This window comes from Amycolatopsis sp. WAC 01375 (genome assembly GCF_003947325.1).
Lineage (GTDB): Bacteria > Actinomycetota > Actinomycetes > Mycobacteriales > Pseudonocardiaceae > Amycolatopsis.
Genome location: NZ_QHHW01000024.1, coordinates 229,612 through 344,954, shown reverse-complemented (window position 1 = coordinate 344,954; position 115,343 = coordinate 229,612). Strand labels below are relative to the sequence as shown.

98 protein-coding genes (2 of these 98 only partly in view) are annotated in these 115,343 nt (G+C 69.7%); 43 read left to right on the top strand and 55 right to left on the bottom strand.

Going from position 1 to position 115,343, the window contains the following annotated elements; all coding sequences use genetic code 11:
* Together DL991_RS13650 and DL991_RS13645 are read right to left on the bottom strand one after the other, a co-directional pair.
* Nucleotides 1–1,067, bottom strand: the start of a protein-coding gene (locus DL991_RS13650; protein WP_370306217.1) for a LamG-like jellyroll fold domain-containing protein. It extends 1,456 nt beyond the left edge of the window; only the first 1,067 of its 2,523 coding nucleotides appear in the window; its start codon is at nucleotides 1,065–1,067; the stop codon falls past the left edge of the window.
* Between the two features lie 210 nt (nucleotides 1,068–1,277).
* Nucleotides 1,278–1,787, bottom strand: coding sequence for an HAD domain-containing protein (locus tag DL991_RS13645; RefSeq protein ID WP_125784573.1), 510 nt, complete (start codon nucleotides 1,785–1,787; stop codon nucleotides 1,278–1,280).
* 97 nt (nucleotides 1,788–1,884) lie between these two features.
* Here DL991_RS13645 and DL991_RS13640 point away from each other — a divergent pair, with 97 nt between their 5' ends.
* Nucleotides 1,885–3,468 carry an FAD-binding oxidoreductase gene (locus DL991_RS13640; RefSeq protein WP_125784571.1) on the top strand — a complete coding sequence of 528 codons (1,584 nt, stop codon included), beginning with the start codon at nucleotides 1,885–1,887 and terminating at the stop codon, nucleotides 3,466–3,468.
* Here the strand turns inward: DL991_RS13640 and DL991_RS13635 are convergent.
* The gene (locus tag DL991_RS13635) at nucleotides 3,443–4,366 is read right to left on the bottom strand and encodes a LysR family transcriptional regulator (RefSeq protein ID WP_125784569.1); all 924 of its coding nucleotides are present in this window, start codon (nucleotides 4,364–4,366) and stop codon (nucleotides 3,443–3,445) included. The genes DL991_RS13640 and DL991_RS13635 overlap by 26 nt on opposite strands.
* 117 nt (nucleotides 4,367–4,483) lie before the next feature.
* Between DL991_RS13635 and DL991_RS13630 the strand changes: the two genes are divergently transcribed.
* Nucleotides 4,484–5,869, top strand: coding sequence for a M20 family metallopeptidase (locus tag DL991_RS13630; protein ID WP_199746655.1), 1,386 nt, complete (start codon nucleotides 4,484–4,486; stop codon nucleotides 5,867–5,869).
* A complete protein-coding gene (locus tag DL991_RS13625) occupies nucleotides 5,869–7,143 on the top strand; it encodes an MFS transporter (RefSeq protein ID WP_233598828.1) in 1,275 nt (424 codons plus the stop codon). The genes DL991_RS13630 and DL991_RS13625 overlap by 1 nt, the downstream gene beginning before the upstream one ends.
* A 39-nt stretch (nucleotides 7,144–7,182) precedes the next feature.
* On the opposite strand, the gene DL991_RS42625 is transcribed toward DL991_RS13625, so the two are convergent.
* The 5 genes from DL991_RS42625 to DL991_RS13605 form a co-directional block, all read right to left on the bottom strand.
* The gene (locus tag DL991_RS42625) at nucleotides 7,183–7,356 is read right to left on the bottom strand and encodes a hypothetical protein (protein WP_158634425.1); all 174 of its coding nucleotides are present in this window, start codon (nucleotides 7,354–7,356) and stop codon (nucleotides 7,183–7,185) included.
* Between the two features lie 196 nt (nucleotides 7,357–7,552).
* A complete protein-coding gene (locus DL991_RS13620; protein ID WP_125784565.1) occupies nucleotides 7,553–8,791 on the bottom strand; it encodes an HNH endonuclease signature motif containing protein in 1,239 nt (412 codons plus the stop codon).
* A gap of 120 nt (nucleotides 8,792–8,911) precedes the next feature.
* A complete protein-coding gene (locus DL991_RS13615) occupies nucleotides 8,912–9,541 on the bottom strand; it encodes a transposase family protein (protein WP_125784563.1) in 630 nt (209 codons plus the stop codon).
* 391 nt (nucleotides 9,542–9,932) lie between these two features.
* Complete coding sequence (locus DL991_RS13610) at nucleotides 9,933–11,516, bottom strand: AMP-binding protein (RefSeq protein ID WP_125784561.1); 1,584 nt, start codon at nucleotides 11,514–11,516, stop codon at nucleotides 9,933–9,935.
* 75 nt (nucleotides 11,517–11,591) lie between these two features.
* Nucleotides 11,592–12,152, bottom strand: a complete 561-nt coding sequence (locus DL991_RS13605; protein ID WP_125784559.1) for a TetR/AcrR family transcriptional regulator — start codon at nucleotides 12,150–12,152, stop codon at nucleotides 11,592–11,594.
* A 125-nt stretch (nucleotides 12,153–12,277) separates the two neighbouring features.
* Between DL991_RS13605 and DL991_RS13600 the strand changes: the two genes are divergently transcribed.
* The 3 genes from DL991_RS13600 (at nucleotide 12,278) to DL991_RS13590 (ending at nucleotide 14,738) form a co-directional block, all read left to right on the top strand.
* Nucleotides 12,278–12,982 (top strand): alpha/beta fold hydrolase, encoded by a 705-nt coding sequence (locus tag DL991_RS13600; RefSeq protein WP_125784557.1) that lies wholly within the window; start codon nucleotides 12,278–12,280, stop codon nucleotides 12,980–12,982.
* Between the two features lie 76 nt (nucleotides 12,983–13,058).
* On the top strand, nucleotides 13,059–13,703 hold the full coding sequence (locus DL991_RS13595; RefSeq protein WP_125784555.1) for a flavodoxin family protein: 645 nt from the start codon (nucleotides 13,059–13,061) through the stop codon (nucleotides 13,701–13,703).
* Entirely contained in the window at nucleotides 13,704–14,738 is a 1,035-nt protein-coding gene (locus tag DL991_RS13590; protein WP_125784553.1) for a LacI family DNA-binding transcriptional regulator, read from the top strand.
* A 166-nt stretch (nucleotides 14,739–14,904) separates the two neighbouring features.
* Here the strand turns inward: DL991_RS13590 and DL991_RS13585 are convergent, their stop codons facing one another.
* From DL991_RS13585 to DL991_RS13545, 9 genes are all read right to left on the bottom strand, one after another.
* Nucleotides 14,905–16,206 carry a protein kinase gene (locus DL991_RS13585; protein WP_125784551.1) on the bottom strand — a complete coding sequence of 434 codons (1,302 nt, stop codon included), beginning with the start codon at nucleotides 16,204–16,206 and terminating at the stop codon, nucleotides 14,905–14,907.
* 16 nt (nucleotides 16,207–16,222) lie between these two features.
* Nucleotides 16,223–16,855 (bottom strand): SGNH/GDSL hydrolase family protein, encoded by a 633-nt coding sequence (locus DL991_RS13580; RefSeq protein WP_125784549.1) that lies wholly within the window; start codon nucleotides 16,853–16,855, stop codon nucleotides 16,223–16,225.
* Nucleotides 16,852–17,613, bottom strand: coding sequence for a sugar phosphate isomerase/epimerase (locus DL991_RS13575; RefSeq protein WP_199746656.1), 762 nt, complete (start codon nucleotides 17,611–17,613; stop codon nucleotides 16,852–16,854). Before DL991_RS13575 ends, DL991_RS13580 begins: the two co-directional genes overlap by 4 nt.
* Nucleotides 17,610–18,647: a LacI family DNA-binding transcriptional regulator gene (locus DL991_RS13570; RefSeq protein WP_125784547.1), complete on the bottom strand. Its 1,038-nt coding sequence runs from the start codon at nucleotides 18,645–18,647 to the stop codon at nucleotides 17,610–17,612. Before DL991_RS13570 ends, DL991_RS13575 begins: the two co-directional genes overlap by 4 nt.
* Nucleotides 18,648–18,713: 66 nt before the next feature.
* Nucleotides 18,714–20,156 (bottom strand): polysaccharide lyase 6 family protein, encoded by a 1,443-nt coding sequence (locus DL991_RS13565; RefSeq protein WP_125784545.1) that lies wholly within the window; start codon nucleotides 20,154–20,156, stop codon nucleotides 18,714–18,716.
* A 13-nt stretch (nucleotides 20,157–20,169) separates the two neighbouring features.
* Nucleotides 20,170–21,471 carry an alpha-L-fucosidase gene (locus DL991_RS13560; RefSeq protein WP_125784543.1) on the bottom strand — a complete coding sequence of 434 codons (1,302 nt, stop codon included), beginning with the start codon at nucleotides 21,469–21,471 and terminating at the stop codon, nucleotides 20,170–20,172.
* A gap of 32 nt (nucleotides 21,472–21,503) precedes the next feature.
* Entirely contained in the window at nucleotides 21,504–22,370 is an 867-nt protein-coding gene (locus DL991_RS13555; protein WP_125784541.1) for a carbohydrate ABC transporter permease, read from the bottom strand.
* Nucleotides 22,367–23,323 carry a carbohydrate ABC transporter permease gene (locus DL991_RS13550; RefSeq protein WP_125784539.1) on the bottom strand — a complete coding sequence of 319 codons (957 nt, stop codon included), beginning with the start codon at nucleotides 23,321–23,323 and terminating at the stop codon, nucleotides 22,367–22,369. Before DL991_RS13550 ends, DL991_RS13555 begins: the two co-directional genes overlap by 4 nt.
* Entirely contained in the window at nucleotides 23,320–24,648 is a 1,329-nt protein-coding gene (locus DL991_RS13545; RefSeq protein ID WP_125784537.1) for a sugar ABC transporter substrate-binding protein, read from the bottom strand. The genes DL991_RS13550 and DL991_RS13545 overlap by 4 nt, the downstream gene beginning before the upstream one ends.
* A gap of 182 nt (nucleotides 24,649–24,830) precedes the next feature.
* Here DL991_RS13545 and DL991_RS13540 point away from each other — a divergent pair, with 182 nt between their 5' ends.
* A complete protein-coding gene (locus DL991_RS13540; protein ID WP_125784535.1) occupies nucleotides 24,831–25,838 on the top strand; it encodes a hydroxyacid dehydrogenase in 1,008 nt (335 codons plus the stop codon).
* A 119-nt stretch (nucleotides 25,839–25,957) separates the two neighbouring features.
* Here DL991_RS13540 and DL991_RS13535 read toward each other — a convergent pair whose 3' ends face one another.
* Nucleotides 25,958–27,121, bottom strand: coding sequence for an epoxide hydrolase family protein (locus DL991_RS13535; protein WP_125784533.1), 1,164 nt, complete (start codon nucleotides 27,119–27,121; stop codon nucleotides 25,958–25,960).
* Nucleotides 27,122–27,202: 81 nt separating this feature from the next.
* Here DL991_RS13535 and DL991_RS13530 point away from each other — a divergent pair, with 81 nt between their 5' ends.
* Together DL991_RS13530 and DL991_RS13525 are read left to right on the top strand one after the other, a co-directional pair.
* Complete coding sequence (locus tag DL991_RS13530) at nucleotides 27,203–27,769, top strand: ABATE domain-containing protein (protein ID WP_125784531.1); 567 nt, start codon at nucleotides 27,203–27,205, stop codon at nucleotides 27,767–27,769.
* A 913-nt stretch (nucleotides 27,770–28,682) separates the two neighbouring features.
* A complete protein-coding gene (locus DL991_RS13525) occupies nucleotides 28,683–28,928 on the top strand; it encodes a hypothetical protein (RefSeq protein WP_125784529.1) in 246 nt (81 codons plus the stop codon).
* A 6-nt stretch (nucleotides 28,929–28,934) separates the two neighbouring features.
* On the opposite strand, the gene DL991_RS13520 is transcribed toward DL991_RS13525, so the two are convergent.
* The 9 genes from DL991_RS13520 to DL991_RS13480 form a co-directional block, all read right to left on the bottom strand.
* Nucleotides 28,935–29,936, bottom strand: a complete 1,002-nt coding sequence (locus DL991_RS13520) for a LysR family transcriptional regulator (RefSeq protein ID WP_125784527.1) — start codon at nucleotides 29,934–29,936, stop codon at nucleotides 28,935–28,937.
* Nucleotides 29,933–30,472, bottom strand: coding sequence for a sigma factor-like helix-turn-helix DNA-binding protein (locus tag DL991_RS13515; protein ID WP_233598826.1), 540 nt, complete (start codon nucleotides 30,470–30,472; stop codon nucleotides 29,933–29,935). Before DL991_RS13515 ends, DL991_RS13520 begins: the two co-directional genes overlap by 4 nt.
* Nucleotides 30,457–31,803 (bottom strand): alpha-lytic protease prodomain-containing protein, encoded by a 1,347-nt coding sequence (locus DL991_RS13510; protein ID WP_125784525.1) that lies wholly within the window; start codon nucleotides 31,801–31,803, stop codon nucleotides 30,457–30,459. Before DL991_RS13510 ends, DL991_RS13515 begins: the two co-directional genes overlap by 16 nt.
* 348 nt (nucleotides 31,804–32,151) lie before the next feature.
* Entirely contained in the window at nucleotides 32,152–33,750 is a 1,599-nt protein-coding gene (locus tag DL991_RS13505; protein WP_199753937.1) for a glycoside hydrolase family 13 protein, read from the bottom strand.
* A 50-nt stretch (nucleotides 33,751–33,800) separates the two neighbouring features.
* On the bottom strand, nucleotides 33,801–34,670 hold the full coding sequence (locus tag DL991_RS13500; protein WP_125784523.1) for a carbohydrate ABC transporter permease: 870 nt from the start codon (nucleotides 34,668–34,670) through the stop codon (nucleotides 33,801–33,803).
* A complete protein-coding gene (locus DL991_RS13495) occupies nucleotides 34,667–35,641 on the bottom strand; it encodes a carbohydrate ABC transporter permease (RefSeq protein ID WP_125784521.1) in 975 nt (324 codons plus the stop codon). Before DL991_RS13495 ends, DL991_RS13500 begins: the two co-directional genes overlap by 4 nt.
* On the bottom strand, nucleotides 35,619–36,998 hold the full coding sequence (locus DL991_RS13490) for an ABC transporter substrate-binding protein (protein WP_125784519.1): 1,380 nt from the start codon (nucleotides 36,996–36,998) through the stop codon (nucleotides 35,619–35,621). The genes DL991_RS13495 and DL991_RS13490 overlap by 23 nt, the downstream gene beginning before the upstream one ends.
* Before the next feature lie 379 nt (nucleotides 36,999–37,377).
* Nucleotides 37,378–38,382 (bottom strand): LacI family DNA-binding transcriptional regulator, encoded by a 1,005-nt coding sequence (locus tag DL991_RS13485; RefSeq protein WP_125784517.1) that lies wholly within the window; start codon nucleotides 38,380–38,382, stop codon nucleotides 37,378–37,380.
* Nucleotides 38,383–38,414: 32 nt separating this feature from the next.
* Nucleotides 38,415–39,626, bottom strand: a complete 1,212-nt coding sequence (locus DL991_RS13480; RefSeq protein ID WP_125784515.1) for an MFS transporter — start codon at nucleotides 39,624–39,626, stop codon at nucleotides 38,415–38,417.
* Nucleotides 39,627–39,681: 55 nt separating this feature from the next.
* On the opposite strand from DL991_RS13480, the gene DL991_RS13475 reads away from it, so the two are divergent.
* Together DL991_RS13475 and DL991_RS13470 are read left to right on the top strand one after the other, a co-directional pair.
* Nucleotides 39,682–40,227 (top strand): hypothetical protein, encoded by a 546-nt coding sequence (locus tag DL991_RS13475; protein WP_233598824.1) that lies wholly within the window; start codon nucleotides 39,682–39,684, stop codon nucleotides 40,225–40,227.
* Between the two features lie 114 nt (nucleotides 40,228–40,341).
* Nucleotides 40,342–41,724, top strand: coding sequence for a PepSY domain-containing protein (locus DL991_RS13470; RefSeq protein WP_125784513.1), 1,383 nt, complete (start codon nucleotides 40,342–40,344; stop codon nucleotides 41,722–41,724).
* Here the strand turns inward: DL991_RS13470 and DL991_RS13465 are convergent.
* Nucleotides 41,714–42,610 carry an SDR family NAD(P)-dependent oxidoreductase gene (locus tag DL991_RS13465; protein ID WP_125784511.1) on the bottom strand — a complete coding sequence of 299 codons (897 nt, stop codon included), beginning with the start codon at nucleotides 42,608–42,610 and terminating at the stop codon, nucleotides 41,714–41,716. The two genes, DL991_RS13470 and DL991_RS13465, sit on opposite strands and share 11 nt — an antisense overlap.
* Nucleotides 42,611–42,692: 82 nt before the next feature.
* On the opposite strand from DL991_RS13465, the gene DL991_RS13460 reads away from it, so the two are divergent.
* Nucleotides 42,693–43,268, top strand: a complete 576-nt coding sequence (locus tag DL991_RS13460; protein WP_125784509.1) for a TetR/AcrR family transcriptional regulator — start codon at nucleotides 42,693–42,695, stop codon at nucleotides 43,266–43,268.
* A 17-nt stretch (nucleotides 43,269–43,285) separates the two neighbouring features.
* Nucleotides 43,286–44,404 (top strand): CdaR family transcriptional regulator, encoded by a 1,119-nt coding sequence (locus DL991_RS13455; protein ID WP_125784507.1) that lies wholly within the window; start codon nucleotides 43,286–43,288, stop codon nucleotides 44,402–44,404.
* Here DL991_RS13455 and DL991_RS13450 read toward each other — a convergent pair.
* The 3 genes from DL991_RS13450 to DL991_RS13440 form a co-directional block, all read right to left on the bottom strand.
* Nucleotides 44,401–45,342 (bottom strand): alpha/beta hydrolase, encoded by a 942-nt coding sequence (locus DL991_RS13450; RefSeq protein WP_125784505.1) that lies wholly within the window; start codon nucleotides 45,340–45,342, stop codon nucleotides 44,401–44,403. The two genes, DL991_RS13455 and DL991_RS13450, sit on opposite strands and share 4 nt — an antisense overlap.
* Nucleotides 45,343–45,406: 64 nt before the next feature.
* A complete protein-coding gene (locus DL991_RS13445) occupies nucleotides 45,407–46,714 on the bottom strand; it encodes an MFS transporter (protein ID WP_125784503.1) in 1,308 nt (435 codons plus the stop codon).
* Between the two features lie 121 nt (nucleotides 46,715–46,835).
* Entirely contained in the window at nucleotides 46,836–47,477 is a 642-nt protein-coding gene (locus DL991_RS13440; RefSeq protein ID WP_125784501.1) for a TetR/AcrR family transcriptional regulator, read from the bottom strand.
* A 127-nt stretch (nucleotides 47,478–47,604) separates the two neighbouring features.
* Between DL991_RS13440 and DL991_RS13435 the strand changes: the two genes are divergently transcribed.
* Together DL991_RS13435 and DL991_RS13430 are read left to right on the top strand one after the other, a co-directional pair.
* Nucleotides 47,605–48,453 carry a shikimate dehydrogenase gene (locus DL991_RS13435; protein WP_125784499.1) on the top strand — a complete coding sequence of 283 codons (849 nt, stop codon included), beginning with the start codon at nucleotides 47,605–47,607 and terminating at the stop codon, nucleotides 48,451–48,453.
* Nucleotides 48,443–50,206 carry a bifunctional sugar phosphate isomerase/epimerase/4-hydroxyphenylpyruvate dioxygenase family protein gene (locus DL991_RS13430; RefSeq protein ID WP_125784497.1) on the top strand — a complete coding sequence of 588 codons (1,764 nt, stop codon included), beginning with the start codon at nucleotides 48,443–48,445 and terminating at the stop codon, nucleotides 50,204–50,206. Before DL991_RS13435 ends, DL991_RS13430 begins: the two co-directional genes overlap by 11 nt.
* A 79-nt stretch (nucleotides 50,207–50,285) precedes the next feature.
* Here the strand turns inward: DL991_RS13430 and DL991_RS13425 are convergent, their stop codons facing one another.
* From DL991_RS13425 to DL991_RS13410, 4 genes are all read right to left on the bottom strand, one after another.
* Nucleotides 50,286–52,928 (bottom strand): tetratricopeptide repeat protein, encoded by a 2,643-nt coding sequence (locus DL991_RS13425; protein WP_158632666.1) that lies wholly within the window; start codon nucleotides 52,926–52,928, stop codon nucleotides 50,286–50,288.
* A gap of 226 nt (nucleotides 52,929–53,154) precedes the next feature.
* On the bottom strand, nucleotides 53,155–54,330 hold the full coding sequence (locus tag DL991_RS13420) for a 4-hydroxybenzoate 3-monooxygenase (protein ID WP_125784493.1): 1,176 nt from the start codon (nucleotides 54,328–54,330) through the stop codon (nucleotides 53,155–53,157).
* 32 nt (nucleotides 54,331–54,362) lie between these two features.
* Nucleotides 54,363–55,133, bottom strand: a complete 771-nt coding sequence (locus tag DL991_RS13415; protein ID WP_125784491.1) for an IclR family transcriptional regulator — start codon at nucleotides 55,131–55,133, stop codon at nucleotides 54,363–54,365.
* 26 nt (nucleotides 55,134–55,159) lie between these two features.
* The gene (locus tag DL991_RS13410) at nucleotides 55,160–56,392 is read right to left on the bottom strand and encodes an ArsB/NhaD family transporter (protein WP_199753946.1); all 1,233 of its coding nucleotides are present in this window, start codon (nucleotides 56,390–56,392) and stop codon (nucleotides 55,160–55,162) included.
* A gap of 103 nt (nucleotides 56,393–56,495) precedes the next feature.
* Here DL991_RS13410 and DL991_RS13405 point away from each other — a divergent pair, with 103 nt between their 5' ends.
* Complete coding sequence (locus DL991_RS13405; protein ID WP_125784488.1) at nucleotides 56,496–57,722, top strand: FAD-binding protein; 1,227 nt, start codon at nucleotides 56,496–56,498, stop codon at nucleotides 57,720–57,722.
* A gap of 82 nt (nucleotides 57,723–57,804) precedes the next feature.
* Entirely contained in the window at nucleotides 57,805–58,977 is a 1,173-nt protein-coding gene (locus tag DL991_RS13400) for a PLP-dependent aminotransferase family protein (RefSeq protein ID WP_233598823.1), read from the top strand.
* On the opposite strand, the gene DL991_RS13395 is transcribed toward DL991_RS13400, so the two are convergent.
* Nucleotides 58,974–59,678, bottom strand: coding sequence for a FadR/GntR family transcriptional regulator (locus DL991_RS13395; protein ID WP_125784486.1), 705 nt, complete (start codon nucleotides 59,676–59,678; stop codon nucleotides 58,974–58,976). The two genes, DL991_RS13400 and DL991_RS13395, sit on opposite strands and share 4 nt — an antisense overlap.
* A gap of 148 nt (nucleotides 59,679–59,826) precedes the next feature.
* On the opposite strand from DL991_RS13395, the gene DL991_RS13390 reads away from it, so the two are divergent.
* From DL991_RS13390 to DL991_RS13375, 4 genes are read left to right on the top strand one after another with little or no spacing between them, the layout of a single operon-like run.
* Complete coding sequence (locus tag DL991_RS13390) at nucleotides 59,827–61,104, top strand: SLC13 family permease (RefSeq protein ID WP_125784484.1); 1,278 nt, start codon at nucleotides 59,827–59,829, stop codon at nucleotides 61,102–61,104.
* A 12-nt stretch (nucleotides 61,105–61,116) separates the two neighbouring features.
* Nucleotides 61,117–62,526, top strand: a complete 1,410-nt coding sequence (locus DL991_RS13385) for an acyl-CoA synthetase (protein WP_125784481.1) — start codon at nucleotides 61,117–61,119, stop codon at nucleotides 62,524–62,526.
* The gene (locus DL991_RS13380; protein WP_125784479.1) at nucleotides 62,519–63,775 is read left to right on the top strand and encodes a carboxyl transferase domain-containing protein; all 1,257 of its coding nucleotides are present in this window, start codon (nucleotides 62,519–62,521) and stop codon (nucleotides 63,773–63,775) included. Before DL991_RS13385 ends, DL991_RS13380 begins: the two co-directional genes overlap by 8 nt.
* A gap of 10 nt (nucleotides 63,776–63,785) precedes the next feature.
* Nucleotides 63,786–64,607 (top strand): SGNH/GDSL hydrolase family protein, encoded by an 822-nt coding sequence (locus tag DL991_RS13375; protein ID WP_125784477.1) that lies wholly within the window; start codon nucleotides 63,786–63,788, stop codon nucleotides 64,605–64,607.
* Here DL991_RS13375 and DL991_RS13370 read toward each other — a convergent pair.
* Nucleotides 64,588–65,541: a helix-turn-helix domain-containing protein gene (locus tag DL991_RS13370; RefSeq protein ID WP_199746658.1), complete on the bottom strand. Its 954-nt coding sequence runs from the start codon at nucleotides 65,539–65,541 to the stop codon at nucleotides 64,588–64,590. The two genes, DL991_RS13375 and DL991_RS13370, sit on opposite strands and share 20 nt — an antisense overlap.
* A 101-nt stretch (nucleotides 65,542–65,642) precedes the next feature.
* Here DL991_RS13370 and DL991_RS13365 point away from each other — a divergent pair, with 101 nt between their 5' ends.
* On the top strand, nucleotides 65,643–66,644 hold the full coding sequence (locus DL991_RS13365; protein ID WP_125784473.1) for a trans-acting enoyl reductase family protein: 1,002 nt from the start codon (nucleotides 65,643–65,645) through the stop codon (nucleotides 66,642–66,644).
* On the opposite strand, the gene DL991_RS13360 is transcribed toward DL991_RS13365, so the two are convergent.
* Nucleotides 66,634–67,134, bottom strand: coding sequence for a D-alanyl-D-alanine carboxypeptidase (locus DL991_RS13360; RefSeq protein WP_125784471.1), 501 nt, complete (start codon nucleotides 67,132–67,134; stop codon nucleotides 66,634–66,636). The genes DL991_RS13365 and DL991_RS13360 overlap by 11 nt on opposite strands.
* A 154-nt stretch (nucleotides 67,135–67,288) precedes the next feature.
* On the opposite strand from DL991_RS13360, the gene DL991_RS13355 reads away from it, so the two are divergent.
* The 16 genes from DL991_RS13355 to DL991_RS13280 all read left to right on the top strand — a co-directional run bounded on the left by DL991_RS13355 (nucleotide 67,289) and on the right by DL991_RS13280 (nucleotide 91,838).
* Nucleotides 67,289–68,023, top strand: coding sequence for a response regulator transcription factor (locus DL991_RS13355; protein ID WP_125784469.1), 735 nt, complete (start codon nucleotides 67,289–67,291; stop codon nucleotides 68,021–68,023).
* Nucleotides 68,020–69,426 (top strand): ATP-binding protein, encoded by a 1,407-nt coding sequence (locus tag DL991_RS13350; protein ID WP_125784467.1) that lies wholly within the window; start codon nucleotides 68,020–68,022, stop codon nucleotides 69,424–69,426. The genes DL991_RS13355 and DL991_RS13350 overlap by 4 nt, the downstream gene beginning before the upstream one ends.
* The gene (locus tag DL991_RS13345; RefSeq protein WP_125784465.1) at nucleotides 69,423–69,884 is read left to right on the top strand and encodes a GerMN domain-containing protein; all 462 of its coding nucleotides are present in this window, start codon (nucleotides 69,423–69,425) and stop codon (nucleotides 69,882–69,884) included. Before DL991_RS13350 ends, DL991_RS13345 begins: the two co-directional genes overlap by 4 nt.
* 287 nt (nucleotides 69,885–70,171) lie before the next feature.
* The gene (dhbA, locus tag DL991_RS13340; protein WP_125784463.1) at nucleotides 70,172–70,921 is read left to right on the top strand and encodes a 2,3-dihydro-2,3-dihydroxybenzoate dehydrogenase; all 750 of its coding nucleotides are present in this window, start codon (nucleotides 70,172–70,174) and stop codon (nucleotides 70,919–70,921) included.
* Between the two features lie 156 nt (nucleotides 70,922–71,077).
* Nucleotides 71,078–72,271: an isochorismate synthase gene (locus DL991_RS13335; protein WP_125784461.1), complete on the top strand. Its 1,194-nt coding sequence runs from the start codon at nucleotides 71,078–71,080 to the stop codon at nucleotides 72,269–72,271.
* Nucleotides 72,268–73,890, top strand: coding sequence for a (2,3-dihydroxybenzoyl)adenylate synthase (locus DL991_RS13330; RefSeq protein WP_125784459.1), 1,623 nt, complete (start codon nucleotides 72,268–72,270; stop codon nucleotides 73,888–73,890). Before DL991_RS13335 ends, DL991_RS13330 begins: the two co-directional genes overlap by 4 nt.
* Nucleotides 73,887–74,555: an isochorismatase family protein gene (locus DL991_RS13325; RefSeq protein WP_125784457.1), complete on the top strand. Its 669-nt coding sequence runs from the start codon at nucleotides 73,887–73,889 to the stop codon at nucleotides 74,553–74,555. The genes DL991_RS13330 and DL991_RS13325 overlap by 4 nt, the downstream gene beginning before the upstream one ends.
* Nucleotides 74,555–74,788: a phosphopantetheine-binding protein gene (locus tag DL991_RS13320; RefSeq protein WP_125784455.1), complete on the top strand. Its 234-nt coding sequence runs from the start codon at nucleotides 74,555–74,557 to the stop codon at nucleotides 74,786–74,788. The genes DL991_RS13325 and DL991_RS13320 overlap by 1 nt, the downstream gene beginning before the upstream one ends.
* On the top strand, nucleotides 74,785–75,639 hold the full coding sequence (locus DL991_RS13315; protein ID WP_125784453.1) for a siderophore-interacting protein: 855 nt from the start codon (nucleotides 74,785–74,787) through the stop codon (nucleotides 75,637–75,639). Before DL991_RS13320 ends, DL991_RS13315 begins: the two co-directional genes overlap by 4 nt.
* Nucleotides 75,640–75,669: 30 nt before the next feature.
* Entirely contained in the window at nucleotides 75,670–76,674 is a 1,005-nt protein-coding gene (locus DL991_RS13310; protein WP_125784451.1) for an ABC transporter substrate-binding protein, read from the top strand.
* Nucleotides 76,671–77,654: an iron ABC transporter permease gene (locus tag DL991_RS13305; protein ID WP_125784449.1), complete on the top strand. Its 984-nt coding sequence runs from the start codon at nucleotides 76,671–76,673 to the stop codon at nucleotides 77,652–77,654. Before DL991_RS13310 ends, DL991_RS13305 begins: the two co-directional genes overlap by 4 nt.
* 5 nt (nucleotides 77,655–77,659) lie before the next feature.
* The gene (locus tag DL991_RS13300; RefSeq protein WP_199746660.1) at nucleotides 77,660–78,682 is read left to right on the top strand and encodes an iron chelate uptake ABC transporter family permease subunit; all 1,023 of its coding nucleotides are present in this window, start codon (nucleotides 77,660–77,662) and stop codon (nucleotides 78,680–78,682) included.
* Nucleotides 78,679–79,455: an ABC transporter ATP-binding protein gene (locus DL991_RS13295; protein WP_125784447.1), complete on the top strand. Its 777-nt coding sequence runs from the start codon at nucleotides 78,679–78,681 to the stop codon at nucleotides 79,453–79,455. The genes DL991_RS13300 and DL991_RS13295 overlap by 4 nt, the downstream gene beginning before the upstream one ends.
* A complete protein-coding gene (locus tag DL991_RS13290; protein WP_125784445.1) occupies nucleotides 79,449–89,405 on the top strand; it encodes a non-ribosomal peptide synthetase in 9,957 nt (3,318 codons plus the stop codon). The genes DL991_RS13295 and DL991_RS13290 overlap by 7 nt, the downstream gene beginning before the upstream one ends.
* Nucleotides 89,402–90,808 carry a DHA2 family efflux MFS transporter permease subunit gene (locus tag DL991_RS13285; protein WP_125784443.1) on the top strand — a complete coding sequence of 469 codons (1,407 nt, stop codon included), beginning with the start codon at nucleotides 89,402–89,404 and terminating at the stop codon, nucleotides 90,806–90,808. The genes DL991_RS13290 and DL991_RS13285 overlap by 4 nt, the downstream gene beginning before the upstream one ends.
* A complete protein-coding gene (locus DL991_RS13280; RefSeq protein ID WP_125784441.1) occupies nucleotides 90,795–91,838 on the top strand; it encodes a 3-deoxy-7-phosphoheptulonate synthase in 1,044 nt (347 codons plus the stop codon). The genes DL991_RS13285 and DL991_RS13280 overlap by 14 nt, the downstream gene beginning before the upstream one ends.
* A 108-nt stretch (nucleotides 91,839–91,946) precedes the next feature.
* On the opposite strand, the gene DL991_RS13275 is transcribed toward DL991_RS13280, so the two are convergent.
* The 9 genes from DL991_RS13275 to DL991_RS13235 form a co-directional block, all read right to left on the bottom strand.
* Nucleotides 91,947–92,570 carry a hypothetical protein gene (locus DL991_RS13275; RefSeq protein ID WP_125784439.1) on the bottom strand — a complete coding sequence of 208 codons (624 nt, stop codon included), beginning with the start codon at nucleotides 92,568–92,570 and terminating at the stop codon, nucleotides 91,947–91,949.
* Between the two features lie 142 nt (nucleotides 92,571–92,712).
* Nucleotides 92,713–93,249: a hypothetical protein gene (locus tag DL991_RS13270; RefSeq protein WP_125784436.1), complete on the bottom strand. Its 537-nt coding sequence runs from the start codon at nucleotides 93,247–93,249 to the stop codon at nucleotides 92,713–92,715.
* Between the two features lie 100 nt (nucleotides 93,250–93,349).
* A complete protein-coding gene (locus DL991_RS13265; protein ID WP_125784434.1) occupies nucleotides 93,350–94,006 on the bottom strand; it encodes a response regulator transcription factor in 657 nt (218 codons plus the stop codon).
* Nucleotides 93,985–95,055 (bottom strand): histidine kinase, encoded by a 1,071-nt coding sequence (locus DL991_RS13260; RefSeq protein ID WP_125784432.1) that lies wholly within the window; start codon nucleotides 95,053–95,055, stop codon nucleotides 93,985–93,987. Before DL991_RS13260 ends, DL991_RS13265 begins: the two co-directional genes overlap by 22 nt.
* On the bottom strand, nucleotides 95,048–96,151 hold the full coding sequence (locus DL991_RS13255) for a sensor histidine kinase (protein WP_125784430.1): 1,104 nt from the start codon (nucleotides 96,149–96,151) through the stop codon (nucleotides 95,048–95,050). The genes DL991_RS13260 and DL991_RS13255 overlap by 8 nt, the downstream gene beginning before the upstream one ends.
* An 8-nt stretch (nucleotides 96,152–96,159) precedes the next feature.
* Entirely contained in the window at nucleotides 96,160–97,188 is a 1,029-nt protein-coding gene (locus tag DL991_RS13250; protein ID WP_125784428.1) for a hypothetical protein, read from the bottom strand.
* On the bottom strand, nucleotides 97,185–98,084 hold the full coding sequence (locus DL991_RS13245; protein ID WP_125784426.1) for a hypothetical protein: 900 nt from the start codon (nucleotides 98,082–98,084) through the stop codon (nucleotides 97,185–97,187). The genes DL991_RS13250 and DL991_RS13245 overlap by 4 nt, the downstream gene beginning before the upstream one ends.
* Nucleotides 98,081–99,292, bottom strand: a complete 1,212-nt coding sequence (locus DL991_RS13240) for an MFS transporter (protein WP_125784424.1) — start codon at nucleotides 99,290–99,292, stop codon at nucleotides 98,081–98,083. The genes DL991_RS13245 and DL991_RS13240 overlap by 4 nt, the downstream gene beginning before the upstream one ends.
* Nucleotides 99,293–99,294: 2 nt before the next feature.
* Nucleotides 99,295–101,418, bottom strand: coding sequence for a metallophosphoesterase (locus tag DL991_RS13235; RefSeq protein WP_125784422.1), 2,124 nt, complete (start codon nucleotides 101,416–101,418; stop codon nucleotides 99,295–99,297).
* Between the two features lie 191 nt (nucleotides 101,419–101,609).
* Between DL991_RS13235 and DL991_RS13230 the strand changes: the two genes are divergently transcribed.
* Nucleotides 101,610–102,518 carry a helix-turn-helix transcriptional regulator gene (locus tag DL991_RS13230; protein WP_125784420.1) on the top strand — a complete coding sequence of 303 codons (909 nt, stop codon included), beginning with the start codon at nucleotides 101,610–101,612 and terminating at the stop codon, nucleotides 102,516–102,518.
* On the opposite strand, the gene DL991_RS13225 is transcribed toward DL991_RS13230, so the two are convergent.
* A complete protein-coding gene (locus tag DL991_RS13225; protein WP_125784418.1) occupies nucleotides 102,519–103,166 on the bottom strand; it encodes a TIGR03943 family protein in 648 nt (215 codons plus the stop codon).
* Nucleotides 103,163–104,122, bottom strand: coding sequence for a permease (locus tag DL991_RS13220; RefSeq protein ID WP_125784416.1), 960 nt, complete (start codon nucleotides 104,120–104,122; stop codon nucleotides 103,163–103,165). The genes DL991_RS13225 and DL991_RS13220 overlap by 4 nt, the downstream gene beginning before the upstream one ends.
* A 156-nt stretch (nucleotides 104,123–104,278) precedes the next feature.
* Between DL991_RS13220 and DL991_RS13215 the strand changes: the two genes are divergently transcribed.
* Complete coding sequence (locus DL991_RS13215; RefSeq protein WP_125784413.1) at nucleotides 104,279–105,856, top strand: choice-of-anchor A family protein; 1,578 nt, start codon at nucleotides 104,279–104,281, stop codon at nucleotides 105,854–105,856.
* Between the two features lie 370 nt (nucleotides 105,857–106,226).
* Here the strand turns inward: DL991_RS13215 and DL991_RS13205 are convergent, their stop codons facing one another.
* Nucleotides 106,227–106,415, bottom strand: coding sequence for a hypothetical protein (locus tag DL991_RS13205; protein WP_125784412.1), 189 nt, complete (start codon nucleotides 106,413–106,415; stop codon nucleotides 106,227–106,229).
* 206 nt (nucleotides 106,416–106,621) lie between these two features.
* Here DL991_RS13205 and DL991_RS13200 point away from each other — a divergent pair, with 206 nt between their 5' ends.
* Entirely contained in the window at nucleotides 106,622–107,515 is an 894-nt protein-coding gene (locus tag DL991_RS13200) for a helix-turn-helix domain-containing protein (RefSeq protein WP_125784410.1), read from the top strand.
* 102 nt (nucleotides 107,516–107,617) lie between these two features.
* Here the strand turns inward: DL991_RS13200 and DL991_RS13195 are convergent, their stop codons facing one another.
* Complete coding sequence (locus DL991_RS13195; RefSeq protein ID WP_125784408.1) at nucleotides 107,618–108,289, bottom strand: GntR family transcriptional regulator; 672 nt, start codon at nucleotides 108,287–108,289, stop codon at nucleotides 107,618–107,620.
* The gene (locus DL991_RS13190; protein ID WP_125784406.1) at nucleotides 108,286–109,719 is read right to left on the bottom strand and encodes an aldehyde dehydrogenase; all 1,434 of its coding nucleotides are present in this window, start codon (nucleotides 109,717–109,719) and stop codon (nucleotides 108,286–108,288) included. Before DL991_RS13190 ends, DL991_RS13195 begins: the two co-directional genes overlap by 4 nt.
* Nucleotides 109,720–109,857: 138 nt before the next feature.
* Here DL991_RS13190 and DL991_RS13185 point away from each other — a divergent pair, with 138 nt between their 5' ends.
* On the top strand, nucleotides 109,858–111,303 hold the full coding sequence (locus DL991_RS13185) for a GMC family oxidoreductase (protein ID WP_125784404.1): 1,446 nt from the start codon (nucleotides 109,858–109,860) through the stop codon (nucleotides 111,301–111,303).
* On the opposite strand, the gene DL991_RS13180 is transcribed toward DL991_RS13185, so the two are convergent.
* The 3 genes from DL991_RS13180 to DL991_RS13170 are packed head-to-tail and all read right to left on the bottom strand — an operon-like array spanning nucleotide 111,287 to nucleotide 114,278.
* Nucleotides 111,287–112,210: an alpha/beta hydrolase gene (locus DL991_RS13180; RefSeq protein WP_125784402.1), complete on the bottom strand. Its 924-nt coding sequence runs from the start codon at nucleotides 112,208–112,210 to the stop codon at nucleotides 111,287–111,289. The genes DL991_RS13185 and DL991_RS13180 overlap by 17 nt on opposite strands.
* Nucleotides 112,207–113,166 (bottom strand): aldo/keto reductase, encoded by a 960-nt coding sequence (locus DL991_RS13175; protein ID WP_125784400.1) that lies wholly within the window; start codon nucleotides 113,164–113,166, stop codon nucleotides 112,207–112,209. The genes DL991_RS13180 and DL991_RS13175 overlap by 4 nt, the downstream gene beginning before the upstream one ends.
* Nucleotides 113,167–113,174: 8 nt before the next feature.
* Entirely contained in the window at nucleotides 113,175–114,278 is a 1,104-nt protein-coding gene (locus tag DL991_RS13170; protein ID WP_125784398.1) for a zinc-binding dehydrogenase, read from the bottom strand.
* Nucleotides 114,279–114,328: 50 nt separating this feature from the next.
* On the opposite strand from DL991_RS13170, the gene DL991_RS13165 reads away from it, so the two are divergent.
* Nucleotides 114,329–115,343: the 5' portion of an amidohydrolase gene (locus tag DL991_RS13165; RefSeq protein WP_199753934.1), read on the top strand. 365 nt of this gene lie beyond the right edge of the window; 1,015 of the gene's 1,380 nt are visible here — the first part of the coding sequence; the start codon lies at nucleotides 114,329–114,331; the stop codon falls past the right edge of the window.

Here is a 115,343-nt window from a genome sequence, read left to right as displayed (position 1 = left end):
GACTGTAGGAACAGGATCTTGCCGTTGAGGGTGAAGCGGAGTTTGCCGTCGGCGCCCTTCGCGGTGCCGAATTCGCGCATGCCGAAGTAGGACGAGACCTTGTCCACGGTGCGTCGGCCGTCCTTGAGCTCGACGTCCAGGTCGTAGAGGAACGGCGAATCCGGTGACCAGAGTTTCGCCTTGGGCACCGGAAGGGAGATCGTCCCGGCAGCGGACGCCTTGCTGCGGCTGACCACCTTCCGGCCGTCGCGGACCACGGCCTCGACGGTCAGCCCGGAGTTCCCGCCGGTGTCGACGGTGAGCTTCAGCGTGGAGGACTTGAGATCGGGGACCATGCCGAGCGTGCCGATGTGCTTCGCCGCGACCGGTTCCATCCACACGGTCTGCCAGATGCCCGAAGCGCCTTCGTAGAAGATCCCGCGGTCGGGGACCAGCCGCTGCTTGCCGACGGGCTGCCAGGTCGCGTCGGCGCGATCCTCGACGCCGACGATGATCTCCTGCTCTCCCTGGGGTTTCAGCGCCGAGGCCACGTCCGCCGAGAACGCGCCGTAGCCGCCTTGGTGCGCGGCCACCTCCTTGCCGTTGACGTAGACCTTCGCCTTGTAGTCGACGGCGCCGAAGTTGATCCGGAGGGTGTTGTCTCTGCCGACGTTCCAGTTCCTGGGCACGGTGAACGTGCGCCGGTACCACATGAAGTCCTCATGCCGCTGGATTCCGGAAAGCGCCGATTCGGTGGGGTACGGGACCAGGATCCTCTCGGCGAGCTTTTCGCCGAAGGGCGGGACCTCGCCGGGGGCGGCGCCGGCGAACTCCCAGACCCCGTTGAGGTTCTGCCAGTTCTCGCGCACCAGCTGCGGCCGCGGGTACTCGGGCAACGCGTTCGAGGGCGACACCTGGTTCGTCCACGGCGTCGTCAGGCGCGGCTTGCCCATCTTCCAGCCGCTCTCCGCGGCCGTCGCGGCTCCCGGCGTCATCGCCAGGGCGGAGACCACCGCGACCGCGGTGACCAGTGATTTCCGGAAGCGTCTCGGCTTTCGGGAGCGGTGTGGTGACAACGTTGACAACATCTGCTCGACACCCTTCTCCGGGGGCGGCCGCCTCGGCGGAGGTGCGCCTCCCGCTGGACTTGTGCAGGCGTGAAACCACGACGCCGTGGCCGGGGAATCGGTGTGAGCCGGGCCACGGGCGGCCGTCAGGATGTTTTTACATCGTTGATACAACGTTGTAAAGCGTCGAAGGCCTCGAATCGGTCCTGGGTGGAAGAGCTGTCCTGTGTGTCAGGGAAGGCAGGTTTCCCGCAGCCACTCGGCGAGCTTCCGGTAGTCGGCGCTGGTCAAGCCGCGCCGGGGATCGACCCGATGCAGGAGGGCCGGTCCGGGATGGTTGCCGGACACCCAGTCGCGATCGATGTCGGAAAGCTCGTCGTCGATCCACGCGAACGGACGGTCCTGGGCGTGGTCCAGTAGAGGGCGGGTCTTCCAGTGCAGGCCGATGCGGGCGTCGAACTCGTCGGTGTCGGACGGCTCCGGCCAGTCCACCACTGGCAGGCGGGGGAGGCCGAGTCTGGGGGCGAGGGAGTCGTTGGCGTCCTGAAGCCAGGTCGTGGCCCAGATCAGCTCGCCGGGAAGAGCTTTCAGGCGCAAGCCATGCGACGGGTCGAGCCTGCCGAGAAGCGGGTTCTCGTCATCCTGCGGCGACGGTCCGAACAAGGGGTAGCTCGAAGGCTCCAGCCCGAAGGGGATGAGCGGGCCGTCGACGTCGAGGTAGATCAGAGGACCTGGGGCCACGACGGCACACGTTATCGGTGTTCGTCGTCGCGGTGCGTTGACACAATAATTGACCGATAGGTAACTTACTGGCGAGTCAGATCGGAGGGAGGCATCGATGCCGACCGAGGAGCGTTCCTGGTGGGGCTGGGGCACCACCGCCGGCGCACTGTCCAGGGAAGAGTCCGACGCACTGGTCGCCCGCACCTCGGGTGTGCTGCCCGCTCACGACTTCACCGACCACGCCCCGCCGGACCCCGCGGCGCTCGACGTCCCGGCATCGCGGATCCGTCCACCCGCGGCGCTCGCCGCGTTGTGCAGCGACCTTCCCGCCGATCGGCTGTCCCACGCCAGGGGCAAGGCGTTCCGCGATGTCGTCCGCAACCTGCTCGGACGGCTCGGCCACGTGCCGGACCTGGTCGCCCGCCCTCGCACGGAACAGGACGTCGTCGACCTCCTCGACTGGTGCACGACCTCAAGCACCCCGCTGATTCCTTACGGTGGCGGCAGTTCCGTGGTCGGCGGGGTCGAACCGAGGTTCGACGGGCCGGCGATCTCGATGGATCTCGCGGGCCTGGGTGACGTACTCGAAGTGGACACGGTCAGCCGCGCGGCCCGGATCCAGGCCGGGATCTTCGGACCGGCGCTGGAAGACCGCCTTCGCCCGCTGGGGCTGACCCTGCGGCATTTCCCGCAGTCGTTCGCCCATTCGACGCTCGGCGGCTGGCTCGCCACCCGTGCGGGCGGGCATTACGCCACCCTTGCCACGCATATCGACGATCTCACCGAATCGCTGCGTGTCGTCACACCCGCTGGGATCAGCGAATCCCGGCGCCTGCCGGGATCGGGCGCCGGCCCCTCGCCGGACCGGATGTTCCTCGGCTCCGAGGGAACGCTCGGTGTGATCACCGAAGCCTGGATGCGCCTGCAGGACCGGCCGGTCTGGCAAGTGACCGCGTCCGTCGCCTTCGAACGGCAGGAAGACGCGGTCGCCGCCACCCGCGCGGTCGCGCAGTCCGGGCTGTACCCGTCGAACTGCCGTCTGCTCGACCCGGCGGAGGCGTTCATCAACGCGGGCGCGAGTGTGGGGGGTGGCCTCCTGCTGATCGGGTTCGAATCCGCCGATCATCCGGTCGACCCCTGGCTCGACCGCGCGCTCGAAGTGACCGCGGGCCACGATGGAATCGTGAAAACCAGGCGCGGCAAGGATTCCTCCGGCCAGGACAGTGCGTCGACGTGGCGATCGTCGTTCCTGCGCATGCCCTATCAACGCGACGCACTGGCCCGCCGCTCGCTGATCGTGGAGACGTTCGAAACCGCGTGCACGTGGGACGGCTTCCCGGAATTCCACGACGCGATCACTTCGGCAGCCCGTGCCGCGATCGACGAGGTGTGCGGCGGTGCCGGTGTCATCACCTGCCGCTTCACCCATGTCTACCCCGACGGTCCCGCGCCCTACTACGGGATCTACGCGGCCGGGCGCTGGGGGAGCACGGTCGAGCAGTGGGACGAGATCAAGGCAGCCGTCTCCGAGGCGATCGCGGCCCATGGCGGCACGATCACCCACCACCACGCCGTCGGCCGCGACCACCGGCCCTGGTACGACCGGCAGCGTCCCGACCCGTTCGCCGCCGCGCTCGACGCCGCCAAGTCCGCCCTCGACCCGGCGGGAATCCTCAATCCCGGGGTGCTGCTCCGCTGACCGGCGAGCGGACGAACGAGGTCAGCAGCGTGGTGAACCGCATGGCAGCCAAGGACAACGTCCGCCCCGCCATGGTCTGCACCTGGGCTTCGCGCTTGCGGAACACGGCGTTGTCGAGCAGGACATAGGCCACTCCTTCGGTGGCGGCGTCCTCCTCGATGTCACCCAGCCCGCCCACGAGCGTGATTCCGCCGCCGCGGCGGACGAACTCGTACTTCGGGCTCAGTTCGTTGCACACCAGCACCGGATGAGCTGTGAGGTTCTCGATCCTGGCGGCGATGTCGAACAGGTCGCGCAGGCTCTGCCCCGGCGTCGGCAGTGCGAGCGGGTGTACGCACAGTTCGGCGAGCCCCACGGAGTCGCGGCTGGTGAGCGGGTGATCGAGCGGGACGATCGCGTACACCGGGACGACGACCGCGCTTTCGACACGCACACCGTGCTGAGGTCCCGTCGCGAACGTGACGGCGACGTCGGCCGCGCCCTCCAGAACCCGCCGCGTCGCCTCCTCCCTGGTCACGACGTCGATGTGGAACGTGACGTCGTGGTCGCGCCGGAAAGTCGCGATCGCCCGCGGGACGACACGGCGGGCGAATCCCTCGGAGCAGGCGACCGTGAGGGACCGGGCGTGCAGGCCGCGGCCGGTGCGGAGTTCGTCGACGAGAACGGCCGATTCGGCCTCGCTGCGGCGGACGTGGTCGAGCAGCCGGTTCCCGGCCTCGGTCGGCACCATGCCACGCGGATGCCGGACGAACAGCGGTACCCCGATGCCTGCTTCGAGTTTGGCGATCTGACGGCTGATCGCCGAGGGCGCCACCGTCAGTTCCGTCGCCGCCTCGGACACCGAACCGGTGCGGGCGACTTCGAGGAAGTACGTCAACGCGATCGGCAGCAGTCGCATCAGGTCTCCGCAGGTTTGCCTCAATGAGAACGCGGAGCACAGTAAACGGCAATGGTCAGGGTACACAAACCGACTTACGCTCCTCAGCGATACTCGACGAGCGAATCGGGAGATACCGTGGCGATCCCTGCAGGACTGGTCTCGAAAGCCCGGGAGCACGTCGACTCGGGTGCGTTCTTCGCCGAGCTCGCCGACCTTGTCCGGTATCCGACTGTGAGCGATCATCCGAGCGGCCGCGTTGCCATCAAGGCATATCTGGACGAGGTGCTGACCCCGGCGCTGACCGCGCTCGGCTGTTCCGTGGCGACCCGGCCCAATCCCGACCCGGCCGGCGGCCCGTTCCTGATCGGAACCCGTATCGAGTCGCCGGAGCTGCCGACACTCCTGTGCTACGGCCACGCCGACGTCGTCGACGGGCACGAGGGCCGGTGGAGCGAAGGCCGGGACCCGTGGACGCTGACCGCCGACGGCGAGCGCTGGTACGGCCGCGGCTCGGCGGACAACAAGGGACAGCATCTGATCAATCTGACCGCGCTCAGGCTGCTCCTCGCCGAGACGGGTTCGCTCGGGTTCAACCTCAAGTTCCTGTTCGAGACCGGGGAGGAGATCGGTTCGCCCGGTCTCGACGAGTTCGTCGCGGCGAACCGGGAGGCGCTGAGCGCCGACGTCCTCGTCGCGTCCGACGGTCCGCGCCTGGACGCGGCGACACCGACGTTGTTCCTCGGCGCGAGGGGCAGTGTCCGCATCGCCCTCGACGTGGATCTCCGTCCCGACGCCTACCACTCGGGGAACTGGGGCGGTGTCCTGCGCAATCCCGCCACCACCCTCGCCGGGGCGATCGCCTGTCTCGTCGACGGGCACGGCCGCGTCCAGGTGCCGGAACTCCTGCCGCCAGGACTCCCGGACAGTGTCCGCGCGGCGCTCACCGCGCTCCAGATCGGGAACACGCCAGGGGATCCGGCGCTGGACGAGGGCTGGGGTGACACCGGGCTGACCGCGGCCGAGCGGCTGTACGGCTGGAACACCCTCGAAGTCCTCTCGCTGGGCGCGGCCGACATCGAGCGGCCGGTCAACGCCATCCCCGGCCGCGCCCGCGCGATGCTGCAACTGCGCTACGTCGCGGGCACCGACGTCGACCGCGTGGGCGAGGCGATCACGAAACACCTTGCCGCGCATGGATTTTCGATGGTCGACGTGACCGCCGAAGGCAGCTTCCTCGCCAGCCGCACCCCCGTGGACGACCCGTGGGTCGGCTGGGCGAAGGGCGTCCTCGACGAGGTTTCCGATCGTCGGGTGGCGATCCTGCCGAGTTTCGGAGGGGGACTGCCGAACCACGTTTTCACCGACCTGCTCGGCCTTCCGACGCTGTGGCTGCCGCACTCCTATCCCGGTTGCCTGCAGCACGCGCCCGACGAACACCTACTCGCGCCGATCGCGCGAGAGGGGCTCGTCCTCGCCACGGCGCTGTTCCACGCGCTCGGGCGGCGAGGCGAGGAAGCATGATGAGCGACCAGACGATGGCCAAGCCGCGCACGCCGTCGTCCACGCGACGCGCGATCGCCGCCGCGACCATCGGCAACGCGCTCGAATGGTTCGACCTCGCCGTGTACGCGCTCATGGCGGCCTACATCGGCAAGACCTTCTTTCCCGGCGGGAACGCTGCCGTCCAGCTCGTCCAGGCGTACGCGGTCTTCGGCATCACATTCCTCGTACGCCCGCTCGGCGGTCTAGTGCTCGGCGCCTACGCCGACCGGTTCGGCCGCAAGAAGGCGCTGGTGCTGACCATCTGGCTGATGGTCGCCGGGACGTTCCTGCTCGCGGTGATGCCGGGATACGCGACGATCGGTTTCCTCGCCCCGGTCGGCGTGATCGTCGCCCGGCTGATCCAGGGCTTCGCCGCGGGCGGGGAATTCGGGGCGGCCACGTCGTTCCTGATCGAACAGGACGATCGCCGCAAGGGATTCCTCGGCAGTTTCCAGTTCGCCAGCCAGGGTTTCGCGACGCTGTTGTCCGCCGGGTTCGCCGCCGGGCTGACCGCCGCACTGAGCGCCGACGCGATGACGTCGTGGGGCTGGCGGATCCCTTTCATCTTCGGACTGCTCGTCGGCCCGGTCGGCTACTACATCCGGCGTCACGTCGACGAACCCGCGGCCGAGCAGGCGGATAAGCCGAAGTCACCGCCCGTGCGGACACTGTTCCGCTTCCATTGGGGCGGCCTGCTGATCGCCGGCGGAACGCTGGTCGTCTCGACCTCGCTGAACTTCATCCTGCAGTCGCTGCCGACGTTCGCGATCAAAAACCTTGGTATGGACGACTCGCTGTCGTTCGTCGCTCTGATGATCACCGCCGCCATCCTGACCGTCGTGACGCCGATCATGGGCCTGCTCACCGACCGGCACGGCCGTATCAAGATCATGATCGCGGCCGCGGTGGTGATCGGGGCCGGTGTCGTGCCGTTGTATCTGTGGGTCACGACCTCGCCGTCGTTCCTGACCCTCACGATCACGATGACGATCCTGGGGCTGTTGAAGGCAACCTACTTCGGCGCGCTTCCCTCGGTGATGGCGGACGTCTTCCCCACGCACATCAGGGCGACGGGCCTTTCGTTCGCCTACAACGCGACCGTCGGGATCTTCGGCGGTTTCACGCCGACCATCGCGACCGCGATGATCGCGGCCACGGGGTCGCCGGTTTCGCCTGGGTACTACCTTCTGGCGACCGCGTCGCTGAGCATCGTCGCGCTGGTCGCGGCGAACCGGCGCCACGGGATTCGCTGAATTCGAGGGAAAGACGGGCGCTGACACGACAAGATGTGGTCAGCCGGTCATGCGTTCGCCGAGTCGGCGCGCCAGGTCGGCCAAAGCGTCGCCGGGGATGTCCGAATGGCCGCGTGCGGGATCGAACACCGCGACCTGCTGCTGGTTCGTAGGGAACGCCAGGCGGCAGGGGCACGAGGTGCCAGTGGACGCGCCGGTTGGCCAGGTACTCATCGACGGTGAAGTCGCCGACAGTGTGCTCGCGGTGCTCGACCGGGGCAGGTCCGGTGGGCGAGATCAAGATAGGCATCGGCTTGCCACGGAGAACGGGTGGTCATGCCGTCCATATTTACGTGATCTCGCCTTGCGGTGATTTCGGAATCGGGGCACGCCGAGGGGCCCGTCGCCGGTGGTGGCGGGCTTCTCGGGTTCAGCGGCGGAGTGTTTGTAGCGGGTCCAGGTATTGGGGTGGGATGAATTCGGGGCGTCCGTCGGTGGCCATCCGTACTGCCCAGCCGGATTGTCCGTGGATGACCATGTGGTGGTAGCGGCAGAGCAGGCAGAGGTTGGTGAGGTCGGTGTCGCCGAGTTCGCTCCACGGCAAGAGGTGGTGGGCTTCGCAGTGTTTGGGTTTGCGGTGGCAGCCGGGGAAGGCGCATCCGTGGTCGCGGATGTTCAGTGCTCGTCGTTGGCCGGGGGTGACGGTGCGGGCGGCGCGGCCGATGTCGAGGGGTTCACTCTCGGTCCCGAGAACCGCGGGGATGATTTTGGCGTCGCAGGCCAGCATCCGGGCGTGGCGTGCGGTGATCTGGGAGACCTCGTCGACACAGGCGGCCCCTAGTCCGGAGGTCAGGGTCTCCAGGGGGATGGTGACGACGATGGTGGTGCGGTCGCCGGACAGGGTGGGGGCTTTGTCGTTGGTCATGGCGTAGTGGATGGCGTCGAAGAGTGCGTCGCCGTGGCGTTCGCCGGGGGTGCGGGGGTCGCGGTTGCCGTCGTGGTCGGTGGGTCTTCGTTGCCCCCAGGTGTCGAAGAGGGCTTGAGCGCGGGCGCCGAATTCGGGGTCGAGGAGGCCGTTGAGTCGCCACCAGCCGTCGTCGCGTTTCCGCAGATGGACCTCGCGTGAGGGTGGTTTCAGGTCTTCGTCTTTCGGCTCGTTCCCGTCGGGATCCAGGCGCGCCAAGAGTTCCGCGCCACCGTTGATGATCTCCTGGGGGCCGGCGTGGCGGGCCAGGTTCACCAGGATCTGTTCCGCGCCGGACCGGTCCTCTTCTGATGCCTCGGCGGGGGTTTTTTTCAGTACCGCCAGGAGTGGGTCGAGGTGCTGGTGCCCGAGTTCCCCTTCGGCCGCAGCGGCTCCGGCGATGGGGGCGAAAGCAGGGGCGGGGGTGCCGTCCAGGTTTCGGCTTTCGTTCACCGCCAACGCGCGCGCCACGGTATCGCGGGCTTCTTTGGGGCTGATGCGGGCGGTTTCGGCGAACCAGCCCGCGGTCGAACCATGCCCGAAGAGTTCCATCGGACCGCGGGACTCGATCTCCGTCAGGAACTGCCCGACCTCAGCCAATGCCTGTCGTGCCACCGACAACCGCTCGACCACGCCGTGCGCGAGCTCGCGCGCACCGGCACGCCACAACTCCTGTGGCGGTTCGAGGATTCGCTGGCTGGACACCCGGCCATAATACCACCGAATCGAACAGGCATTCGAGTCGAAAGGCGTTTTCCCGAAAGTGTATTGAGCCTTTTTCATCTTGGTTAGGTGAGGTTGTGTCCGAGGTGAGGATGGCTTTGCCTAGTGCGGTGACGCGGTGGGTGCTGGTGAGTACACGCCAGTGTTTGAGGGTGGCGAACCCGCGTTCGCCTCGGCCGTGTACCGCTGCCAGTGCTTTGCTGGCGTCTTTGCAGGTGGGTCCGAGTTGGTGTTTGGGCTGGTGAGAGGTTCGGTGGTTTTGTGCGGGGCGATCACTCCGTATGCGATGTTGTCGTAGTCGCTGTCGGCCAGTAGTCGGAGCCCGGCCTGGTTGGCCAGGTCGCAGATGTCCTGGCGGCGGGCGGTGGTGGTGTCGTTGGTCGCGCCGGGTAGTCCGTCGGAGATCCACAGCAGCCGGCTGTAGGGGTTGGTGAGGGCTTGCAGGTTGATGCCGTGGTGGCGGTGTTTGCCGGAGTAGTAGGGCTTGTTCGCGGCGCCGCGGTCGGTGCGGATGACGGTGCCGTCGAGGATGGCGTAGTTGTTGTGGCTCCAGGCGAGCTGCCACAACGCGGCGGTCAGGGACGGGGCGCGCTGGGCGAGCAGGTTGATGACTTCGTGCAGGTAGCGGCACACCGTGGCCACGCCGATGCGGAATCCGGCAGCCAGGCGGGCGTAGGTGTCGCCGTTGCGCAAGTGGGCCGGCACGAGCAGGGCCTGACGCTGGCAGGACAGTCGGCGCTAGCCCGACCCGATCGCGCGCCGGTGTTCCCGGATGATCCGGGCCAACTCGGCCGATGTCTGGCTGGACAACGTGATCGCCGACGGGTAAGACAACACAGCGAAGCTCCTGGCAGTGCATGGTTCTTGGTCGTTCCACGCATCTACCAGGAGCTTCGCCATACCCAGCACACCAACACGCCCTCACCAACCCAAACCAGGTTGGAAAGGCTCATTGAAGACAGTTCACCTTTATTGATGCGCTAATGACACTTGCGGGTGATAGGGGCGCAACGACCCCGCGGCGTATGAGGCTGACCTGCGCTCGATCCTTCGAGTTTCGTTAGCCTCTGGTCGTGCGTTCGCCGTACCGCCGTGCGCGTGGCGAGACTGACCTGCGGCGATTTCACAGTTCCCGCAGTAGATAACGCTGCAGCTTTCCGCTCGCATTACGCGGCAAGGCTTCGATGAAGCGCACGCGCCGTGGGTACTTGTACGGCGCCGCGGTCGCTTTCGCGTGGTTTTGCAGTGCCCGCGCCAGGTCCGTGCCCGGGTCGGCGCCGGGACGCGGGACGACGAACGCCGTGACGACCGAACCGCGGTCGGGGTCCGGCGTGCCGATGACGGCGCATTCGTCCACGTCCGGATGGGTGAGCAGGACTTCCTCGACCTCGGGCGCGGCGATGTTGTAACCGGACGAGATGATCATGTCGTCGCTGCGGGCGACGAACCGGAAGTAGCCGTCGGCGTCGCGGACGTAGGTGTCGCCGGTGATGTTCCAGCCGCCGCGCACGTAGTCCTGCTGGCGCGGGTCCTCGAGATAGCGGCAGCCGGTGGGGCCTCGCACCGCCAGGAACCCGGGAGTGCCGTCGGGAACGGGTGAGCCGTCGATGTCGAGAACGGCCGCTTCGTAGCCGGGTACTACCTTCCCGGTCGCGCCGGGACGTGCGGTGTCGTCGGCGGCGGAGATGAACACGTGCAGCATCTCGGTGCTGCCGAGGCCGTCGATGAGCGGCCGTCCGACGATCTCCCGATACCGCTCGGCCACGGGAGCGGGAAGCGATTCGCCGGCGGAGACGGCCCGGCGCACTCCGGTCAGGAGTCGTCCTTCGCCGGCGTTCAGAATCGCGCGATACGCGGTCGGGGCGGTGAAGAGGACCGTGACGCCCTTGTCGGCGACGATGGCGGCGAGTTCCGCCGGAGTGGCGCGTTCGACCAGAAGCGTGGCCGCGCCCGCACGCAAGGGAAAGACCAGGAGGCCGCCGAGGCCGAAGGTGAACGCCAGCGGTGGCGTGCCGCAGAAGAGATCGCCGGACGTCGGGCGCACGATGTGCCGGGAGAACGTGTCGGTGATCGCGAGCAGGTCGCGATGGAAGTGCATCGTCGCCTTCGGGGATCCCGTCGTGCCCGAGGTGAAAGCCAACAGGGCGACGTCGTCGGCCGCGGTCGGGACGTCGGCGAACGTGGGCGGATGTCGCTCCGCACGGGCGGCCAGATCCGTTCCGTACGACACGACGGGCAGATCGGCCGGGAGTTCGTCCAGCAGGCGTTCGTCGCAAACGGCGAGTGCGGGCTTCGCGCGGCCGACGATCTTGTCGAGTTCGGCACGCCGCAGCATCGGCATCGTCGTGACGGCCACCGCGCCCGCCTTGAGCACGGCCAACCAGGCCACCGCGAGCCACGGGGTGTTGGTGCCCCGCAACAGCACCCGGTCTCCGGGAACCACCCCGAAATCGGTGACCAGGACGTGGGCGACGCGGTTGGCGCGGGCCAGGACTTCGCCGTATGTCCACGTTTCGGCGAGGGAAAGCAGGCAGGGCCTGTCCGGACCGAAGCGCGCCACGGTGTCGTCGAGCAGTGCGGTCGCGGCGTTCAGCCTGTCGGGATACCGCAGTTCCGGCAGGTCGAACACGAACTCCGGCCACTGCCCGGCGGGCGGCAGCCGGTCACGGCAGAACGGGTCGACGTGCGCGCTGGGAGAAAGCCTCATTGTCGCCGCTCCTCGGTCCGGCCCCCTCCCGCGAAGGTAGCACTTGTTACGACCGTCGAGAAGACGCGATGAAGCTCAGGGGACGAGGTCGGCCACGGCTCGATGCAAAGTGGCGCGCACGGTCTCGGCGTCATCGAGGTTGCCGCCGTGAAGCGCGCCGTCGCGGAGAAGGACGAGAGTGCGAGCGGCGTGGTCCGGGTCGGCGTGGCTCGCGTCGCGAGCCAGGTCGCGAAGGACGCCGAAGAACCAGTCCCGGTGGTCGTCGATGACCTGGCGGACCTGGTGTTCGGGATCGGGGTATTCGGCCGCGGCGTTGAGGAACGGGCAACCGCGGAAGTCGTCGTCGAGCGTCCGGTCGCCGATGATGCCCAGCGCGGCGAGCAGCGCTTCGCGGGCGGATCTTTCGCTGGTCACCGCGTCGACGCCCGCGCGGATCCGCTCGCTCGTGGTGCTCAGGTAGGCGGCGACGAGGTCGTCCTTGGTGGGGTAGTGGCGGTAGAACGTCGCCCTGGTCACGGCCGCCTCGGAGACCAGGCGCTCCACGCCGACGGCATGGATGCCCTCGGCGTAGAAGAGCCGTGACGCTGTCTCGAGCAGCCGGATCTTCGGATGTACGTCCCGGTCGACAGTCGGCATCCTCCAACCCTAGAGAAAGAACGGTCATTCCACCAGGTCGCCTTCGTCACGTTGCGGAAGCTCGTCCGGGCAAGCATTGTTCAGGAAGAAAGACCGATCGTTCTCCCTGACTTGAAGGAGCCACCATGACCAACCAGAAGCCTGCCATCGTCCTGGTCCACGGTGCTTTCGCCGACTCGTCCAGCTGGAACGGCGTCGTCCCGAAGCTGCGTGAGCAGGGCTATCGGGTGCTGGCCGCGTCGAACCCGCTGCGCGGCATCGAGTCCGACGCGGACTACGTCGCGGACGTCGTCAACGGCGTGGACGGCCCCGTGGTGCTGGCCGGGCATTCCTACGGCGGCGTGGTGATCAGCCGCGTGGCCACCACCGCGCCGAACGTCAAGGCGCTCGTCTACATCGCCGCCTTCCAGCCGGAGGCGGGGGAGAGCGTGTTCGAGCTGTCCGGCCGGTTCGAAGGCGGCAAGCTCGGCCCGGACACCACGAACGTCCTGGCTTCCCAGGGCGAGCTGTCGATCAAGCCCGAGAACTTCTCGGACGTGTTCGCGGCCGACGTTCCCGCGGAGACCGCCGACGTCATGGCGGTCACCCAGCGTCCGGTCACCGAGCGCGCGCTCGCCACGCCGTTCGACGGCGAGCCTGCCTGGAAGAACCTGCCGTCGTGGGCGCTGATCGCCGAGCAGGACCACGCGATCCCCGCCGCCGCGCAGGCGTTCATGTCCGAGCGCGCCGGCTCGGAGGTCACCAGGACCGACGCTTCGCACGCCGTCTCGGTCTCGCGGCCGGACGTCGTCGCGGAGGTCATCCTCGCGGCGGCAGCCAAGGTCGCCTGACCTCGGTCGCTTGACAGCGGAAACCTCCCCGGAGAGACTGCTAAAGCGTTTTTGCAGTCTCTCCGGGGAGAACCACGTGAAGGTCTTGGTGCTCGATTCGAGTCCGCGTCGTGAGGGCAATTCCTGGGCCCTCGCCCAGGCTCTGGCCAAAGGGGCGGAGGAAGCGGGACACGCGGTCGGCTTCGTCCGCCTTTCCGATTTCGTCGAGTCGCCGCTGGGGGACTGTCGCGACTGCCGGCTGAGCGACCGGTCCTGCGGCATCGCGGACGGCTACGAGCGACTGCTGTTCGACCACGTGCTCCCGGCGGACGCGATCGTCTACGCGACACCACTGCATTGGTACGGCATGACCGGTCGGCTGAAGTCCTTCTTCGACCGGCTTTTCTGCTACACCTCCGGCAGTTCGCCGCATACCGCAGAAGTCGTGCCCGGGCTGATGCACAAACGCGCCGCCGTGCTGATCTCCTGCGAGGAGAGCTACCGCGGCGCGACACTCGGGCTCGAAGCCCAGTTCCAGGAACTCGCCCGGTACCTGCGGCAGGACCTCGCCGGGATCGTGGTCGGGGTCGGCAACAGCCGGGGCGAGGTGGAGTGCGATCCCGCCCGGCCGCTGGAGGCCGCGGCGGACCTCGGACGTAGGCTGGGCGACGCCAACGTCACCGACTATCGGCTGGACACCGACCGGCCGAACCGCGTTTGGGGACCGCCCGTGGAGGCCTGAGTGTCGCCGACCATCCGTGACGTCGCCGCGGCCGCGGGGGTCTCGATCACCACCGTCTCGCATGTGCTGAGCGGGCAGGGCCGGATCTCCGAAGAGACCCGGCAGCGCGTCGCGCGGGCGGCGGCCGAACTCGGCTACCAGGCCAGTGTGCACGCACAGCAGCTGGTCACCCGGCGCAGCCGCACCTTGGCGATCCAGCTCGCGAACTCGGTCGACGCCGGCAGCGCGTGCGCGCTCGTGCCCAACTCGGACTACTTCCTCGAAGTCCTCAACGGGGCGGCCGAAGTGGCGTCGAAACGGTCGTACGCCTTGCTCCTGACGCCGAGGGAAGCCGACCTCGACCGGCTGAACGCCTTCGCCGTCGACGGCGCGATCCTGGTGGATCCCCGTGGGGACGAGCCGTTCTTCGCGACCGGCTGGTGCCGTGACCGGCCGCTGGTGACCGTCGGACGCCCGATGGCGGCGCCGTGCCCGGTGCCGGTCGTCGTCGACAACGACCTGGTCGCGGCCGCGCGGCTGATGCTGGATCACTTGGCGGACAACGGTTACAAGCGTCCGGCGATGATCACCACCGACACCCGCCGCTCCTACGCGGCGGACCTGGTCGCGGGATACCGGGGCTGGATGGAGGCCCGGGGCCTGGAGCCGATGGTGGCCGAGATCGACGAACCGCCGACCACCGAAGGCACGGCGGAGGCGCTGGGCAGGCTGCTCGACCGGCGGGTGTGCCCCGACGCCGTGTTCACGACGTCGGAGAACCTCGCCCTCGGCGTCCTCCACGAGGCCCGTCGCCGCAGGCTCGCGGTGCCCGGCGCGCTCGGGATCTGCAGTGCGGTCGACAGCGGATCGCTCCGGCTCACCTCACCGCAGGTGACCGGCATGTTCGTGTATCCCCGCGAGGCGGGCGGCAGCGCGGCCACGGCGTTGATGGACCTCATCGAGGGGAAGGCGTCCGACGGCGAGCCGCGCCGGATCGAAGTCCCCGTGCGTTTGAACGCGCGGGAATCCACCGCTCCTCGGCGCGGGGGGTCGTGAGTGGCAATGAGGGTTAGAACCCGAATCGTCACTCACGACCCCCCGCGCAAAGTTCGGCCCAAATCAGGCACCGCTGTCTCGAAGGTGTCCTTTATGGACGGTCGAGACCGGCACGGTGCCGACGCCTTGTCCGCTTGAAGTACCTGAAGGACGCCAACCCCCACCGCTAAGAACTCCGGCACTCCGCGACCGGCGTGTCCCCGCCGTCTTCGCCGGTGGTCGCGATGAAGCCGAAGGTGGTCGTCCCGCCGGCGGGGAGGACCGCGTTCCAGTCGGCTTCGGACACCCGCACGCGATCGCCGTCCTGTGCCAGGGAACCGTTCCACAGATTGGCGATGCGGGTGCCGGGCGGCAGGGTCCAGCTGACCTCCCAGCCGGTGAGCCGGGTGTCCTGGGAGTTCCGCACGGACACGCGGATCTCCGAGCCGCCGGGCCAGCGATTGGCCACCTCGTACCGCGCTTCGCACACCGGTTTCGCGGCGGGAGTGGTCGCGATCGGTGCCGCCTGCGGAGCCTCGGGCGCGTCGCCGTCGAACAGGAGGACGCCTGCCAGCACACCGCTCGCCACGACCACACCGCCCGCGATGGCGAACGGCAGGCGTGAACGACGAGTGGGCGCGGGAAGCCGTTTGGTGCCGGACAGGATCGCCGGACGGCCGTCGGCGACGGCGGCGAGCATCCGCTCGGCTTCGGCCATGTCCGGCCGTTCCAGTGGATCGCGCCGGAGCATCCGCAGCAGGACGTCCGTGAGCGGGCCGGTGGACCGCGGCGCGGTGATCTCGCCGCGGGCGACTCGTTTGAGGAGGGCGATCTGGTTGCCGTCGGTGCCGAACGGCGGCGCGCCTTCCAGCGCGGTGTACAGCGTGGAGCCGAGGGAGAACACGTCCGACGGATAGCCGGGCTCCTCGCCGTCAGCGACCTCGGGGGAGAGGAACGCGGGTGTGCCGACGACGAGACCGTCGCCGGTCATCGTCCCTTCGCCCGTGGCGTGGGACAGGCCGAAGTCGGCGATCTTCGCTTGCCCGTCCTCGGTGATCAGGATGTTGTTGGGGGTGACGTCCCGGTGCAGGATGCCGTCCTCGTGCGCGGCGGCCAGCGCCGAGGCGATCTGCGCGCCGAGTTCCGCCACCCGGCCCGCTGGGAGCGGGCCGTCGTCCGCGAGGAGTTCCGTCAGCGGCCGCGACGACAGGAACTCCATGATCAGATAAGGGGTTCCGTCCTGTTCGACGACGTCGTAGACGGTGACGGCGTGCGGATGCTTGAGCCGCGCGGCGACCCGGGCCTCCCGCATCGCGCGCACGATCGACCGGAACGGCGCGTCACCCGGCGAGTTGTCCGGCAGCAGCTGTTTGACCGCGACCGTGCGGTCGAGCCGCTCGTCCCGCGCCTGCCACACCACGCCCATCGCGCCCCGGCCGACCTTGTGCTCCAGCCGGTAACGACCGGCGATGATGGCGTTCCGGTTCACGGGGCAACTGTATCCGTTAAGAAAGCTTGGCCTCCTCGACCGGCGAACCGGCCGTCGCGAGCCAGGCCTCGGCGAGCAGGCGGTGGCCGAGCGGGCTGGGGTGGACGCCGTCCGGGGCCAGTGTCGCCGCCCCGTGTTCGGCCGCCGCGCGCGGCATGAACAGATCCGCGCGGATCAGCCGCGCGCCGAATTCGGTGGCCACTTCCAGCGCGACTTCGATCCGAGGTGCCAGATCGGCCACCCAGTCATGTTGCTCCGGCTCCACCGGTAGCAGGAACGGCGTGATCACGTACAACTCGGCAGGCAGGTGCTGCCGAGCGTCGGCCAGCAGCCGGGTGTAGGCGGCGCGGAACTTGTCGATCGGGCTCGGCAGGCCGCGGTCGAAGGTCCGCCAGGTGTCGTTGATGCCGATCTTCACCGTCAGCACCGTCGGACGCGCCGCGAGGACGTCGGTGGTCCAGCGGGCTTCGAGGTCGTAGATCCGGTTGCCGTTGATGCCCCGGTTGATCACTTCCGGCCCGTCACCGAGGAGATCCGCGATCTGCCGGACATAACCCTTGCCCAGCGACGCCGGATCGGTGCGATCGCGGCTGGAGTCGGTGATGGAGTCGCCGGCGAAGAGCAACCTGTCGGCTTCGGTGAACCTCACGCGGCCGCCTCGATCAGCTTCCGCAGCGAGTCGGCCTCACCGGGGATCAGGTCCGGATCGTTGTCCGGGACGAATTCCAGCAGCGCGTCGAGCTGCCGCCCGGTCTTCGCGAGCAGGCCGAACGCCCTCGTCCACAGGTCCGCCCGGAAGGTCAGCGGATGCCGCTCGTTGCTGGGCCACCACGAGAAGACGTGCACCGCGCGCACGTGGTCGAGCACCAGTTCCAGTCCCGCCAGCGCCTGGTCGTCCGGCAGGTCCTGCGGCGGTTGCCAGTAGGTGCCGAGATTGTCGCGGCCGACCTCTTCGAGCAGCCGGACGGTCGATTCCGCGGTGTCGGTCAGTGTCCCGCCGTGGAATTCCAGCGCGACCTCCAGACCGTGGTCGTTCGCGACGTCGGCGGCCTCGCGGAGACCGGTGACGACCTGCGCGCGTTCGTCGGGGTCGACGTCCTCGGAGCCCGCTTTGCCGGCCCACACGCGGATCCGCGAGGCGCCGAGCCGGACCGCGGTGGCGGCGATCTCGCCGAACTTCCCGGCTTCGGCCGGGGTGGCGCGGAAGTAGGAACCGTAGGAGTCGCAGGTCAGCCCGTGCCGTGCCATGGCTTCGAACGCGCGCTCGGCCGCCCAGTCGTCGTCAGGGCGCACGTGGACGTCGGCGCCCCACTCGATCACCCGCAGCCCCGCTTTCTCGGCACGGCGCGCGACCTCGTCGGCGTCCAGCCGCCGCAGCGTCACCGAACACAGTCCCGGGCGGATCATTTTCCCTCCAACGGTTGAGTGCTTTCGCGCAGCACGACCTCACCGGTGATCGGCTTGACACGAGGACCGGCCGCGCGGTCGTCGAGGATGAAATCGAGCGCCTGTTCGCCCATACGCTCGATCGGCACCCGCACAGTCGACAGCGAAGGCCTTATGTCGCGCAAGGTAATAATGTCGTCGAAGCCGGCGATCGCGATCTGCGCGGGGACCAGCAGCCCGCGGTCGCGGCAGGCGGCCATCGCACCGACGGCCATCACGTCGTTGACCGCGAAAACACAGCCGCGGAAGCCGTTCTCGATCGCACGCACCATCGCCGCGTAGCCGCCGTCGCGGGTGAATTCCGCGCGCAGCACGTGGTTCTCGGGCAGGGGGACGCCGTGCCGGGCGAGTCCGTCACGGAAGCCGAGTACGCGATCCCGCGACGTCAGCAGGCCGGGCGGCCCGGCGAGCACGAGGAAGTCCCGATGCCCGAGCGCGGCGAGGTTGTCCGCCAGATCCGCCGCCCCGGCCCGGTTCTCCAGCATGACGGTGTCGAACGGCAGTTTCCGCTGGCCGATCACGACGACTTGACCGTCGGCGGCCTCGAACGCCTTGAGTTCCTTGGTCAGATTCCGTTGCAGGGCACTGTCTTCGTTACGCGACCCGGCCAGGATGACCGCTCGCGCCCGTTGCCCGCGCAACGTGGTGACGTACTCGAGTTCCTTCTCCGGATGGTTTTCCGTGCTCGCGATGGTGACGGTCAGCCCGTGCCGCGCCGCCACGCGCATCACCCCGGACGCGATCGAGGAGAAGTACGGGTCGACGATGTCGTGCACCAGCAGCCCGACGACGTTGCCGCGGCCGCGGGCCATCGCCTGCGCGGGCACATTCGCCGTGTACTGCAACCGTTCCGCGGCCCGCAGTACCGATTCGCGCAGCGTTCCGCTGACCTGTCTGGTGCCGCCGTTGAGCGCCCTCGACGCCGTCGCGAGCGACACGCCCGCCTCACGGGCGACATCGGCCAGGGTAGCCGAACCCGCGGCGCGCTGCGGCATGGTTCCTCCTCGATCGTGCGGTGGGCTCACGCCGGCGTGGGCTGACGCCGGCGTGAGCCCGGTTCGCTACGGAGCGCCGGGGCCGACGTCCGCGGTGGTGAGCGGCCGGTTGGCGATGGCGGCCGTCGAGTACTCGTCGGCACCGACGTCACGCAAACTGCCGCGAGCCTGCCCGTCGATGTCCAGCGTGACCGGCGCGGTCGACAGGGTCGCCGCGTCGATCGCGGGGCTGCCCGCGGCGAGCCGCGAGACACCGTCGCTGCCCTGCACGAGCTTCGGGTCGACCCGGCGGAAGGTGCCGGCCGGGATGTTGCCGTTCCCGCCCGAGCCCCACAGGATGTTGCCCGACCACGTGAAGTTGCCCGTGGTGCTCATCGCGACCAGGTCACCGTTGCTGCCGACGAAGAGATTGTCCGAAATCGTGCAGTCGCGCGGTTCGATCGTCCGTTTGGTCTCGCCGGCGAGTGTGCCGCTGTTGTTCAGCAGCGTGTTGTGCGCGATGAGCACGCGGTCCGCCGCGTCGTTGCCGCGCCGTGATTCCTTTGACTCACCAGGGAAGTGGTCGCGGACGCTGCCGCTGCCGACGACCAGCGCGCTGCCGGACACTCCGGCGACGTAGTTGTTGAGGATCTTGTGGTCGTTGCCGTAGATCCGGATGCCTTCCTTGCCGCCGAGGATGAAGTTGGATTCGACGAGGGTCTTGTTTCCGTGGCGGAGCACGATGCCGCCCTTGCTGTTCCGGATGGTGTTGTTGCGGATGAAGTTGCCCGACGACTTGACCGAGATCGCCTCCGGGTCGCCGTTCGCGCGTTCGAACAGGTTGAACTCGATCTTGGCGCCGGCGGTGGTGAGCGCGCGGGGGCTGACGCCGAGCCGGATCGGCTCGCCGCCGTTGTCACCGGGGAAGGTGTGGTCGGAGAAGTAGTTCCGGAAGACTTCGACGTCCGCCGCCATCTTGTCCTCGTCCGCACCCTCGATGCAGAGCATGACGCCGAGTGTCGTCTTGTGGTGGAAGTGGTTGCGGTCGATCTTGCTGTTGTCGGCGCGGACCATCACCCAGTGCAGGTCGGGGAGGTCGGCGAACTGGAGATCGTTGCGGGTCAGCCGGATCCGCGAGCAGTTCGCCGGGATCTCCAGCGTGGTGCTCTGGCGGAACTTGAACCCGCTGATCGTGACGCCGGTGGAGTCGTCGAAGACGAAGCTCTGCTCACCGTTGAGCGTCACCCCGCCGCGGGACTGGGCGACGATGGTGATCGGCTGGTCCTTCGTGCCGCGCCTGCCCTTGATGCTGATCGGCTTGCCCGTGGGCACGGTGTACGTGCCGTTGTTCACGGTGATGACGGCACCGGGGCCTGCCTTGTTGATCGCGTTCTGCAGTTCGGTCAGCGAACTGACGTTCAGCGCGCACAGCCCCTGCGGTTTGGCCGACGCCGTGCCCGCGGTGACCCAGGGGACGGTGATCAGCGCGGCGCCGAGGGTGGCGCCGCTGAGGAACCTTCTGCGATCCATGATGCCTCCGTGCTCAATCGGTGGGGAGGGTTTCGGCGGCGGGGCTTTGTTCGCTGAGGAACAGTTCGATCACCGGGACCGGGGTGTCCGGTTTCCGGATGGGGAGCTTGAGGGTGAGCGTGCCTTCCGGCTGCCCGCCCATCTGGGTGTTCTGCGCGGTCTGCCCGGGCTCCGTGTGCACCTGCCGGATTTCCGAGGCGTCGTCGAGCAGCTGGGCGTAGCGCACGCGCCCGGCGAGCCCTGGCAGGTGCACGTGGTTCATCGGCCAGCTGAAGAGATGCAGGTACAGCCGGTCTCCGCGCTGGGTGTAGCGGCCGTCCGCGGGGGCGGTGAACCCGGCGGGACCGCAGCCGCGGATGGCGCGTTCGTGCCGGTCCATCCAGCGGCCGAGTTCGGCGAGCACCTCGAGCGCCCGCGGGTCGATCTCGCCCCGGCCGTTCGGCCCGACGTTGAGCAGCAGGTTGCCGTCCTTGGACACGCCGTCGACCAGCATCCGGATCAGCAGTTCCGGGCTCTTGTAGTCGAGGTTGTCGCGGTCGTAACCCCAGCTGCCGTTCAGCGTCTGGCACGCCTCCCACACCACGGGGACGCCGTCGCGGGTCATCGGGCCGGACGGCTGGTACTGCTCCGGGGTGATGAAGTCGCCGGGGATCCCGGCGCGGTCGTTGACCAGGATGCCAGGCTGGAGTTCGCGGACCAGCGCGAGCAGGCCGGGGGAGTCCCAGTCGTCCGGTCCCTTGCCGCCCCACCATTCCTTGCGGCCCTGGTACGAGAAGTCGAAGAACAGGTAGTCGATCGTGCCGAAGCGGGTGAGCAGCTCACGGACCTGACCGTGCAGGTAGAGCTGGTACTCGGCGATGTCCGCGTACTGGTGGGCCGCGATGTACTCGGCGTCGTCACGGCGGGGATGGGTGCCGTCGACGGGGAAAGCGGGGTGATGCCAGTCGATCAGCGAGTGGTAGAAGCCGACCTTCAAGCCTTCTTCGCGGCAGGCATCGACGAACGGGCCGAGCAGATCCTTGCCGTAGGGCGTGTTCGTCACCTTGAAGTCGGTGAGATCGCTGTCCCACAGGCAGAAACCGTCGTGGTGCTTGGTGGTCAGTACGACGTAGGTCATGCCCGCGGCCTTCGCGGCCCGTGCCCAGGACCGCGGGTCGTACTTGTCCGGCTCGAAATGGTCGAAGTAGACCCGGTACTGCTCGTCGGTCAGCTTTTCGCGGTTCTGCACCCATTCGTGCCGGGCGGCCAGCGAATACAGTCCCCAGTGGACGAACATCCCGAACCGGTCGTGGGTGAACCAGGCGGTGGAACTCACTTCAGGATCGCTCCTTGATTGTCTTTGGTGAGTCAGCCCTTGAGTGCGCCCGAGGCGAGGCCGCGGACGAACGAACGCTGGAAGAACAGGAACGCGGCGACCGAGGGGAGCAGCGCCAGCAGCGACGCCGCCATGATCACGCCCGGCGTGACGTTCGTGTCGATCCGCAGTGTCCGCAGGGCCAGCGGCAGGGTGTAGGTCGAGGCGTCGGTCGACACGAGCAGGGGCAGCAGGTACTGGTCCCAGATCATCGTGAAGCCGAAGACACCGATCACGCCGAGCGCGGGCTTGCACATCGGGAGGATGATCTGCGCGAAGATCCGCAGATCGCCGGCGCCGTCGATCCGCGCGGCCTCCTCGAGTTCGCGGGGGACGTCCTTCATGAACTCGGTCATCACCAGGATCGAGAAGGCCCACGCGCCCAGCGGCACGATCATCCCGGCGAGGCTGCCGATCAGGTTGAAGTGCACCAGCGGCAGATCCGAGAGGATCAACGACAGCGGGATCGCGAGGATCTCCTCCGGCAGCATCAGCGTCGCCAGGATCGCGACCAGCACGAAGGTCATGAACCGGAACTTCTTGCGCGCCAGCGCGTAACCGGCCAGCACCGAGACGATGACCTGCAGCAGCAGGCCGAAGCCGACCACCAGGAACGAGTTGAGCAGGTACATCCCGACGCCGAGGTCGAACGCGATGCCGAAGTTGTCCAGGGTCGGGCTCGACGGGACGACGCTCAGCGCAGTCGGATCGGAGACGTTGTTGAACGCGCTGACCAGCAGCGCCAGCAACGGCCCGGCGAACACCAGGAGCAGCAGGGTGTACAGGACGAACTTCAGGATCCGTCCGCCCGGCGATTTGACGGCGTCGAGGCCGAGTGCCGAATCGTTGGCCGCGGTCATGCGTCTCGCCTCCGTCGGAGCACCTGGACGAACAGCGTGAGCACGAGCGTCGCGAGGAACAGCAGGACCGCACCCGCCGCGCCGACGCCCAGCCGGTTCTGTTCCAGGCCGAGTTTGTAGATCAGGGTCATCGCGACTTCCGTCGAGCCGTTCGGCCCGCCGTTGGTCAGCAGGAACACCTCGGTGAACACCCGCAGGCCGCGGATCGCCGCGAGCACGAACAGGATCGAGAACACCGACCGCAGGCCCGGCAGCGTCACGTGGAGGATCTTGCGCCAGCGGGAGGCACCGTCCACAGTGGCCGCTTCGTAGAGGCCCCTGTCGATTCCGGCCAGTCCGGCGAGGAAGATCATCATGTCGTACGGCGCGCCGCGCCAGATGCCGGTGACGATGACCGAGATCATCGACGTGTCGGGATCGTTGATGAAGCCCGACGGGCCAAGCCCGACCATGCCGAGGATGGAGTTCAGCATCCCGTCCTCGGTCGGGTGGTACATGATCCGCCAGAGTTCGGCGACCACCGCGATCGGCACGACCACCGGCAGGAACGCCGCCGACCGCAGGAACTTCAGCCGTTTGCTCTGGCCCTCCATGAGCAGGGCGAGCGCGAGGCCGATGACCATCGACCCGACCGTCTGCCCGACCGCGATGACCACGGTGTGCCAGATGGCGGAGTGGAACGCCTCGTCACCGAGGACGGTGCTGTAGTTCTGCCCGCCGACCCACTGGTTGCCGAGGTACGGCTGGACATCCTGGAAGGACATCGTCACCGCGGTGATCATCGGGATGAACTTGAAGTACACGAACAGGATCAGGGCGGGGGCCAGGAACAGCCACGGCGTCCACCACTTCCCGTCGCGGTCGCTGCGCCTGCGGGCCTTCGGCGCGGGCGCCCGCTTGGCAGCGGGACGGTCCGCGCCGACGGCCGCCGGCTTGGCGTGATCTACGGTCATGACGCGCTGATCCCCTGTTGCTGCAAGGTCGCGGTGAGCTTGGTGTCGAGTTTCGCCAGTTCCGCCTTGGTGTCGAGCTTGCAGTCGGCGATGAGCGCGCTGACCGTGTCGGCGGTGTCCTGGCGGACGGGCGTCCAGTTCGGGATGGACGGCGCGTAGTGGCCGGACTTGGCATAGATCTCGGCGTAGGTCTTCCAACGCGGGTCGGGCCGGACCTGGCTGATGTCGATGTTCTTGTTCACCGGGAGCTGCACGATGAAGGCAGAATCGCCCTCCATGCCGATCTTCTGGCCGTCGGCCGAGATCGCGAAGTCACCGAAGGCGTCCTGCCCGGCCTGGTTCGGCGAGCCCGCCATCATGTAGATCGACAGGCCCTCGGCGAGCACGTCGGCGTTCTTGGCGCCCTTCGGCATCGGGACGACCTCGTACTTGTCCTTGCCGAGCGCCTTGTCGAAACGCGGCAGCAGATACGGGCCGACGACGTACATCCCGGCCTTGCCCGCTTCGAAGGTCTCGTTGGTCGCCGGGGTCGGCATGGTGACCGAACCGGGCTGGATCACGTTGTCCTTGCAGCCGAGGTCGCGGAACCACTGCACCGCGGTGACGGATTCGGGCGTGCTCATCGACGGCTTGTACTTGCCGCCCCCGGCCTCGGTGATGAAGTCGCCGCCCGCGGCCCACAGGAAGTTGGAGAAGTACCAGGAGGCGTAGCCCCGCTTGGTCGACAGCGTCGCGTTGAGGCCCGCGGTGTCGTTCTTGCCGTTGCCGTCGGGGTCACCGGTGGTGAACGCCTTGGCGAGGTCGACGAGCTCCGGCCAGCTCTGCGGCACGCTCTTGCCGAGCTTCTCGCGCCAGTCCTTGCGGATCAGCAGCGCCGAAGCCTGCGCGCTGTAGGGCAGGCCGTACAGCTTGCCGTCCGGGGTCTGGTTGGACTTCAACGCCTGCTCGGTCAGCTCGGCGGCGTGCTTGATCTTGCCCTGTTCGATCTCGCGCACGAGACCCTGGCTCTTCAGCGTGCCGACCTGCGTGACGTCGTTCATCACGATGTCCGGCAGGTCGCGCTGGGCGGCGCGCTGGGCCAGCTTCGTCTCGAAGTCGTCGAAGATCGCGGTGACCTGCACCTTGAACCCGGTGGCCTTCTCGAAGGCTTCCGCGAGCCGTTTGGTGGCCTGCTCGCCGGCGCCGCCGGGAGTCGTCCGGGTCCACAGTTCCAAGGGCGCCTTGGTGTCCTGCGCGACGTTCGTTCCGGCGGGGCCTGCCGAGCAGCCCGAAAGGACCAGCGCTGAGACAGTGAGTCCCACGCCGATCCACCGCGATTTCCGCATCGCATCTCCTGTTCACTGTGGACCACGCTGTCTACTCCGCAGGGGACGGTAAGCGCTTTCCCGACCTGAGGTCAATGGTCCGATGATTACGAATTTCAATCGGCAGGGTTTGCCCCTGCGTGGGCCTTGCCGCGCGTGGACCGGGGAAAGCATCCGATGTATGGTCGCCGACGGAGGTAGGGATGACCGAGCTGCAACACCGGCCGACGGCACTTCTCGTGATGGAGGAACGCCGCCGCGACGACGTTTACCCCGAGGCGGTGCTGAAGGAGATCGGCACGCTGGTGGACCTGCGTGAGCCGCTCACCCGCGAGCGGCTGGCGGAGGATCCGGCGGCACTGGAAGGCGTCGAAATCCTGTTGTCCGGCTGGGGTGCCCCGGTGCTGGACTCCGTCCTCTTGGGACACGCGCCGGACCTGCGCGCGGTACTCGTCGCCGCCGGATCGGTCCGGCCGCTGACCACCCCCGAGTTCTGGGCGCGCGAGCTGCCGATCGTGTCCGCCGCGGCCGCGAACGCCGTCCCGGTCGCCGAGTTCACCCTGGCCCAAGTCCTCTTAGGACTCAAGCAGGTACACCGGATCTCCCGCGAGATCCGGGAGCGGCGGGCCTATCCGCCCGACCCGAGGGTCGCCGGTACCTACCGGTCCAGGGTCGGCCTCCTGGGCCTCGGCGAGATCGGTGCTCTCGTCGCGTCGCATTTGCGCGGTTTCGACGTGGACGTGCTCGCGAGCGACCCCGTCGTCGACCCGGCGACCGCCGCCGGACTCGGCGTGCGGCTGGTGGGTCTGGACGAACTGTTCGCCACCTGCCCCGTGGTCAGCCTGCACGCGCCGCTGCTTCCGGAGACCGAAGGACTGGTGAACGGGGAGCTGGTGGCCAGGATGGGCATCGGCGCGACCCTGATCAACACCGCCCGCGGCGCCGTCGTCGACGAACCGTCGGTGATCCCGGTGCTGCGCGAGCGCCCGGACCTCACGGCGATCCTCGACGTCACCTGGCCCGAACCGCCCGAGCCGGACTCGCCGCTGTACACGCTGCCGAACGTGGTGCTCACCCCCCATCTGGCCGGCGCGCTGGGCGCCGAACGCGCCCGGATGGGCGAACTCGTCACGCGGGAGCTTCGGCGGTTCGTGCTCAGGGAGCCGCTTCAGCACGCCGTCGCACCGGACCGGGCGCATTTGCGGGCGTGATGCTCGCAGTTCGAGAGATCGGTCCGCGTTCTGGCCGTCGACCTGCCAGGACACGGCGACAGCGCTCCCGCGGAGAAGGGCGCGGCTCGGCGTGAGGTCGCGTCAGGTCGTATAACGCCCTATACCGCGTGCCGACTGGCGGTCAACACGGCCGTGAGGCCCTCCTGCAGATCTTTGACGAAGTACCCGGGCACCTCCAGCGACGGGAAATGGCCCCCGGTTTCGGGTGACCTCCATCGGACGATCTGGCGGTACCGCTCCTGCGCCCAGGGGCGCGGATACTTCTCGATGTCGCGGGGATAGACGGTGATCGCCGACGGGACGTCGACCCGGAGATCGGGATCGAGCGAGTTGTGGCTTTCGTAGTAGATGCGGGCCGACGATGCGCCGGTCCGGGTCAGCCAATACAGGGTGACGTCGTCGAGGACACGGTCCCGGGAGATCGTCTCGAACGGGCTGTCCTCGGTGTCGGACCACTCGGCGAACTTGTCGAGGATCCAGGCGAGAAGCCCGACCGGTGAGTCGACGAGCGAGTAACCGATGGTCTGCGGCCTGGTCGCCTGCTGCTTCGCGTACGCCGCGCGGTGATGCCAGAAATCGTGGGTTTCCTCGGTCCACTCGCGCTCGATCGCCGTCAGCCCGTCCGTGGTCAGCCCGGGCGGCCCCTCCGCGAACGTCGTGTGGATGCCGAGGACGTGCGCCGGGAAACGGCCGCCGAGAACCGTGGTGATATTGCCGCCCCAGTCGCCGCCGTGGGCGGTGAACCTGTCGTAGCCGAGCCTGCCCATCAGCTCCACCCAAGCGGCCGCGATCTTCTCGGTGCCCCATCCGGTGGTGGCCGGCTTGTCGCTGTAACCGAAGCCGGGTAGCGAGGGCACCACGACGTGGAACGCCGGCGCGTCCGGGTTCTCGGGGTTCGCCAGTTCATCCACCACATCGACGAATTCGGCGATGCTGCCCGGCCAGCCGTGCGTCAAGACCAGGGGAACGGCGTCCGCGCGGGCGGACCGGCGGTGCAGGAAGTGGATACCCAGGCCGTCGACGGTCGTGCGGAACTGACCGATCCGGTCGAGGTGCTTCTCGAAAGATCGCCAGTCGTATTCGGTGCGCCAGTAGTCCACGACATCGACGAGGTCGGCGAGCGGAACGCCCTGCCCCCATCGGCGATCGACCGTCTCGGGCTCCGGTAGCCGCGCCGCGGCCAATCGCGCGCGCAGATCGTCGAGTTCGGCGTCAGACGCGCGGGCTTCGAATGGTTGTACGTCGCTGGTCGGACGGGGCATGGGACCTCCTGTCATCGTGGAACCGGCTAAGACGGTTCTAGCAGCTCTTCCGGTCTGGGTGCAACCGGCTAAGGTGGTTCCATGCCTGCTGGGTTCCCTGACTTCCGCCTCGGCAACGTGCTCGCGACCAGCTTCACCGCGACTCTGACGGAGCGCCGCGGTGACGCCGTGGAGCGCATTCCCACGCCGCACCGACTCGTCGACTGGCTGGCGGTGAACGGCCTCGCCGTGGACTCGTGCACCGACGCCCAGCTCGAACTCGCTCGAGAACTGAGGGAGTCGATTCACGCCGCAGCGACCGCGGGCGCGCTCCAGGACGCGCTTCCCGCTTCGGCTGTCCAGGTCATCAACGACCACAGCACTCAGGGCCGCGCCGCGGCTGTCCTGACGCCCGAAGGCAAGCGGCGATGGCAGCTCGGTTCGGCATCCCGCGTGGAAGACGCCCTCAGCGTGATCGCCGCCGACGCGATCAGCATCATCGCAGGCGAACGCGACGGAAAACTGGCCCTGTGCGCATCGCCGACCTGTCAAGCCGCCTTCTTCGACACCAGCCAAAGCCGCACCCGCAAATGGTGCGACATGAACACATGCGGGAACCGTCAGAAGAAGGCGCGGTTCAATGCCAGCCAGCGGAAGAGCTCTCTGTGAGCGTATCGGTGGGTGGCGAGGCTGGGTCTGTTGCCGGGGAATGGCGACGGGGCCGGGTGGCGGTGTGAGGTCGGGCTGGTGACGTGAGCGCCCGGGCCGTTGCCGAAGAACGGCGACAGGCAAGAGCGGCGGCCGTGCGAGGTCGGTGCTGTTCCAGTTCGTTGCCGGGTAACGGCAATCGGTTCGGGCGGCGGTGTGAGGCCGGCTTTGTGATGTGACTGGCTGCTCTGTTGCCGCGAAACGGCGACGAGCGGCATCGGCATCGAGCCCGGCCACCTCGGCTGATCGCCGCTGAACGGCAATAGTGGGCTATCGGCTTCGTGACCCGGTCACCCGCCGTTGCCGCGAAACGGCAACAGGCCGGGCATCGCGGAGGTGCAAGGCCGGACCGGCGACATGAGCGCCCGGGCCCTTGCCGTTTCGCGGCGATGGGGTCGGGCGGAGAACTGTGGCCGGCCTGGTGGCATTGCCGCTCCGACCCGTTGCCGCAGAACGGCGACAGACCAGAGCAGCGGCGGCGGTGTGAGGCAGCTCTGTTGCCGCGAAACGGCGATAAGCGGGGACGGCAGCGGCCCAGACCCATCGCCGCGAAACAGCGACACCTCAGCGCAAAGCAGTCACCGGTTCCGCACCGCAGGCGCATACCTCGGCCCAGGCGAGATCACCCAGTTCTGGTATTCCGGCATGAAACCACCCGTGCCGAGCCCAAAAGGAACCCCCAGAGCCTCACTGTGTCCACTGTGGACAGAACTGGCGAAGTTGACCACCTTCTGATCGAGGGTCTCGTGCGGCGGCCGCCACCGGACAGCCGCCACCCCTGGACGACACGTCACCGTGACACTTTCCGGTGACAACCCGGTGAACCGGCCGGATCCGGGGAATACGCGGGCATCGAGGAGAAAAGGAGAGAACGATGAAGTCACGTATCGCCGCCCTGGCGGCCGCAGTCACGTTCTTGGTCTCCGCGGGAGCCGTCACCGCCTCGCCAGCCATCGCGGACCCGGTGCCCGGCAACCCGAACCAGTTCTACGCGTCGTGCGCCGTCGACCTGCTGGGCGTCCCGGTGGGTTGCCTGGAAACCGACGAAGAACACGCGACGCACATCTGCCAGTATGTGCTCACGGCGTTCGGTCTCGGCCTCGACTGCATCCAACGCTGAGCCGGATCAGGTGCCGAGCCAGCCGGGGTTCGCCGCCGCCCACTCGGGAAGACGGTGGCGGATCGCGGCGGGTTCGGCGATCGCGTGCAGCAATCCACTTCGGACGGTGGTGACGTCGATGGGTGAGCCTTCGCGCCACAGCAGGAGATGCCTTGTCCTCAGCGGAACACCGCGCAGGGCCACCACCGGGCCGGGCATCGTGGTACCGGAATCGAGGGACTGGACCGGCGCCACCGCGCGGGGATCGTTCCGGACGGCCTGCCACAGCGCCGTCGGTTCCACTTCCCGCACGGTGATCTCACCGAGGCCGGCGCGGGTGCACTGATCGGTCAGGTGGTCGCGGAACCCGTCGTCCGCGCCCGCCGCGGTCAGCCAGGCCGACCCGGCGAGTTCCGCCAAGGACACCTCGCCGCGTCCGGCGACGGAATGGTCCGGGGACACGATCACGAACACCGGCTCCGTTCCGACGGGAAGCAGGTGGACGCCGTCCGGCGGGACGATCTCCTGGCCGGGGTGATCCACGTACAGCGCCAGTTCCACCGTGCTGTCGAAAAGCGCGGCGAACAACGCGGTCCTGCCGGTCATCGTGAGCAGTTCGACCGGACGGCCGGGCGCGGCCGCGGCGACCACGCCACTCAGCATCTCGGCGAAGACGGTCGGGAACGCGCCGATCCGGAGCAGGCCTTCGGGCGGTGCGCGGTGGAACCGGCGGATCGCCAGTTCGAGGTCGTCCGCCGCGGCCAAGACCCGTTTCGCGTGCTTCAGGAGCACTTCGCCCAGCGCGGTGGGGTGGATGCCGTGCCGGTCGCGTTCGAACACCGTCCGCTCCAGGGCCCGCTCGACCCGGTGCAGTTGCGCGCTCAACGCCGGCTGCGAGAGCCCGAGCGCGGTCGCGGCCTTCGCGAGACTGCCCGCCGACGCGATCGCGTCGAGAAGGCGCAGATGCCGGACATCGATCTCCGCGGGCCAGGAATGGCCGTCCCCGGGACCGATCAGGGGGCTGATCACAGGTCGTCCTCGTCGATGATCGTGCGGAGTTCGTGCAGTGCGCGGTGCTGGGCGACCCGGACCAGGCCGGGGCTCACCCGCAGGATCGCGCCTGCCTCGGGCGCGGTCATGCCGACGGTGATCCGCAACCGGAGGATCTCCTGCTGGATACCGGGCAGGGTGCTCATCAGCCGCGTCAACCGGTCGTGGCCGTCGGCGGCGAGGGCCTGCCGCTCGGGTTCGTTGGGCTCGGGCGTCGCGCGATCGGGCGGATCGGACCTGGGCTCCGATCGGTCCCGTGCTCGCCATCGGAAGGCGGCAGCGACCTTCCGGGCGGCCATCACCCGCACGTCGGTTCCGTCCGGCCGGAGCCGGCAGTAGTTCGCGACCACCGGCTGGACGATGCTCATCAACTCGTTGGTCGCCGCGGGGTCACCGCGGCGGGCGCGGGGGACGAGGGATTCGAGATCCGCCGCCTCCGCGCCGTCGTCAGGGGAAGGAGCCGCCCCCGGCGAGGTGAGTTCGCCGGGGGCGGTCCAGGTCAGGCGAGTTCCCAAAGCGCGGGCACGTTGGGCGGCTCCCAGCCAGGCTGGGAGGTGTGCGGCTGGATCACCCGGTAGTTGCTGCCGCCGTAGCTGGCGGTCGCGCCGGAGCCGTAGTAGGTGTTCGGCGCCCAGGTGCCGCCCGGCGGGTTCGAGGTCGTCGGGCTGGTCGGGGTGGTGGTCCTGGTCGGCGTCGTGGTGGTGCTGGACGGCGGGTTCCCGCTGACCGTCAAGCGCAGGTTGTAGACGCTCAGGATCTCCGTGACCGGCTGGAAGTAGATCGTGCCGCCGGAGGTGCAGTTTCCGGAGCCACCGGAGGTGACGCCCTGCGCCTGGTCGCCGGTGATCCACGAACCGCCGGAGTCACCGGGCTCGGCACAGGCGTTCGTCCGGGTCAGGCCGGTGATGGTGCCCTCGGGGTAGGTGACCGAGGTGTTCTTCTGCAGGATGGTGCCGCAGTGCCAGCCGGTGGTGGAGCCGGAGCGGCACACCGAGGAGTTGACCGGGGCCTCGGTCGAACCGGCGACCGGCACGGTGCCCGGGTAGCGGTTCACCAGCGGGCGCGGGGTGTTGCCGGCGTCGGCGCGGACCCAGGCGTAGTCATTGCCGGGGAAGCTGGAACCCGCGACGCTTCCGCTCGGGTTCGAGGTGCGCGTTCCGGTCGTGCCGCAGTGTCCGGCGGTCACGAAGCCGCCTTCGACCGCGAAGCCGATGGAGCAGCGGCCCGAGCCGAAGGTGTAGGCGTTGCCTCCGATGATGTCGATCAGCGGGCGCGGGTCTTCGGTGCTGGCTTCGACCCGGACCAGGTCGGACGGCACGCCGGACTCGGCCGCCCACGACTTCGCGGCGGCCTCTCCGCCGGCGTTGGCGAGCACGACGATCGAATTGGTGGTGACGTCGGTGAACCAGCCGGGCACGGTGTTCGGTGCCTTGCCGGACTTGGCGTCCAGCCGCAGCTTCGCGGCGTCGAGATCGGTGGCACTGCGGGCGACGGTCTTCGGGGTCGCGCCCGCGGCGCGCACCAGGTCGGTCTGTGCGGCGTCGGTGACCGCCACGGTGAGCGTGGTCCCGGTGCCGTCCAGCCACGATCCGGCGTACGACGTGCCGAGCTGCTTCTTCAGCGTGTTGTCGGCGACCGCGGCGCGCTGTTCGCTCGCGAGCCGGAGCTTGGCCTGCTCTGGGCTGATCTTCAGGTCGCGGGCCATCGCGGCCAGCATTTCGGACTGGGCCTGGTCACCGGCGGTGGCTTGCTGACCGGCGCTCGCACTGGGGGTGAGGGCGATGGCGGTGACCAAGCCTGCCCCGGTTATGGCCGCGGCAGTGGCGGCTAAGATCTTTCTGTTCATGTCGGCGCTTTCCTCGAAAGTGGCGGGGGAGGGGGATTCGTCCCCGACCGTACGAGGCGCCTCACTCGATTGGTACATACCATTTGGGTCATATCACCCGGCTTGAACGCGGGGTGATATGGCGGGATTCCATGGTGATCCGGCCGATGAATCCGTTACGGTGCAATGGTTTAGCCGCTAACGGAGGAAGCTGAGTCCAGCCGCGCCATCCGATCCGTCGCGGCGTTCCCTGTCGTGAATACCGTACTTTTGAGGGGTAGGGCAAAGGGAAAACCGGAACTTCTCACAGTGTGAGGAAGTGCCCGTCGTGCCGGAGGGTGCGCCGGCACGACGGGCGAGGGCCGGTGATCAGGTGCGCAACCACACCGCGGTGTCCGTCGGGAGTTCACCGTCGACCGGGCCGCTGGCCATGAGCACTTCGCGATGCGAAGGCAGCGGCACCGGCGAGCCCGAGAAGTTCAGCACGAAGGTGAACCCCGGTTCCCTGGTGAACGCGAGTACGCCTTCGCCCAGGTCCAGCCACTCCAGTTCGCCAGGACCGAGCGCGGGGAGTTCGTCCCGCAGGCGCAGGCCGGCGCGGTAGAGCCCGAGCATCGATGCGGCGTCGGCGGCCTGTGCCTCCGCCGTGCTGGAGCGCCATTCCGTCGGCTGGGGCAGCCACGTCCCGCCGGTGCCGAAGCCGAACGGCGGTGCGTCGCCGGACCAGGGGATCGGGACACGGCATCCGTCACGGCCGGGGTCGGCGCCGTTCGTGCGCGTCCACACCGGATCCTGGCGGAGTCCGTCCGGGATGTCCTCGACCTCCCACAGGCCGAGCTCTTCCCCCTGGTACACGTACAGACCGCCCGGCAGCGCCATGGTCAGCAACGCCGCCGCGCGCGCCCGGCGGGTGCCGAGTTCGCGGTCCACCGGCGTGCCGTGCAGCCGATCGGCGAACGCGAAACCCGTGTCGCCCTCGCGGCCGTACCGGGTCACATGCCGGGTGACGTCGTGGTTCGACAGCACCCAGGCCGCTGGCGCGTCGACCTCCTCGTGCGCCACCAGCGTCCGCTGGACGACGTCCCGGAACCGCGCGGAATCCCACGGGCACACCAGGAAATCGAAGTTGAACGCCGCGTGCAGTTCGTCGCGGCGGAGGTACCTCGCGGCGCGCGACATGTCAGGCAGCCACATCTCGCCGACCAGCACCCGGTCGCCGGGGTAGCTGTCGGCGATCTTGCGCCACGACCGGTAGATCTCGTGCAGCCCCTCCTGATCGGAGAACGGCGTCTCGTCACCGGGATCGACGTCGGGCAGCCGCGGGTCCTTCACCAGCCCATCGGCGACGTCGATCCGGAAGCCGTCGACGCCGCGGTCGAACCAGAACCGCAGCACGTCCTCGAAATCCTGGCGGATGTCCTGGTTGTCCCAGTTGAAGTCCGGCTGGCGCGAGCTGTACAGGTGCAGGTACCACTCGCCGTCCGGCACCCGTGTCCACGCGGAACCGCCGAAGCGCGACTTCCAGTTGTTCGGCGGCTCGGCGCCGTCCGGCCCGCGGCCCGGCCGGAACCAGAACCGTTGCCGCTCGGGCGATCCCGGCTCCGCCGCGAGTGCTTCCCGGAACCAGCGATGCTCGTCGGAGCAGTGGTTCGGCACGATGTCGATGATCACGCGGATCCCCTTGGCGTGGGCCGCGGCGATCAGGTCCTCCGCTTCGGCGAGGGTGCCGAAGAGCGGGTCGATGTCCCGGAAATCGGCGACGTCGTAGCCGCCGTCGTCCATCGGCGACGGATACCACGGGGTGAACCAGATCGCGTCGATCCCCAGTTCGGCCAGGTAGTCCAGCCGCGCGCGGACGCCGGCGAGATCGCCGACGCCGTCGCCGTTCCCGTCGGCGAAACTGCGGATGTAGACCTGGTAGATCGCCGCGCTCCGCCACCATCCGGCGGTCTGCCCCAATGCGGTCACGGAAGTGCCCTCCTCAGTCGTTCGTGGATACCCCGAATGCGGCGAAGAATTCAGCCTTTGAGGCTGCCGGCGGTGAGCCCGGCGAGGATGTGCCGCTGGAATGCCAGGAACAGCGCCACCATCGGCAGGCTGGCCAGCACCATGCCCGCGACGAGCACGTTCAGCGGCATGTCGATGGCCACCCGTTGCAGCATCACCGACAGCGTCTGCTTTTCGGTGTCCGGGAACACCAGCAGCGGCCAGATGAAGTCCTTCCACGCGGCCACCACCGCGAGGATCGACACCACGGCCAGGATCGGCCGGGAGATCGGCAGGATGATGCGCCACAGCGTGCGCACCGGCCCGGCGCCGTCGAGCCGTGCGGCCTCGATCAGCTCGTCCGGGATCTGGTCGAAGAACCGTTTCAGCAGGTAGATGTTGAACGCGTTCGCGGCGGCCGGCAGCCAGATCGCCGCCGGGGAGTTGATCAGGTTGACGTGCAGCAGCGGCAGATCGGTGATCGTCACGTAGGTCGGCACCAGCAGCGCCGCGGCCGGAAGCATCAACGTCGCGAGCATGAGTCCCAGGACGACGTTGCCGAATTTCGGCCGCAGCTTCGACAACGCGAACGCCGCTGGGACGTCGATGGCCAGCTGGGCCAGCCAGGCGCCCCCGGCGACGATGACCGTGTTGAGGAAGTACTTGCCGAGACTCAGCTGATCCCACGCGTCGGCGAAGGTCTCCGGATGCCACTCGGTCGGGACGAGCGTCGCCGGTGTGTGAGCCAGCTCCTGTGGCGACTTCATCGCCCCCGTCACCACCCAGTACAGCGGGAACAGGAACGCGATGACGAACAGAAGCAGGGTGCAGCCGAAGATGACGGCGTAGCCGATTTTGCCGCCGGGGCTGCGAAGCGTGCTGGGGGAGACGAGCGTCCTCATGACTGATCCGCCTTCCGGGTCAGGCGCACGTACAACGCGGAGAACACCCCGAGCGCGACGAACAGCAACAGGCTCAACGCGCTGGCCGAGCCGAAGTCGTTGTAGACGAAGGCATAGCGGTACAGCAGGAGGAGCACGGTGACGGTGGAGTCGTCCGGCCCGCCGCCGGTCATCACGTACGGCTCGGTGAACACCTGCATGGTCGCGACGACCTGCAGCAACAGGAGCACCAGCAGCACGAACCTGGTCTGCGGCAACGTGACGTGGATCAGGCGCTTCCACAGCCCCGCGCCGTCGAGCTCCGCGGCTTCGTAGAGCTCGCCGGGGATCGTGCCGAGCGCGGCGAGGTAGATCAGCGTCGTGCTGCCCATGTTCGCCCATGTGGAGACGAACACCAGCGACAGCATCGACGTGTCACTCGAGTCGAGCCACTGGCCGCCCGGCAGGCCGACGGCGCCGAGCGCGGAGTTGAACAGTCCGGAACCCGGGTCGTAGAACCACTTCCACATCAGCGCGGTGACCACCGGCGGCAGCATCACCGGCAGATAGACCGCGAGCCGGAAGAACGCCTTGGCGTGCCGTAGTTCGTTGAGCAGGACCGCGGTCAGGAACGGCACCACGAAACCGAAGACCAGCGCGAGCCCGGTGAACAGCAACGTGTTGCGCCAGGCGACGCCGAACAGCGGATCTTCGAACAGGCGGGTGAAGTTGTCGAAGCCGACCCACGTCGGCGGGTTGACGAAGTCCACCTGCTGGAAGCTCAGCAGCACCCCGCGCACGATCGGATACCAGGAGAACAGCGCGAACACCACGAGCGCGGCGCACAGCAGCCCGTACGCGGTGAGGTTCTCCTTCAGCTTGCGGCGCAACCGGTTCCGCCGGCGTTCGGCCGCGGACGCGACCGGCCGACCGGCCCGCGACGACGCTGTCGCGGGCCAGTCGAGGACGCTACTTGACCTGTGCGAGGACACTGTTGACCTTCGACTCGGCCGACGACAGCTGCTGATCGATATTCGCGCTCCGATCGGTGAGCACCGCCTGCATCACACTGTCGAGGACGGCGTAGACCTGCTGTGCGTTCGGCGGCTCGATACTGCCCTTGATCCGCGAACTCGCGTCCACATAGGACTGATAGTTTTCGGCGGGAACGTTGGCGTGCTTGGCTTTGATCGCGAGCTGCTGGTCACGGACGGCGCCCTGCCAGACGTCCGGGGTCGGCTCGGCGGGCAGCCCGACCGGCTGCTTGCCGTCGACGTACTGCTGGACGTGCTTCTCGAAGCGATCCGGGTTGAGGTACTTCCAGCGGACCCATTCCAGGCCGGCCTTGATCTTCTCCGGCGAGGCCTTGGGGTTGATCATGTAGCCTTCGCCGCCGAGCAGCGTGCCCTGCCCACCCGGCATCCCGGCGACGCCGTAGTCCTCGTACTTGCCGTTGAACTGCTTGACCAGCACCGGGACGTTGTCCGGCGCGGCCATGTACATGCCGAGCTGGCCAGCGCCCATCATGCGCTGCACGTCCTGCGCTTCCAGCAACTGCTTGGCGCCCATGGAGTCGTCGTCCCACCGCATGGCGCGCAGCTGGTTCAGCGCGGCCTTGGCCTTGTCGTTGTTGAAGGCGGCGACCCACTTGTCGCCCTCCTTGCGGGCGACCTCGCTGCCCATGGAGTAGAGCCAGCCGGTGAGGTGCCAGCCGCCCTGGTTGTTCTTGCTGTAGTCGGCGTATCCGACGGTGCCGTTGCCCAGCGCGGCGATCTTCTTCGCCGCTTCGCGGACCTCGTCCCAGGTCTGCGGCGGCTTGTTCGGGTCGAGCCCGGCCTTCCGGAACAGCGGACGGCTGTAGACCAGGCCCATGCTGTAGTTCATCGTCGGCAGGCCGTAGAGCTTGCCGTCGGCGCCCCGGAAGTTGTCCAGCAACTCCGGCTTGATGTCGCCGAAGTTCTTCAGGCCCTTGGCCGCTTCGGTGATGTCGGCGGCCTGACGGCGCGCGATGATCTGCGCCGGATCGGTGAAGTAGACGTAGTAGACGTCTTCGAGCTGCCCGCCGGCGAGTTTGGCGGAGAACGTCTTCGGGTCCATGAACCCTTCGTGCGGCTCGATGTCTATGTCCGGGTGGGTCTCCTCGAACTCCTTGACGTCGGCGTCGAACACGCCGCGTTCGAACGGCTGGCTGGCCGGGGGCTGGCCGGTGACGGTGATCTTGACCTTGCCCCCGGCCCCGGTGGTTTCACCGGAGCCGGATCCGCAGGCGGCCACCCCCAGAGTCAGTCCGCCCGCAAGGAGCAGGCAGAACATCCGGCGGCGCACGGTGGGGGACCAAGTGCTGCTCATCTTCAAGCCTCATCTCGGGATCGCGACGGCTGTCACGTGATTGCGGTCACTCTAAAACGAAGCCCCGGATTAACGCAATAACTGGATTAGAACTTGCAACTTTACGACAGCCGACGCGTGCAGGGGCGCCTCAAGTACACGAAGGCCCCCTTCCTTGCGTCTAGCGCAAGGAAGGGGGCCTTCATGTACTGGGGAAGGTGCGCGGGCCCCTGCAAGGAGGTGACTTAGTGAGAAGAAGGCGTCCTTCGCCGCGTCCGATGCGACGAAGGACGCCTCCGGCCCTGGTCAGGCACGGGGGTCGTGAGTGGCGATTCGTGTTCTAGCCCGAATCGCCACTCACGACCCCGGCGCGACCACGCCACCTTCGCCCTGCCCTCACTTAAGTACGGCGGGCGGTGGAGCCCCGGACGACGAGTTCGGGTGCGAAAAGCAGCTCCTCGGCCGCGACCTCGCCACCGTTTATGCGCTTGACCAGCAGTTCTACCACGGCGCGGCCCATCGCCTCGATCGGCTGGCGGGTCGTGGTCAGCGGCGGGTCGGTGCAGTTCATCAGTGCCGAATCGTCGTAGCCGACCACCGAGATGTCATCGGGGACCGAAAGCCCCTGCCGCCGGGCCGCGCGGATCGCGCCCAGGGCAAGCAGGTCGCTCGCGCACAGCACGGCCGTCGCGCCGCGGGGGTACAGCCGGGCCGCGGCCGCGTGCCCGCCTTCGATGGAGAACATGCCGTGTTCGACGAGTTCGTCCAGGACGGGGAGACCGAGTTTCCCCGCGTAGGCGCGGAAAGCCTCGAGTTTGCGCTGGGACGGCACGTGGTCGGTCGGGCCGAGGACGAGGCCGATCTTCTCGTGCCCGAGCGAACTCAGATGCCCGACGACCTGCTCGACGGCGACCGCGTCGTCGCACGAGATCTGCGGCAGTCCGAGGTGCTCGACGGCGGCGTTGATCAGCACTGTCGGCAGGCGGCGTTCGGCGAGATGGTGGTAGTGGGAGTGCACCGCGTCGGACTGGGCGTAGAGCCCGCCTGCGAACACGACACCCGAAACCTGCTGCTGCAGAAGCAGCTCGACGTACTCCGCTTCGGAGACGCCGCCCGCGGTCCGGGTGCACAGCACCGGCGTGAAACCCTGCTGGGCCAGCGCGTTGCCCATGATCTCGGCCAGTGCGGGGAAGATGGGATTCTGCAATTCGGGAAGGACCAGTCCGACCAGGCGGGCGCGATCACCGCGCAGCTGGGTCGGCCGTTCGTAACCCATCACGTCCAGCGCGGTGAGGACGGCGGCCCGGGTGCCGGCGGAGACCCCGGAGCGGCCGTTGAGTACCCGGCTGACCGTGGCTTCACTGACCCCGACCTTGCGGGCGACTTCGGCAAGACGACGCGTCATGGCTGAAACTTTACCGCAAGCGAGCGCAAAACCTAGACATTCTTGATCGGTGGGGTGCTGGAGTCTCTCAAGACATGGAAGTCGCGCGAGGAGGGAACGAGCGCGGCGGCCGCCGGAGCGGCGAAGCAGACGACGGCGCAGGCCGCCAAGACGGGCGCCGCTCCGAATCGGTCGATCGCGGGCGCGATGAGGGCCAGTCCGGCGGGCGCCAGGCCGTAGGAGAACAGGAAGTCCAAAGAGGACACCCGGGCGAGCCTGCCCGGCTCGACCTCGCGCTGGGTCGCGGTGAACCACGGGACGTTGAACAGCTCGATGCCGAATCCGGCGATGGCGTAGGCGGCCACGACGAGGGCCGGGTGCACTGGGAACAGCAGGCTCAGTGGCGCGAAGCCGTAGCAGCCGAGCCCGATCAGCGCTGCCCAGCCCTGCCGTCTGGGGCGCCAGCGGGCGATGACGACGGCGCCGGCGAGCGCGCCGATGGTGTACGCGGTGAGCCCGGCGGCCAGGACGGCTTCGGTGTCATAGCGGTCGCGGCTGACCAGCGGCAGCACGACACCGGTGGCCGAGTAGCCGGTCGCGATCACGGCGGTCAGCGCGCCGAGCCCGGCGAGGAACCACGGATGACGTCGAGCTTCGCGGAGACCGTCGGCGAACTCGCCGAAAAAGCGGACCTTCGTCTTGGCCGGGGTGGGCGCGAAAGTGCCTCGCGGCGGGATCAGCGCCGCACCCAGCCACAGCACCGCCGTCCCGATCACCAGGGCCGACGTCGAGGCGAACTGGGAGAGCAGTGCGGTGAGCCCCGGCGCGACCAAGGTCGTGACCCGGACGGCGAGCGTCATCGCGGCGTTGGCCTGCTGACGCCGGTCCTCGGCGATCACTTCCGCGGTCAGCGCCTGGAACGCCGGGCGGCAAGCGCCCTGACCGACACCGACAACGGCGGCCGCGACGGCCATCAACAGGACGGACCGGCCCATCCCTGCCGCGATCAGGGGAGTGGCGAGACCCGCGATGAGGCCGGCCCAGAGCACGACCCCGCGCCGTGAGTACCGGTCGGCGAGTACCCCGGCCACCGGGACCGCCACGAGGAATCCGGCGGTCCGCGCGGCCAGCACGACGCCGAGGTCCACGGCCGAAAGCGACCGTTCCAGCACGGCCAGTCCGAGGATGAACGGCAGCGCCCAAGTCGCCAGTCCGGAGGCGGTGTTCCCGGTCCAGAGCCGGACGAACGACAGGCTGCGGAACACCGGGTGACGATAGCAAGGAGAGACAGCGGGCCCGGTCGCGCTCTACTCTGCCTCCGTGCGCACACCGACCTCGACCCGAGGCCCGGCCCGGCGCCTCCGCGGCGGGGCCGTGGGGGTCCTGACCGGGACTTTGGCGACCGGTGCCCACGTCGGGACCAGCGGACGAGTCCCCGACCTCGGCGTGGTCGTGCTGCTCGTCGCCCTGCTGAGCTGGGTGGCGTACGCGTTCGCGGGCCGTCGGCGCGGTCCGCTCGCCATCCTTGGCCTGGTGGCGGGCGGGCAGGTGGCGATGCACGCCTGCCTGACCTTCCTGACCTGGCAGTCGCACTCCCATCATGCCGAAACCCCGGGCAACGGCCTGTCCATGGCGGCCGGGCACGCCGCCGCGACCCTTGTGGTGGCCATGGTGCTCGCGGGCGCCGAGCGTGTCCTGTTCGCGCTCACGGCGCTGATCGCTTCGGTCCTCCCGCGCCGCCTGGCCCCGCGGCCGGCGACGGCGCCGCTGCGGATCCACGTCCCGCTCGCGGTGAAGTTCCCCGCGACCGAGGCGCTCCTGCGAGACGTGCTTTCGCGGCGCGGTCCGCCGGTGTCGTTCGCCTGATCCCCGAAACCCTGCCGAGACCCATGCCCCGGCAGGGCTCAGCACGCGTGCCGTGACCATCCCGGCGCGCGGCGAAGGCGCACGTCTCCCCACCGACGCCTCAGGAGTTCCCCCATGGCAACGCAAACCGATCCGACCACGAGCCCACCCCGCACGTCCGGCTGGCGCGGACTGTTCCTCCGCCTCCACTTCTACGCAGGTGTTCTCGTCGGCCCGTTCGTCCTCATCGCCGCGCTCACCGGCGTTCTGTACGCGGCGACGCCGCAGATGGAGTCCTGGATCTACGCCGATCAACTCCGGGCACCCGTCGGGCTGAACCAGGTCTCGCTCGCCGACCAGGTCAAAGCGGCTCAGGCGGCCAACCCTGGCGGTGACCTGGTCGCCGTCCGTCCCGCTCCCGAACTCGGCGACACGACTCGAGTGCTCTTCGCACAGGACGGGCTCGGCGAGTCCGAACGGCGCGCGATCTTCGTCGACCCCGCCACCGCGCAGGTGCGCGGGGATCTCGTCGCGTACGGCTCGAGCGGTGCCTTGCCGTTCCGGACCACGCTCGACCAGTTGCACCGCAACCTGCTGCTCGGCGAGCCGGGACGGCTTTACAGCGAACTGGCCGCGTCCTGGTTGTGGGTGGTCGCGCTGGGCGGTCTCGTGCTGTGGGTGAGCCGCCGCCGCGCCCGCCGGAACGAGAAGGCCGAGTCCGTGCGTGGGCAGTCGGTGCGCCGTCACGGATCTGTCGGCTTGTGGGTGCTGCTCGGCGCACTGTTCCTTTCCGCGACAGGGCTGACATGGTCGGCGTACGCGGGCGAGAACGTCTCGGCGCTGCGTGAATCCCTCGGCTGGGCCACGCCCGCGTTGAAGGTGACCGGCGCCGACGAACACGCCGGGCACACCGGGCACTCGGGTCACGGCGAAGCGCCCGCCGCGAAACCCGAGAGTGTGGACGCGATGCTCGCTTCGGCCCGCGCCGCCGGGATCGACGCGCCCTCCGTCGAGATCGGACTGCCTGCCGAACCCGGCGGTCCTTGGCAGGTGGCGGAAGTCGAGCGCGGCTGGCCGACGCAGGTCGACGCCGTCGCGGTCGACGGGACCACCGGGCAGATCCTCGGCGAGGTGCGGTTCGACGACCACCCACTGATGGCGAAGCTCGCCCGATGGGGGATCGACGCGCATATGGGCGTGCTGTTCGGCTGGCCGAACCAGATCTTGCTGCTCTTGCTCGGCGCCGGGCTGGTCACGCTGGTCGTGCTCGGCTACCGGATGTGGTGGCGGCGCAGGCCGACCCGGGCCACCGGGCTGACCTTCGGGCGGCCCATCCCGCGCGGGCAGTGGCGAAAGGCCCCGCCCGCCTTGGTGGCGGGTCTTCTCGTCCTCGCCGCCGCGATCGGCTGGTTCGTGCCGCTGTTCGGCCTCAGCCTGCTGGCTTTCCTGGTGATCGACCTGGTGTTGGGCCTGCGGTCCCGCCGGTCCGAACCGGAAGCCACCGACGTCACCGGATGAGTTCCGCGCTCGCCGCCCATAACCGGGCGGCGAGCGCGGTGTCGGCCAGCCTGCCGCGTACCGGTTCCCGCCTGGGTTCACCGCGCAGGCCGAATACCCGGGGGCCGAACATCTCGCCGCCGCGCACAGCGGGATCGAGAACGGCGCGGACGGCGGGCCAGGCGCCGGCTTCCTTGCCCTGCAACAGAAGTCCGGTCGGGAACTTCCGACCGCCCGGTGACGCGTGCACCGGCCTGGGCGGGGTCAGCGAGTCGAGCGCGCCGCCGGGATGGTCGACGACGCTCAGCACCGTGCTGCCTGCCGCGCGCAGCCGCCTGTCGAGTTCGAAGGCGAACAGCATCTGTGCCTGCTTCGAGCGCGCATAGGTGCGTTTGGGCTGGTAGTCGCGCTTGCTCTGGAGATCGTCCAGATCGAGTTCCGCGGACTTGCCCACGAAACTGCCCGTGGTGACGACGCGGCCGGCCTCCGCCGCTTCGAGCAAGGGCATCAGCCGATGCGCCAGCACGAAATGGCCGAGATGGTTGGTGGCGAAGGTCAGTTCGAGGCCATCGGCGGTCTCCTGCCTCGGCCGTCCCTCCAGGAGGACGCCCGCGTTGCAGACGACGGCGTCCAGTCGCTCGATCTCCAGAGCGTCCACAGAGGACTTGATGGACGAAAGATCGGAAAGGTCGAGCCGCAGGTGCCCGAGTTTCGCGTCCGGGACCCGGGACCGGATCGAGGCAATCGCGGCGTTGGCCTTTTCGGCGTTCCGGCTGCCGAGGAGCACGGTGGCCCCGGAGCAGGCGAGCTGTTCGGCGACGAAGTAGCCGATCCCCGCGTTGCCGCCGGTGACCAGGAAGGTCTTGCCGTCGGCTCGGGGCAGGTGGTGGACGTTCCAGTCACTCATGACGTGCTCCTCCTCTAAGTCGAAGTCACTCCGAAGATACACTCGTTGCGATTTCGGAGTTACTTCGATGTAAGGTGATCGTATGGGAACGACCGAGCCGGGCAGGCGTGAACGAAAGAAGGCGGCGACCCGCCAGGCCCTGTCTGAGGCGGCGCGAGAACTGTTCCTGGAACGGGGTTTCGACAACGTCACCGTCGCGGAGATCGCGGACGCCGCCGACACGGCGGTGTCCACGCTGTTCGCGCACTTCCCCGGCGGCAAGGAGGCGCTGGTCCTCGGCCACGGGCACGAACGCGAGGAGGCACTCGCCGCCGCCGTGCGCGAACGCGGCGAGGACGTTTCGATCCTGGACGCCTTGCGGGACTTCCTCGCGAGTCGCGGCCCGTTCGATCCGGATCGCGGCCCACTGGCGCGCCGGGTCGCGGATCTGGTGATCGCCACCCCGGCGCTGCGCGCCTACGCCAGGACATTGTGGACGGGCTGCGAGGACGCGCTCACGAAGGTCGTCGCCGAAGAGACCGGACAGGGCGATTTCTCCGTGCGGCTGCTGGCTCGCTATGTCCTGGAGGTCCCGGACCTTGCCGGTGCCGAACCGGATCCCGCCGCGGCACTGGAAGCCGCTTTCGTCTTCCTACGGCGAGGCTGGCCGGGGTTCTGAGCGGCTAGCCTGGAGCGATGAAGGGTCTGCTCTTGCGGCTGTCCGAGGTGGACGCCGACGCGGAAGCCGCGGTCCGGGTCATCGCCTATTTCGATGAGCTCGTGGCCAGGCAGGCCCGCCTCTCCGATCTGGTGCGCGCCACCGCGGCGCTCGCGGGCTGCGTGGCCGGGCTGCGCCGGGAAGGCGTCCCGTCGCCACTGCGGTTCACCCCGGACGGCGAGCCCGCCGCCGATGCGGTGACAGAGCCCGCGTCGGCCGACCTCGGTGAGCCGCCGGGGAAGGTCTGGCTGGAGCGGGCCGGTTCGCCGGGGCCGCTCGACGATCTCGTGCTGGAGCGGTTCGCCATGGCGGCCCGTGTCCTCGGCCGCGCCGAACCCGGTGGAAACGCGCCGCATCTGGCGGATCCCGCGCTCGTCGAATTGCTGCTGGGCGAGCAGGCGGGGGAGGAGGACCGGGCCAGGGCGCTCCGGCTGCTCGGCCTGGCCGCCGGACGACCGGTGCGGGTCTTGGCCGTCGGTACCGAGGACGGCCGCGATCCCGGTGCGGCCGCCGTCGGGCTCCTGGCGCGAGGCGGTTCGCTGCCCCGGCTGCCTGTGGCGACGGTGGGGGAAGTCGCCGCCGTGCTGCTGCAACCCCGCGACGACGACGCGATCGTCGGCGCGCTGCGTTCCGCACTCGCCGACCGGGCGAGGGAACGCGACACCACCGGCGGGGTACGGGTCGGTGTCGGTGATGCCGTGCCGGGACTCGAAGCGCGTCACTCGTGGTTGCAGGCCAGGCTGGCGGAACGCTTCGCCGTCCCCGCCGCCGAGCCGATCGTGGTGCACGGCGACCTCGGTTCGCTCACTCTGCTCGCCGAGGTACCGGTCGCACGGTTACAGGGACAGGACGACGTCCTCGCACTGGACGCCCTCGCCGCGACGCCGACCGGGGCCGCCGACGTCGCGGCGCTGGAAGCGTTCTGCCGGACGGGATCGCTGCGGCAGGCGGCGGTCGCACTGCACCGCCACCACAGTTCGGTGGCGGCCAGGCTGGCCCACGTCGAAGACGCGCTGGGCTGGCGGCTGGACGAGCCGGGCGATCGCTTCCGTGCGCGTCTCGCGTTGCTCGCCCGCCGCCTCGCGCAACGCGGCTAGGCCTCCAGCGCTCGCGCGAGCACGGTGATCGCTTCCGCGACCTCGCGTTTGCTCACCGCGGCGTGCTCCACCGAGGACGAGCCGTGGAACGTTCCCGGGAACAAGTGCAGTTCGGTGGTGACGCCGGAGGCGAGGAGAGCCTGCGCGTAGGCGATTCCCTCGTCGCGCAACGGGTCGAACTCCATCACCGAGACGTAGGCCGGCGGCAGGCCGCTCAGGTCCACCGCCCTGGCGGGCGCCGCGTGGACGGGGACGTCCGCGCCGCCGCGAACCCCCTTGCCGAGATAGCAATCCCAGCTGATCTCGGCCCTCGGCTTGTTCCACTGTGGAGTGTCGACGAACGCCCGCATACTCGGCGTGTCCAGCCGGTCGTCCACCTCCGGCACCCCGAGGTACTGGAACGCGATCGCCGGGCCGCCCCGGTCGCGGGCGAGCAGGGCGAGCGCCGCGCACAACCCGCCGCCCGCGCTGATGCCGTGGATCGCGATCCGGCCGGGGTCGACGCCGAGTTCGGCCGCGTTCTTCGCGACCCAGGTGAGCGCCGCGTAGCAGTCTTCGAGAGCCGCCGGATATGGCGCTTCGGGTGCCAGCCGGTAGTCGACCGACACCACGACGACACCGATTTCCCTGGCGAAACGCACGTTGGCCGCGTGGTCGATCTCCAGGTCGCCGATGACGAATCCGCCGCCGTGGACGTCGAAGATCGCGGCGGGCGCCGAGATCCGGTCCGGCGTGTAGATCCGCACCCGGACATCCGGGGCGCCTTCAGGACCGGGTACTCGTTCCTCGCGGATGCCGACACCCGTTTCGTCCACCACGCCTTGCCGCTCCGCGAACACCGCCTTCAGCTGTTCCCGGGTGCCGGGCAGATCGGTGAGGTCCAGTTTGGGCAACAGCGGGACGGCCGGGGCGATTTCGGGGTCGTACGCGTAGGTCATCGGTCGTACTCCTGACTCGGCGGGAGGATCCGCCCCCGATGATGGCCGCCCCGGCCGTCGGGTTTCATCCGCCACGCGTCGCGGAAGCGGGCTCTTTCACCCACCGAACGTGCGCCGTGCCGAGGTCTTCGGTCGGCACGCGGTGCGTTTCGCGGGCGGTGAGCGCGGCCGTGGCACTGAGCAGGCAGACGGCGGCGGTGAAGACGGCGACGCCGAGCCAGTCTTCCTTCCCCGAGCCGATCGCGGCCACCACGCTGGGGGCGAACCCGGCGATGGCGAACCCGATCTGGGTGCCGATCGCCATCCCCGAAAGGCGGACCTTCGCGCTGAACATCTCGCCGTAGAACGACGGCCACACCCCGTTGACGGCACTGTAGGCGACACCGAACAGCAGGATGCCGAGCGCGAAGATCAGCGGATACGAACCATCCGAAATGGACCACAGGTACGGGAAGATCAGTACGGCACAGGCGAGACAACCCGCGATGAACACGGGTTTGCGGCCGATCCGGTCGGAAAGTCCGGCCAGGAAAGGGATCGCGAGCAGTGCGACGACATTGGCCAGTACGCCGACCCACAGTATCGGCCCGCGTTCGAGCCCGACCGTGTTGACCGCGTAGCTCAGCGCGTAGACGGTGAAGATCGTGCTGACGGAGGCGATGGTGGCCGCGGCGACGACGCGGAGCACGTCCTTCCAGTGCGTCCGGAACAGCACGGCGACCGGCAGTTTGGCGACGTCGGACCGGTTCTGTTCGAACACCGGGGTCTCGTCGATCTTGCGGCGGATCACGAAGCCGACCATCACCACGACGGCACTGCACCAGAACGGGATCCGCCAGCCCCAGGTGAGCAGTTGTTCCTGGGGGAGCGCGGCGATCGGCAGGAAGACCGCGGTGGCGAGGATCTGGCCGGCCTGGGTGCCGCTGAGGGTGAAGCTCGTGTAGTAGCCGCGCCGGTGGGCAGGCGCGTGCTCCATCGACATCGAGTTGGCGCCCGCCTGTTCGCCGGCGGCCGAAAGCCCTTGCAACAGGCGGAGAACCACCAGCAGGATCGGGGCGAGTACGCCGATGGAGGCATAGGTCGGCAGGCAGCCGACGAGGAACGTCGTGGCGCCCATCAGCAACAGCGTGAACACCAGGACCTTCTTGCGGCCGAGGCGGTCGCCGACGTGCCCGAGCACGAACGCGCCTACCGGGCGGGCCAGGTATCCGACGCCGAAGGTCGCCAGCGCCAGCAGTGTTCCGGTGGCGGGGGAGGAAGCCGGGAAGAAGACCTTGTTGAACACCAGCGCGGCGGCGGTTCCGTAGATGAAGAAGTCGTAGTACTCCAGTGCGCTGCCGATCCAGGCCGCCAGTGCGGCTTTACGGGGCATGCCTTGCGTGACAGGAGGGGGAGAGGCCACGTCGACGCTCCAATGTACTATCCAGCAATGTACGATCTAGTTAGTTAATACAGCGTGCGAGACGGTGCCCCGGTTGTCAAGAGCGGGGATTTCAGGCCGTCAGGTACTCGATCACCAGGTCGCCCAGCATCAGGCGATAGTGGGCGCGGCGCGCGGGGTCGAGCATGTCGCGGCCGAAGATCGCGGAGAAGGTGTGCCGGTTCGCGAGACGGAACACGCAGAACGAGCTGATCACCATGTGCACGTCGAGCGCGTCGACGTCGTCGCGGAACCGGCCTGTCTCCCGGCCGCGGTCGAGGATGCGGGTGAGCACGTCGAGGGCTGGATTCGCCATGCCCGACAAGGCTTCGGACCGCGCGATGTGCTCGCCGTGATGGATGTTCTCGATGCTCACGAGCCGGATGAAGTCCGGGTTCGCCTCGTGGTGGTCGAAGGTGAGTTCGGCGAGCTGACGGATCGCGTCCTCGGGTTCGAGGTGGTCGACGTCCAGATCCTGTTCGAGGGCGCGGATGGTCGCGTACGCCCGTTCGAGCGCGGCGACGTAGAGCTGCTCCTTGCCGCCGAAGTAGTAGTAGATCATCCGCTTCGTGGTGCTCGTACGATCGGCGATCTCGTCCACTCTCGCGCCGGCGTAACCCTTGTCGGCGAACTCTCTGGTGGCCACCGCGAGGATTTCGGCGCGGGTGCGTTCCTTGTCGCGCTGGCGCTCGACCTCGGACGACGGTGCGGCCACCTGACTCCCTCCGAACCGCTGGTGGAGGCCCTACTCTAGCGCAGCCCTTCTCGCGTCGGCCGGTCCGCGCTACAGTGAACTCACTAGTTCGTACATTAACTCTGCTCGGCATCCACGGAGGATCTTGGTGACCAGCTACCTCATCGGCCTGGTCGGCACCGGCATCGGGCCGTCACTGAGCCCGGCGCTGCACGAACGGGAAGCCGACGAACTCGGGCTGCGCTATCTCTACCGGCGGCTCGACCTCGACGTGCTGAGGATGCCGATCGGTGAGGTGCTCGCCGCCGCGCGTACCGCGGGCTTCGACGGCCTCAACATCACCCATCCTGTGAAACAACAAGTGCTCCCGTACCTCGACGAGATCGCGCCCGACGCGGCGGCACTCGGCGCGGTGAACACGGTGGTGTTCCGCGAAGGGGTGGCGACCGGGTACAACACGGACGCGACCGGTTTCGCCCGCAACCTCATCGGAGGACTGCCCGACGCCGACATGGACACGGTCGTCCTCCTCGGTGCGGGCGGGGCGGGCGCCGCCGTGGCGCATGCCCTGCTTTCGCTGGGAACCGGACGGCTGATCGTCCACGACGTCGACTCCGCGCGCGCCGGAACCCTGGTGGCCGGACTGCGGAAGCGGTTCGGCGGCGACCGCGCTCTTTCCGGCTCCCTCGAAGACGTTCGGACCGCGGACGGCCTCGTCCACGCCACCCCGACCGGGATGGCCGCGTATCCGGGATCGCCGGTTCCCGCCGAATCGCTGCGGCCCGGGATGTGGGTGGCCGACATCGTGTACCGGCCGCTGGAGACCACGCTGCTGAAACAGGCGCGGGACCGCGGATGCCGGACGCTGCACGGCGGCGGGATGGTGGTCTTCCAGGCGGCGGACTCGTTCCGTCTCTTCACCGGTGCGGAACCGGACGCCGACCGGATGATCCGCCATTTCGAAGCGCTGGAAGGGAAACCCGCCCATGCCCGGTGACACCGCCATCGCGACCGTCTGCCTGTCGGGCACGCTCGAGGACAAACTCGCCGCGGCCGCCGCGGCCGGCTTCGGCGGGGTCGAGATCTTCGAGAACGACCTGATCGCCTCACGGAGGTCGCCTTCGGAGATCCGGCGGCTCTGCGCCGATCTCGGCCTCACGATCGATCTCTACCAACCTTTCCGTGACTTCGAGGCGGTGCCGCCGGACGTGCTCCGGTCGAACCTCCGCCGGGCGCGCCGGAAGTTCGACCTCATGGCCGAACTCGGCGTGGACACCGTCCTGGTCTGTTCGTCGGTCTCGCCCGACTCCGTCGACGACGACGATCTCGCCGCCTCTCAGCTGCACGAGCTGGCTTCGCTGGCCGCGTCACGCGGAATCCGTATCGCCTACGAAGCCCTTGCGTGGGCCCGGTTCGTGAACACGTACGAGCACGCGTGGCGGATCGTCCGGCGGGCCGGCCACGCGGCCTTGGGGGTCTGCCTCGACAGCTTCCACATCCTTTCGCGGCGCAGCGATCCCCGCGCGATCCGGACCATTCCGGGGGAGAAGATCTTCTTCCTGCAACTGGCCGACGCGCCGCTGCTGGACATGGACGTGCTGCACTGGAGCAGGCATCACCGGCTTTTCCCGGGGCAAGGCGCGTTCGACCTGGCCACGTTCACCGGTCACGTCCTGGCGGCGGGTTATCGAGGGCCGCTTTCGCTGGAGGTGTTCAACGACGTGTTCCGGCAGGCGGACCCGCGACCCGCGGCCATCGACGCCATGCGGTCACTGGTGGCCTTGCGTGAATCCGTTGGCACCCTTGAGATTCCCGAGGCTCCTCGGCTGGATGGGCACGCCTTCGCGGAGCTGGCCGTTTCGGGAACGGTGCTCGCGGAACTCGGCTTCACCCACGTCGGAACCCATCGCACGAAGCCGGTCCAGTTGTGGCAACAGGGATCGGCGCGCTTGCTGGTGAACGAAGCGACCGAGGAGGGCGCGATCAGCGCCCTCGGCCTGACCAGCGCGAACCCGGCCGGATCGGCGCGGCGCGCGGAGACGTTGCTCGCGCCGGTGCTGCCCCGCGAGCACAGCCCGGACGAGGCCGACCTCTCCGCCGTCGCCGCACCGGACGGGACCGAGATCTTCTTCTGTGGCGACGACGAATGGTTGCGCGACTTCGTTCCGTCCGGGACGGCGCCGACCGGGCGGGGAATCATCGGCATCGACCACGTCGCCTTGACCCAACCCTTCGACCACTTCGACGAGGCGACCCTGTTCTACCGTTCGGTGCTGGGCCTCCGGCCGGAACCGGTTTCGGAGTTCGCGGCGGCGTTCGGGCTCGTGCGCAGCCGGGCGGTCGGAGACCAGGACGTCCGTTTGACGTTGGACAGCGCCCTGGTGCGGCGAGGGGAGTGGTCGCCGGGAGTGCCGTCGCCACAACACATCGCTCTCGCTTGCGAGGACGCGATCGCCGTCGCGCGAGCTATGCGCGAGGCGGGTGCGCCACTGCTTTCGATCCCCGGGAACTATTACGACGACCTGGATGCGCGGTTCGATCTCCCGTTTTCGTCGGCATTGCGAGAAAACTCGGTGCTGTATGACCGGGACGCGTCCGGCGAGTTCCTGCACTTCTGCACCGAACTGGTCGGCTCGCGGGTCTTTTTCGAGGTGGTGCAACGGATCGGCGGATATCGCGGGTACGGGGTCGTGAACACGCCGGTGTACATGACAGCGCATCGGGAACGACGGCTCAGTCTGGCGCGCTGAGGCTCGCTCGGCCGAAGAGCTCACGCTCCGGCCGGTCGAGGCGGGGTCGGATTCCGGCGATCAAGCTCGTCAGATCAGGTCAGCTGACGGACTCGTCGTCGAGTTCGGCGAGCTGTTGCGCGACGCGGTCGGCATCGGCAGTCCGTTCCTGGGTCCGGTTGAGTCGCAGGGCCTGTTGCCATACCAGGCGAGCCTCGGCTCGGCGCCGGAGCGCGGCCAAGGATTGGCCGAGATGTTCGAGGGTATCGGCTTCGTAGTAGGTCGCCCCCAGGTCCCGGCACAGTTCCAGTGATTCGTGGAAGTGGTCCAGAGCCAGATCGTATTCGCCGCAGTGGTGGGCGATGTAGCCGAGTGTGTCCAGGGTGACTGCCTGGCCCTGCCGGTTGCGGGCGTCGCGGAACAAGGCCAGTGCCTGCTCGCATGACGAGCGGGCCTCGTCGTACTGACCCAGCCGCGCTTGGTGCCACCCCATTCGATCGAGCGCTTCCGCCTTCCACACGAGGTTGTCCAAGGGCTCGAACAACCGGAACGCCTCCTTCGCGTGGTTGAGGGCGAGCTGGTCGTTGTTCTGCTGCCGCCAGACCATGATCAGGTCGTAGTACGAACGAGCCTCGCCGTGGGTGTCGCCGGTCTCCTTGGCCAGTTCGCGCCCCCGGTACAGGTGCTCCAACGCTTCGGTGAGCCGCTGTGACCGTGCGTATGCCTGACCCAGAAGCCGGTGGGCGAGTCCTTCGATCGTGGCGTCGTCCAGTTCACGCGCGGCGGCCAGCCCGGCTTCCCAGGTGGTCCGCTGTTCGTGAAGGTGGCCGCGTCGCCAAAGGTATCCGTGCAGGATCCACGCGAGCTGCCAGACCAGCGTCTGCCAGCCAAGTCGTTCGGCGGTCGTCTGTGCGGCGATCAGGCACGGATGTTCCTGGTCGAACCAAGCCAGAATGGAGCTGTCGTCGGTGAAGGAAGGCAGCTCGAACTCGGCCGGAGTATCGCCGATCTCGACCTTCTTCCGGTCGGGATACAGCAGTCGTTCGCCCGCGTAACCGGCGTGGATGTAGTACGAGATCAGCCTGTGCAGTTTGCCCAGCGCCTGGTCGTCCTGTCTCGCCCATTCGGCGGCGTAGAGGCGGACCAAGTCGTGCATGCGGTACCTGGTTGGCAAGTACCGCTGCAACAGGTGCGCTTCCTCCAGCCGTCGCAGCAGGTTGCGTGCCTGCTCGGTCTTCAGATTCGTGAGCACCCCCGCGGCGACCTCGTCGATATCCGGGCCCGGGGCCAGGCCCAGCATCCGGAAGACCTCGGCCGCCTGCGCGTCGAGCGCTTGATAGGACCAGGACAAGACGGTGCGCAGGTTCGCGGAGAGTCCACCGCCGTCCAGCGCGTCCAACCGAGCCGAGGCATCACCCAGGTCCGTGGCCAGCGCCGCGAGCGGGAAATCGTGGTGGGCGGCCGCGTGGGCGGCGACGATACTCAGCGCCAGAGGCAACCCCGCGCAATAGCCCACCAGGTCTTCCACCGCGTCGGGCTCGGCCTCGACGCGGTGTGGCCCCAGCCGTTTGGTCAGAAGTTCGCGTGCTTCGGTGTCGTTCAGGGTGCCCAGGCTCAGCGGTCGTGCGCCGTGGGCGACGATCAGTTCGGTGGGCTGGTGGCGGGTCGTGATCAGCACGGTGCAACTGGAGCTCTGGGGAAGCAGGGGTACCACCTGTGCGCCGCCGCGGGCGTTGTCCAACAGGATCAGCATGCGCCGGTCGGCGACTTTGCGTCGATACAGCGCGGCCTGCGCGGCGGTGCCGACCGGGATGTCCCGTTGCGAGGAGCACAGGGCATCCAGGAAACCGCGGATGGCGACCTCGGCCGCCACCGGCGCACCGGACGGGTCGTAACCGCGCAGGTTCACGTAGAGCTGTCCGTCCGGGAAGCGGTCGATGTTCTCGTGTGCCCATTCCAGCGCCAGCCAGGTCTTGCCGATTCCGCCCATGCCGCTGACCACCATGATGGGAGTGGTGCCCTTGAACTCCGCGTCGACAATCGATGAAGCGGTCAGTTCGGCGAGCTCACGGATCCGACCGGTGAACAGTCCTGATCTGCCGGGTAACTGCCTCGGCGCGGAAATCTCCGTCAATTGTTCGGTTTCGCGCTGATACGGATGGTCGGGAAGGCAGATCCAGGCGCGAGTGGTCGTCTCTTTCACTTTCACCGTTGTCGGCTGATAGCGGCTGGGATCGTCAATCGAACTGTTCTGGACGACTTCCTCGAAAAACCAGTCGGACACGATGAACGCCAGCACGCCCGGCGACTGGGCGAGTGACGTTTTCAACGCGGGTGCTTCGATCAGCCTGAATGCGCGGATGATCGACGGGCCGGTGACGCCCTGAGTGTCGTGTTTGATCTCGCCCGCGTGCAGGGACATGCGCAGCCTGATGCGTTCTTCGGGGCGTGTGGCGCTTTCGTTGTATTGCAGCAGAGCCTTGATGAGCATCTGCGGCAGTGATTCGACGAAAGGCGCCTTGGGCACCTGGGGCGCGATCAGAACGAGGACCCCGTCGCCGCGATCTTCGTGGTAGCAGTCGTCCCAGGAAATGTTCGCGGCATTGAGGGCCCAGCGTAAAACCTGATACAATCCGTCGCGAACGGCTTCCTGAACGGGGTTTCGTCGACGTTCGGCGCTGCCGAACCCTTCCACGTCGAGGACCAGCAGTATCCGATGGCCGGGCTGCTTGGAATAGACCATGCGATCAACCCCTCGTCGCGGTGTCGGCTCCATGCTACAGGACGATCAAGATACCGACTTCCGCCGAGAAGCCTCCGAACGCCGAGACTTTCAGCGTTGCCGAAAAACGGCGACCGAGGCCATCGCGCGCGAATTCCCGTCAGGGAACCGGGACGTTCGAGGCGGCCCGGAAACGGTCGCCGGGCGGGGCGACGGCCGGCGTTGCCCGTTGCCGGGAAACGGCGAATCAGAAACCGATCGGCAGTCCCGCGTAGTTCTCCGCCAGTCCCGCCCGTCCCGCCTCACTCCGCGCCAGCCACCGCAACTGCGAAAGTTGCAGCTGCCGGTCGAACGGATCGTCCGACCGGTGCAGCATCGTCGTCATCCACCACGAGAAATGCGTGCATCGCCAGACCCGGCGCAGTGCGGTGTCGGAGTAGGCGTCGGCGAGCGCGGAGTCCTTGTCCCGCACCAAAGCCGCCAAGGCGGGAGCGAGGAGGGCGACGTCGGCGACGGCGAGGTTGAGGCCTTTGGCGCCGGTGGGCGGCACGATATGGGCGGCGTCGCCGGCGAGGAACAGGCGGCCGTGCCGCATGGGCTGCTGCACGAAACTGCGCATGGGCAGCACGCTCTTGTCGGTGATCGGCCCTGGTGTGAGGGTCCAGCCGTCCTGGCCGTGGCCGAGCCGGGTCGCGAGCGCCTCCCAGATCCGGTCGTCGGACCAGGTGCCGATGTCGGTGCCGTTGGGCACTTGCAGGTACAGCCGGCTGACGGTGGCCGAACGCATCGAGTGCATCGCGAAGCCGTCGGGATGCCAGGCGTAGATGAGTTCGTCGGTCGACGGGGCGACGTCGGCGAGGACACCGAGCCACGAATACGGGTAGGTGCGCTCCCAAGTCTGCTTCGCGGCGTCGGGGATCGCGGTGCGGCAAGGGCCGAAGGAACCGTCGCAGCCGACGATGACGTCGGCGTCGAGCCTCTGCCGTGTGCCTTCCGCGTCGGTGAAGGTGAGGTAGGGACGGTCGGTTTCGATGTCGTGCACGGCGGTGTCGGCGACCTCGTAGTGGATCTGCTGTCCGGCTGCCGCTCGCGCCTTGCCGAGGTCCTTCGTCACCTCGGTCTGGCCGTACACGGTGACGCTTCGCCCGACCAGGTCCACGAAGTCGAGATGGTGCCGCTCCTGCGGCCACTGCAGGTAGATGCCGCGGTGCTCGTCGCCTTCGCGGTCGAGGCGGTCCGCCAGGCCTGCCTCGTGAAGAAGGTCCACTGTGGACTGTTCGAGGATGCCCGCGCGGATCCGCGCCTCGACGTACTCGCGCGAGCGGGCCTCCACGATCACCGATTCGACCCCTGCCAGATCGAGAAGATGCGACAGGAGCAGTCCGGCCGGGCCGGCGCCGACGATGGCGACTGGGGTGCGCATGACCGGAGTCTGGCCGCCGGGTGGGCGAACTCCTAGCGTTCGCTTCCACTCAGTGAAACCGGCAGGCTCCGCCCGATTCCGGCGGCCGCGACCTGGAGCGCGGACACCAGCCGCGCCCGGCCGCGGCTCAGATCCGGGACGACCAGGCCGAGCGCCGCGACGACCTCGCCACCGGACGGCCGGATCGGGACGGCGACCGAACAGGCGCCTCGGCTCATCTCCTCGACAGTCTGCGCGAACCCCTCCCGGCGGACGCGCCGCAACTGCTCACGGAGCCGTCCGGGCTGGGTGACGGTGTACGGCGTGACGCGGGTCAGGGAGGCGAGCACCTGCCGCTGGACGTCCTCCGGAGCCCAGGCCAGCAGCACCTTCCCGACGCCGGTGGCGTGCAGCGGCAGCCGTCCGCCGATCCGGCTGACCACCGGCACGGACGCGTTCCCGGAGAGCCGGTCGAGATAGAGCACCTGGACGTCGTCCCGCTCGCCGAGGTGCACGGTGGCGCCGGTCGCGCCGTAGAGGTCCTGGAGGAAGGGGGCGGCGACCTGCCGCAGTTCGAACTGGACGGGTGCGAGCAGGCCGAGGTCCCACAGTCGCCTGCCGACGGCGTACCGATCCTCGCGCCGCTCCAGCGCGCCAAGGCCCACGAGTTCGCGGGCGATCCGGTGCGCGGTGGGCAGCGGTAGGCCGGCGCGGCCCGCGAGTTCGGTCAGCGACAGCTCGCGATGGTCGACGTCGAACGCGCCGAGCAGCGCGAACGCCCGTGACGTGACGCTGGCGCCCGGTGTGGACAGGTTCCCGGCCATCCGGGCATTCTCTCACTGAGCGGAAGTCAGGGCAGCAGGATCAGCCCGGCCCACAAGCCGGCGACGGCGAGCACGATGGCCGCCGGAACCGTGAGCAACCCGAGCCGGGTGAACTCGCCCAGATCGGGCCGGGTGTCGTGCCGGTGCAGGATCCGTCGCCACAGCAGCGTCGCTAGGGAGCCGACGTAGGTGAGGTTCGGCCCGAGGTTGACTCCGATCAGCACGGCCAGCACCACCGAGGTCCCGCCCGCGGTGGCGAGCGGCAGCAGCACGAGCACCGCCGGCAGGTTGTTGATCAGGTTGGCGAGGACGGCCGCCACCGTGGCGGCGCCGAGCAGGGCGAGGAACGAGGTCGAAGCCGGAACCAGATGGCTGAGCGCGTCGTCCAGCCCGTTGTCGACGACGGCGCGGACCACGATCGCCAGCGCGAGCACGAACGCGAGGAACGGGATGCTCGCCGACCGCACGATGGCGGCGGGCGAGGTCCGCCGCTGTGCGAGGGCGCGGCAGGCCAGGACGGCGGCACCGGCGAACGCGGCCCAGGCGGGACTGACGTCGAGCAAGGAGGTCAGCACGAACCCGGCCAGCGTCAGGCCGAGCACGACCAGGACGAACGCCGGGACCTTCCCGGCCGGGACCGCTTTGCTGCCACGAGGCCTCGCCGCCAGGTCGGCGGCGAAGAACCGGCGGAACACCAGGTACTCGGTGAGCACCGCCGCGAGCCAGGGCAGGGTCATGAGCGCGGTGAACCGGAGGAACGAGATACCGGTCGCGGCTACGGCGAGCAGATTGGTCAGATTGGACACTGGCAGCAGCAAGGAGGCCGAGTTCGCCAGATGCGTGCAGGCGTAGGCGTGCGGCTTGGCCCGCGCGCCCATCCGCGCGGCGGTGGCGAACACGACCGGGGTGAGCAGTACGACGGTGGCGTCCAGGCTGAGTACCACCGTGACCGCCGCGGCGACCACGAACACTGCGGGCAGCAGCCGCTGTGGCCGTCCCCGGCCGAACCGGGCCATGAGCGTCCCGGCCGCCTGGAACAGGCCTTCGTCGTCGCACAACTTGGCCAGGACGAGGACCGCGCCGAGGAAGCCGACGACCGGCGCGAGCCTGGCCACCTCGTCGACGGCGTCGGGGAACGAGATCGCCCCGGCGGCCAGCACGATCCCCGCGGCGGGGACGGCGGCGACCGCTTCCGGAAGGCCGCGTGGCCGGATGACCGCGAAGGCCAGGACGATCAGCAGGAGGGCGATGGACACCAGCTCGCCGGGAAGGCCCGTCAGTGCCAACCTCCTCGTGAAGCCATACCCGGCAATCTAGCCTGAGTAGGCTCGGCGTCCGGACGCCGTAAGGAAAAGGGGCTTGGTGCGCGAGACGAACTGGGCGGGGAATCAGACTTTCACCGCAGAACGCATTCTTCGCCCTCGGACCGTCGAAGAGGTCCAGGAAGCCGTCGCCGGGGCGGCGGCGGTCAAGGCATTGGGCAGCAGGCATTGCTTCAACGACATCGCGGACTTCCCGGGCGGTGTCCAGATCGACCTGGCCGGGCTCGACCAGATGGCCGAACTCGACAGTGACGCGGCGACGGTCACGGTGCCGGCGGCGGCGCGCTACGGCGACGTCGCCATCCAGGCGCACGCGGCCGGGTTCGCGCTGGCCAACCTCGCTTCGCTGCCTCACTGCACGGTGGCGGGCAGTGTCGCGACGGCGACCCACGGTTCCGGGCGGCGCAACCAGAGTCTCGCGTCGGCGGTGTCCGGTTTGGAGCTGGTCACCGCGGACGGTGAGGTGAAGACGTACTCACGGCACGACGGCGTGGTCGTCGGCCTCGGCGCGCTGGGCGTGGTCACCCGGCTGACCCTCGACCTGGTGCCGTCCTTCGACCTCCGCCAGGACGTCTTCGACGGGTTGCCATGGGAGTCGGCGTACGAGCACTTCGAAGAGATCCAGGACGCGGGTTACAGCGTCAGCCTGTTCACGAACTGGGCCCGCGAGACGATCGACCAGGTCTGGGTCAAGGGGCCGGGGCGGCCGGGCGCGGACTTCTTCGGCGCGAAGGCGGCGGACGGGCCGCGGCATCCCGCTCACGCGGCGGGTATCCCGGCGGACAACTGCACGCGGCAGCTCGGGGTCCCGGGGCCGTGGTACGAACGGATCCCGCATTTCCGCCTCGACTTCACGCCCAGCGTGGGGAACGAACTCCAGACCGAGTACTTCGTGCCGATCCGGCACGCCGTCGCGGCGATGGAGGCGATGCGCGGCATCGGGGACCGGTTGGCGCCCGTCCTGCTCACCTCGGAGATCCGCACGGTCGCGGGGGACGACCTGTGGCTCAGCCCGTTCCACGGCGGCGACCGGCTGGCACTGCACTTCACCTGGCAGCCGGACGAAGACGCGGTCCACGAGCTGCTGCCCGTCATGGAGGAACGCTTGGCGCCCTTCGGGGTCCGGCCGCACTGGGGGAAGCTGTTCCACCACGCCGCGGACTACCCGAAGCTGGCCGATTTCCGGGCGCTGGCCACCGAACTGGACCCGGACGGGAAGTTCCGGAGCCCGTTCGTCCGGCGGCATGTGTTCGGGGAGCCGGGCTGATATCCTGACGGCAGTTGCTTGCTCGCGCGGGAAGATCCCCGGCTGCTGCACTGGAGCCGCACGTTTCTCCCGAGGAGCCTTCATGTCTCTTCCCCTCGCCCGTCGTATGGACGGCGTCACCAGTTCTCCCGTGCGCGACCTGCTCGCGCTCACCGCCCGGCCGGGCGTGATCTCCTTCGCGGGCGGCATGCCCGCGCCGGAACTGTTCGATGTGGACGGCCTTCGCGCCGCCTTCGACCGGGCTCTCGCCGAGAAGTCCGCGTTACAGTATTCGCCCACCGAAGGGAATCCGCGGCTGCGCGAGCTGCTCGCGAAGCGGCTGGCCGGTCGCGGGCTCGCGACCACTGTGGACGATCTGCTGATCACCACGGGTTCACAGCAGGGCCTTCAGCTGCTGAGCACCGCGTTGCTCGATCCCGGAGCCACCGTGCTGGTGGAAGAACCGGTGTACTTGTCCGCGTTGCAGTGCTTCCAGCTCGCCGAGGCGCGGATCGTGCCCGTTCCCGGTGACCCGGAGGGGATCGATCCGGCCGCGCTGGACGAGATCGCGGCCAGGGAACGGCCGTCGCTGTTGTACCTCGTCCCGACGTTCTCGAATCCCTCCGGCCGGACGATCAGCCCCGGCAGGCGTCGCGCGCTCGCGGAAGTCATCGCGCGCCACGGGTTTTGGCTCGTCGAGGATGATCCGTACCACGAGCTGCGGTATCGCGGCGAACGCGAAGAACTCGTGTCGGCCCGTCCGGAAATCGCCGAGCGCGCGATCTACCTCGGCAGTTTCTCGAAGGTGATCGCCCCGGGGATGCGGCTGGGTTGGCTCCGGGCGCCGAGGGAGCTGTTGCGCCGCGTCGCGATCCTCAAGCAGGCGAGCGATCTGCACACCTCGACGGTCGATCAGGCGGCGGCGGCCGAGTACCTGGCCGCCGCGGATCTCGACGCCCACGTGCGGAAACTGTGCGCGACCTACCGTGTCCGCCGCGACGCGATGCTGGCCGAGCTGCCCGCGATCACGCCGCCCGGGACGACATGGACCGACCCGGACGGCGGGATGTTCGTCTGGGTCACCCTTCCCGGCGGCGCGGACACGGATTCACTGCTGCCTGAAGCGTTGCGCCACGACGTCGCTTTCGTGCCCGGTTCGGCGTTCCAGGTGGGGGAGCCGGACCGGTCGGCGTTGCGGCTCTCGTTCGCCGCACACGCGCCGGAGACGATCGCCGAAGGGCTGCGGCGGCTGCGCAAAGCCCTTCATGGACGCTAATCGGCCTGCGGATCCCAGGTCAGCAGCCGGACTTCGCTGACGGTCTGGACGTGCCGTCGCATCGCGTTCGCCGCCGCCTTCGGATCGCCGTTCCGGATGGCGTCGGCGATCTTCTGGTGCTGGCTCAGCGAGCGGGACGGCCTGCCGGGCTGTCGTAGCGACTCGTTGCGGCTCTCCGCGATCTGCGCGTCGATCGAGCGCATGAACTCGGCGAGGAGACCGTTGTTCGCGGCGGCGGTGATCGCTTCGTGGAACCGGCGGTCGCCTTCCGCGCCGTGCCCGCCGTCGCCGATCTCGGTCGCCATGTACGCCAGCGCCGCGTCGATGGCGGCGAGATCCGCGTCGGAGCGCCGCAGCGCGGCCAGTTCCGCGAGCTTGGTCTCCATCGCTTCGCGGGCTTCGAGCACTTCCGGGAGCCGGCTGCGGCGCGCCACGAGTTCGTCGACCGGTTCGACGTCGAGGTGATCGTTGCGCAGGTAGGTGCCCCCGCCGTGGCGGGACTCGAGCAGTCCCTGTACTTCGAGGACGACGATCGCCTGCTTGATCGACGCGCGGCTGACCCCGAGCCGCTCGGCGAGGTCGCGTTCGCTGGGGAGCTTGTCGCCCGCGTGCAGGCCGGACTCCTCGACGTGCGCTTTGATCCGCTCGATGACCTGCTCGTAGAGCTTCGCCCGGTTCAACCGGCTCAGCGCCTCCGGCACTCGGTCCCCCTCGCTCGTACTGGACAAGTGGCTGAGCCAATTTACCATTCTTGGGTTGACAGGTGGTCGCCGTCACAGGGAAAGTGGCTCAGCCACTAGTCCACTCGGCCACTCGCCAAAGGGGCTCCCGCCGTCAAGGAGGACGGTCATGTCCGCCCAGCTGATCTCGATTCTCGTCCTCGTGGTGATCTTCGCCCTCGCCACGACCCGTTCGATCAACATGGGGGCGCTCGCCTTCGCCGGCGCTTTCCTCGTCGGCACCCTCGCCGGTGGCCTGGACACCGACGGCATCTTCGCCGGATTCCCCGGCGACATCTTCGTGGTGCTGGTGGGGGTCACCTATCTGTTCGCCATCGCCAGGGCCAACGGCACCACCGACTGGCTGGTGGCGGCGGCCGTCCGGCTGGTCGGCGGCCGGATCGCGCTCATCCCGTGGGTGATGTTCGTGGTCACCGGCGCGCTGACCGCGATCGGCGCGGTGAGCCCGGCGGCCTGCGCGATCGTCGCGCCGATCGCCCTCGGTTTCGCCGCCCGGTACAAGATCAGCCCGCTGCTCATGGGCGCGATGGTGGTGCACGGCGCGCAGGGCGGCGGGTTCTCGCCGATCAGCGTCTACGGTTCGATCGTCAACGGGATCGTCGAGCGCAACAACATCGCGGGCAGCCCCGTGGTGCTGTTCTTCGCGAGCCTCGGCATGAACCTCGCCATCGCGGGTGTCCTGTTCGTCGTCCTCGGCGGGACCAAACTGCGGCGCCGAGAGCTGGTGACGGCGGGCGCCGCCGGTGCGGAGGCCGACGAGGAACCGCTGCCGCACGAACAGCGCATTCCCTTGGACGGCCCCAAGATCGTGACGCTGACCGGCCTGATCGCGCTCGTGGTCGGCACCCTGGTGTTCGACCTCGACCCGGGCCTGACCGCCATCACCGTCGCCGTCCTGCTGAGTGTCGTGTGGCCCAAGACCAGCCGGTCCGCCGTCTCCGAGATCACCTGGCCGACCGTGCTGCTGATCTGCGGCGTGCTGACGTATGTGGCGGTGCTGAAGGAGATCGGCACCATCGACTACGTCGGCAACGCGGTCACCACCGTGGGGATCCCGCTGCTCGCGGCGCTGCTGCTCTGCTACATCGGCGGCGTCGTCTCGGCCTTCGCGTCGTCGGTGGGGCTGATGGGCGCGCTCATCCCGCTCGCCGTCCCGTTCCTGGCGCAGGGCACGATCGGGCCGGTCGGCATGATCGCCGCCCTCGCGGTCTCGGCGACGATGGTGGACGTCAGTCCGTTCTCCACCAACGGCGCGCTCGTCCTCGCCAACGCGAAGGACGTCGACCGGGACAAGTTCTTCAAACAACTGCTGGTCTACGGGGCGCTCGTGGTGGCCGTCGTGCCGCTGATCGCCTGGCTCGTGTTCGTCGTGCCCAACTGGGGCTGAGGGAGGAGATCCATGCTGATCGCCGGAAAGAGTGACCGCGTCGCCCTGCGGTTCGGGGCCGAATCCCTGACCTACGGCGAACTCGCGTCCGTCGCGGGCCCGATCGCCGCCGCGCTGGCCGGTCGCACGCGCGTCGCGGTGTGGGCGACACCGACGCTCCGGACCTGTGTCGCGATCGTCGCCGCGCTGACCGCCGGGGTCCCGGTGGTGCCGGTCAATCCGAAGGCCGGATCACGCGAACTGGCGCATATCGTCGCCGACAGCGCGCCGGATCTCGTGCTGGCCGCGCCGGATGCCGTGCTGCCGCCGGAACTCGAGGCGCTGCAACGGGTTCCGGTCGAACTGGACCTCTCGGGCACGCCGTGGCAGGGCGACGAACCGGACCCGGAGGCCCCGGCATTCGTCATCTACACCTCCGGGACCACCGGACCGCCGAAGGGTGTCCTGCTCCCGCGCCGGGCGGTGGCGTCGAATCTCGACGCGCTCGCGGAGATCTGGGACTGGACCGACGCCGACGTCCTCGTGCACGCCCTTCCGTTGTTCCATGTGCACGGCCTGATCCTGGGGGTGGTCGGCCCGTTGCGACGGGGCGGTTCGCTGCACCACCTCGGCCGGTTCACCAGTGAAGCGGCCGCGAAGGAACTCGCCGGTGCGGGGACGATGCTCTTCGGTGTCCCTACGATGTATCACCGGCTCGCGGCCGACTGCGAGGCCGATCCCGCGCTGGCCGCCGGAGTGGGCGCGGCGCGGCTGCTCGTCTCGGGTTCCGCGGCGCTGCCCGCGACCGATCACCAGCGCATCACCGCCGCGACCGGTCAGCGGGTCGTCGAACGCTATGGAATGACCGAGACGCTGATGAACTGCGGTGTCCGCGCCGCGGGGGACCGGCGGCCCGGTGCGGTCGGCCCGCCGGTGCCCGGCGTCGAGCTGAGGCTCGTCGACGACTCCGGAGATCCGCTCATCGGCGAGACCGTCGGTGAGATCGAGGTCCGCGGCCCGAACCTGTTCCTCGGCTACCTGAACCGGCCGGACGCCACGGAAGCCGCGTTGCACGACGGCTGGTTCAAGACCGGTGACATGGCGATACGCGATCCGGACGGTTACGTGCGGATCGTGGGCCGCCGCGCCACCGACCTGATCAAGAGCGGCGGCTACAAGATCGGCGCGGGCGAGATCGAGAACGCGCTCCTGGAACATCCCGGGGTGGCCGAAGCGGCCGTCACCGGGGAACCGGACGACGACCTCGGCGAGCGCATCGTGGCCTGGATCGTCCCCGCCGAGGTCAAGCCGTCGGCGGGCGAACTCGCCGACCACGTCGCCGGACTGCTGTCACCGCACAAGCGGCCACGTGTCGTGCACTACCTGGAAGCGTTGCCCCGCAACGAGATGGGCAAGGTCCTCAAGCGGGCTCTCCATGGCTGACCCACTCGGCTGGGACGGTTACGAAGTTTCCCTGGCACGCGCGAGGGAACGCACGGGCACGGACGAAGCGGTCGTCTGCGAACGCGCGAAGATCGGCGGCCACGAGGTCGTGAAGATCCGCTTCGAGTTCGGGTTCCTCGGCGGCTCGGTCGGGACCGGGACCGGCGCGCTCATCGAGCGGGCGCTCGACGAGGCGCGCTCGCACCGTCTGCCCGTCGTCTCGCTGTTGTCCACGGGCGGGACCCGGATGCAGGAAGGCGTGCCCGCTCTGCGGCAGCTGCAACGGATCGCGCGAGGTCTGGCACTGCTGCGCGAAGAGGGGCTGCCCCACATCACCGTCGCGCTGCATCCCACCACCGGCGGCGTGTGGGCGTCCCTCGGTGCCGACGCCGATGTCGTGCTCGCCGTTCCCGGCGCTCAGGTGGGCTTCGCCGGCCGCCGGGTGCGGCCGGAGCGGTACGCCGACGACCCCGCGTATACGGCGGAAAACCAGTACGCGGCCGGATATGTCGACGAACTGGTGACCGAAGACGCGCTCGCCGATCGGCTGGAGGTCTGGCTCGGGCTCTTGACCGGTGCTTCCCGGGACCGCCCGGCGGACCTGCCGCGCGCGCTCGGCGCCCTCGATCCCACGCGGGACGGCTGGCACTCCGTCCAGCGGGCGCGATCGGTGGGCCGGCCACGCGCGGACGCTTATCTCGACGACCATTTCGACACTCGCGTCCACCTCCGGGGCGGCGCCGACGGTGGCGTCCTCTGCGGGATCGGGAGCCGTGGCGGGCGGCCGGTGGCGTTCGCGGCGCAGACCGGGACCGCGACCACACCCGAGGGCTTCCGGACGGCGACACGGTTGATCCGGCTCGCCGACCGGCTGGGGCTACCGGTGCTGACGCTCGTCGACACCCCCGGCGCGGCCGCCGATCCGGCCGCGGAGACGGCCGGGGCCGGGAACGCCATCGCCGGACTGTTCGGCACGATCGCGGCGGTGAACGTGCCGATCACGACCTTGGTGATCGGTGAGGGCGGTTCGGGCGGCGCGCTCGCCTTCTGTTCGACGGACCGGATCTGGCTCACCCCGGACGCCTGCTTCACCGTGATCGCCCCGGAACTGGCGGCCGGGATCCTCAAACGGGACCCTGAAGAGATCCCCGCCCTCGCCGGCGAACTCAAGCCACGCCCCGAAGATCTGCTCGCCCTCGGTGCCATCGACGGCATCGCGGGATCGGAACCGGTCACCTTCGTGAGATAAGGGGTTCGACATGTTCAAGCGGATATCCGCCGCGACGATCGCCGCGGTCACGCTCGCTCTCCTGGCTGCTCCGCACGTCCAAGCGACTACGCCGTCCCGCTATGTCGCCATGGGCAGTTCCTTCGCGGCGGGTCCGGGAATCCCGCCGCAGCAACCGGGAACACCGGCCGCGTGCGGACGTTCGACGAAGAACTACGCGAGCCTCGTGGCCGCCGGCCGCGGGCTCGCCCTCACCGACGCCACCTGCAGCGGCGCGACCACCGCGAACATCCTCACCACCGGACAGGCCGGGCAGCCGCCGCAGATCGAGGCCGTCACCAGGGAGACCCGGCTCGTGACCATCACCATCGGCGGCAACGACGTCGGCTACGTCGGCAGTCTGTTCACCTACGGCTGCCAGAACACCGGCGGCACGAACTGCGGCCAGGTCGACCAGAACGCCGTCCGCGCGGCACTCACCACGGTGCACGAGAAGATCGGCGCCGTCATCGCGGAGGTCCATCGGCGCGCACCGCGAGCCCGGGTGCTGGTCGTCGACTACCTGACGATCGTGCCGCGCACCGCGCCCGCGTGCGACGGCGTTCCGCTCACCCCGGCGCAACTGGCCTTCGAACGCGAGGTCGCGGATCGGCTCGCGGCGGCGACCCGGCAGGCCGCCCGCACTGAGCGGGCCACCTTGATCCCGGCTGCCGCCGTCAGCGCGTTCCACGACGCCTGTGCCGCCGTGCCGTGGATGGAGCGGTACGCGGCCGCGCCGGGACGCGTTCCCTATCACCCGAACGAAGCCGGGATGGCGGCCGTCGCGGAGCTGATCACGGCACGGCTGCGTTAGCCGCGCGGAAGGTGCGGCGGTAGCTGTCCGGCGGCACGCCGACGGTCCGGTTGAAATGCCGTCGGAGTGTCGCGGCGGTGCCCATCCCGGTGGCCTCCGCGATCAGGTCGACGCTGTCGTCGGTCCGCTCCAGGAGTTCCTGCGCGCGGCGGATGCGCTGGTTCAGCAGCCAGCGCAACGGGGTCGTCCCGGTCGCCGAGCGGAAATGCCTGGCCAGATTGCGCGAGCTCATGTTGGCGTGGCGGGCGAGATCCTCGACGGTCAGCGGCCGGTCCAGCCGTTCGGTGATCCAGGGGAGCAGGCCGCCGAGCGGATGGTCGTCCTGTTCGGGCACCGGGGCGGTGACGAACTGGGCCTGCCCGCCCGCGCGGTGCGGCGGGACGACCAGGCGGCGGGCCACGGTGTTCGCGACCGCCGAACCGTGGTCGGAGCGGACCAGATGCAGGCACAGGTCCATCGCGGCGGCCTTGCCCGCCGAGGTGAGCACGCTGCCGTTGTCGACGTAGAGGACGTCCGGATCGACCTCTACCAAGGGATGTCGGGCGGCGAGGACGTCGGTGTGCGCCCAATGCGTCGTGGCGCGGCGGCCGTCGAGCAGGCCGGCGGCCGCCAGCACGAACGCGCCCGTGCAGAGGGACGCGACCCGTGCGCCCGCTTCATGGGCGGCCCGCACGGCGTCGACGAGGTCCGCGGGCGGATCGATGTCGATGTCGGCCCAGCCGGGGACGATGACCGTGTCGGCGCGCGCGAGATGGCCGAGCCCGTGGTCCGGTTCGAGGAGGAAGCGGCCGACCCTCACCGGCTTCGATCCGCAGACGCTGAGTTCATACCAGGAGCCGGCGAATCCCGGCAGGCCCGTGCCGAAGACCTCGTGGGCGATGGCGAGCTCGAACTGCAGCATGCCGTCAGTGGCGGCGAGGGCGACCGTGCTCATGTCTGAAAGTGTACGCATGATGGCGTTCCGGACACTGTCAGCGGACGGGACCCGCCGACAGGATGGTCCACAGTGGATCAGTCGAGGACAGGAGAACCCTCATGGGTACGTACGACGTCGCGGTGTTCGGGGCTTACGGGCACACCGGGCGCTTCGTGGTGGAGGAGTTGCGCGAGCGCGGTTTCGGCGTGCTGGCGGTGGGGCGTGACGAGGCGAAACTGCGCGGTCTGCCTTGGTCCGATCTCGACATCCGGCAGGCGTCGGTCGACGACGCGGCTTCGCTCGACCGCGCGTTCAAGGGCGCCGACGCGGTGATCAACGCCGCCGGCCCCTTCGCCGACACCGCCGCTCCGGTGATCGAAGCCGCGTTGCGAGCGGGCGTCCCGTATCTGGACGTGGCGGCGGAGCTCGAAGCGAACATGGACACCTTCGCGCATTTCGGCGAGCGTGCCGAGGGAGCGACGGTGATCCCGGCGATGGCGTTCTTCGGCGGCCTCGGCGACCTGATGGTCACCGCCGCGATGGGCGACTGGACGTCCGCGGACGAAGCGCACGTCGCCTACGCGCTGAGCAGCTGGCACCCGACCGAGGGAACCCGCGCGGCGGGCAAGGTGTCACGGGAACGGCGAGGCGGTCAGCGGATCCGGTTCTCCGGCGGCCGGATCGAGTATCGCGACGACGCGCTGCCGGAACTGGACTGGGACTTCCCCGCGCCGCTCGGGACCCGCGCCGTGCTCGGCGAGTTCACGATGGCCGACGTCGTCACCGTCCCGAGCCACCTCGCCATCCCGGAGGTGACCACGTACATGACCGTGAACGCGGCTCGTGAGGTGGTGACACCCGAGACGCCCACGCTGGGATCGGACGGCCCGTCCTCGCAGGAGTTCCTGGTCGACGTCGTCGTGCGATCCGGTGACGCGGAACGGCGGATCGCCGCGCGAGGCCAGGACATCTACGCGATCACGGCACCTTTGGTGGTGGAGGCCGTCCAGCGGGTGCTCGACGGGCGGACCAAGGCGACCGGGGTCGTCTCGGCAGGGGAGGTCTTCGACGCGGCCGACTTCCTGGCGGCGCTGACCCCGCGGATCACCGTCACCGGGTGACACCCGCCCGCCGGCCCGGATGCGGCAGCCGCGCGGGCGGGGCTTCGCCGGGCCGGTACTCGAAATGCCACCATTCGTTGTCGTAGATCCGGTAGAGCGCGAAGCGGGCACCGTGGTCCTCCAGCCACTGCGCGCCTTCGCGCGGCCGGACGTCCAGCGCGGTACCTCGGACGTGCGCGGAATCCTTCGGCGGCAGGACCCGCTTTCGCCCGGCCTCGGCGAGGAAAAGGCGATGCTGCTCGGCGGCGTCGCGATGTCCCGACGTGACGCCGAGGAGCGTGCCGTGCCGCCAGAACGCCTCGGACCTGGCGGCGGTGAACGCGTCGAGGGTGCCGGCGGTGAGCCCGGCGAGGTTCTCGGCGGGGAACCGCAGCGACAGCGCCCAGCCGCAGGCGAGCCGCCGGGCGTTGCCGGGGGACCGCAGCCACGCGGGGATCAGCAGCAGCACCGCGAGGACGCGGGTGATGGCCGCGAGCACGAGTTCTTTCATGCCGTTCACAGTCGAGGTCGCTTGTCCGAGGCCGGTCGCGGCGACGTGCGCGGACGCCGACGAAAATGTCACCGTTCCGCACGGAGCACGCCGTGACAGAACGAAGACATTCCGCGGACGCTCCGCGGAAACAGGATGGGCACCATGGCTTGTCATGGACGAGCGGATCACGTCCGGCGCTGCGATAGTCGTCGGCATGCCCAGGGTGCTGCTCATCGAGGACGACCAAGCCGTGCGTGACGGGCTGTGCATGGCGCTGGGCGGCCGCGGCCACGCGGTCGACGCGGTGGCCACCGGCGAGGAAGGCCTCGCGCGGCTCGCGTCGCGGCCGCCGGACATCGTCGTGCTGGACCTGATGCTGCCCGGGCTGGACGGCTTCGAGGTCTGCCGCCGGATCCGTGCCGCGGGCGACCTGCCGATCATCATGCTCACCGCGCGCAACGAGGACATCGACGTGGTGGCCGGGCTCGCCGCGGGCGCGGACGACTACGTGGTCAAACCCGCCAGGGCACAGGTGCTGGAGGCGCGGATCCGCGCGGTGCTGCGCCGCAGCGGGCAGCCGTCGCACGCGGCGCCGGCGGCGTCCGGGATCGAGCGGCACGGCGATCTCGGCATCGACCGTGCCGCGCTGACGGTGACCAAAGGCGGGGAACCCGTCGCCCTCGCTCCGACCGAGCTGCGGCTGCTGCTGGAACTGACCCAGGTGCCGGGCCGGGTGCTCAGCCGTCAGTACCTGCTGGAAAGTGTGTGGGAGCACGGCTATTTCGGCGACTCGCGGGTCGTCGACGCCTGTGTGCAGCGGCTGCGCGCGAAGATCGAGGACGACTCTTCCGCTCCGGTGTACGTGCAGACGGTCCGCGGGTTCGGCTACCGCTTCGGGCCGCTGTGAAGCTTTGGGGCCTGCGGACACGGCTGCTGATGGCGTTCAGCCTGCTGGTCGTGATCACGGCGGCGACGGTCGCCGGGTTCGGCTACGTCCAGTCCCGCACCGTGATCCTCCAGCAGGCACAGGACGCCACCGCCCGTGTCCTGGTCGACAAGGCCACCGCGCTGTACCCGCTCGGCCCGCTGCCGCCGGGTGACGGGACGCTGAGCCGGATCAGCGGCGAACTGTCCGACCGTGACTTGAGTTCCTTGGTGCTGTACGCGGACAAGTCGAGCGGGAACGAGCAGATGCGGGCGCTGATCTCGCCCGAACTCCGTGCACGGGTCCAGGCGGGAAACGTGGCCTGGCAACGGGTCGACGTCGCGGGTACGCCGATGTTGCTGGTGGGCACCAGGTTCACCGTGCTACTGCCCGGCGGACAGCAGCGGGCTTCGGGGATCGAGGCTTACATCGCCCGCAGCATGGTTCCCGAGGAACAGAGCATCGACGAACTCGCCACCCGTGCCTGGCTGATCGGCGGGGGGGCGCTCGTTTTCGCCATCGGACTGGCACTGCTGGCCGCGCGTGGCGTCCTGCGGCCGGTGCGGGAACTGGGCGACGCGGCACAACGGCTGGGCGCCGGCGATCTGCGGGCCCGCATCAGTGTCCGTGGTTCGGACGAACTGGCGGGTGTGGCGCGGACTTTCAACGAGACGGCCGAATCGCTGGAACGGCATGTCGGCGAGTTGCGGCGGATGGAAGCCGACGCGCGGCGGTTCGTCGCGGACGTCTCGCACGAACTGCGCACCCCGCTGGCGGCGATGACCGCGGTCGCGGACGTGCTGGAGCAGGAGGCGTCGCGGCTGCCGGGGGACGCGGGACGTGCGGCGCGGATGAGCATCGACGAGACGCACAACCTGACCCGGCTGGTGAACGACCTCATCGAGGTGTCGCGGTTCGACGCCGGGGCCGCCGCCCTCGCACCGGAGGAGGTCGACGTCGCCGAGGTGGTCACGGCGAGCCTGCGCATCCGCGGCTGGGCAGGCGAGGTGGAAGGAGATCTGCCCGCCGGGATCTTCGCCGGGCTGGATCCGCGGCGGATGGACGTCATCGTGGCGAACCTGGTCGGCAACGCGGTGCGGCACGGGGAAAAGCCGGTCTCACTGAGACTTTCCGAAGCAGGGGAGTGGATCACGCTGGAGGTCGCGGATCGCGGGCCGGGGCTGGCGCCCGAGGTGCTGGCGCACGTGTTCGACCGGTTCTACAAGGCCGATTCGGCAAGGGCGCGTTCCGGCGGCAGCGGGCTCGGTCTCGCGATCGCCTGGGAGAACGCCCGTCTGCACGGCGGCACCCTGAGCGCGGCCAACGGCGTCGACGGTGGCGCCGTGTTCACCCTGCGCCTGCCTCGCCGGGTGGTGACGGAATGAAGCGGATCGTGTTCGCGCTGCTCCTGATCGCGTCGGTGGTCGCGGGTTGCGGTGTCCGGCCCAGCGCCGTGATCGCCGGAGCGCCCGCGCCGTCGGGGCCGGCCAACGGCGCGGTGCTCTACTTCCTGTCCGGCGGGCAGCCGGTCCGGGTGCTGCGCCCGCTCGCCGAGGGACTGCCGCCGGCGAGCCCCGTCGATCTGCTCGCCGCCGGACCGGACGAGAGCGAGCGGGAACGGGACTACACCACCGAAGTCCCGCCAGGCACCGCGGTTCTCGACCAGAGCGCCGGGCCCAACGGGGTCACGGTGACCCTCTCGATCGGCGTCGCCGCGCTGTCGGCGATGGCCGTTGACCAGATTGTGTGCACCGCCAGGGATTCGCTCGGCGGAAGCGCGCAGATCACCTTGCGGGGCGGAGGAACCACACGCGGTCCGCTGTCCTGTTCCTTGCCCGGTTAGCGGTGCGGGGGGTCGTGAGTGGCGTTTCGGGTTAGAACCCGAAACGCCACTCACGACCCGCGCGCCCCACGGCTGAGCCGAGGGAAGGGGGCCTTCACGCGCAGCCGCAACCACGTAGCCCTTTGCCTGCCAGGACCGGAATGCAGACACAAGTGGCACGTGCCACGGCATTTTTACCCTGCCCGTCCAGGCGGACGTGTCATGGATCACCGGTGTCGGTCCCTCGCTTTGTCCGGATCCGCCCGCTAGCTTAGGCAAGGCTAAGCATAGGGAATGGGGGTTGTGGCGTGGAAGGGATCGAGGGCAAGGTCGCGCTCGTCACCGGAGGCGCGCGCGGGATCGGGGCGGCCGTCGTGGACGGGCTCGTCGGAGCGGGCGCGATCGTGGCGGCGGTGGACCTGACCGAAGGGCCTTCGCGGGACGGGGTGACCTCGTTCGTCGCGGACGTCGGGGATCCCGCGGCTGTCGCGCGGGTGGTCGACGACATCGAACGCGAACTCGGGCCGATCGGGATCGGGGCGTCCGTCGCGGGCGTGCTGAAGCCGGGGTCGGTCTGCGAGACGAGTGACGAGGACTGGGCGGCGACGTTCGCGGTCAACTCCACCGGGGTCTTCACTGTCCTTCGTGAGATCTCCCGCCGGATGTTGCCTCGCCGGAGCGGTGTCCTGGTGACGGTCGGGTCGAACGCGGCGGGCGTCCCGCGCGCCGGGATGGCCGCGTACGCCGCCTCGAAGGCCGCGGCGACGATGCTGACGCGCTGTCTCGGCCTCGAACTCGCCGGTTCCGGTATCCGCTGCAACATCGTCTCGCCCGGCTCGACCGACACTGAGATGCAACGTCTACTGTGGACGGACGAGAACGGCGCGGACCTTGTCATCGCGGGAAATTTGGAGCAATACCGCGTCGGCATACCACTGGGCCGGATAGCCGAACCCGCCGATATCGCCGACGCGGTCCTGTTTTTGGCCTCCGATCGAGCGCGGCACATCACGATGCAGAATCTCTACGTCGACGGCGGCGCCACGCTCCGCGGGTGATCTCGATGACGCAACGAAGACTTTTCGGGTCCGTACGATTAGGTTAGGCTAACCGAAAAGGCGCGTCCGGGGTTTGCGTTCCGCGCCGGCATACGGCACCGCGGCACCACGCGGGTGCCGACCTGGTCAGTAGTATTCGCGAAAGGGAATCCAGTCGTGTCCTCACCTGCACCGGCCCGACCAAGGCCGGTCCACCAGGCGGCCGATCTGCTGGCGGCGTACCTGCCCGGATCGTTCTACTACTCGTCCGCTCGAGGATCGCTTCTCGCCGACGGGGTGTACTCGCCGGTCCACGCGGCGCCGGGCAAACGTGCCCGTGCCGCCGCCGAGATCCTCGACGCCGCTTTGGTGGCGGGAGTGGACGAACCGGTGGTCGCCGGGGCGATCGGGTTCCGGCCCGACGCGCCGAGCAGCCTGGTGGTGCCCGCGGTGGTCCGCCGGGCCGGACCACCGAAGAAGAGTGGTCCGGTGGCGCCGCTCGGCGGGAACTGGTCGGTGTCGCCGCGGCCGGCACCGGAGGTCTACACCACTGCCGTCGCCAGGGCGCTGGACGAGATCCGCGACGGTGACCTGCGCAAGATCGTGCTGGCCCGCTGCCTCGACGTCACCGGCGGAGACCCCGTCGCCGTACCGCGGCTGCTGGCCCGCCTCGTCCACGCGGACCCGGCCGCCCATGCCTTCGCCGTCGACGTCAGCGCGCCGGGTGATCCCGCGCCGCGCACCCTGATCGGCGCGAGCCCGGAACTGCTGGTCTCCCGCCGCGGCCGGATCGTGACGGCCAACCCGCTGGCCGGATCGCGGCCGCGAGTGGCCGACGACGCCGAAAACGCCCGCCGGATCAGCGATCTGCTGGCGTCCGAAAAGGACCGTGCCGAACACGCCCACGTCGCCGCCCAGGTGGCCGAGGTGCTGGGCCGGTTCAGTGTCGACCTCGACGTCCCCGCCGAACCCGAGGTGATCGGCACGCCCACGATGTGGCACCTCTCGACCAGGATCAGCGGACGGCTCGCGGACCCGGGCGACGCCGGTTCGTCCGCGCTCGGGCTGGCTGAAGCATTGCATCCGACACCCGCCGTCTGCGGTGTGCCGACAGCGCTCGCTCGCGACACCATCGCCGCGCTCGAACCCGAGGATCGGGGCTATTACGCGGGTCTCGTCGGCTGGACCGACCAGGACGGTGACGGCGAATGGGTCGTCACGATCCGCTGCGCCGAGGTCCGCGACCGGACGGTGCGGCTGTTCGCCGGCGCGGGTGTGGTGGCGGGTTCCGACCCGGAAGCCGAACTCGCCGAGACCGGCGCGAAGTTCGGCACCATGCTGCGTGCGCTCGGCCTGGAGGGAGTGGCGTGAACCCGGACCACGTGCCCTGGCCACCCGAAACCGCCGCGCGGTACCGGGCTTCGGGATACTGGCGCGACCAGACCTTCGGCAAGCTGCTGACCAGCCTGGCCGAGGCGTACGCCGAGCGTCCGGCCGTGATCGGCGAGACCGCCCGCTGGACGTTCGCCGAACTCGACGAGCGGGCGCACCGGCTCGCCGCCGGGTTCGCCGGGGCCGGGATCCAGGCGGGTGACCGGGTCGTCGTGCAACTGCCGAACGTGCCGGAGTTCGCGTCCGTCGTTTTCGGACTGTGGCGGGCGGGCGCGCTGCCGGTGTTCGCGCTTCCCGCGCACCGGGCCAGCGAACTGCGGCATTTCGCCGAGCAGAGCGAGGCCGCGGCGATCCTGACCGTCGGCGAACACGAACGGTTCGACCACGCGGCCATGGCGCGCGCGGTCGCGGCCGAGATCCCTTCGGTGCGGACCGTCTTCGTCGTCGGCACGGAGGAGTTCGCCGTGCTCGAAGCGGCGACTCCGCGCGCTCTGCCGGATCCGGATCCCGCCGGGGTCGCGTTCCTCCAGCTGTCCGGTGGTAGCACCGGCTTGCCCAAGCTGATCCCGCGCACGCACGACGACTACCTCTACAGCGTGCGCGAAAGTGCGCGGATCTGCGGCCTGCGCCCGGAAAGCGTGTACCTGGCCGCGCTGCCGGTCGCGCACAACTTCCCGCTCAGCTCGCCCGGCCTGCTCGGGGCCCTGCACGCGGGCGCGGCCACGGTGTTCGCGCCCCGTCCCGACGCCGACACCGCGTTCCGGCTGATCGAGGCCGAGGGCGTGACGATCACCGGGCTCGTGCCGCCGCTGGCCGCCGCGTGGGCGCAGGCGGCCGCGCGGACCACCCGCGATCTGTCCTCTTTGGACGTCCTGCTGGTCGGCGGCGCCAAATGCGCGCGTGAGCTGGCCGAGAAGATCGGGCCCGCGCTGGGCTGCCGTCTGCAACAGGTGTTCGGGATGGCCGAAGGGCTGGTCTGCTACACCCGGCTCGACGATCCGGACGAGTACGTCCTCGCCACGCAGGGACGGCCGATTTCGCCGGACGACGAGATCCGCGTCGTGAACCCGGACGACCCACTGTCCACTTCGGACGATGTCGTCGCGCCGGGCGAGATCGGCGCGTTGCTGACCCGTGGCCCGTACACGATCCGCGGCTACTACCGCGCCGCCGAGCACAACAAGACCGCGTTCACCGAGGACGGCTTCTACCGCACCGGCGATCTCGTGCGACAGCATCCGTCGGGACACCTCGAAGTCGTCGGCAGGGCCAAGGAACAGATCAACCGCGGCGGCGAGAAGGTGGCCGCGGAAGAGGTCGAGAACCACCTGATGGCCCATCCCGGCGTGCTCGACGCCGCCGTCGTCGCGGTGCCGGATCCGTACCTGGGCGAGCGCACCTGCGCCTACGTCGTCCCCGCTGCCGGTGCGGAACCGGTCGCGGCGGAACTGCGCCGGTTCGTGCGCGAGCGCGGGGTGGCGGCGTTCAAGGTGCCCGATCTGGTCCAGGTGGTGCCGGAGTTCCCGGTGACGGGGGTCGGCAAGACCAGCAAACGCGAGCTGCGGGCGGCGCTGGCCGCCCTGGCGAAGGAGATGTGAACGTGTCACTTCCCAAGATCCAGCCGTACGCCCTGCCGGCGGAGGCCGAGCTGCCCGCCGGACGGGTCGACTGGAAACCCGACCCCGCCCGCGCCGCGCTGCTGGTGCACGACGCGCAGCGGTACTTCCTCGCGCCGTACGAGGGATCCCCGGTCCCGGAGATGGTCGCGAACATCGCCGCGCTGGCCGACGCCGCCCGCGCCGCGGGCGTTCCGGTGTTCTACACCGCGCAGCCCGGTCACCAGGCCGCCGAGGATCGCGGTCTGCTCACCGAGTTCTGGGGCGACGGCATCGGCGCGGTCATCGAGGACGACCCCGCGGCCGCGGACGTGGTGCCCGAACTCGCCCCGAAACCGGGTGACACCGTGCTGACGAAGTGGCGCTACAGCGCGTTCCAGCGCAGCACGTTCACCGAACAGCTCGCCGAAGCCGGTCGCGATCAGCTGCTGATCACCGGTGTCTACGCGCATATCGGCTGCCAGGCCACCGCCGTCGAGGCGTTCATGCGCGACATCCAGCCGTTCCTGGTCGGTGACGCGGTCGCGGACTTCTCCCGCGAACGTCACGACCAGGCCTGCGAGTACGTCGCCCAGCGCTGCGGCGCACTGACCACCACGGCCGCCGCGCTCGGCGCGCTGGCCCCGATGCACGCCGGAGCACGGTAATGAGCCTCACCACCACGAAGATCCACGCCGACGTCGCCGAACTGCTCGGCTGCGACCCGGCCGAGCTGACACCGGACACCGATCTCACCGACCTCGGTCTCGACTCGATGCGGATCATGGGCCTGGTCGAGCAGTGGCGCACCGAGGGAGCCGACACCCTGGAGTTCGCCGACCTCGCCGAACAGCCGACCCTCGGTCACTGGACCCGGGTCCTCACCGGGAGTCCCGCGTGAGCCGCGCCGACCACCGCCACCGGCACCTCGAACGCATCGCCGAAGTCCGCGTGGGCGAGCACGCGGAGAAGGTGGGCTACCCGATCCGCGTGCGGACGGCCGAAGTCGTCCGCACCGCGATGATCGGCTCCGGACTGGTTCGCGTGACCCTTGGCGGACCCGGCATGGCCGGGTTCGAGGCGCATTCGCCCGACGAGCACGTGAAGCTGATTTTCCCGGAGTTCGACCCGGAGCCGAGGTTGCCGGAGCCGAACGGCGACATGCTGCGCTGGCCGAAGCCGTTTCCGACGACGCGTGAGTACACGGTCCGCCGCTACGACCCGGCCTCCGGGGAACTCGACCTCGACGTCGCGCTGCACGACGGTGGGCTCGGTGCCGAGTGGGCCAAGGCCGTCACGCCGGGTACGCCGGTGCACGTCGCGGGTCCGCCGGGCGGGCTGATCGTGCCGCACAACTACGACCGGTACCTGCTCGCCGGCGACCTCACCGCCCTGCCCGCGATCGCGCGCTGGCTCGAAGAACTGCCGCGCACCGCCGCGGGCTGGGCGTTCATCGAGGTCGCGGACGCGGCCGAGGAGATCGAGCTGTCCGCACCCGAGGACGTCGAAGTGCACTGGCTGCACCGGGGTGCCGCCGCGCCGGGCACCACCGACATGCTCGCCCGCGCGGTACAGACGATCGAAGTCCCCGCAGGTGAACGGCTCTACGCCTGGGTCGCGGGCGAGGCGGGGCAGATCAAACCCCTGCGCCGATGGCTCAAGAACGACCTCGGGCTCGGCAAGGCCGACCACGACGTCACCGGCTACTGGAAACTCGGCGTCGCCAACTTCGACGACGACCACGACCACTGATCCCACCCACTGAAATAACGAGGAATTCCCATGCGCACCACCAGAACCCGACGTCTCGCCGGAGCGATCGCGCTCGCGCTGACGGTCGCGACCGCGGCCACCGCCTGCGGTTCCGGCGAAGACGGCAAGGCCGCAGACGGCGGTCAGACCCGGGTGTTCGCCGCCGACAACGGCCAGATCACCATCCCGGTCTCGCCGAAGCGGGTCATCGCCACCGGCTACGCGGTCCCCGCCCTGCTCGAAGCGGGCGCGCCGCTGGTCGGGGTGTCCAGCTGGAAGCGCGGTGTCCCGCTGTTCAACGAGCAGGAGCGCAAGAAGTACGACGAACTGGCGAAGGTCGCCGGCGAGACGGCGGCGGAGACGAACTACGAGGCGATCGCGCAGGCTGATCCCGACCTCATCGTCATCGGGGTGCCCAAGCCGGTGCTCGCCGACATCGACGTCAAGCGACTCGAAGCGATCGCCCCGGTCGTGGCGATCGGCCCGTCGGTGCCGTCGATGTGGCGTGAGCTGTCCCGTAAGCAGGCCGATGCCGCGGGTGCGGCCGCCGGGTTCGACGCCGTCAAGACCGCGTACGAGACCAAGGCCAAGGGGCTGGCCGAGAAGTACAAGGCCGTGCTGCCGCAGCTGAAGCTGGGTCACGTCGGTGCCTACGGCGAGGTCGCCAAGGGCAACTTCCAGCGCGAGTTCAACGGTTCGTGGGGCACCAACGCCGCACAGGACCTCGGCGCCACCTACTACGGCCAGGTCAAGGTCAAGGGCGGCGGCTCCAAGGACGTCAGCGAGTACCCGTCGATCGAAGAGCTGCCGACGGCGTTCGCCGAAGCCGACGCGATCAGCTACTCGGTCGGCCCGGACGGTTCCGTGCCCGCGCCGGTCAAGTACGTCCTCGACTCGCCGCTGTGGAAGGAACTCCCCGCGGTGAAGGCGGGCAAGGTCTACGCGTTCCGTTACACCGAGGCCGCCACCTACCGGGCCGCAACGTCCACTTTGGACGCTGTCGACCAGGCGTTCGCGCCGCTGCTCAAGCAGTGACCACCACCGGGCGGTCCGCGCTGCTCGGCGCCGCACTGCTCGGGCTCGTCGTGGTCGCCGTGCTGAGCGTCGGCATCGGCGCGCACGCCATCGCCCCCGGAGAGGTCGTGCGCGCCCTGCTCGGCGACGGGAACCCGAGTGACCGGGCGATCGTCCTGGACATCCGGATGCCGAGGGCGGTGCTCGCGATCGGCGTCGGCGCGGCCCTCGCCGTCGGCGGGGTGCTCGTGCAGGCCTTGTCCCGCAACGCTTTGGCCGAACCCGGCGTGCTCGGCGTGACCGCGGGGGCCGGGTTCGCCATCGCGGTGGGTTCGTCGTTCGGCCTCGCCGCGTCGGCGCCCGTCGAACTGGGCCTGGCGGTGGTGGGCGCGCTCGGCGCCTCGGCGCTGGTGTACGCGGTCGGCAGCAAGTCGCCGCTGCGGCTTGTGCTCGCCGGGACCGCGCTGAGCGCCGTGCTGCTGGGGCTCACCCTCGGCCTGCGGCTGCTGTTCCCGGAAACCTTCGACGTCTACCGGTTCTGGTCCGTCGGTTCGCTGGCAGGCCGGGAACAGGCGCCGACGACGGTGCCCCTGATCATCATCGGGCTGTCCCTGCTGGGCGCGTTCGCGGTGAGCCGTCAGCTGAACGCCATCGCGCTCGGCGAGACGGTCGCGCACACCCTCGGCGCGAACGTCGCCCGCGTCCGGATGGCCACCCTGCTGCTGATCACGCTGATGGCGGGCGCGGCCACGGCGCTGGCCGGGCCGATCCTGTTCGTCGGGCTGATCGTGCCGCATCTGGCGCGGCGGGTGGCCGGCGCGTCCATCCCATGGCTGATCGCGTTCGCCGCACTGCTCGGCCCGGTCCTGATGCTGGCGGCGGACGTCGGCTCGCGGGTCCTGCTGCCGACCGGTGAAGTCCCGGTCGCGATCGTGACCGCGTTCCTCGGCGGCCCGGTGCTGATCTGGGCCGTCCGCAAATACGGGGCGGCGCCGCTGTGAACACTGTGAGCACACTCGTCCTGCGGCGCGGGCGGTTCTCCGCCCGGCTGGAACGCCGCACCCTCTGGTTCTTCGTGGCGATGATCGTGGTCATCGCCGGGCTGACGCTGCTCGGCCTCTGCTACGGCGCGGCGTGGGCGAGTCCCGCCCGCGTGTTCGCCGCGCTCACCGGTTCCGGTGGCGGTCCCGGCGTGGTCATCCGGGAATGGCGCCTGCCGCGGGTGCTGGCGGGGCTGGTGTTCGGCGCCGCGCTCGGGCTGGCGGGCGCGATCTTCCAGAACATCACCCGCAACCCGCTCGGCAGCCCGGACGTGATCGGCCTCGACGCCGGCGCGTACACCGGAGCGCTGTTCGCGATCACCGTGCTTTCGGGGACGTCGACGCAGCTGACCGTCGGTTCGGTGGTCGGCGGCGTGCTCACGGCGGCGATCGTGTACGCGTTGTCGCTCGGCGGCGGGCTGTCCGGGCTGCGGCTGATCGTGATCGGCATCGCGATCAACGCGATGCTGACCGCGTTCAACTCGTGGATCGTGCTGCGCGCGGAACTCGAGATCGCGATCGCGGCCGTCGGCTGGAACGCCGGTTCCCTCAACGGGGTCGGCTGGGACGATGTCGCCATCCCGTTCGGCGTGCTCGCCGTGCTGTTCGTCGTGCTGTTCACCAGGGCGCCGGCGTTGCACCAGGCCGGGCTCGGCGGGGCACTGGCGGTCACCACCGGCGTCCGGTGGGACCGGCTGCGGCTGGTACTGGTCCTGATCGGGGTCGGCTGCACTGCCACGGTCACCGCCGTCGCCGGGCCGATCGCGTTCATCGCGCTGGCGGCCCCGCAGATCGGGCGGCGGCTGGCCCGCACACCCGGTATCGGCCTGCTGCCCGCCGCCCTCACCGGTGCCGTGCTGCTGACCGCCGCCGATCTGGCCGCCCAGATGTTACTCGCGCCGGAAGCGCTGCCGGTCGGTGTGATCAGCACCGTGATCGGCGGCGGCTACCTGATCTGGCTGCTCACCAAGGAGGTGCGGCGCACATGAGTGCCCGCTTGACCGCTCGGGACCTGACCCTCCGCTACGGCGACCGGGTGGTGTCGACCCGGCTCACCCTCGACGTGCCCGACCGGGCGTTCACCGCCGTCGTCGGACCGAACGCGTGCGGCAAGTCGACGCTGCTGCGCGCGTTCGTCCGGCTGCTGCGGCCCGCCGAAGGCGAAGTCCTGCTCGACGGCAAGGACGTCGGTTCCTTCCACGGCAAGGGATTGGCGCGGGAACTCGGTTTCCTGCCGCAGGACCCGGTCGCGCCGGAGGACGTCCGCGTCCGGCAGCTGGTCGCACGCGGCCGGTTCCCGCATCAGTCGCTGTTCGCGTCGTGGTCCGAAGAGGACGAACGCGCGGTGCTCGACGCGATGACCGCGGCCGGGGTGGCGGGGCTGGCCGACCGGCCGGTGCAGGAACTCTCGGGCGGACAGCGTCAGCGCGTGTGGGTGGCGCTGGTGCTGGCGCAGAAGACGCCGTACCTGTTGCTCGACGAACCGACGTCGTTCCTCGACATCGCGCACCAGTACCAGCTGCTGGGGTTGCTGGCGCGCCTGCGCGACGAGGACCGCACGGTGATCGCCGTCCTGCACGACATCAACCAGGCCTGCCGGTACGCCGATCACCTCGTGGCGTTGCGCGACGGCCGGATCGTCGCGGAAGGCGCTCCCGCCGACATCGTCGACGCCGAGTTGATGAAGGAGGTCTTCGATCTCCCCAGTGTCGTCGTGCCCGACCCGGTGACCGGAACCCCGATGGTGGTGCCCTCATGCTGAACCTCACCGGAGCCCAGCTGGGCATCTGGACCGCGCAGCGGCTTGAGCCCGACTCGCTGTACTACGTCGTCGGCGACGTCATCGAAATCGTCGGCGAAAAGCCGGTCGACGTCGAGGCGCTGACCGAGGCGATCCGCGCGACCGCCGAGGAGGCCGACAGCCTGCGGCTGCGCGTTTCCGAGACGACGGACGGGCCACGTCAGGTGGTTTCGGACGACGCGGTGCCGCCGCCCGAGGTGGTGGATCTACGCGGCGGGGCCGATCCGGTGGCCGCGGCGCACGCACGGGTCGAGACCGAACGCCGCCGGGTCGCCGAAGCGTGCCGTGACATGGTGGACCGGCCGCTGTTCGCCCATCTCGTGCTGCGGCTTTCCGAGTCGCACGTGTGGTTCACCCAGCTCGGGCACCACCTCGTGTTCGACGGCTACACCGCGGCGATGCTCGCGCGCCGGACGGCGGCTCACTACACCGCTTCGGTCCTGGGCAAGGACGTGCCGCCCTCGACGTTCGCGCGGTTCGCCGATCTCGTCGAGGCCGACCGCTCATATCGCGAGAGCGAACGGTTCGAGCAGGATCGGGCGTACTGGCGCGAGCGATTCACGCCGTTGCCGGATATCGACGACGGCGGTGGCACGTCGGGGCCTCCCGAAAGCACGGTGACCGCCCGATCGATCCTGCCCGCTTCGGACGTGGCCCGGTTGCGCGAGCTGGGAAAGCGCGCGGGAACGACCTGGGGCGACGCCCTGATCGCCTGCTACGCGGCCTTCCTGCACCGCGTGCTCGGCTGGACCGACGTCGTGTTCGCGATGCCGTTGATGTGCCGCGAAGGCGCGGCGCTGCGGACCCCGGCGATGGCGGTCAACGTGCTGCCGCTGCGGGTCACGGTGCTCCCGGTGGATTCGGCGGCCGAGCTGACCGCGCGGGTCGCGGGCGCGCTGAAGGAGATGCGCACGCACCAGCGGTATCGCGGCGAGGACCTGCCGCAGGACCTGGCGGTGCCCGGTGCCGGGGCGCTGCTGCACGGCCGCGGCATCAACCTCAAGGCGTTCGACCTGAAGCTCGACTTCGCCGGCTCGCACGGCACCATGCGCAACGTCGCCGGTGGACCGCCGGAGGACATGGGCCTGTCGGTTCTCCCGACCTCGGACGGCGGGTTGCTGCTCGGCTTCGAGGTCGACGCGCGGACCCACGACCAGGCCGCCGTCGACGCCAAGCTGACCGCGCTGCGCTGCCTGATCACCGCGCTGACCGAACCGGACGGCCCGGCCGTCGGTGGCGCCGACCTCGTTCCGACCGGGGAGCGGGACGCGTTGCTCCAGGCGTGGGCGACACCCGCGCCGGACGGCGAACTCCTTGGCATACCTGAACTTCTGGACCGGCTCGATCCCGAACAGACCGCTCTGGTCTTCGGCGGCGAACGGCTGGCCGCAGGCGAACTCGTAGGACGGGTGCACCGGCTCGCGCGGGCCTTGCGGGCTCGCGGTGCCGGGCCTGATGACGTCGTCGCGCTGGCCTTGCCGCGATCCGCGGACCTCGTCGTCGCCCTGCTGGCGGTGCTCGACGCGGGGGCCGCGTTCCTGCCGCTGGATCTCGCCCATCCCGTCGAGCGGTTGCGGGAACTCGCCGCCGAAGCCGGTGCGGTGCTCACGGTGGCCCACGACCCGGAAATCGTGCCCGGTCCGCATTTGCTGCTGGGTGAAACCGATCTGTCCACACTGGACTCTTCGCCGCTCGACGTGCCGCGGCACCCGGACCATCTCGCGTACGTCATCTTCACCTCCGGCTCCACCGGCCGTCCCAAGGGCGTCCTCGGCCGGGTCGGCGGACTGGCGATGCTGCTGCGTCATCACCGCGCGACCACGGTCGCCGAGACCGAACGCGCCGCGGGCAGGCGGCTCCGGGTCGCGCACACCTACTCGTTCGCCTTCGACTCCGCGCTCGACCAGTTGATGTGGCTGCTGTTCGGGCACGAACTCCACGTCTACGGCACCGATGTCGCGCGTGACGCCGACGAACTGCTGGCCGCGTTCGCCCGCGACCGGATCGACGTCGTCGACACCACGCCGTCGATGGCCGCGCCGCTCGTCGACGCCGGGCTGCTCGACGGCCCGCACCCGCCCGCGCTCCTCGTCCTCGGCGGCGAGGCGACTCCGCCCGCGCTGTGGCGCCGGGTCGTGGAGTCGGGTGTCCGCGCCCGCAACATGTACGGTCCGACCGAGGCCACTGTGGACGGTGCCGGATCCTGGTTGGACACCGGGGAACCGACGATCGGGACCGCGGTACCCGGCACGGCGGTGCGAGTACTCGACGCCGCGCTGCGTCCCGCGCCCGCGGGCTCACCGGGCGAGCTGTACCTCGCCGGACCGCATCTGGCGCGCGGCTATCTCGGACGCCCCGGTGCGACCGCCGAACGGTTCGTCGCCGATCCGTTCGGCGCGCCCGGTGACCGGATGTACCGCACCGGAGACCTCGTCCGCTGGGTGCCCGGTCGCGGGCTGGAGTATCTGGGCCGCCGCGACGGCCAGGTCAAGGTGCGCGGACACCGCGTCGAACTCGGCGAGGTCGAGGCCGCGCTGGCCGCCGTACCGGGAGTGCGCGCGGCGGCGGCCGCCGTGCGTGGGCCGAGGCTCGTCGGGTACGTCGTCGGGCAGGTCGTCCCGGACGAGGTCCGCGCCGAGCTCGCCGGGCGGGTGCCCGAGCATCTCGTGCCCGCCGCTGTGGTCGTGCTCGACACGCTTCCGTTGACCTCCAACGGGAAGATCGACCGGGCCGCGCTGCCCGCCCCGCGCGCGGCGGCGGGCCGGACCGCGGCCACCGAACGCGAACGGCTGCTGTGCGCCACCATCGCGGAGGTGATCGGCGTCGAAGAGGTGGCCGTCGACGACGACTTCTTCGCACTGGGCGGCGACAGCATCACCGCGATCAGCGTCAGCAGCAGGCTGCGCGCGCACGGACTCGACCTGCGGCCGCGTGACTTGCTGGCCCGCCGCAGTTTCGAAGCACTGGCGGCGGCGAGCGCGGAGATCGGCGGCCCGGCCGCACCGCCGGACGAACCCGTCGGTGAGGTGCCCGCCCCTCCAATCGTCCGTGCCCTGCTCGACCCGCATCCGGACGTCACGACCGTCGCCGGATACACGCAATGGACCGCGATCCGGCTCGACGCGGACCTTCCACCCGGCCTGCTGATCGAAGGCGTGCAAGCGCTCCTTGACCACCACGATGCTCTTCGGCTGCAAGTAGATGACGAATTGCGGGTCCGGGAACGCGGCGTGGTGAAGGCGTCCGACGTGGTCATCGAGACGACGGGAGAACCGGCCGAGGTCGCGGCGGAGCTGGCCGAATCCCTTGATCTTCGAAAGGGCGTGCTCCGGATCGCGTTGCTGCCGGATCACCTCGTCATCGTGATCCATCACCTGGCGATCGACGGCGTCTCCTGGCGGGTCCTCCTGCCGGACCTGCGCGCCGCGTGCGCCGGTGAACCGCTCGAACCGGTCGGGACGTCGTGGCGCCGGCACGCGCTTCGCCTTGCCGAGCAAGGGACTTCCGGCGCCCGACGTGGCGAACTCGAGCACTGGCGGGGCGCGCTCGACGGCCCGCGTCTCGGCCACCGGCCGCTCGATCGGGCCGTGGACACGGTCGCGACCGCGCGGCGTTCGGTCACGCTCGCCTCGCCGGAGCAGACCGACGCGGTGCTCAACGGTTTGCCCTCGGCCTACCGTGCCGGACCGGACGACGTCCTGCTCGCCGCGCTGGTGCTCGCCCTTCGAGCGTGGCGGGGTGCACCGGTCGAGGCGGAAACCGTGTCCCTCGAAGGACACGGCCGGGATCAAGACGGGATGGACCTCTCGCGCACCGTCGGCTGGTTCACCGCCGAACATCCGTTGCGGGTGGCCGCCGGCGCGGTGGCGGCGACGACGGACTTCGGCAGCGCGCTCGCAGGCGGCGACGCGGCGGGAAAGCTGGTGCGGGCGGCCAAGGAGGCCAAACGCGCCGTCCCGGACAACGGCATCGGCTTCGGTGTCCTGCGCTACCTCGACCCGCTCACCCGGGACGAACTCGCCGCCGTCCCGCCGCCGGACGTCGTCCTGAACTACCTCGGCCGATTCGCCGCGCTGCCCGGCACCGGCTGGCGGCTGCCGGAGGAGGACCCGTTCGCGGTCACCGAACCGGACGCCAAATCGCTGGAGCAGGTACTGGCGCTGAACTGCTTCGTCCGTGAGGATGGCCGCCCCCTGCTGGCCGTCGAATGGACCGCGGCAGGCGAGGTCCTGCCGGAGGAAAGCGTTGCGGCGCTCCAGGAAGCCTGGTCGCGAGCGCTGGAGGCCCTGGCCGCGCACGCGGCGCTGATCGGACCGGACGGCGGTGGGCTCACGCCGTCGGATCTGCCGCTGGTCGGCCTCGACCAGGCCGACATCGACACGCTCGAATGCCTGGGCCGGGTCGAGGACGTGCTGCCCGCGACCCCGTTGCAGACCGGGCTTTCGTTCCACACCCTGGCGCGCGGCACCGAAGACACCGACGTGTACGTGGTGCAGGCCGTCACCCTGCTCAGCGGCGCGCTCGACGCCGGCCGCATGCGGGAGGCCGCGGCGGAGGTGCTGAGGCGGCATCCCGCGTTGCGCGTCCACCTGCACACCACCGACGCGGGCGAAGTCGTCCAGGTCGTGCCCGCCGAGGTCACCCTGGACTGGCGGTTCGCGCAGGTCTCACCGGAGCAGGTCGAGACCGAGTGCCGCGCCGAACTCGCGCGGCCGTTCGACCCGGCGACCCCGCCGCTGATCCGGTTCCTGCTGCTGACCCTCGGCCCGGACGAGCACCGCCTGGTGCTCACCAACCACCACGCGCTGCTCGACGGCTGGTCGATGCCACTGGTCGGCCGCACGCTGCTGGCCACCTATGCCGAACTCGGCGGCGGCCCGGCCGCCCCGGTCGCACCGCCGCTTTCGGAGTACCACCGCGTGCTCGGAGAACGCGATCCGGACGCGGCACTGGAGGCCTGGCGCGAGGCGCTGGCCGGGCTCGACGAGGGAACCCGGCTCGCCCCGGCGAGTGTCGAGTCCACTGTGGAGCGTCCGGACCGCGTCACCGTCGAACTGGGCGGGGAGTTCAGCGAGCGGCTGCGTGCCTTCGCCCGCGAACGCGGGATCACCGCGACGACGGTGTTCCAGACCGCCTGGGGTGTGCTGCTCGCCAGGCTGACCGGCCGCCGCGACGTCGTCTTCGGTTGCCCTGTCTCCGGTCGCCCGGCCGACGTTCCCGGCGTCGAGCGCATGATCGGGCAGCTCGGCAGCACGATCCCGGTGCGGGTGCGGTTCGACGCCGCCGACACCGCGGCCACCGTGCTGGAACGTGTGCACACCGAAAGCGTCCGGCTCACCGATCACCATCACGCCGGACTGCCGGACATCCAGCGCGTGGCCGGCGTCGGCGACTTGTTCGACACGATGCTGGTGATGGAGAACTTCCCGCTCTCCAGCCGCTCCCGCACCACCCTGGCGCCCGGGCTGGACCTCGTCGGGGTCGACATCACCGACGCCACGCACTATCCGCTCACGGTGATCGTGCTGCCTGGCGACGAGTTCACCGTCGGCCTCGGCTACCAGCCCCAGGCCTTCACCCGCGCCGAGGCCGAGTCCTACGGCCGCTGGCTGCGTGCCGTGCTGACCGAGATCGTCACAGATCCTTCCAAGCCGGTCGCCCGGTTGCGCGCACTCGACGCCGGCGAAGAACGCGCGATGTTGCGTCTCGGCGAAGGCCCGGAACCGAAGCGCGAACGTGGTGGCATGCTGGAGGAGTTCGGCCGCTGGGTCCGGGAGACGCCGGACGCCGAAGCCGTCGTGTGCCGCGACCGGAGCCTGACCTACGCCGACCTGGACCGTCGTGCCAACCGGCTCGCGAACACGCTGATCGACGCCGGAGTGAAACCGCAGGACCCGGTCGCGGTCCTGCTGCGCCGCGACGTCGACCTCGTGGTCGCGTTGTTCGGTGTGATCAAGGCGGGCGCGGTGCACGTGCCGATGGATCCGGACTACCCGGCCGACCGGCTCGCGTACATGCTCGACGACATCGCGCCCGCCGCCGTCGTGTCCACTTCGGACGTCGAGGGTCTTCCTGTCGTGAGCCCGGACGTACTGTCCATAAAGGACACGGATCCCGCTGTGTCATCGTGTGAGGACGCGCTCGCCTACGTCATCTACACCTCCGGCACCACCGGCAAACCCAAGGGCGTGGCGGTGCCGCACCGCGGCGTGCCGAGCCTGATCGCGCTGCAGGAGGACATCGTCGGGATCGGGACCGCCGAGCGGTACCTGCACTTCGCCTCGACGAGCTTCGACGTCGCCTTCTGGCAGTTCATGCTGCCGCTGCTGTCCGGCGGCACCTCGGTGATCGCGCCGGAGGAGGTGCGGATCTCCGGCGACGACCTGCTGGCCTACGCCGCCGAACACCGCGTGACCGGGCTCAACCTGCTGCCTTCGTTCCTCTCCGCGATGCCCGACGACGCCACCGTCGACCCGGACGTGTTCTTCGTCGTCGGCGCCGAACGGCTCGACCCGGAGCTGGCGCGGCGCTGGGGGAACCGGCGGGCGTTGTTCAACGCCTACGGGCCGACCGAGGTCACCATCAACTCGGTCACCTGGCATTACGACCCGGCCGATCCCGGTCCGCTCCCGATCGGCCGTCCGGATCCGGAGGTCCGCGCGTACGTGCTCGACGGCGGGCTGCTCCCGGTCGGCACGAACGTCACCGGCGAGCTGTACCTGGCCGGGCCGAAGCTCGCCCAGGGTTACGTCGGCCGGGCGGCGCTCACCGCCGAACGGTTCGTCGCCGACCCGTTCGGGCCGCCGGGGGAGCGTATGTACCGCACCGGCGACCTGGTCCGCTGGCGGCTGGACGGGCAGATCGTCTTTCTCGGCCGCGCCGACCACCAGGTCAAACTGCGTGGGTTCCGGATCGAACTCGGCGAGATCGAGACCGCGCTGACCGCGCACGACGACGTGCGCGCCGCCGCGGTGATCGTCCGGGAGGACCGGCTGGTCGCCTACGTCGTCCCCGTGGCCGGCGCCGAACCGGATGCGGCCGCGCTGCGCGAGTACCTCGCCGCGGAGCTGCCCGCGTACATGGTGCCGACCGCGTTCGTGGCGCTGGACCGGCTTCCGCTCGGTCCGAGCGGCAAGCTGGACCGGGCAGCGCTGCCCGCGCCGGAAGCCCGGTCGGATGGCGGGCGTGAACCCGCCACCCCGGCGGAAGCCGTGCTGCTGAGGGTGGTCCGTGACCTGCTCGGCCCCGACGTCGGCCTGGACGACGGCTTCCTGGACGCGGGCGGGGACAGCATCGCCTCGCTGCGGGTGGTTTCCCGCGCTCGTCGCGAAGGGCTGAACCTGACGGCTCGCGACGTCCTCGAAGGTGGCACGGTCGCCGGGATCGCCGCCCGTTGCGGCGAACCCGAACGGGCCGAAGAGGCCCACGCGGTCGGAGACGCCCCGCTCACGCCGATCATGCGCGATCTGTTGCTGCGTGCGGGGAAAGCGGCCGACGGGTTCTGCCAGTGGATCGAGATCTGCGTGCCTTCGGCGGACGACGTCCCCCGCTGGCGGTCGGTGCTCGACGCCGTCCTCGCCCGCCACGACGTGCTGCGCGCACATCTGGTCGAGGACGCGTTGCGGGTCCCGGACGTCGGCGCCGTGACCGGTGCCGACGTGCTCACCGCCGTCCCCGCGTCCGGCGATCCGCGTGCGGCGCTGGACGTACAGATCGAGCAGATCGTGGCACGGATGGACCCGCGCACCGGCCCGCTGCTCCGGGCGGTGCTGGTGGACGCGGGGGACGAGCGGCCAGGACGGTTGCTGCTGGTGGCGCACCACCTGGTCGCCGACGCGGTGACCTGGCGCGTGCTGCTCGACGACGTCGAACAGGCCTTCCACGGCAACACCCTGCACCGGCGCGGGCAGTCGTTCCTCGGCTGGGCGCGGTCGCTGCGAGCCGCCGCTCCGCATCGAGATGACGAATTGCCCTACTGGCGGGGGATCGCCGCCGCGCCGGTGACCACGCTCGGCCGCACCCGGCTCGATCCGGCACGTGACACCGTGGTGACCGCCCGCCATCACCGGGTCGACATCGGCGAGGACACGACCCACGCCGTGCTCACCGCGTTGCCCACGGCCTACCGCACCGGCCCGGACGCCGTGCTGCTGACCGCGCTCGCCCGGGCCGTCGCCGCCTGGCGGGGGACCGGGGCCGATCTGCTCGTCGCCGTCGAGAGTCACGGGCGGCCGGGGCACACGCCGGACTTCGCGGGAACGGTCGACCTGGCGCAGACCGCCGGCTGGTTCACCGCCGTACATCCCGCGCGGATCGCCCCGCCCGCCGGACCGCTGCCGGACGCGCTGCGGGCCGTGCGTGACCATCTGCGCGCGGCGGGGGACGGCCTCGGGCACGGAATCCTCGGCGTCGGCGGCCCACGGCCCGAGATCGCCTGGAACTATCTCGGCCGATTCCCCGAGGCTCCCATCGAGGAGACCCTGTGGCAGCGGCCGCCGGACGCCGATCCGCTCGGTTCCGGCGGCGGCGCGGAAATGCCTCTGCCGTACGCGCTGACGGTGAACGCGATGGTCCCCGACGGCGGCACGCTCGGTGTCCGCTTCACCTGGCCGTCCGCGCTGTTCACCGAAGACGAGATCGCCGTGCTCGGTACGCATTTCCGTCGCGAACTGGACGCGCTCGCCGCCGATATGCCGGGCCCCGGCGAGGTCCTGCCGCTGACGCCGTTGCAGGAGGTGATCCTGCGCGAGTCCCGCGCGGCGGAAGAGGACCCGTATCCGGTGCAGGCCGCGTTCACGTTGTCCGGTGACCTCGACGTCGAGGCTTTGCGGACGGCGGCGACGGCGCTGGTGCGACGGCAGCCGAACCTGGGCGCGGTGTTCCCGCCGTCGCACGAGGTCCAGGTGATTCCCGCCGAACCGCGGGCCGGTTTCCGCGTCCGTGACGTGTCCGAAATGGATGCCGCGTCGGACGAGGAACTCGCCGAGCCGTTCGACCTTGCCCGCGGCCCGCTGTGGCGGGTCACCGTGCTGCGGCACGGACCCGGCCGCCAGACCCTCGTGCTGACCAGTCACCATCTGCTGTCCGACGGCTGGTCCGCGCCACGGATTCTCGGCGAACTGTTCGCGCTGTACGCGGGAAAGCCGTTGCCGGAGCCGGTTCCGCCGACCCGGTACACCAGGCTGCTCGCCGCGGCCGACCACTCCGCCGACGTCCGGGCGTGGCGGGCGGAACTCGACGGCCTGCCCGAAGGCGACCACCTGCCGCGCACCGGCGGATCCGACGAACCCGCGCTGTTCACTGTGGACGGTCAGCTGGTCGCGGAACTGACCAGGCTGGGCTCGTCGCGCGGACTCACCGTCAACACGCTGTTGCAGGGCGCGTGGGCGGCCGTTCTCGCGACCCACGCCGGGCGCCCCGACGTCAGTTTCGGGGTGATGACCTCGAACCGGACGTCCGATGTGGACGGTGTCGAAGAGATCATCGGCCTGCTGGCGAACAGTGTCCCGGTACGCGCCCGGTTCACCGGGACGGTCGCCGAGGCCCTCGCCGATGTGCAGGCACGGCAACAGGCGATGGCCGCGCACCACCGGATGGGCCTGCCCGAACTCGCGTCGCTCGCCGGCCGCGAGCGGCTGTTCGACAGCCTGCTCGTGTTCGAGAACTACCCGGTGGATCCGGCGAAGCTGCGCGAACCCGCGCCCGGCCTGACCGTCACCGGGACGAGGTTCCGGGAACGGACGCACCATCCGGTGAGCGTCACCGTCGTTCCCGGCGAGCACGGCTGGGAAGGCGTCCTGTACGCAAGGGACGCCGACGCTCGGTCGCTGGCAGGCGATCTCGTCGGCTTCCTCCGGGAACTGCCGTCCTGGCTGGACGGCGACGCCGCCCGGTTCGTGGGTGAACGGTGACCGCGCGCCCGATCGACGCCGCGCTGTGGCGCACGGCGGCCGTCCTGGTACTCGGCACGTTCATGGCGACCTTGGACAGCACGATCGTCTCGGTCGGCGTCGACACCCTCGCCGACGAGTTCGGCGCGCCGGTCACCGGCGTCCAATGGGTGACGACGGCGTACCTGCTGGCCGTGGTCACGGCGGTGCCGGCGTCGGGCTGGCTCGCCGACCGGTTCGGCGGCCGCCGCGTATGGCTCACCGCCGTCGTCGTGTTCCTGCTGGCGTCCCTGCTGTGCGCGCTGGCGCCGACGTTGCCCGCGCTCATCGCTTTCCGTGTCCTGCAAGGACTCGCGGGCGGCCTGCTGCCACCGATCGGGCAGGCGCTGCTCGCGCGGGCCGCCGGACCGGACCGGATCGGCCGCGTGATCAGCGTCGTCGGGCTCGTGCCGCTGTTGTCGCCGGTGCTCGGCCCGCTGGCGAGCGGTACGATCCTCGCCGTCGCCGACTGGCCGTGGCTGTTCTACGTCAACCTCCCGGTCGGCGTCGTGGCTGTGGTACTGGCGCGGCGCTGGGTCCCGGCCGGCGAACCCGGCGGCAAGGGTGAGCGGTTCGATTTCCGGGGCGCGATGCTGCTTTCCCCGGGGCTCGCGGTGCTGGTCTTCGGGCTCACCTGGTTCGAACAGGGCTCGCCGGTGGTCGCCGGGATCGGCGTCGCGGCGGGCGTCGTGATGCTCGCCGCGTTCGTACGGCACGGTCTGCGGGCCGAAGCACCCCTGCTGGATCCGCGGTTGTTCACGAAGCCACCGTTCGGGGTCGCCGCGCTGGCGCTGGTGCTGCTCGGCGCGTCGGTGTTCGGCACGATGTTCCTGCTGCCGCTCTACCTCCAACGTGGCGCCGGACTGTCCACATGGGACACCGGACTGCTGTTGGTGCCGCAGGGCATCGGCGCGGCGGCCGGATCGGTGCTGGTGAACCGGCTCGTCGACCGGCTTTCGCCACGCACACTGGTGCTGAGCGGGATCGGGCTGGTCGCCCTCGGCACCGCACCCTTCACCCAGCTCGGCCTGGGTCTCCCGGACTGGGTGATCGTGGTTTCCCTGCTGCTGCGCGGTTTCGGCGCGGCGCTGATCGGTGCGCCGGTGATGACGATCGTCTACCGCCGGGTCGAACCCGCCCGGCTGCCCCGTGCCGCCGGGGCGCTGAACCTGCTCAACACGCTCGGCGGCTCGATCGGCACCGCGGTACTGGCCATGGTGCTGCAGGCCCGGCTGGCCGCGCGCGGCCCGGACGTCGCCGCGGCCTTCGCCGACGCCTTCTGGTGTGTTCTCGGCCTCGCCGTCGTGGCGGTCGCCGGTGCGACGCGGCTGCCCCGGACCGGGGTGGCCGCCCCCGACAAGAAGAGAGGTCATGCGGATGCTTGACCAGCTGCCCAGTCCGGCCGAGGTGGTCACGACCGGCTTCGTGCCGGAGGAGATCGTCCGGCATCGCGAAACCGTCGCGAACGTGCTCGCCAGGCGGGACTCCCGGCTGCTCGTCGTCGTGGGCCCGTGTTCCGTGCACGACACCGACGGCGCGCTCGAATACGCGCACCGGCTCGCCGAGGCGTCTCGCCGGTTCGCCGACGACCTCGTCGTGGTCCTGCGCGCCTACCTGGAGAAACCGCGGACGATCGCGGGCTGGACCGGTCTGGTACCCGACCCCGGCCTGGACGGCAAAGGCGATCTCGCCTCCGGTGTCCGCATCGGACGGAGGTTCCTCGACGACGCCGCCGCGACCGGGCTGCCGCTGGCGTACGAGTTCGTCGATCCGTTCCTGGCGCCCTACTTCGCGGACACCATCAGCTGGGGCGCGATCGGAGCGCGGACCGTCGCCAGCCAGCCGCACCGGCACCTGGCGTCCTGGCTGCCGATGCCGATGGGCATGAAGAACTGCGTGTCGGGACGGCTGGACACGGCCGTCGCCGCGGTCCGGGCGGCCGCGCTGCCCCACGTGTTCCCCGGCGCCGCGGCCGACGGCCGCCCGCGGATCCAGCGCAGCGCCGGGAATCCGGATGCCCACCTCGTCCTGCGCGGCGGCCCGAAACCCAACCACCACGCCCACGCCGTCGCGGACGCCCTCGACGCGCTGACCACCGCGGGACTGCCGCACCGGCTCGTCGTCGACGCCTCGCACGGCAACAGCGGCAAGGACCACAACCGGCAGCCCGTGGTCGTCGCAGACCTGGCGGACCAGATCTCGGCGGGCAACGACGCGCTGGCCGGGGTGATGATCGAGTCGTACCTCTCCGACGGCAGGCAGGACGTCGGGTCCACGCCGCCGCGGCCCGACCTGAGCATCACGGACGCTTGTCTGGGCTGGGAGCGGACCGTTCCGCTGCTGGAGTCCCTCGCCTGCGCGAACGCGGTGCGGCGGTTGAGCGCCCCTGGACGCTCTTCGCATTCAGCCCTCTGAATGCGGCGGGCTTCCAGCGCCTCGGTCATCGATCGGGACCCCAGTACGTGAAGGACCCCTTCACTGCGCTAGACGCAAGGAAGGGGTCCTTCACGTACCGCGAGGGCCTTACTTCTTCCAGATGATCGGGTCGTCCTTGTACCCGTCACCGTCGCCGAAGGTCGCGCCGCCGACCTCGCCGCCGTCCCTGACGGCCTGGAGTTCGCAGGTGTCGTAGGTCGCGCCGACGGTCTTGAAGTCCTTCTTCGCCGACTCGGACTGGCACTTCGGGGTCTCGCCGGTGATGATCACGCCGGTGCTCTTGTTGTTCGGGCCGACCGCGCGCAGCCGCACCGTGCTGTAGGTGAGGTCTGTGCCGCCGACGTTCTCCACCGTCATCCGGATGTACACCGGAGTCATGCCCTTGGCCTTGTCGCCGTACGCGGCGAGGTCTTCCTTCGGGCCGAGCTCGATCGCCTTGACGGTGATCGCGATGGTGCCGGACTTGTCGTTGCCGTACTTGAACGGGACGACGGCGCGCTCGCCGACCTTCAGTTCGCTGCCGGGCGCGGTGGCGTCCGCGTTCGAGACCGGGACGGTGCCGCTGGTCGCGGGCGAGGACGCCGCGGCCGACGTCGGCGCGGGCGCCGGGGCGGGAGCGGGGCTGCCCGACTCCTCTTTGCCGCCGCAGGCGGAAAGCAGCAGCACGGCGGCGCAGCCGGTGGCGGACAGGGCGATGCGGTCGAACTTCATGGATCTCCTCGGACTCCCCGCCGAATCCTGCTCCGGCGTTCTCGCCACGCACCGTAGTCGATGAGGGAGTAGAACGGTGTGGGCCATTCGCACCACGAACGGTTACGAAAAGGTTACGCTGTTCGGCTTAATGGGGTGCCGTTCACTTCTTCCAGGTGATCGGGTCGTCTTTGTAACCGTCGCCGCCGAACGACGCGCCGCCGACCTCGCTACCGTCCTTGACGCCTTCGGTGTCGCAGGTCTCGTAGGTCGCGCCCGGTGTGCTGAAGTTCTCCGGCGCCGTCTCGCCCTTGCAGGCCGCGGTGCCGCTGGCCATGATCACCTTGGTGCCCTTGCCGTTCGCGTCCACCGCGCGCACCGACACCGAAGTGTCGGCGAGGTCCGTGCCGCCGACGTTCTCGATCACCATCCGGACGTAGACCGGAAGCGTGCCCTCGCCCTTGTCCTTGAACCCGGCGAGGTCCTCCTTGGGGCCGATCTCGACCGACTTGACGGTGATCGCGATCGTGCCGGACTTGCCCGCGTCGCTGAACGGGACGACGGCGCGTTCGCCGACCTTCAGCTCGCTGCCTGGCGCCATGGTGCCATCGGCTCGGACGGTCTTCCCTGCCGCTTCCTCGCCGCAGGCGGAAAGCAGGAGTGCGGCGGCGCAGCAGGTGGCGATCAGGGCGGACTTCATGGATCTCCTAGGACGTCCGCCGAACCGGTACCGGCGAGCTCGTCACGCACCGTAGCCGCATCCGGCGGTGGCGACTGTGGCTCGTTCGCACCACAACCGATCACAAATCGCTTACGCCGATCAGTCCATCCTGGATGGCCCGCGCCACCAGTGCGGCCTTGGTGGGGGCCTCCCGGCCGATCTGGGCGTATTTGACCCGGATCCGCTCGAGATGCGAGTTGACCGTGTTCGGCGAGATCCCCAGCCGGTGCGCGACGAAGTCCTTGGACTCGGACTGGAACCATTCGATGAGCACTTCGGTCTCACGCGCGGAGAGGGCGGGGCGCCGCTCGGAGCGGTCCCCGGCCAGCGCGCCCGCCAGCGACGGCGGCGTGTACGACCGGTCGGCCGCCGCCGCGCGCACGGCTTCGAGGAGGTGCTCGGCGCCCTCGGCCTTGGTGAGATAGCTGAGCGCGCCGAGTTCGAGGCATTGCAGGACGGTCTCGTCGTCGGCCCGCATCGAGTAGACGACGACGCGACGGCCCGCCTCGATGAGCCGGCGCAGATCACCGATGGCCGGGGTGGTGCTGTTCAGGTGCAGGTCGAGGATGACGACGTCGGCCCGCGCGCCCTCGCCGATCCAGGCGGCCCGCACGTCCTCGCCTTCCGCCACGACGGTGACCGGCGGGCTGCCCGACGACAGCCAGTACACGACCCCGGCCCGCACGGCCGGATGATCGTCGACGACCACCGCGGTCAGTTCGGTCCCGAACGCCATTTCGCCTCCATCCACGATTGTTCTCCCAATGCGTGCCATTCGACGTCGACGGCGCCCGATCCGTTCGCCGTCGCACCGGGTTCACCGTCGGTGATCGCCGCGACGCGGATTTCGTCATCGGTCCGCAGGACGCTGACCCTGGCCTGCGATCGGGCGGCGACCAGCGCGGTCATCAGCGGACCGGTCAGTTCGCGGCGGACGCCGGTCGGGATCGGCGCCGGTTCGCCGCTGACCGCCAGCGTCACCGTCAGTCCCCGCCGCTCGGCGAGATCGACGCAGGCCGAGACCTCGTGCAGCAGCGGATCGGGCACGTCGTCGTTCTCCGCGAACAGCCGTCGCAGCTGCGTCGCCGCGAGCGCGCAGCGCCGCCGGACCGCTTCGTCGCGCGGGTCCAAGGTGTGGTCGGCCAGTCCGGCGAGCAGCGGCAGGGTGGCGCCGAGCTGACCGGCGAACCGGCTCCGCTGGTCGGCTTCGCGCTCCTCGGCGAGCGCCTTGCGGTGGGCCTGCCGGTCGCGTTCCGCCGAGGCCTCCGCGGCCTCGCCCACCCGCCGGTTGACGACCCTGATCAGCGCCAGCGTCGCGGCCTGGAAGGTGAGCACGCTGAGCCCGACGATCACCAGGCCGCCGATCTCGCCGCGGTCGGCAGGCGCCGAACCGATCTGCCGGGAGAAGGTGAGCGTCATCTGGAGGACGAGCGCGCCCATCGCGAGCGCGGGGCGGTCCAGCAGCAGCACCAGCAGATGCCAGCCCGCGAGGCCGGACGCCCAGTCGTCCCCGCCGAGCAGCCGATCCGGTGGCAGCGCCCAGACGGCGACCGCCGACGCGGCGAGGACCAGCACCGCCCCCGCGATCGCGACCGGCCAGGGGACCGGCTTCCAGCGCAGGACCCACCACGCCGCCACGACCAGCACCACCGCGAGCGCCGCGAACGCCAACCGGTCGGCGGTGTCGCCGAGCCGGGGCAGGCTCAGCCCGGCCTGGATCACCGCCGTCGCGAGCAGGACCGCGATCCGGCAGCCACCGAGGACCCGGTCCGCGGTCTCACTCATGCGGCCACACCAGGTCCACCGTGGTCCCCGCGCCGGGCGCGGAGGTCACCTCGGCCCGGCCGCCCGCCGCGGCCATGCGTTCGACGAGCGAACCGCGCACACCTCGCCGCTGCGCCGGGGTCCGCGCCGGATCGAAACCGCGGCCCTCGTCCCGGACGGTTACGCGTACCCCGCCTACCACTGTCAGCCTGGCCTCGCCGACACCCGCGTGCCGATCGACGTTCACCAGCGCCTCACGCACGGCCCGCACCAGCGCGAGCGCCGCCGACGCCGGGATCGGCGGGACCGGCGACCAGTGCGTCTCGACCTTCACCGGGCTCTGCGCGAGCACGCCGCGCAACGAGGTCTCGAGATCGACCACACTGCCGGGGCCGGATTCGCCGGTGAGGATCGCGAGATCGCGGCGGGCGTAGCCGGCGACCTCGGCCGGGTCCGCCGTTTCCCCGCGCTGGGCGACCGTGAGGAAGGTGGCCGCCGCCGTGTCGTGCAGGACGGCCAGATACTCCCGTTCCCGCAGTCGTCGTTCCACGGCAAGGGATTCCTCACGCGTCAGCCGGGCACGGCGCTCACGGAGATGGTCGATCCGGCGCGTCGTCCGCGACAGCAGGAGGAAGGCGCCCCTGGCGAGGGTGGCCTCGAGCAGCACACGCAGTACCACCGAGAGACCGCCCTCGAAACCGAGCGGCACCACCTCGATCGCCAGCAGGCAGGCGAGGGCGGGCACGGTGATCTTCGGCGGCCATTCCCACTGGAGGGTGATCGCGGTGATGGTGAGGACGTTCAGGGCCCATTGGTTCAGCTCGCCCGCTTCGGGCGCTGTCAGGAACTGGGTGCCGCAGATCGCCGCGGCGCGCACCAAGGCCAGCGCGAACGCCACCGGTCTGCCCCGGCCCGTCTTTCCCACCAGGTATTCGGTGACGGCGGTGACCAGCGCCAGCGCGAGCAGACCGAAGGCGAGCGGTAGCGCGCCCGACGGTGTGGCGAGCACCCCGAATACGCTGATCACCAGCAATCCGGCGCCTCTGGCCGGACCGGCGAACCGGCCGACCACCCGCAGGAACTCCGCTTCGACGGAGGTCTCACGATCGGACGGCACGGCAGCAGTCAAGCAGACGCCTCGAGCGTCCGCAGGTCCAGTACCCGCCAGGTGAGAGCGTCGTTCCCGCCCGCGGACCACCACACGAACGGGCCGCGCGCCAGCACGGTGCCGAACTCCGCGGCCAGGTCGGCCAGCCTGCCGGTGGCCGTGTCGTAGAGGGCGAGTACGCCGCGATCGTCGTCGACCACGACCGCGTACCGGTCGAGCACGACGACGTCGCCGAACGCGGGCCGGATCCCCTTCCCTCCGACACGTCTTCGCTCGGAGCCGTCGGGTCGCATGAGGTCGAGCCGTGCGGTCCCGCTCTGGCGCAATACCTGGACCCGGCACCAGGACGGCGTGCAGTCGACCAGTTCGACGCTCTGCCCGTCGACCTTCGTCCTGCGGCCGTCGCGGAGGTCGACGAGTTCCGACGGTCCCGCCTGTTCGACGGCCGCCGCCGTCGCGAAGGGCCACGCGGTGAGCGCGTAGTCGCCGGGCAGTGGGGTGCGGGTCACCGGGCCGCCGGCCAACGCCACCGTCCGCACCTCGGTGGCGTCACCCCGCACGGCCACCCAGCTGGCCTGGGCGTCGTGCACGACGAGGTCGTACTGGGAGTCCAGGAGCACGACCCGCCCGGTGTCGGCGGTGACGGGGACCGGGCCCTCACCGTGTGGCCCGGCCCGCCACAACGTCCCCGTCCCGGTGATGTCGGACAGTTCCAGCCACACCAGCGCGTCCGGGGAAGTGGCGAGGACGAACCGGGGCGAGCCCGACGGCGGGACCTCGCGGAGTACACGATCTCCCACCACGAGCCGGACGACGTCGTCCGCTTGCCGCACTCCGGCCGAGGTACCGGAATCGAGGAACGCCAACGGCGTGTAAGGCACCCCGGTGACGGCGTTCGCGGCGATCCTCGCGTCCGGCCAGACGTCGGTGAGCGAAGGGACGGCGGGTGCCTTGGCCTCGGGGGCGGGCGCAGGCAGAACCATCACGACGACGGCCGCCAGCGCGGCCAGCGCCAGCCCCGTGCGGGTGCAGTCGCGCGGGATCACCGCACCACCGCGGGAGAGGAGGCGCTCGCGCGGACGAGCGCCGGAGCGCCGGTCCCGTCGGCGGGGACCGCGTAGATCGCCTTGTCCCGGCCGTAGGCGACGGTCCTGTCGTCCAGCCACTGCGGCTGGTCGTCCAGATGCGCGGGGTCGGCGAGCGGGACGTCGCGGCCGTCGGCGAGAGAGAGCACGTGCAGCCGCCACCGGTCGCCCGTACGGAACTTGTAGGCGACGCGGGTGCCGTCCGGCGAGAGCGACGGGCATTCGACGTTGCGCCGCATCGCGGTCAGCGTGCGACCGCGGAGATCACCCCGCACCAGCCAAGTGCCGCCCGCCGATCTGGCGGTGGCGTAGAACGTCAGATCGTCCCGGGCGAAGGTCACTCCCCAGTAGTTCAGATCCTGGGCCGGGTACGGCTTTCCGTCCACGGTGAGCGCGAAGTCCTCCAGGGAGCCGTAATGGTTTCCGGTGTCCAGGTCGAAGATCCCGGAGGTGGTCGAGAACGTGCCTACCCCGCCCAGATAAGAGTCACCGGAGCGGAACACCGTCCAGCCGACCAGTCGTCCGGACGGGGAGACGCGGACCCGGGACGGCAGCCCCCATTCGGAGATCGACCGTGGTTCGGCTCCCGGTTTCGTGACGACCAGTTCGGCCTGATCGGGCATCGCCGTCGCGCGCAGGCACGCCAGCGTCCCCGCGGCGACGTCCACGCGCTGACAGGCCGGGCCGACGCGGTCGTCCTGCCGGCCCCGGCCCGAGTCGTCCACGTACAGCAGGCCGCCGTGCGCGAGGTCCAGCCGCTGTTCCGCCACCGCGTCCCCGGTGCGCAGTCCGACGAAGACCGCCCCGGCCGCCACCGTGACCACCACGGCCGCGACGCCCACCCACATCCGTTTCATTTCACCCTCGTTCCGGCCAGTACCGACACCAGCAGCACCACGGCGAACACCGCGAACGCGGGCCGCAACGCCACCCCCGCCGCGAGCGCGCCGAACACCACCGCGCCCGCCGCCCTGGCCAGCGCCTGTCCTGTTTGGACGATCGCGAGACCGGTGGCCCGCAACGACTCCGGTACCAGCGGCGACGCGTGCGCCATCAGGACGCCGTCCGTGCACGCGTAGAACACCCCGTGAGCAGCCAGGACGACCGCCGCCACGGGCCATCCGCTCGCCGAAGCGGCCAGGACGGCGTACGCGGCGAGCAGCACGACGTGACCGCCGAGGAACACCTTCCACCGTCCGACGCGGTCGGCGAGCCGTCCGATCGGTGAGGCCAGTGCCATGAAGCTCAACGCCGTCGCCAACGGCAGCAAGGGAAGCGCTCCCGGTGGCAAGCCGGCGGACTGCTGCACACCGACGAACAAGAACATGTCGCCGACCGTGCACACCCCGAGAAGCGCCGCGGCCAGACAGGTGCGGCGGAGCGCGGGTTGCCGCAGCAGGGCGAAACCCGCCCGCAGCCGTACTCGTGACCGCTCGACCGTCCCGGCGGGGGCACGGACGAACACGGCCAGCACGATCACCGCGATCACGGCGAGGCAGAAGCTCACCCCGAACACCGCCGGATAGTCGCCGACGAGAAGCGTCAGCAGGCCGAACGCGGCGATCGGCCCGAGCAGCGCGCCCGCCGTGTCCATCGCGCGATGGACACCGAACGCGCGGCCGAGACCGTCGGCGGGGGTGGCGAGGGTGATCATCGCGTCCCGCGGCGCGGTGCGGATGCCCTTGCCGGCGCGATCGGCGCCGATCACCAGCCCGATCGCGCCGAGCGAGGATCCCGCCGCGGGGAAGGCGAGTTTGGTGACCGCCGAGAGGCCGTAGCCTGCCAGCGCGACGGCTTTCGGACGGCCGAGGCGGTCGGAGAGGTAGCCGCCCGCCAGCCGCAACAGCGCGGTCGCGCCCGTGTAGAGCCCGTCGATCGCGCCCAGTTGCAGGTAGCCGACGCCGAGGCCGTAGACGAGGTACAGCGGGAGCACGGCGGTGACCATCTCGGCGGACATGTCCGTGATCAGGCTGACCACGCCGAGGCCGATCACGGTCGCGGGCACCGATCCCGCCCGGCTCGCGGGCCGGGCGGGATCGGTGGAACGGAGGGTGGAGAGGTACATGGCTACGCGCTGACGCGGATGTCGTCGACCGCGGACTCCCACAGCGACGCGGTGCTCGCGTCGGCGGCTTCGACCAGCAGCCGCACGCTGCGCCCGGCGAACGACGACAGATCGGCCGTCGCGGTCTGCCAGGCACCCGCGACCTCGGTCGCGGAGCCGAGCTTCTCGAACACCGTCGTCGGCGTGGTGCCGTCGAGCACGCGGATCCGCAGGTGGTCGGCGGAAGTCGCGTTGTCGCCGTGCGCGAAGGTGTAGGAGAAGGTCAGCTTGCCGCCCGACGGCACGGTGAACGACGGCGAGGCCATCGACGACCCACCGCCGTCGAGGTCGTTGACGCCGTACTCCGATCCGGCCAGCCGACCGGTGACCAGGCAGTTCGCGCCGCTGGTCGTATCGCCGCGCTGCTTGATCTGGTTGCTGTAGGTCGAGGTGGTCTGCTCGGGATCGCCCCGTTCCCATTTGCCCGAGGTGGCGGTGTCCGCCCCGGCCGCGTTGAGCCGCCAGCCCTTGTCGGTCTCGAAGTCGTCGGCGAACGCCTCACCGCCCGCCGGACCGACGCTCACCGAGACCTGCGCCGTCTGGGTCGTGGAGCCCGATGACCCGGTGACCGTGGCCGCTGTCGAGCCGGTCGCCGCGTCCGACGCGGTCAGGGTCAGCGTCGCCGTCGTGGTGCCGTTGGCGGGCGGGGTGACCGACGACGGCGAGATCGTGCCGGTCACTCCTGAGGGCAGGCCCGACACCGACAGCGCGGTCGCCGCGCTGAAGCCGCCGGTGCTGCCGACGTTGACCGTCACCGACGCTGTCCCGCCCGGTTGCACCGACACCGACGACGGGCTGGTGCCGACGGAGAAGGTGGGGGAGGACACGCCCTTCTTGCATTTGCCGGTCGCGGTGTCGGTGAAGGTGCGGCCCGACACCGGCACGAAGTCGCTGCGGTAGTCCGTCGCGCTCAGCGTCAGCTTCCCGACGCCGAAGGTGTTGGTGTTACCCGCTTCCTGCACGGCGGCCGACGACTGGTCGAACTTGTAGTAACCCCGGCCGCCGGTGCCGATCAGCAACTCGCGGACGCCGTTCACGTCATCGCGTGTGCCGTCCGGCCGCGACGGTGCGTACCGCTGGTAATTGTGGTCGTGGCCGACGACGATCAGGTCCGCCTTCGCGTTGTAGAGCGCCTGGAAGAACGGCGTCACCGACGAGTCGTCGCCGTGCGAGCCCCGGCTGAACCGCGGGTGGTGGAAGAACGCCGCCGTACAAGGTTTGGTGCTCGCCGCGAGGTCGTTCTTCAGCCAGGTCTCCTGAGCCGAGCCGGTGCTCCGGGTGATGTTGGAGTTGAGCGCGACGAAATGCCAGTCACCGACGTCGAAGCTGTAGTAGCCCTTGGCGCGTTCACCGGCCCGAGTGCCGAAGTAGTCGAAGTAACCCGAGGCGCCGGACGTGTTGTACTCGTGGTTGCCCGGCGTCGGATAGGTGATGGACTTGAACTGCCCGTAATAGGGGTCGTAATTCTTCTCGTATTCGGACAGCGTGCCCGAGCTGTAGGCGTTGTCCCCGGCCAGGATCAGCGCCTGTGGATTCATTTTCTCGATCAGCGGCGCGGTCTGGTTGCACGAAGACCCGCAGACGTCGCCGACCGCCGCGACGGTCGTGGTCGCCGCGGCGAGCGGACCGTCACCCGCCTGATAGGCGTCGATGGCGAAGCGGCTGGCGGGGTCGGCCAGCGCCGCCGACACCCGTACACAGTCGCCCTCGAACGCGCGGGTGTGGAAGGCTTTGCCCGGCCAGTGCTGAGCGGTGAGCGTGAACGAGCCGGCGGTGCTGCCGGTCAGCGTCACGGAGTCGTTGCCGCGCAACGAAAGTTCCGTGAACCGGACGCGGAGCCAATGCGCTCCTGGCGCGCAAACGGATCGGGCGGCCATCATGGCCGCGCCGTCACCGGACACCGAGGCGGGGCCGCCGGTGACACCCGCCTCGGCGAGTTGCGGAACCTGATCGGCCACTTCGGGTACGGCGGGTGGCGCGGCTCCGCCTGCTTGCGGTTGCGCGGCGACCAGGAACGCCCCGACGGCCAGCGTGGAGGTCGCGACGGCGAGTGTCCGGCGGCGCCATCGGCTTGTGGTTGAGCGCATGGAAAATCCTCTTCGGTCAGCGACGGGAGGAAAGTGGGATTCGGGAATTCCGGGGGATTCTTCCGACGATTCAGACCCTAACCGCGGCCGGAGGAGCGTCAACGGAAAGTCGCCGAGGGGCTGGATAACTCTGAACGGAGCCCGGTTCACCCGACGAAAGTCGGGCGTTTCGGACGGTACGCTGCGCCTTCATGACGAGTCTCGCTCCGGCGGAATTCGGTGCCGCCCTGCGCGCCGCGATCGAACGCAGCGGGCTGAGTCTCAGCGAGATCAGCCGCCGCTTGCGTGACCAAGAGACGCCGGTCAGCGTCAGTGCGCTGAGCTATTGGCAGAATGGTGAGAACCGGCCGGAACGGGCCAGTTCGCTCGCCGCCGTGACCGCGCTGGAAACCATTCTGGGCCAGCGGCCTGAGACGCTCACCGGTCTGCTCGGCCCGCGACGGCCGCGCGGCCGCTGGACCATCCGGGCCGACACGGCCCTGCCCTACGACCAGGTGTGGCGGCGGCCGGAGGAGGTGGCGCGCGCACTGGCCAAAATGGACGTGACACCGGACGAACTCGACACCCCGAACCGGCTTTCGCAATACCTTTCCTACCGGGTGGACGGTGACGGGCACCAGGAATCGGTCCGGGTCCGGCGGCTGATCCGGGCCGATCACGACGGCACGTCGAGGTTCGTCTTCGTGAACCGGTGTTCCAGCATCACGCAGCCGCCGGCCGTGCTGTTCGCCGAAGGCTGCCGTCCGGCGCGGTTCCGCGCGGACGTCCCGTCGTCCACCTGCGTCTTCGAGTTCGCTCTCGACCGCACCTTGGCCGCCGGCGAACTCGCCGTCGTCGAGTTCGGGGTGCGCTTCCCACCGGGGCAAGCCAGAAAGCACGTCCAGATCGCGCTCTACCGCCCGGCCCGCGACGTCGCGGTGCAGATCGTCTTCGACNCGAAGCGACTGCCGCGGCGGTGCGCCGGTTTCTTCCGGCCGAGGGGTTCGATGCCACCCGAGGAACGCTGCGAAGCGACGTTCGACCGGGACACCAGCACGTTCCAGTTCATCACGCTGGACCCGCAGCCCGGCCAGTACGGGATCCAGTGGAGCTGGACGTAGCTATTCGTAAGGACGTTCGGGCGCGGCCACCGGCGTGACGGTTTCGACCTTGAGGAACGGGATGCGTTCGCCGTTGACGGCGTCCGCCACGGACCCCGGCCGGAACGTGCCGGTGACCTCGACCCAGGTGTCGGGTTCGTGCGGGACGCTCCCGTCCAGCACGACCTTCACCGGGCGCCCGTCCGCGGCGCAGCAGGTCAGGATCATCCGGACGAGCAGCGCCCCGCCGTCCGGGCCGGCGGCGGTGAAGCCGGTGAGCACGACCCGTCTCGAACCGAGGGAACGGCCCTCGTCGAACACCGCGCGCGAGGCGTAGTCCAGGACGGTCACCTTCACCGGGTCGCCGTCGGGCAGCGGCGGGTACTCGTCCGGGCGGGCCAGTGCCGTGCCCGCGTTGCCCGCCGCGTAACTGCCGAGTGGTTGCGGGGAGACCAGCAGCAACGCGAGGACCGGAAGCGGGAGCAGCCAGGCCACCTTCGGGTGACGATGGCGGTTCGCCGCCGCCAGGATCAGGACCAGGACGCCCGAGGCGAGCAGGAACGGCCAGAGCCCTTCCTTCACATAGCGCAGGTATTGGCCGGTCAGGCAGACCTTGACCACGGCCGCGCCCAGCAGGAGCAGCACGACGGTCGCCGCGGTCCGGTTCACCAGAGCACCGCCCCGGTCACGGCGGCGCAGGCGAGCGCGACCACGAACGTGGCGGGCGCGAACCGGACGGCGAACCGCCTGCCGAAGGTCCCGGCCTGCATGGCGAACAACTTCAGGTCGACCATCGGCCCGACCACCAGGAACGCCAATCGGGCGGTGAGTGAGAACTGGGTCAGCGAGGCGGCGACGAAGGCGTCCGCCTCGCTGCAGATCGACAGCAGGACCGCCAGCAGGGCCAACGCGAGGACACTGAGCACCGGGTTGTCCGCGACGGCCTGGAGCCAGCGGCCGGGGACCAGGACGTTGAGTGTCGCGGCGGCCATGGCGCCGACGACCAGGAATCCGCCCGCGTGCACCAGGTCGTGGCCTGCCGCCCCGGCGAACGCCCGCCAGCGCGTGTCACCGTGAGCGTGTTCGGGTAGCTTGATCCACTCCGTCCGGCCGAGGCCGAGCCACAGCCACCCCATCACGACCGACGCGGCGAGACCGGCCGCCGCCCTGGCGAAGACCATCGACGGCTGATCGGGGAACGCGATCGCCGTGGCGGCCAGTACGACCGGATTGAGGGCGGGGGCCGCGAGCAGGAACGCCAGCGCGGCGGCAGGGGTGACCCCTTTGCGTACCAAGGCGCCGGCGACCGGGACCGAACCGCATTCGCATCCCGGCAGCACCATTCCGCTCGCCGCGGCCGCCGGAACCGCGAGAGCGGGATGTTTCGGAAGGACTTTCGCGAAGAATTCGCGCGGGACGAAGACCGCGATCGCCGCGGAAAGGGTCACGCCGAAAGCGAGGAACGGAACGGCCTGGAGGACGATCGAAACGAAGACCGTCGTCCAGGTCTGCACGATCGGTGTCCCGAGGACATCGTCGAGTGGGCCTCGGACGAGCAGAACGACAACGAGAAGGCCCGCGAGCACTTCCACCGAACCGACGCGCCGGTCCACTTCGGTCTTCACCGGCCCTACTCTAGGGTTTTCGCCTTCCACCAGGAATTTCGTCGTCTGGATAACACTGGACGACCACGAATGGGGTGGGTTGCCTTCCTCGCCCGGTCGGGGGTATTTCCGGTTTCCGGTTGTGTTCACCCGGTCGAAGGGCACAAGAATCGCCCCATGCGTGCAAGGCGGTTCGCCTCCCTTTCTGCCGGTGCCGCCGCCGCGGTGTGCGTGGCGGCCCTCGTGGTCACCGACGGCGCGGTCGCCGCCCCCTTACCGGGCGGCCTGGGACCGTGTGTCGGATCCGCCTGCCCGGACGAATACCCGCCGGTGAACAACAAGGACTACGCGGGCCGGGACAACGGCATCAACGTCTATGTCGGCGGCGAATTCCAAGTACGCGAAGCGGCGGCGGAAGCCGAAGGGCGAGTCGTCGTCCTCGGTGATTTCGACATGGCGAAACGCGCAGGCGCGTCCTCCGTCTACAACGTCGGCGTCGCCGGTGTCGGATCACGCGTTCCGCCGCCGGACGGCGCGGACTTCCTGAGCACGGGCGGGAACGTCAGCATCGCGACGGGCCAGCGGCTGCTTGCCGAGGACGGTGTCGTCCGGCACGCGGGAACCGTCACCGGGACGGTGATGGGCAAACTCGAAAAGGACCCCGACGCGGTGAAACCCTATGTGGGCCTGCGCGAGGATCTTCGGGTGGCCAGCAAGTGCTACGCGCGGGAAGGCACCACGCCGCGCCCGGCCACGGGCACGGCGGTCAACCAGGGATACCGCACCCTGTTCACCGGAGACGGTAAGTCCGCGCTGCAGGTGTTCACCGTGGACTTCGACCTGACCGGCGCCACCGGCGGCATGCAGGGGATCGAGTTCGAAGGCATCCCGGCGGGGGCCACGATCCTGGTCAACCTGGTGGGAGCCGCCAGGACGATCAACACCTACACCGGAGACCTGAACGACCAGGACCCGCTGAACAAACTGCGGGAACGTCTCCTGTGGAACTTCCCGGACGCCACCCAGGTGAAGATCGCCGGTGGCGCCCAGTTCCAGGGGAGCGTGCTGATCGGCGAGCCGGGGAGCACCGCGACCATCACCGCGTCCGGGATGAACGGCCGCTTCTTCACCACGGGCTCGCTCGTGCACACCTCCGAAGCCACCGGCGGGGGCGGGCAGGAGTTCCACGCCTACCCGTTCGACGGCGACCTGCCCGAATGCGTCAGCGCGCCGACCATGACCCCGAGCAGCTCCACTTCTTCTTCGTCGTCTTCTTCGAGTTCGACTTCGACGAGCCCGACGAGCAGTTCGACCACGACGAGCAGCAGTTCCACGACGACCAGCAGCTCGGCCACTTCCACCTCGACGACGGCGACTTCGACCACGGCGACCTCGTCGAGCCAGACGAGTACCACCTCTACGTCCAGCAGCAGTTCGGCGCCGAGCAGTAGTTCGTCTGGCAGTGCCACGTCGTCGAGCCCGACGAGCAGCAGCACCGCTACATCTTCGAGCTCGAGTAGCACGTCACCGACGACCAGCAGCTCGTCGAGCACGACGCCGGGTCCCGGGGTTACCGTCACCACCACGCCGGGGCAGCCGGGAGCGACCACTCCTGGCGGCGGGCCGACCGACAGTGGACCGCTGGCCTCGACCGGCAGCGAGGTCCGGGGACTGCTGGTCTCCGGCCTGTTCCTGCTGTTCCTCGGTGGCGCGCTGGTGGTGCTCACGATCCGGTCGAGGCGCCGCGAGTCCTAGCGTCCTGCGCCCGGATCGGGCACTCAGGTTTCGAAAGCGGTCCGGCCCGTCGCCGCCAGATAGGCGTCGACGAGCCGGTTCCCGACCGCGTATCCCGCACCGGCCGGCAGGCCGACGGGAGTGCCGCCGAAGCTGCGGTTGATGCCAGGCCCCGGTCCGTGGGGATGTCGTGAAGGGCTCCATTGAGACGTTGAAGGTCTCATAGGGGCCCTTCACGACATGAGAGTTCGAAACGCCACCGTGAGCCTCAGCGCTACTGCGACAGCGCGTGAAGGCCCCCATCCTTGCGGCTAGGTACAGGAAGGGGACCTTCACGTACTGAGAGGAGGCTCGCCAGAACTGTCCTAACCACTCACGAGGCACCTGTCGCTTACTGCCGCAGGGCGAGGCCGCCGGCGACCGGGATCCCGACGCCGCGGACGGTGTCCAGGAACCGGGTCGGCTGGACGGCGGTGAAACTCGACGCCGATGAAGTGAGGGCCGTCGCAGGTGCCGCCTCGGCGGCGAAGCCCGTCACGACCGACGAGAACGTGAGGATCCCTGCGGCCAGAGCCGCCACTCGGGATCTGAAAGTCGACAGTGGACGCGATGTATCCAGCGCGGGACTCATGTAACCCCCAGTAAAGGCCCGGATCGGGCTTCCGGAATTTACTTTTCTCCCAGCCCGTCCCGGTATCGGCCGTTCAGGCTAGTGCGGCGCCCCTGAGACCGGACCAGGGAAAAGCCCGGATGCCCCTGCCGCCGCCCCCTTCTACCGTCGTGATCATGATCCGACGCCTACTGCTGACGGTGCTCGCCGGTGCGGCGGTCCTGCTCGTGCCCTGGACCGTCTACCTCGCGCATACGCTGCCCGACCGGTACGACACCGGCCAGTGGCGCGCGGCCTGGGTCGGATTCGACGTCGCACTCCTGCTCTGCTTCGCGGCCGGAGCGTGGCTCGGGTTGCGTCGCCGCCGTGCGGCCGTGCCGCTGCTGTCCGCCACGGCCGCGATGTTGTGCTGCGACGCCTGGTTCGACGTCATGCTCGGCTGGACGTCGTCCGAACGGTGGACCAGCGTCGCGCTGGCCGTCCTCGTCGAGATCCCGGTCGCCGTGTTGCTGGCCCTCGCCGCGCGGAGGCTGTCGAGCGAAGCGTTGCCGCGGCGATCGGTCACGTTGCGCGACATCGCGATGCGGGAAGACCCGCGATACCACTGGGTGACGCGCGAGCTTCCCGGCGGAGCGGAGGAGGTCGCGCGCCGCACAGGACTGGGGCGAACCGAAGTCGACGGATGTCTGAAAACCTTGCAGGACAACGGTTTTGTGCGTCGTGACCGGAAAGGCGACTGGATCGCGATCCCGCAGGACCTCCGTGAGCCGAGGCCGGAGGACTACGACGGCGAGGAGCGGGAGCGGGTCACCGCGTTCCTCGACGCAAAGTATGCGAACGAGGTCGCCCTGCTGTCCTGGGCCGCGGAGCACCGCGACGAGTTCGGCCAGTGGTCGACGGCTCAACGGGCCTCGGCGCGGTTGACCGAAGAGGAATTCCGTGAACTGGACGCGGAGTACCGCGAACTGATCGCGCGGTACTGCCGGCGCCGACGTCGTCCGGTGGAGGGGGAGAAGGAACTCTCCGTCCGCTTCTACGTGTTCCCGCCGCCGGAGACCGTCCCGGCCTAAGCCCGTCGAGGGAGGCCTGGGTCCGGGTGGTCGTGAGTGGCGTTTCGGGTTCTAACCCGAAACGCCACTCACGACCACCCGGCCGGATTTCACCACGAACCCCTAGGGATGCCGCCAGGCCAGGAACGTCTCCAAAGTGGTCAACCGGTGTTCCCGCACGGCCAGTTCGATCTCCCCGGCCGGCGCGTTCCGATCGAACAGGTCGAGGATGTTCTGGTGCTCCTGCACGGATTCGTGCGCGCGGCCGGGGACGAAGCTGAACGTCGACGTGCGCAGCCCGGCCAGCCGGTTCCAGCCGCGGTTGACCAGATCGAGCACCTGGGGATTGGGGCAGGTGCCGAACAGGACGCGGTGGAAGTCGCGGTTCAGCGCGGTGAATCGCGACGGCTCGAAGTTGTCCAGGCAGGCGGTCAGTTCCGCGTTGAGTCCCTTGGCGTCGTCGAGTGCCTTGGCGGGCAACGTCGGCGCCGCCAGCGCGGCGGCGTACCCCTCGACCAGCGCGAGGGTCTGCATGGTGTGCTGGTAGTCGCGTTCGTCGGCCATCGCGACCTGCGCGCCGATGTTGTGCTCGTAGGTCACCAGCCCCTCGGCTTCCAGCCGCCGGACGGCCTCGCGCACGGGTACGGTGCTGACCCCGAGTTCCTGCGCGATCTGCCCGAACACGAGACGGTAGCCGGGGGAGAAGGTGCCGTCGTCGATCCTCGCCTTGATCCAGTGGTAGGCGATCTGCGACTTGCTCATCGCGGTCGAGTTCACCGCGTCGCCGGCGGTCACGAGTAGTGCAGCCAGACTGACTTGATCTCGGTGTAGGCGTCGATCGCCCACGGCCCCATCTCGCGGCCCCAGCCCGACGCCTTGTATCCGCCCCACGGCGCGGCCATGTCCGGGATCGGCGGCATGTTGACGAACACCGCGCCCGCCCGGATGCCGTTGGCGAACCGCTGCGCGACGCCGAGGTCGCGGGTCCACACGGTGGCCGCGAGTCCGTACTCGGTGTCGTTCGCTCGCGCGAGCAGTTCGTCCTGATCGTCGTAGGCGGTGACGGCGAGGACCGGCCCGAAGATCTCTTCGCGCATGATCGTCATGTCGTCGGCCACTCCGGCGAACAGCGTCGGCGAGTAGAAGTAGCCTTCGCGGTCGATGCGCCGGCCGCCGGTGACCAGATCGGCGCCCTGCTCACGGCCGGTCGAGACGAGGAAGTCCACGTGCTCGCGGTGCTTCGCGGACACGAGGGGCCCGAGCTGGGTGGACTCGTCCAGGCCCGGCCCGAGCTTGAGGTCTTCCAGCCCGGCGGCGAGTTTCGCGACGAACTCCTGCTCGCGTTTGCGGTCCACGAAGAACCGGGTGTACGCGGCACAGACCTGTCCGCTGTTCAGCGTCGCACCCGCGAGGTTGCCCGCGACGGCGGCGTCGATGTCGGCGTCACCGGCGATGATGCTGGGTGCCTTGCCACCCAGTTCGAGGGTGAGGCGCTTCAGGTTCGACTCCGCGCTGGCGGCCGTGATCAGCTTCCCGACGGCGGTCGACCCGGTGTAGGACAGGTGGTCGACGTCGTCGTGCTTGCTCAGGAGCGCGCCCACCGCGCCGTCGCCGGTGACCAGGTTGACCACCCCCGGCGGGAACCCGGCCTCGTGCACGAGTTCCACCAGCCGGATGCTGGTCAGCGGCGTGACCTCGCTGGGCTTGATCACCACGGTGTTGCCGGTGGCCAACGCGGGCGCGAGCTTCCACACCAGGATCATCAGCGGGAAGTTCCACGGCGTGATCAGCGCGTTCACCCCGACCGGCTCGCGGCGGGTGTAGTGCAGCGTGTCCGGGAAGGACACCGGGTTGGTGGTGCCCTGGATCTTGGTCACCCAGCCCGCGAAGTACCGCAGATGCTCGGCCGCGCCGGTGACGCTGACCTGGCGGGAGATGCCGATCGGCTGACCCTGGTCACGGGTCTCGAGCGCGGCCAGCTCCTCGTGGTGCTCGTCGACCAGCGACGCCAGTTTGAACAGCAGCGCGGCCCGCTGGACCGGCAGCAGTCCCGCCCAGGCGGGGTCGTTCAAGGCCTTCCGTGCGGCGCCGACGGCCGCGTCGACGTCGGCGGACGATGCGGTGCCGACGTCCTCGATCACCTGGCCGGTGGCCGGATCGTACGTCGGCAGTGACCCGCCTCCCGCGGCGGTCCACTGTCCGTCGATGAACAGGCGTGTGGCCATGGCTAGCTCCTCCTCGACCGGTGTGTGATCGAGTATCGGGCGCCACGAGGTCCCCGGTCTTGCTCGCCAGGGCACGCCGATTGTCGGCCAGCGAACCGAATCCGCCGGACGGCGTCGTGCCTTGCGAGGGTGAGGGACATGGACGTCATCGTGGTGGGAGCGGGTTCGGCCGGTTCGGTGGTCGCCAGGAGACTGGCCGACTCCGGGGCGTGGGTCACCCTGCTCGAAGCGGGCGGGCCGGATACGAACCCGGCCATTCACGACCCTTCGCGGGCAGGGGAGCTGTGGCACGGCCCCGAGGACTGGGACTACTACACGGTGCCGCAGCCGCACGCGGCGAACCGGCGGCTGCATCTGCCGCGCGGCAAGGTGCTCGGCGGATCGCATTCGCTCAACGCGATGATCTGGGTGCGCGGCGCCCCGGCCGACTACGACGGCTGGGATCTGCCCGGCTGGCGGTGGGACGACGTGCGCCCGGTGTTCGAACGGATCGAGAAGGATCTGCTCGACGTCGTGCCTAATGAGCCGTTGCATCCGATCCAGCAGTCCATTGTGGACGCGGCAGTGCAGATCGGCCTGCCGTTCAACCCGGACTACAACGGCGACGAGCTCGACGGCGTCTCGGTGCAGCGCGTCACCACACGCGACGGCGAACGGCTCAACACCTGGCTCGCCTACGGGCGACCCGCCGCCGAACGGATGACCGTCCACACGGGAGCGCTCGTCCATCGGCTGCTGTTCGAGGGCGACAAGGTGACCGGTGTGCTGGCCGAGGTCGGCGGCGAACTGCGCAAGGTCTTCGCCGACGAGGTCGTGCTCGCCGCCGGCGCGCTGGCGTCACCGGCGATCCTGCTGCGCAGCGGTATCGGTCCGGCAGGCGAACTGGCCGTGCACGGCATCGACGTCGTGGCGGATCTGCCGGGGGTGGGAAAGAACCTGCACGACCACCTGCTCTCGCCGGTCATCTTCGCGACCGACCGCCGTCAGGTCGACCCGCCCGCGCCCGGCCGTTCGGTGACCCAGACCCATCTGTTCTGGCGCAGCCGTCCCGGCTTGGCGGTGCCCGACACGCAGCCGATCCATTTCAGCGTGCCGATGTACGAGTCGTGGATGACCGGCCCGGAGACCGGGTTCTCGCTGATGGCGGGCATGGTCACGCCGCGCAGCCGGGGCAGTCTCCGGCTTTCGGGGTCGAACCCGCTCGACGAGCCGTTGATCGACCTCGCCGCGCTGGAAGACCCGGCTGACTTCGAGAGCCTCGTCGCGTCGGTGGAACAGTGCCGTGAGATCGGCAGGGCGGCCGCGCTGGCGGAGGACTGGGGTGCCCGCGAGCTGTATCCGGGACCAGGCACCGACGTCCGCGAGTACGTCCGGCGGACCGCGATCACCTACCACCACCAGGTCGGGACCTGCCGGATGGGCACCGACGCCGAATCCGTGGTCGACCCGGAGCTCGCCGTCCACGGTTTGAGCGGACTTCGGGTCGCCGACGCGTCGGTGCTGCCGCGGGTGACCACGGGCAACACCAACGCGCCGGCGGTGCTGGTCGGCGAGCAGGCCGCCCGGTTCATGCTCGGCCGATAGTGCGGCGCAGCCAGGAGGCCCGGGCGGCGAGCGCGGCCCGGGTCACCTCGCTGTCCGGGGCGATCCGGTCGAAACCGTGGTACGCGCCCGCCCAGACGTGCAGTTCCGTGGGCACCCCCGCCTGCCAGAGGCGCCGCGCGTAGTCGACGTCCTCGTCGCGGAAGATCTCGGCCGCGCCGACCTCGATGAAGGCGGGCGGTAGCCCGGTGAGGTCCTCCGCGGTCGCCGGGACCGCGTACGGCGAGGTCTGTCCATTCAGGAGTGATCGCCAGCCGAACTCGTTGGCTGCCCGGCCCCACACGCCGCGTTCGGCGAATTCCACTGTGGACGCGGAGCCGTTGCTGCTGTCGATCATCGGGCACAGCAGCAGCTGACCGGCGAGTGCCGGGCCGCCGCGATCCCTGGCGAGCAAGGCGATTCCCGCGCTCAACCCGCCTCCCGCGCTGCCGCCGCCGACGATCACGCGGGCGGGGTCGAAGCCGAGTCCGTCCGCATGCTCGACCATCCAGGTCAAGCCCGCATAGCAGTCCTCCAGCGGTGCCGGATGCGGGTGCTCGGGAGCCAGCCGGTAGTCCACGGTGACCGCGACGAAGCCGAACTCCTCGACCAGCGAGACCATCCGGGGCAGGTCGGCGAACCGGTCGTCCAGCACCATGCCGCCGCCGTGGATGTTGTAGAACCCCGGCGCGCCCTGGGCGTCCCGCGGCTTGACGACGGTGACGACCACGCCGGTACCGGGTACCTGCCGGTCCTCCCAGACGAGATCCCGGTCGCCGATCGCCTCGGCACAACTCAGGTTCCCGTCGGCCATCGCCTGCCTGATGCCCGCCAGCGAGTCGGTGCCCAGCGGTGGTCCTGCCGGCAATCCTTCGAGGGCCGCGGTGAGTTCGGGGTCGAAGGCCGTCACGGTCCCTCCGGATCGACGACGCCCCGGTCGGCCCAATACGGCTCGACGAGCTCGCGGAGCCGGTCCGCGCCGACGCGCTCGACGAGGTCCACCGCGCCCAGGTTGTCCTTGAGCTGCTCGGTACTCGTCGCGCCGAAGAGGGTGGTCGTGTTGGCCGGGTGGGTGAGGGTGAACGCGAGGCACAGCCGCGCCGGGGTGGCGTCCAGTTCGGTCGCGAGCTTCACCAGTTCCGGAGCGGAGGCGGCGATGCGTTCGCGGATGTCACCGGGGTCGCGGCCGACCTGGCGCGCGCCGCTGTTCTTGCCCAGCAGGACCCCGCCTTCGAAGATGTCCGAGGACTGGAGCGTGACCCCGAGCTCGCCGAAGACCTTCTTGAAGGGCTCACCGTCCGGAATGGACCTTCGCGCGACGCTGTACTTCAGCTGCGCGATGGCGGGCCCTGGCACGTTCTCCGCCGCGGCGAAGTCGTGCAGGGCCTGGATCGTGGCGGCGGACCAGTTGTTCACACCCCACTGCCGGACGAGCCCGGCCTCGCGGAGCTCGTTCAGGTCCAGCACCAGTTGGTGCAAATCGGTGTCGTCGCGGCGGAGATCGCCCAGCACCACCAGATCGGCGTGCTCGACGCCGGCGCGGAACAGCGCGTTGTCGAGCTGGTCGCGGAGGTTGTGTTCCGGATAGCCCTCCAGCCACAGCTTGCTCGAAAGCAGGTAGTCGTCGCGGCGGAGCCCGGCCGCGCGGACCATGGCGGAGAACAGTACGTCGGTGAAGACCGGTGTGGCGCCGGGGAAACCGTATACGCCGACGTCGAAGAGCGTGATCCCGGAATCGACCGCGGTGCGGATCAGGTCCACCGCCTCGCGGAAGTCCATCCGGTCGTAGGTGTGCCAGGAGCCGAGCGAGAGCACGCCGGTGAGCGGCCCGTCGCGGCCGATCCGGCGCTGGGGGATGACGGACATGCGATCTCCTAGGGCAGACGGGGGTCGATGACGGCCTTCAGTTCGCCGAGCCGCGACATCGACTCGACGCACTTCGAAGCTTCGGACAGGCCGACGGGCGCGCTGAACAGCTCGTCCCATGGCAGCCGATCGGCGAACGTGCGGAAGAAGTCCACCGAGCGGTGGTAGTCGGCGATGTCGCCGTTGAGCGAGCCGACGACCGTGAGTTCCTTGCCCATCACGGTGCCCAGCGCCACGGGGGAGGGGGCGGGACCGGTGGAACCGACGATCGCGACCGTGCCGCGCTGCGCGGCGAACGCCACCGCCTCCTCGCCGATGGTCGGCCCGCCGGCGAAGTCGAAGACGTGGTCGGCACCCCGTCCGCCGGTGAGTTCCTTGACCCGCTCGATGCGGTCTTCCGTGCTGCCGTCGACCGGGATCGTCGCCGTAGCCCCGAAACGTTCGGCCGTCTTCAACCGGTCGGCGGGGCCGCCGATGGTGATCACGTCGCCCGCGCCGGAGATCCGCGCGACGGCGGTGGCGAACACGCCCAGCGCGCCCGCACCCTGGACCACGACCGTCGCGCCGGGTCGGATCCCGCCCGAACGCGACACCGCCCGCAGCACGGTCTTTCCCGCACAGCCGGACATCGAGGCCCAGGTGTCCTTGACATCGTCCGGCAGAAGGAGTTTGGCCGCGCCGGGGGTCACGTAGCAGTACCGGACGAGACCGCCGGTCGCGTACGGGAAGACGTCGGAGCGCTGGAGGAAGCCGTATCCGCGCTTCTCGCAGGCGACCGGTTCACGCAGGATCGTGCAGCCGTAACACTTTCCGCACGTCGACTCGGACCAGCCGATGCGGTCGCCCTCGGCGATCTCGCGGCCGAGGGTGTCGGTGGTGCCCGGTCCGACGGCCACCACCTCGCCGACCATTTCGTGACCCAGCACCATCGGGAGCATGCCGGGGAAGGTCATCTGGCCGGACCAGAGGTGCACGTCGGTGCCGCACAGTGTCGTGCAGGTGATCCGGACCAGCGCGGCGCCCGGTTCCGGCTCCTCGGGCAGCGGTAGTTCCCGCAAGGTGAGCGCGGAGCCGTGTTCGGTGAGCACCGCCGCTTCGGTTCTGTTGACCATCTTTTTAGTCTACAGTCGTAGGAGAAAAAGTCCAGATCCTGGAGGAAACCATGCCGTCGCAACGTATTCGCCCCGCATCGCTGGTGGTCCGCGGCGGTCCGATCCGCACCTTCGACCAGGCGGGCACGGTCGTGCGGGCGATGGCCGTACGAGACGACCGGATCGTCGCACTCGGTGATGTCGCGCTGGACCACATCGGCCCGGAGACCGAGGTGATCGACCTCGCGGGCAGAACCGCTTTGCCCGGTATCAACGATTCGCACCTCCACGCGACCTGGCTCGGCGCCCGGTGGCCGGAGACGCTCATCGGTGGCGCCGGATTCACCGGAGGAGAAGAGAAAACGGTACGGACCGCCGCCGAGCGCCGGGCCGCCATCCTGCGCGCGGGCGATCTGTGCGCGTCACTGGGCATCACGAGCTACACCGAACCGGGTCTCGGCCCGGGTGAGACGGGATGTTTCGGCGCCGAGGTACTGGAGGAGTACGCGGTGCTGGCGGCGAAAGGGCTGCTTCGCGCGAGAGTCACCGCGTTGCGGCTCTTCGGCCTGCTCGACGGCGCCAGTTCGCTGGCGGACTTCGAGCGTGGGCTGGCGTCGCCGTCGCCGGTCGCGGATCCGTTGTGGCTCAGCGTGCCCGGTGTGAAGATCTTCGCCGACGGCATCCCGCCGATGCGCTCCGCGTGGACTCATCATTGCTACGCCGACGGCTCGCACGGTGCGCTGCTCGTCGACGGCGACGACGATCCGGAACGCGCGGGCAACCTCGCCGCGATGATCCGTCTCGCCCATGACGCCGGGATGACGGTCGCCGTGCACGCCACGGGGGACCGCAGCATCGAGGCAGCGCTCGGGTCGCTTCGCCGCGGTGACCACCTGGTGCACGGCGATCTGGTGACAGCGGATCAGCTGGCGCGGATGGCGTCGGCGGGGATCGGCCTGACCACGCAGCCCGCGATCGCGGTCGCCATGCGGGGCATGCTGTCGGCCGCGCTCGGCGTCGAGGTCGGTGCCCGTGCCTGGCCGCTGGGGGACATGCTGAGTTCGGGTGTCCCGCTGACCTTGAGCA

Excerpts from the sequence above, each read along its gene's own strand:
- DL991_RS13500 (WP_125784523.1), bottom strand. The coding sequence starts at position 34,670 with ATGAGGACGCTCGTCTCCCCCAGCACGCTTCGCAGCCCCGGCGGCAAA.
- DL991_RS13420 (WP_125784493.1), bottom strand. The coding sequence starts at position 54,330 with ATGCGCACCCCAGTCGCCATCGTCGGCGCCGGCCCGGCCGGACTGCTC.
- DL991_RS13280 (WP_125784441.1), top strand. The coding sequence starts at position 90,795 with ATGCGGATGCTTGACCAGCTGCCCAGTCCGGCCGAGGTGGTCACGACC.
- DL991_RS13550 (WP_125784539.1), bottom strand. The coding sequence starts at position 23,323 with ATGACCGTAGATCACGCCAAGCCGGCGGCCGTCGGCGCGGACCGTCCC.
- DL991_RS13240 (WP_125784424.1), bottom strand. The coding sequence starts at position 99,292 with ATGTACCTCTCCACCCTCCGTTCCACCGATCCCGCCCGGCCCGCGAGC.
- DL991_RS13600 (WP_125784557.1), top strand. The coding sequence starts at position 12,278 with ATGACCAACCAGAAGCCTGCCATCGTCCTGGTCCACGGTGCTTTCGCC.
- DL991_RS13570 (WP_125784547.1), bottom strand. The coding sequence starts at position 18,647 with ATGCCGCAGCGCGCCGCGGGTTCGGCTACCCTGGCCGATGTCGCCCGT.
- DL991_RS13290 (WP_125784445.1), top strand. The coding sequence starts at position 79,449 with ATGCTGAACCTCACCGGAGCCCAGCTGGGCATCTGGACCGCGCAGCGG.
- DL991_RS13215 (WP_125784413.1), top strand. The coding sequence starts at position 104,279 with ATGCGTGCAAGGCGGTTCGCCTCCCTTTCTGCCGGTGCCGCCGCCGCG.
- DL991_RS13270 (WP_125784436.1), bottom strand. The coding sequence starts at position 93,249 with ATGAAGTCCGCCCTGATCGCCACCTGCTGCGCCGCCGCACTCCTGCTT.
- DL991_RS13425 (WP_158632666.1), bottom strand. The coding sequence starts at position 52,928 with ATGGTCTATTCCAAGCAGCCCGGCCATCGGATACTGCTGGTCCTCGAC.
- DL991_RS13245 (WP_125784426.1), bottom strand. The coding sequence starts at position 98,084 with ATGAAACGGATGTGGGTGGGCGTCGCGGCCGTGGTGGTCACGGTGGCG.
- DL991_RS13235 (WP_125784422.1), bottom strand. The coding sequence starts at position 101,418 with ATGCGCTCAACCACAAGCCGATGGCGCCGCCGGACACTCGCCGTCGCG.
- DL991_RS13555 (WP_125784541.1), bottom strand. The coding sequence starts at position 22,370 with ATGACCGCGGCCAACGATTCGGCACTCGGCCTCGACGCCGTCAAATCG.
- DL991_RS13470 (WP_125784513.1), top strand. The coding sequence starts at position 40,342 with ATGGCAACGCAAACCGATCCGACCACGAGCCCACCCCGCACGTCCGGC.
- DL991_RS13455 (WP_125784507.1), top strand. The coding sequence starts at position 43,286 with ATGAAGGGTCTGCTCTTGCGGCTGTCCGAGGTGGACGCCGACGCGGAA.
- DL991_RS13575 (WP_199746656.1), bottom strand. The coding sequence starts at position 17,613 with ATGATCCGCCCGGGACTGTGTTCGGTGACGCTGCGGCGGCTGGACGCC.
- DL991_RS13310 (WP_125784451.1), top strand. The coding sequence starts at position 75,670 with ATGCGCACCACCAGAACCCGACGTCTCGCCGGAGCGATCGCGCTCGCG.
- DL991_RS13380 (WP_125784479.1), top strand. The coding sequence starts at position 62,519 with ATGGCTGACCCACTCGGCTGGGACGGTTACGAAGTTTCCCTGGCACGC.
- DL991_RS13175 (WP_125784400.1), bottom strand. The coding sequence starts at position 113,166 with ATGTCCGTCATCCCCCAGCGCCGGATCGGCCGCGACGGGCCGCTCACC.
- DL991_RS13450 (WP_125784505.1), bottom strand. The coding sequence starts at position 45,342 with ATGACCTACGCGTACGACCCCGAAATCGCCCCGGCCGTCCCGCTGTTG.
- DL991_RS13390 (WP_125784484.1), top strand. The coding sequence starts at position 59,827 with ATGTCCGCCCAGCTGATCTCGATTCTCGTCCTCGTGGTGATCTTCGCC.
- DL991_RS13490 (WP_125784519.1), bottom strand. The coding sequence starts at position 36,998 with ATGAGCAGCACTTGGTCCCCCACCGTGCGCCGCCGGATGTTCTGCCTG.
- DL991_RS13445 (WP_125784503.1), bottom strand. The coding sequence starts at position 46,714 with ATGCCCCGTAAAGCCGCACTGGCGGCCTGGATCGGCAGCGCACTGGAG.
- DL991_RS13260 (WP_125784432.1), bottom strand. The coding sequence starts at position 95,055 with ATGAGTGAGACCGCGGACCGGGTCCTCGGTGGCTGCCGGATCGCGGTC.
- DL991_RS13400 (WP_233598823.1), top strand. The coding sequence starts at position 57,805 with ATGTCTCTTCCCCTCGCCCGTCGTATGGACGGCGTCACCAGTTCTCCC.
- DL991_RS13365 (WP_125784473.1), top strand. The coding sequence starts at position 65,643 with ATGGGTACGTACGACGTCGCGGTGTTCGGGGCTTACGGGCACACCGGG.
- DL991_RS13415 (WP_125784491.1), bottom strand. The coding sequence starts at position 55,133 with ATGGCCGGGAACCTGTCCACACCGGGCGCCAGCGTCACGTCACGGGCG.
- DL991_RS42625 (WP_158634425.1), bottom strand. The coding sequence starts at position 7,356 with ATGAGTACCTGGCCAACCGGCGCGTCCACTGGCACCTCGTGCCCCTGC.
- DL991_RS13430 (WP_125784497.1), top strand. The coding sequence starts at position 48,443 with ATGCCCGGTGACACCGCCATCGCGACCGTCTGCCTGTCGGGCACGCTC.
- DL991_RS13565 (WP_125784545.1), bottom strand. The coding sequence starts at position 20,156 with ATGGATCGCAGAAGGTTCCTCAGCGGCGCCACCCTCGGCGCCGCGCTG.
- DL991_RS13545 (WP_125784537.1), bottom strand. The coding sequence starts at position 24,648 with ATGCGGAAATCGCGGTGGATCGGCGTGGGACTCACTGTCTCAGCGCTG.
- DL991_RS13625 (WP_233598828.1), top strand. The coding sequence starts at position 5,869 with ATGAGCGACCAGACGATGGCCAAGCCGCGCACGCCGTCGTCCACGCGA.
- DL991_RS13465 (WP_125784511.1), bottom strand. The coding sequence starts at position 42,610 with ATGAGTGACTGGAACGTCCACCACCTGCCCCGAGCCGACGGCAAGACC.
- DL991_RS13605 (WP_125784559.1), bottom strand. The coding sequence starts at position 12,152 with ATGCCGACTGTCGACCGGGACGTACATCCGAAGATCCGGCTGCTCGAG.
- DL991_RS13185 (WP_125784404.1), top strand. The coding sequence starts at position 109,858 with ATGGACGTCATCGTGGTGGGAGCGGGTTCGGCCGGTTCGGTGGTCGCC.
- DL991_RS13170 (WP_125784398.1), bottom strand. The coding sequence starts at position 114,278 with ATGGTCAACAGAACCGAAGCGGCGGTGCTCACCGAACACGGCTCCGCG.
- DL991_RS13360 (WP_125784471.1), bottom strand. The coding sequence starts at position 67,134 with ATGAAAGAACTCGTGCTCGCGGCCATCACCCGCGTCCTCGCGGTGCTG.
- DL991_RS13265 (WP_125784434.1), bottom strand. The coding sequence starts at position 94,006 with ATGGCGTTCGGGACCGAACTGACCGCGGTGGTCGTCGACGATCATCCG.
- DL991_RS13385 (WP_125784481.1), top strand. The coding sequence starts at position 61,117 with ATGCTGATCGCCGGAAAGAGTGACCGCGTCGCCCTGCGGTTCGGGGCC.
- DL991_RS13525 (WP_125784529.1), top strand. The coding sequence starts at position 28,683 with ATGAAGTCACGTATCGCCGCCCTGGCGGCCGCAGTCACGTTCTTGGTC.
- DL991_RS13190 (WP_125784406.1), bottom strand. The coding sequence starts at position 109,719 with ATGGCCACACGCCTGTTCATCGACGGACAGTGGACCGCCGCGGGAGGC.
- DL991_RS13510 (WP_125784525.1), bottom strand. The coding sequence starts at position 31,803 with ATGAACAGAAAGATCTTAGCCGCCACTGCCGCGGCCATAACCGGGGCA.
- DL991_RS13610 (WP_125784561.1), bottom strand. The coding sequence starts at position 11,516 with ATGAGGCTTTCTCCCAGCGCGCACGTCGACCCGTTCTGCCGTGACCGG.
- DL991_RS13530 (WP_125784531.1), top strand. The coding sequence starts at position 27,203 with ATGCCTGCTGGGTTCCCTGACTTCCGCCTCGGCAACGTGCTCGCGACC.
- DL991_RS13370 (WP_199746658.1), bottom strand. The coding sequence starts at position 65,541 with ATGAGCACGGTCGCCCTCGCCGCCACTGACGGCATGCTGCAGTTCGAG.
- DL991_RS13535 (WP_125784533.1), bottom strand. The coding sequence starts at position 27,121 with ATGCCCCGTCCGACCAGCGACGTACAACCATTCGAAGCCCGCGCGTCT.
- DL991_RS13460 (WP_125784509.1), top strand. The coding sequence starts at position 42,693 with ATGGGAACGACCGAGCCGGGCAGGCGTGAACGAAAGAAGGCGGCGACC.
- DL991_RS13375 (WP_125784477.1), top strand. The coding sequence starts at position 63,786 with ATGTTCAAGCGGATATCCGCCGCGACGATCGCCGCGGTCACGCTCGCT.
- DL991_RS13355 (WP_125784469.1), top strand. The coding sequence starts at position 67,289 with ATGGACGAGCGGATCACGTCCGGCGCTGCGATAGTCGTCGGCATGCCC.
- DL991_RS13485 (WP_125784517.1), bottom strand. The coding sequence starts at position 38,382 with ATGACGCGTCGTCTTGCCGAAGTCGCCCGCAAGGTCGGGGTCAGTGAA.
- DL991_RS13640 (WP_125784571.1), top strand. The coding sequence starts at position 1,885 with ATGCCGACCGAGGAGCGTTCCTGGTGGGGCTGGGGCACCACCGCCGGC.
- DL991_RS13635 (WP_125784569.1), bottom strand. The coding sequence starts at position 4,366 with ATGCGACTGCTGCCGATCGCGTTGACGTACTTCCTCGAAGTCGCCCGC.
- DL991_RS13275 (WP_125784439.1), bottom strand. The coding sequence starts at position 92,570 with ATGAAGTTCGACCGCATCGCCCTGTCCGCCACCGGCTGCGCCGCCGTG.
- DL991_RS13320 (WP_125784455.1), top strand. The coding sequence starts at position 74,555 with ATGAGCCTCACCACCACGAAGATCCACGCCGACGTCGCCGAACTGCTC.
- DL991_RS13540 (WP_125784535.1), top strand. The coding sequence starts at position 24,831 with ATGACCGAGCTGCAACACCGGCCGACGGCACTTCTCGTGATGGAGGAA.
- DL991_RS13295 (WP_125784447.1), top strand. The coding sequence starts at position 78,679 with ATGAGTGCCCGCTTGACCGCTCGGGACCTGACCCTCCGCTACGGCGAC.
- DL991_RS13200 (WP_125784410.1), top strand. The coding sequence starts at position 106,622 with ATGATCCGACGCCTACTGCTGACGGTGCTCGCCGGTGCGGCGGTCCTG.
- DL991_RS13345 (WP_125784465.1), top strand. The coding sequence starts at position 69,423 with ATGAAGCGGATCGTGTTCGCGCTGCTCCTGATCGCGTCGGTGGTCGCG.